The sequence below is a fragment of the Streptomyces sp. NPDC049887 genome, from assembly GCF_040656535.1.
GTDB lineage: Bacteria > Actinomycetota > Actinomycetes > Streptomycetales > Streptomycetaceae > Streptomyces.
In genome coordinates this window covers 181,918-294,895 of the sequence record NZ_JBFAMM010000003.1, presented here as the reverse complement: position 1 = coordinate 294,895, position 112,978 = coordinate 181,918, and the positions used below count along the sequence as shown (strand labels likewise).

98 protein-coding genes, 1 tRNA gene and 3 pseudogenes are annotated in these 112,978 nt (G+C 72.3%); 67 read left to right on the top strand and 35 right to left on the bottom strand.

Annotated features, from left to right (window positions below; translation table 11 throughout):
- Positions 1-58: 58 nt before the first annotated feature.
- On the bottom strand, positions 59-1,309 hold the full coding sequence (locus tag AB0J10_RS05515) for a DUF1343 domain-containing protein (protein WP_363058066.1): 1,251 nt from the start codon (positions 1,307-1,309) through the stop codon (positions 59-61).
- Between the two features lie 166 nt (positions 1,310-1,475).
- On the opposite strand from AB0J10_RS05515, the gene AB0J10_RS05510 reads away from it, so the two are divergent.
- The 3 genes from AB0J10_RS05510 (at position 1,476) to AB0J10_RS05500 (ending at position 4,554) form a co-directional block, all read left to right on the top strand.
- A complete protein-coding gene (locus tag AB0J10_RS05510) occupies positions 1,476-2,240 on the top strand; it encodes an SDR family oxidoreductase (RefSeq protein WP_363058065.1) in 765 nt (254 codons plus the stop codon).
- Positions 2,237-3,892, top strand: coding sequence for an AMP-binding protein (locus tag AB0J10_RS05505; protein ID WP_363058063.1), 1,656 nt, complete (start codon positions 2,237-2,239; stop codon positions 3,890-3,892). The genes AB0J10_RS05510 and AB0J10_RS05505 overlap by 4 nt, the downstream gene beginning before the upstream one ends.
- Before the next feature lie 68 nt (positions 3,893-3,960).
- A complete protein-coding gene (locus AB0J10_RS05500) occupies positions 3,961-4,554 on the top strand; it encodes a TetR/AcrR family transcriptional regulator (protein WP_363058061.1) in 594 nt (197 codons plus the stop codon).
- A 67-nt stretch (positions 4,555-4,621) separates the two neighbouring features.
- Here the strand turns inward: AB0J10_RS05500 and AB0J10_RS05495 are convergent, their stop codons facing one another.
- The 3 genes from AB0J10_RS05495 to AB0J10_RS05485 all read right to left on the bottom strand — a co-directional run bounded on the left by AB0J10_RS05495 (position 4,622) and on the right by AB0J10_RS05485 (position 7,961).
- A complete protein-coding gene (locus tag AB0J10_RS05495; protein ID WP_363058059.1) occupies positions 4,622-5,836 on the bottom strand; it encodes an acyl-CoA dehydrogenase family protein in 1,215 nt (404 codons plus the stop codon).
- A gap of 6 nt (positions 5,837-5,842) precedes the next feature.
- Positions 5,843-6,865, bottom strand: coding sequence for a phosphotransferase family protein (locus AB0J10_RS05490; RefSeq protein ID WP_363058057.1), 1,023 nt, complete (start codon positions 6,863-6,865; stop codon positions 5,843-5,845).
- Positions 6,866-7,664: 799 nt separating this feature from the next.
- Positions 7,665-7,961 carry a hypothetical protein gene (locus tag AB0J10_RS05485; protein WP_363058055.1) on the bottom strand — a complete coding sequence of 99 codons (297 nt, stop codon included), beginning with the start codon at positions 7,959-7,961 and terminating at the stop codon, positions 7,665-7,667.
- 182 nt (positions 7,962-8,143) lie between these two features.
- On the opposite strand from AB0J10_RS05485, the gene AB0J10_RS05480 reads away from it, so the two are divergent.
- Positions 8,144-9,082 carry an NADP-dependent oxidoreductase gene (locus tag AB0J10_RS05480; protein WP_363058053.1) on the top strand — a complete coding sequence of 313 codons (939 nt, stop codon included), beginning with the start codon at positions 8,144-8,146 and terminating at the stop codon, positions 9,080-9,082.
- A gap of 34 nt (positions 9,083-9,116) precedes the next feature.
- Here the strand turns inward: AB0J10_RS05480 and AB0J10_RS05475 are convergent, their stop codons facing one another.
- From AB0J10_RS05475 to AB0J10_RS05465, 3 genes are all read right to left on the bottom strand, one after another.
- The gene (locus AB0J10_RS05475) at positions 9,117-9,434 is read right to left on the bottom strand and encodes a DUF202 domain-containing protein (RefSeq protein WP_363058051.1); all 318 of its coding nucleotides are present in this window, start codon (positions 9,432-9,434) and stop codon (positions 9,117-9,119) included.
- Complete coding sequence (locus tag AB0J10_RS05470; protein WP_363058049.1) at positions 9,431-9,820, bottom strand: DUF202 domain-containing protein; 390 nt, start codon at positions 9,818-9,820, stop codon at positions 9,431-9,433. Before AB0J10_RS05470 ends, AB0J10_RS05475 begins: the two co-directional genes overlap by 4 nt.
- Positions 9,821-9,959: 139 nt before the next feature.
- Positions 9,960-10,454 carry an NUDIX domain-containing protein gene (locus AB0J10_RS05465; protein WP_363058047.1) on the bottom strand — a complete coding sequence of 165 codons (495 nt, stop codon included), beginning with the start codon at positions 10,452-10,454 and terminating at the stop codon, positions 9,960-9,962.
- Between the two features lie 265 nt (positions 10,455-10,719).
- Here AB0J10_RS05465 and AB0J10_RS05460 point away from each other — a divergent pair, with 265 nt between their 5' ends.
- From AB0J10_RS05460 to AB0J10_RS05440, 5 genes are all read left to right on the top strand, one after another.
- Positions 10,720-12,375 (top strand): FAD-binding dehydrogenase, encoded by a 1,656-nt coding sequence (locus tag AB0J10_RS05460; RefSeq protein WP_363058045.1) that lies wholly within the window; start codon positions 10,720-10,722, stop codon positions 12,373-12,375.
- A gap of 258 nt (positions 12,376-12,633) precedes the next feature.
- A complete protein-coding gene (locus AB0J10_RS05455) occupies positions 12,634-13,590 on the top strand; it encodes a hypothetical protein (RefSeq protein ID WP_363058043.1) in 957 nt (318 codons plus the stop codon).
- 30 nt (positions 13,591-13,620) lie between these two features.
- Positions 13,621-15,186 carry an APC family permease gene (locus tag AB0J10_RS05450; RefSeq protein ID WP_363058041.1) on the top strand — a complete coding sequence of 522 codons (1,566 nt, stop codon included), beginning with the start codon at positions 13,621-13,623 and terminating at the stop codon, positions 15,184-15,186.
- 63 nt (positions 15,187-15,249) lie between these two features.
- A complete protein-coding gene (locus AB0J10_RS05445) occupies positions 15,250-16,137 on the top strand; it encodes a molybdopterin-dependent oxidoreductase (protein WP_363058039.1) in 888 nt (295 codons plus the stop codon).
- Positions 16,079-16,744, top strand: coding sequence for a cytochrome b/b6 domain-containing protein (locus AB0J10_RS05440; protein WP_363058037.1), 666 nt, complete (start codon positions 16,079-16,081; stop codon positions 16,742-16,744). The genes AB0J10_RS05445 and AB0J10_RS05440 overlap by 59 nt, the downstream gene beginning before the upstream one ends.
- Before the next feature lie 6 nt (positions 16,745-16,750).
- Here AB0J10_RS05440 and AB0J10_RS05435 read toward each other — a convergent pair whose 3' ends face one another.
- Complete coding sequence (locus AB0J10_RS05435; RefSeq protein WP_363058035.1) at positions 16,751-18,148, bottom strand: gluconate:H+ symporter; 1,398 nt, start codon at positions 18,146-18,148, stop codon at positions 16,751-16,753.
- 9 nt (positions 18,149-18,157) lie between these two features.
- Positions 18,158-18,667 carry a gluconokinase gene (locus AB0J10_RS05430; protein ID WP_363058033.1) on the bottom strand — a complete coding sequence of 170 codons (510 nt, stop codon included), beginning with the start codon at positions 18,665-18,667 and terminating at the stop codon, positions 18,158-18,160.
- A 153-nt stretch (positions 18,668-18,820) separates the two neighbouring features.
- On the opposite strand from AB0J10_RS05430, the gene AB0J10_RS05425 reads away from it, so the two are divergent.
- From AB0J10_RS05425 to AB0J10_RS05410, 4 genes are all read left to right on the top strand, one after another.
- Positions 18,821-19,522, top strand: coding sequence for an FCD domain-containing protein (locus tag AB0J10_RS05425; protein WP_363058031.1), 702 nt, complete (start codon positions 18,821-18,823; stop codon positions 19,520-19,522).
- Between the two features lie 242 nt (positions 19,523-19,764).
- Positions 19,765-21,228: an amino acid permease gene (locus AB0J10_RS05420; protein ID WP_363058029.1), complete on the top strand. Its 1,464-nt coding sequence runs from the start codon at positions 19,765-19,767 to the stop codon at positions 21,226-21,228.
- A 239-nt stretch (positions 21,229-21,467) separates the two neighbouring features.
- Positions 21,468-22,553, top strand: coding sequence for an S-(hydroxymethyl)mycothiol dehydrogenase (locus AB0J10_RS05415; RefSeq protein WP_363058027.1), 1,086 nt, complete (start codon positions 21,468-21,470; stop codon positions 22,551-22,553).
- Positions 22,550-23,179, top strand: coding sequence for an MBL fold metallo-hydrolase (locus AB0J10_RS05410; RefSeq protein WP_363058025.1), 630 nt, complete (start codon positions 22,550-22,552; stop codon positions 23,177-23,179). The genes AB0J10_RS05415 and AB0J10_RS05410 overlap by 4 nt, the downstream gene beginning before the upstream one ends.
- Here AB0J10_RS05410 and AB0J10_RS05405 read toward each other — a convergent pair.
- Positions 23,152-24,072: a pseudouridine synthase gene (locus tag AB0J10_RS05405; RefSeq protein WP_363058275.1), complete on the bottom strand. Its 921-nt coding sequence runs from the start codon at positions 24,070-24,072 to the stop codon at positions 23,152-23,154. The two genes, AB0J10_RS05410 and AB0J10_RS05405, sit on opposite strands and share 28 nt — an antisense overlap.
- Positions 24,073-24,180: 108 nt before the next feature.
- Positions 24,181-24,268: transfer RNA gene (locus AB0J10_RS05400), tRNA-Leu, on the bottom strand.
- A gap of 200 nt (positions 24,269-24,468) precedes the next feature.
- Here AB0J10_RS05400 and AB0J10_RS05395 point away from each other — a divergent pair.
- The 3 genes from AB0J10_RS05395 to AB0J10_RS05385 all read left to right on the top strand — a co-directional run bounded on the left by AB0J10_RS05395 (position 24,469) and on the right by AB0J10_RS05385 (position 27,167).
- Entirely contained in the window at positions 24,469-25,794 is a 1,326-nt protein-coding gene (locus tag AB0J10_RS05395; RefSeq protein ID WP_363058023.1) for a M20/M25/M40 family metallo-hydrolase, read from the top strand.
- Between the two features lie 243 nt (positions 25,795-26,037).
- A complete protein-coding gene (gene chpH, locus AB0J10_RS05390) occupies positions 26,038-26,271 on the top strand; it encodes a chaplin ChpH (RefSeq protein WP_138056170.1) in 234 nt (77 codons plus the stop codon).
- A 137-nt stretch (positions 26,272-26,408) separates the two neighbouring features.
- Positions 26,409-27,167 (top strand): chaplin, encoded by a 759-nt coding sequence (locus AB0J10_RS05385; protein ID WP_363058021.1) that lies wholly within the window; start codon positions 26,409-26,411, stop codon positions 27,165-27,167.
- Between the two features lie 67 nt (positions 27,168-27,234).
- Here the strand turns inward: AB0J10_RS05385 and AB0J10_RS05380 are convergent, their stop codons facing one another.
- On the bottom strand, positions 27,235-27,423 hold the full coding sequence (locus AB0J10_RS05380) for a DUF5703 family protein (protein WP_363058019.1): 189 nt from the start codon (positions 27,421-27,423) through the stop codon (positions 27,235-27,237).
- 47 nt (positions 27,424-27,470) lie between these two features.
- Here AB0J10_RS05380 and AB0J10_RS05375 point away from each other — a divergent pair, with 47 nt between their 5' ends.
- Positions 27,471-28,124: a hypothetical protein gene (locus AB0J10_RS05375; RefSeq protein ID WP_363058017.1), complete on the top strand. Its 654-nt coding sequence runs from the start codon at positions 27,471-27,473 to the stop codon at positions 28,122-28,124.
- 457 nt (positions 28,125-28,581) lie between these two features.
- Here the strand turns inward: AB0J10_RS05375 and AB0J10_RS05370 are convergent, their stop codons facing one another.
- Positions 28,582-30,906, bottom strand: a complete 2,325-nt coding sequence (locus AB0J10_RS05370; RefSeq protein WP_363058015.1) for a helix-hairpin-helix domain-containing protein — start codon at positions 30,904-30,906, stop codon at positions 28,582-28,584.
- The gene (locus AB0J10_RS05365; RefSeq protein WP_363058013.1) at positions 30,903-31,886 is read right to left on the bottom strand and encodes an aldo/keto reductase; all 984 of its coding nucleotides are present in this window, start codon (positions 31,884-31,886) and stop codon (positions 30,903-30,905) included. The genes AB0J10_RS05370 and AB0J10_RS05365 overlap by 4 nt, the downstream gene beginning before the upstream one ends.
- 179 nt (positions 31,887-32,065) lie before the next feature.
- Between AB0J10_RS05365 and AB0J10_RS05360 the strand changes: the two genes are divergently transcribed.
- Together AB0J10_RS05360 and AB0J10_RS05355 are read left to right on the top strand one after the other, a co-directional pair.
- Positions 32,066-33,115, top strand: coding sequence for an LLM class F420-dependent oxidoreductase (locus AB0J10_RS05360; RefSeq protein ID WP_363058011.1), 1,050 nt, complete (start codon positions 32,066-32,068; stop codon positions 33,113-33,115).
- Between the two features lie 365 nt (positions 33,116-33,480).
- A complete protein-coding gene (locus AB0J10_RS05355) occupies positions 33,481-34,266 on the top strand; it encodes a ferritin-like domain-containing protein (RefSeq protein WP_363058009.1) in 786 nt (261 codons plus the stop codon).
- Between the two features lie 161 nt (positions 34,267-34,427).
- Here AB0J10_RS05355 and corA read toward each other — a convergent pair whose 3' ends face one another.
- Positions 34,428-35,417, bottom strand: a complete 990-nt coding sequence (gene corA / locus AB0J10_RS05350; protein WP_363058007.1) for a magnesium/cobalt transporter CorA — start codon at positions 35,415-35,417, stop codon at positions 34,428-34,430.
- A gap of 319 nt (positions 35,418-35,736) precedes the next feature.
- Between corA and AB0J10_RS05345 the strand changes: the two genes are divergently transcribed.
- The 4 genes from AB0J10_RS05345 (at position 35,737) to mshC (ending at position 39,441) form a co-directional block, all read left to right on the top strand.
- Complete coding sequence (locus AB0J10_RS05345; RefSeq protein ID WP_363058005.1) at positions 35,737-36,444, top strand: histidine phosphatase family protein; 708 nt, start codon at positions 35,737-35,739, stop codon at positions 36,442-36,444.
- Between the two features lie 85 nt (positions 36,445-36,529).
- Positions 36,530-37,120 (top strand): DUF3090 domain-containing protein, encoded by a 591-nt coding sequence (locus tag AB0J10_RS05340; protein ID WP_283295404.1) that lies wholly within the window; start codon positions 36,530-36,532, stop codon positions 37,118-37,120.
- The gene (locus AB0J10_RS05335) at positions 37,084-37,914 is read left to right on the top strand and encodes an SCO1664 family protein (protein ID WP_363058003.1); all 831 of its coding nucleotides are present in this window, start codon (positions 37,084-37,086) and stop codon (positions 37,912-37,914) included. The genes AB0J10_RS05340 and AB0J10_RS05335 overlap by 37 nt, the downstream gene beginning before the upstream one ends.
- A 297-nt stretch (positions 37,915-38,211) precedes the next feature.
- The gene (mshC, locus tag AB0J10_RS05330; protein ID WP_363058001.1) at positions 38,212-39,441 is read left to right on the top strand and encodes a cysteine--1-D-myo-inosityl 2-amino-2-deoxy-alpha-D-glucopyranoside ligase; all 1,230 of its coding nucleotides are present in this window, start codon (positions 38,212-38,214) and stop codon (positions 39,439-39,441) included.
- Positions 39,442-39,814: 373 nt separating this feature from the next.
- Here the strand turns inward: mshC and AB0J10_RS05325 are convergent, their stop codons facing one another.
- The 6 genes and pseudogenes from AB0J10_RS05325 to AB0J10_RS05300 all read right to left on the bottom strand — a co-directional run bounded on the left by AB0J10_RS05325 (position 39,815) and on the right by AB0J10_RS05300 (position 47,201).
- Entirely contained in the window at positions 39,815-40,885 is a 1,071-nt protein-coding gene (locus AB0J10_RS05325) for a PAC2 family protein (protein ID WP_363057999.1), read from the bottom strand.
- Positions 40,886-41,461: 576 nt separating this feature from the next.
- A pseudogene (locus AB0J10_RS05320) lies at positions 41,462-41,841 on the bottom strand (GntR family transcriptional regulator); the annotation flags it as partial.
- Between the two features lie 104 nt (positions 41,842-41,945).
- Positions 41,946-43,556 (bottom strand): glycerol-3-phosphate dehydrogenase/oxidase, encoded by a 1,611-nt coding sequence (locus AB0J10_RS05315; protein ID WP_363057997.1) that lies wholly within the window; start codon positions 43,554-43,556, stop codon positions 41,946-41,948.
- Between the two features lie 16 nt (positions 43,557-43,572).
- Positions 43,573-45,102, bottom strand: coding sequence for a glycerol kinase GlpK (gene glpK, locus AB0J10_RS05310; protein WP_363057995.1), 1,530 nt, complete (start codon positions 45,100-45,102; stop codon positions 43,573-43,575).
- Positions 45,103-45,139: 37 nt separating this feature from the next.
- Complete coding sequence (locus AB0J10_RS05305; RefSeq protein WP_363057994.1) at positions 45,140-45,925, bottom strand: MIP/aquaporin family protein; 786 nt, start codon at positions 45,923-45,925, stop codon at positions 45,140-45,142.
- 508 nt (positions 45,926-46,433) lie between these two features.
- Entirely contained in the window at positions 46,434-47,201 is a 768-nt protein-coding gene (locus tag AB0J10_RS05300; RefSeq protein WP_363057993.1) for an IclR family transcriptional regulator, read from the bottom strand.
- 241 nt (positions 47,202-47,442) lie between these two features.
- Here AB0J10_RS05300 and metH point away from each other — a divergent pair, with 241 nt between their 5' ends.
- From metH to AB0J10_RS05280, 4 genes are all read left to right on the top strand, one after another.
- On the top strand, positions 47,443-50,994 hold the full coding sequence (gene metH, locus AB0J10_RS05295; protein ID WP_363057991.1) for a methionine synthase: 3,552 nt from the start codon (positions 47,443-47,445) through the stop codon (positions 50,992-50,994).
- Positions 50,995-51,098: 104 nt separating this feature from the next.
- Positions 51,099-51,800 (top strand): HAD family phosphatase, encoded by a 702-nt coding sequence (locus AB0J10_RS05290; RefSeq protein WP_363057989.1) that lies wholly within the window; start codon positions 51,099-51,101, stop codon positions 51,798-51,800.
- A gap of 471 nt (positions 51,801-52,271) precedes the next feature.
- On the top strand, positions 52,272-53,873 hold the full coding sequence (locus tag AB0J10_RS05285) for an ABC transporter substrate-binding protein (protein WP_363057987.1): 1,602 nt from the start codon (positions 52,272-52,274) through the stop codon (positions 53,871-53,873).
- Positions 53,874-53,932: 59 nt separating this feature from the next.
- Positions 53,933-55,519, top strand: a complete 1,587-nt coding sequence (locus tag AB0J10_RS05280) for an ABC transporter substrate-binding protein (protein WP_363057985.1) — start codon at positions 53,933-53,935, stop codon at positions 55,517-55,519.
- A 240-nt stretch (positions 55,520-55,759) separates the two neighbouring features.
- Here the strand turns inward: AB0J10_RS05280 and AB0J10_RS05275 are convergent, their stop codons facing one another.
- Positions 55,760-56,431: a response regulator transcription factor gene (locus AB0J10_RS05275; protein ID WP_363057983.1), complete on the bottom strand. Its 672-nt coding sequence runs from the start codon at positions 56,429-56,431 to the stop codon at positions 55,760-55,762.
- Between the two features lie 106 nt (positions 56,432-56,537).
- Complete coding sequence (locus AB0J10_RS05270) at positions 56,538-57,341, bottom strand: PD-(D/E)XK nuclease family protein (RefSeq protein ID WP_363058273.1); 804 nt, start codon at positions 57,339-57,341, stop codon at positions 56,538-56,540.
- A 323-nt stretch (positions 57,342-57,664) separates the two neighbouring features.
- Between AB0J10_RS05270 and AB0J10_RS05265 the strand changes: the two genes are divergently transcribed.
- The 3 genes from AB0J10_RS05265 to AB0J10_RS05255 all read left to right on the top strand — a co-directional run bounded on the left by AB0J10_RS05265 (position 57,665) and on the right by AB0J10_RS05255 (position 60,678).
- Positions 57,665-58,909 carry a site-2 protease family protein gene (locus tag AB0J10_RS05265; protein WP_363057981.1) on the top strand — a complete coding sequence of 415 codons (1,245 nt, stop codon included), beginning with the start codon at positions 57,665-57,667 and terminating at the stop codon, positions 58,907-58,909.
- Positions 58,910-58,953: 44 nt separating this feature from the next.
- Complete coding sequence (locus tag AB0J10_RS05260; RefSeq protein WP_363057979.1) at positions 58,954-59,841, top strand: tRNA (adenine-N1)-methyltransferase; 888 nt, start codon at positions 58,954-58,956, stop codon at positions 59,839-59,841.
- 252 nt (positions 59,842-60,093) lie between these two features.
- Positions 60,094-60,678, top strand: a complete 585-nt coding sequence (locus tag AB0J10_RS05255) for a hypothetical protein (protein ID WP_363057977.1) — start codon at positions 60,094-60,096, stop codon at positions 60,676-60,678.
- A 4-nt stretch (positions 60,679-60,682) separates the two neighbouring features.
- Here AB0J10_RS05255 and AB0J10_RS05250 read toward each other — a convergent pair whose 3' ends face one another.
- Entirely contained in the window at positions 60,683-60,985 is a 303-nt protein-coding gene (locus tag AB0J10_RS05250; RefSeq protein WP_363057975.1) for a ferredoxin, read from the bottom strand.
- Between the two features lie 257 nt (positions 60,986-61,242).
- Here AB0J10_RS05250 and arc point away from each other — a divergent pair, with 257 nt between their 5' ends.
- From arc to prcA, 6 genes are all read left to right on the top strand, one after another.
- Positions 61,243-63,009 carry a proteasome ATPase gene (arc, locus tag AB0J10_RS05245; RefSeq protein WP_363057973.1) on the top strand — a complete coding sequence of 589 codons (1,767 nt, stop codon included), beginning with the start codon at positions 61,243-61,245 and terminating at the stop codon, positions 63,007-63,009.
- 270 nt (positions 63,010-63,279) lie between these two features.
- The gene (gene dop / locus AB0J10_RS05240) at positions 63,280-64,791 is read left to right on the top strand and encodes a depupylase/deamidase Dop (protein WP_363057971.1); all 1,512 of its coding nucleotides are present in this window, start codon (positions 63,280-63,282) and stop codon (positions 64,789-64,791) included.
- A gap of 132 nt (positions 64,792-64,923) precedes the next feature.
- Positions 64,924-65,142, top strand: a complete 219-nt coding sequence (locus AB0J10_RS05235) for a ubiquitin-like protein Pup (protein ID WP_269732650.1) — start codon at positions 64,924-64,926, stop codon at positions 65,140-65,142.
- Positions 65,143-65,384: 242 nt separating this feature from the next.
- A complete protein-coding gene (locus AB0J10_RS05230; RefSeq protein ID WP_363057968.1) occupies positions 65,385-65,738 on the top strand; it encodes an endonuclease VII domain-containing protein in 354 nt (117 codons plus the stop codon).
- The gene (gene prcB / locus AB0J10_RS05225) at positions 65,690-66,535 is read left to right on the top strand and encodes a proteasome subunit beta (protein ID WP_363057966.1); all 846 of its coding nucleotides are present in this window, start codon (positions 65,690-65,692) and stop codon (positions 66,533-66,535) included. Before AB0J10_RS05230 ends, prcB begins: the two co-directional genes overlap by 49 nt.
- Before the next feature lie 62 nt (positions 66,536-66,597).
- Positions 66,598-67,359, top strand: coding sequence for a proteasome subunit alpha (gene prcA / locus AB0J10_RS05220; protein ID WP_363057964.1), 762 nt, complete (start codon positions 66,598-66,600; stop codon positions 67,357-67,359).
- Positions 67,360-67,524: 165 nt separating this feature from the next.
- Here prcA and AB0J10_RS05215 read toward each other — a convergent pair whose 3' ends face one another.
- Positions 67,525-68,556 (bottom strand): LacI family DNA-binding transcriptional regulator, encoded by a 1,032-nt coding sequence (locus AB0J10_RS05215; protein WP_363057962.1) that lies wholly within the window; start codon positions 68,554-68,556, stop codon positions 67,525-67,527.
- Positions 68,557-68,698: 142 nt separating this feature from the next.
- Here AB0J10_RS05215 and AB0J10_RS05210 point away from each other — a divergent pair, with 142 nt between their 5' ends.
- The 11 genes from AB0J10_RS05210 (at position 68,699) to AB0J10_RS05160 (ending at position 79,847) form a co-directional block, all read left to right on the top strand.
- A complete protein-coding gene (locus AB0J10_RS05210) occupies positions 68,699-69,970 on the top strand; it encodes an MFS transporter (RefSeq protein ID WP_363057959.1) in 1,272 nt (423 codons plus the stop codon).
- A 9-nt stretch (positions 69,971-69,979) separates the two neighbouring features.
- Positions 69,980-71,341: a Pup--protein ligase gene (gene pafA, locus AB0J10_RS05205; RefSeq protein ID WP_138056207.1), complete on the top strand. Its 1,362-nt coding sequence runs from the start codon at positions 69,980-69,982 to the stop codon at positions 71,339-71,341.
- Between the two features lie 137 nt (positions 71,342-71,478).
- The gene (locus AB0J10_RS05200) at positions 71,479-72,411 is read left to right on the top strand and encodes an FKBP-type peptidyl-prolyl cis-trans isomerase (RefSeq protein ID WP_363057957.1); all 933 of its coding nucleotides are present in this window, start codon (positions 71,479-71,481) and stop codon (positions 72,409-72,411) included.
- A gap of 43 nt (positions 72,412-72,454) precedes the next feature.
- Positions 72,455-72,829, top strand: a complete 375-nt coding sequence (locus AB0J10_RS05195; RefSeq protein WP_262004066.1) for an FKBP-type peptidyl-prolyl cis-trans isomerase — start codon at positions 72,455-72,457, stop codon at positions 72,827-72,829.
- A gap of 121 nt (positions 72,830-72,950) precedes the next feature.
- Entirely contained in the window at positions 72,951-73,907 is a 957-nt protein-coding gene (locus tag AB0J10_RS05190) for a WYL domain-containing protein (protein WP_363057955.1), read from the top strand.
- Positions 73,908-73,924: 17 nt separating this feature from the next.
- Complete coding sequence (locus AB0J10_RS05185; RefSeq protein ID WP_363057953.1) at positions 73,925-74,881, top strand: WYL domain-containing protein; 957 nt, start codon at positions 73,925-73,927, stop codon at positions 74,879-74,881.
- A gap of 27 nt (positions 74,882-74,908) precedes the next feature.
- Entirely contained in the window at positions 74,909-75,163 is a 255-nt protein-coding gene (locus AB0J10_RS05180) for a hypothetical protein (protein WP_363057951.1), read from the top strand.
- A 25-nt stretch (positions 75,164-75,188) separates the two neighbouring features.
- On the top strand, positions 75,189-75,386 hold the full coding sequence (locus tag AB0J10_RS05175) for a hypothetical protein (protein WP_363057949.1): 198 nt from the start codon (positions 75,189-75,191) through the stop codon (positions 75,384-75,386).
- A gap of 211 nt (positions 75,387-75,597) precedes the next feature.
- Positions 75,598-75,888: a Sec-independent protein translocase subunit TatA gene (gene tatA, locus AB0J10_RS05170; protein ID WP_269731319.1), complete on the top strand. Its 291-nt coding sequence runs from the start codon at positions 75,598-75,600 to the stop codon at positions 75,886-75,888.
- Between the two features lie 42 nt (positions 75,889-75,930).
- Entirely contained in the window at positions 75,931-76,878 is a 948-nt protein-coding gene (tatC, locus tag AB0J10_RS05165) for a twin-arginine translocase subunit TatC (RefSeq protein ID WP_363057946.1), read from the top strand.
- Positions 76,879-77,018: 140 nt separating this feature from the next.
- On the top strand, positions 77,019-79,847 hold the full coding sequence (locus AB0J10_RS05160) for a DEAD/DEAH box helicase (protein WP_363057944.1): 2,829 nt from the start codon (positions 77,019-77,021) through the stop codon (positions 79,845-79,847).
- A 94-nt stretch (positions 79,848-79,941) separates the two neighbouring features.
- On the opposite strand, the pseudogene AB0J10_RS05155 reads toward AB0J10_RS05160, so the two are convergent.
- From AB0J10_RS05155 to AB0J10_RS05135, 5 genes and pseudogenes are all read right to left on the bottom strand, one after another.
- Positions 79,942-80,175, bottom strand: a pseudogene (locus AB0J10_RS05155) (ADP-ribosylglycohydrolase family protein); the annotation flags it as partial.
- A 353-nt stretch (positions 80,176-80,528) separates the two neighbouring features.
- On the bottom strand, positions 80,529-81,335 hold the full coding sequence (locus AB0J10_RS05150; protein WP_363057942.1) for an anti-sigma factor: 807 nt from the start codon (positions 81,333-81,335) through the stop codon (positions 80,529-80,531).
- Complete coding sequence (locus AB0J10_RS05145; RefSeq protein ID WP_363057940.1) at positions 81,332-81,916, bottom strand: sigma-70 family RNA polymerase sigma factor; 585 nt, start codon at positions 81,914-81,916, stop codon at positions 81,332-81,334. Before AB0J10_RS05145 ends, AB0J10_RS05150 begins: the two co-directional genes overlap by 4 nt.
- 608 nt (positions 81,917-82,524) lie before the next feature.
- Positions 82,525-83,361: a siderophore-interacting protein gene (locus AB0J10_RS05140; RefSeq protein WP_363057938.1), complete on the bottom strand. Its 837-nt coding sequence runs from the start codon at positions 83,359-83,361 to the stop codon at positions 82,525-82,527.
- Between the two features lie 48 nt (positions 83,362-83,409).
- Complete coding sequence (locus AB0J10_RS05135) at positions 83,410-84,330, bottom strand: 5'-3' exonuclease (RefSeq protein WP_363058271.1); 921 nt, start codon at positions 84,328-84,330, stop codon at positions 83,410-83,412.
- Between the two features lie 432 nt (positions 84,331-84,762).
- Here AB0J10_RS05135 and AB0J10_RS05130 point away from each other — a divergent pair, with 432 nt between their 5' ends.
- From AB0J10_RS05130 to AB0J10_RS05115, 4 genes are all read left to right on the top strand, one after another.
- On the top strand, positions 84,763-85,857 hold the full coding sequence (locus AB0J10_RS05130) for a glycine betaine/L-proline ABC transporter ATP-binding protein (RefSeq protein ID WP_363057936.1): 1,095 nt from the start codon (positions 84,763-84,765) through the stop codon (positions 85,855-85,857).
- Positions 85,850-87,685, top strand: coding sequence for an ABC transporter permease/substrate binding protein (locus tag AB0J10_RS05125; protein WP_363057934.1), 1,836 nt, complete (start codon positions 85,850-85,852; stop codon positions 87,683-87,685). The genes AB0J10_RS05130 and AB0J10_RS05125 overlap by 8 nt, the downstream gene beginning before the upstream one ends.
- Positions 87,686-87,810: 125 nt before the next feature.
- Positions 87,811-88,362 carry an XRE family transcriptional regulator gene (locus tag AB0J10_RS05120; protein ID WP_363057932.1) on the top strand — a complete coding sequence of 184 codons (552 nt, stop codon included), beginning with the start codon at positions 87,811-87,813 and terminating at the stop codon, positions 88,360-88,362.
- On the top strand, positions 88,359-89,069 hold the full coding sequence (locus AB0J10_RS05115; protein ID WP_363057930.1) for a helical backbone metal receptor: 711 nt from the start codon (positions 88,359-88,361) through the stop codon (positions 89,067-89,069). The genes AB0J10_RS05120 and AB0J10_RS05115 overlap by 4 nt, the downstream gene beginning before the upstream one ends.
- Here AB0J10_RS05115 and AB0J10_RS05110 read toward each other — a convergent pair.
- Positions 89,005-90,171, bottom strand: a complete 1,167-nt coding sequence (locus tag AB0J10_RS05110) for a C4-dicarboxylate ABC transporter (RefSeq protein WP_363057928.1) — start codon at positions 90,169-90,171, stop codon at positions 89,005-89,007. The genes AB0J10_RS05115 and AB0J10_RS05110 overlap by 65 nt on opposite strands.
- Positions 90,172-90,241: 70 nt before the next feature.
- Here AB0J10_RS05110 and AB0J10_RS05105 point away from each other — a divergent pair, with 70 nt between their 5' ends.
- The gene (locus AB0J10_RS05105; protein ID WP_363057926.1) at positions 90,242-91,165 is read left to right on the top strand and encodes a LysR family transcriptional regulator; all 924 of its coding nucleotides are present in this window, start codon (positions 90,242-90,244) and stop codon (positions 91,163-91,165) included.
- Between the two features lie 71 nt (positions 91,166-91,236).
- On the opposite strand, the gene AB0J10_RS05100 is transcribed toward AB0J10_RS05105, so the two are convergent.
- The 3 genes from AB0J10_RS05100 to AB0J10_RS05090 form a co-directional block, all read right to left on the bottom strand.
- Positions 91,237-91,914, bottom strand: a complete 678-nt coding sequence (locus AB0J10_RS05100) for a gamma-glutamyl-gamma-aminobutyrate hydrolase family protein (protein WP_363057924.1) — start codon at positions 91,912-91,914, stop codon at positions 91,237-91,239.
- A 293-nt stretch (positions 91,915-92,207) separates the two neighbouring features.
- The gene (gene eat, locus AB0J10_RS05095; RefSeq protein WP_363057922.1) at positions 92,208-93,659 is read right to left on the bottom strand and encodes an ethanolamine permease; all 1,452 of its coding nucleotides are present in this window, start codon (positions 93,657-93,659) and stop codon (positions 92,208-92,210) included.
- Positions 93,660-94,126: 467 nt separating this feature from the next.
- Positions 94,127-94,855 carry an FCD domain-containing protein gene (locus tag AB0J10_RS05090; protein ID WP_363057920.1) on the bottom strand — a complete coding sequence of 243 codons (729 nt, stop codon included), beginning with the start codon at positions 94,853-94,855 and terminating at the stop codon, positions 94,127-94,129.
- Between the two features lie 78 nt (positions 94,856-94,933).
- Here AB0J10_RS05090 and AB0J10_RS05085 point away from each other — a divergent pair, with 78 nt between their 5' ends.
- From AB0J10_RS05085 to AB0J10_RS05070, 4 genes and pseudogenes are all read left to right on the top strand, one after another.
- Complete coding sequence (locus AB0J10_RS05085) at positions 94,934-96,298, top strand: glutamine synthetase family protein (protein ID WP_363057918.1); 1,365 nt, start codon at positions 94,934-94,936, stop codon at positions 96,296-96,298.
- Positions 96,299-96,306: 8 nt separating this feature from the next.
- Positions 96,307-97,677: an aldehyde dehydrogenase family protein gene (locus AB0J10_RS05080; protein WP_363057916.1), complete on the top strand. Its 1,371-nt coding sequence runs from the start codon at positions 96,307-96,309 to the stop codon at positions 97,675-97,677.
- A 6-nt stretch (positions 97,678-97,683) separates the two neighbouring features.
- Positions 97,684-98,478: a 3-oxoacyl-ACP reductase gene (locus tag AB0J10_RS05075; RefSeq protein WP_363057914.1), complete on the top strand. Its 795-nt coding sequence runs from the start codon at positions 97,684-97,686 to the stop codon at positions 98,476-98,478.
- Between the two features lie 18 nt (positions 98,479-98,496).
- Positions 98,497-98,637 (top strand): annotated as a pseudogene (locus AB0J10_RS05070) (DUF2510 domain-containing protein); the annotation flags it as partial.
- Positions 98,638-99,046: 409 nt separating this feature from the next.
- On the opposite strand, the gene AB0J10_RS05065 reads toward AB0J10_RS05070, so the two are convergent.
- The gene (locus tag AB0J10_RS05065; RefSeq protein ID WP_363057912.1) at positions 99,047-100,249 is read right to left on the bottom strand and encodes an amino acid deaminase/aldolase; all 1,203 of its coding nucleotides are present in this window, start codon (positions 100,247-100,249) and stop codon (positions 99,047-99,049) included.
- 1,159 nt (positions 100,250-101,408) lie between these two features.
- Here AB0J10_RS05065 and AB0J10_RS05060 point away from each other — a divergent pair.
- From AB0J10_RS05060 to pheT, 11 genes are all read left to right on the top strand, one after another.
- Positions 101,409-102,191 (top strand): hypothetical protein, encoded by a 783-nt coding sequence (locus AB0J10_RS05060; RefSeq protein WP_363058269.1) that lies wholly within the window; start codon positions 101,409-101,411, stop codon positions 102,189-102,191.
- Complete coding sequence (mycP, locus tag AB0J10_RS05055) at positions 102,188-103,381, top strand: type VII secretion-associated serine protease mycosin (protein ID WP_363057911.1); 1,194 nt, start codon at positions 102,188-102,190, stop codon at positions 103,379-103,381. The genes AB0J10_RS05060 and mycP overlap by 4 nt, the downstream gene beginning before the upstream one ends.
- 79 nt (positions 103,382-103,460) lie before the next feature.
- Positions 103,461-104,198, top strand: coding sequence for an SseB family protein (locus AB0J10_RS05050; protein WP_363057909.1), 738 nt, complete (start codon positions 103,461-103,463; stop codon positions 104,196-104,198).
- A gap of 23 nt (positions 104,199-104,221) precedes the next feature.
- Entirely contained in the window at positions 104,222-104,602 is a 381-nt protein-coding gene (locus tag AB0J10_RS05045) for a DUF1844 domain-containing protein (RefSeq protein ID WP_363057907.1), read from the top strand.
- A 359-nt stretch (positions 104,603-104,961) separates the two neighbouring features.
- Positions 104,962-105,630: a translation initiation factor IF-3 gene (gene infC, locus AB0J10_RS05040; protein WP_363057905.1), complete on the top strand. Its 669-nt coding sequence runs from the start codon at positions 104,962-104,964 to the stop codon at positions 105,628-105,630.
- 103 nt (positions 105,631-105,733) lie between these two features.
- Positions 105,734-105,928 (top strand): 50S ribosomal protein L35, encoded by a 195-nt coding sequence (rpmI, locus tag AB0J10_RS05035; RefSeq protein WP_019884943.1) that lies wholly within the window; start codon positions 105,734-105,736, stop codon positions 105,926-105,928.
- A 105-nt stretch (positions 105,929-106,033) separates the two neighbouring features.
- Positions 106,034-106,420 carry a 50S ribosomal protein L20 gene (gene rplT / locus AB0J10_RS05030; RefSeq protein WP_017945472.1) on the top strand — a complete coding sequence of 129 codons (387 nt, stop codon included), beginning with the start codon at positions 106,034-106,036 and terminating at the stop codon, positions 106,418-106,420.
- A 247-nt stretch (positions 106,421-106,667) separates the two neighbouring features.
- Positions 106,668-107,558, top strand: coding sequence for an RNA methyltransferase (locus AB0J10_RS05025; protein WP_363057902.1), 891 nt, complete (start codon positions 106,668-106,670; stop codon positions 107,556-107,558).
- A gap of 396 nt (positions 107,559-107,954) precedes the next feature.
- The gene (locus AB0J10_RS05020) at positions 107,955-109,073 is read left to right on the top strand and encodes an ATP-binding protein (protein WP_363057900.1); all 1,119 of its coding nucleotides are present in this window, start codon (positions 107,955-107,957) and stop codon (positions 109,071-109,073) included.
- A 126-nt stretch (positions 109,074-109,199) separates the two neighbouring features.
- Positions 109,200-110,342: a phenylalanine--tRNA ligase subunit alpha gene (pheS, locus tag AB0J10_RS05015; RefSeq protein WP_363057898.1), complete on the top strand. Its 1,143-nt coding sequence runs from the start codon at positions 109,200-109,202 to the stop codon at positions 110,340-110,342.
- A complete protein-coding gene (pheT, locus tag AB0J10_RS05010) occupies positions 110,342-112,870 on the top strand; it encodes a phenylalanine--tRNA ligase subunit beta (protein WP_363057896.1) in 2,529 nt (842 codons plus the stop codon). Before pheS ends, pheT begins: the two co-directional genes overlap by 1 nt.
- The last annotated feature ends 108 nt before the right edge of the window (positions 112,871-112,978 follow it).

The window sequence follows — 112,978 nt, the reverse complement described above, 5'->3', positions numbered from 1 at the left end:
GTCGGGACGGCGGGCCCCGCGGCCCGCCGTCCCGACGCCGGACCCGTGAAGATCCGCCTCACCGGTACAGCAGGTACTCCCGCCGCACCGCGCGGAACGCGGCCAGGTCCTGCTGCCACGCCCCGACGACCTCGTCCGTCCCGGCGCCCGCGTCGATCATCGTGCGCACCGTTGCGGAACCGGTGAGCTTGTCGATCCAGTTGTCGGGCCGCCAGGCGAAGCCGCTCCAACTGCGTCTCGCCGTCACCAGCAGCCCGATGCCGGTGCGGACGGGGTCGAACGCCTCGCGGTCGTGCACATGGAGCTGCACCCCGCCCACCGTCCTGCCCTGGAACTTGGAGAAGGTCGGTGCGAAGTAGGCCTCGCGGAAGCGCACTCCGGGCAGGTCCAGCGCGTTCGCGGCCTCCGCCCACCTACGGTCGATGCCTTCCGCGCCGAGCAGTTCGAACGGGCGGGTGGTCCCTCGCCCCTCCGAGAGGCTGGTGCCCTCGAAGAGGCAGGTGCCGGAGTAGACGAGTGCGGTATCCGGCGTCGGCATGTTGGGGCTCGGCGGTACCCAGGGCAGCCCCGTCGCGTCGTGGAAGTCCTCCCGCCGCCAGCCCGACATCCGCACCACGTCCAACTCCGCCGGCGCGGCCAGGAACTCGCCGTTGAACAGCCGGGCCAGTTCGGCGACGGTCATGCCGTGCGCCTGGGCGATCGGCTCACGGCCGACGAAGGTCGCGAACGCCTTGTCGAGGACCGGGCCGAGGGCCGCGCGCCCGGTCACCGGATTGGGCCGGTCCAGGACGACGAACCGTTTCCCGGCCAGGACCGCCGCCACCATGCAGTCGTACAGCGTCCAGATGTAGGTGTAGAAGCGGGCCCCGGCGTCCTGGATGTCGAACACGACCGTGTCCACGCCGGACGCGGTGAAGACGTCGGCGAGCGGCTGCCCGCTCTTGAGGTACGTGTCGTAGACCGGGAGTCCGGTCGCGGGGTCGTCGTAGCGGCCTTCCGAGCCGCCGGCCTGGGCGGTGCCGCGGAAGCCGTGCTCCGGCCCGAAGACGGCGACCAGGTCCACCCGGTCGTCCGCGTGCATCACGTCGACGATATGACGGGTGTCGCGGGCGATGCCGGTGGGGTTGGTGACGACGCCGACCCGTTCCCCGGACAGCGCTCGGTAGCCGTCGGCGGCGAGCCGTTCGAAGCCGGTGCGCACCCGGCTCCGCCCGCCGTGCGCCGCCGCGGGCGTGGCGGCGGAGGCGGTCGCGGCGAGGGCGCCGGCGGCGCCTCCCGCGGCCAGCAGACCCCGTCTGGACAGGCTCATCGCACTACCTCCGTGATCGCTACAACTGTCATGGCCATGCACGCTAGCGCGGGGCCGGGCCGCGGGGAACGCTCCCGGCGCGATGTTCGCCGCGCCCCCTTTCGCAGGCACATACCGACTGGTTAGTCTGCCGTCCTGAGCGAGCCGCGACGGAGAGGCAGGTCCGATGAGTACGGTGCAGGGCGCGAACGTGGTGGTCACCGGCGCGGGCGGCGGCATCGGCGCCGCGCTCGCCCGCCGATTCGCGGCGGAGGGCGCACGCGTCGTCGTCAACGACATCGATCCCGGCAGGACCAAGGCCATCGCGGACGAGATCGGCGCCCTCGCCGTCCCCGGTGACGCCTCCGCCGTCGTCGAGGAGGCCAGGGAAGCGCTCGGCGGCACCGTCGACGTCTACTGCGCCAACGCCGGACTCGCCTCGCCCGGCGACGCCCTCGCCGACGAGGACGTCTGGGCCTCCGCCTGGGACGTGAACGTGATGGCGCACGTCCGTGCCGTGCGCACCCTGCTCCCCGGCTGGTTGGAGCGCGGCAGCGGCCGCTTCGTCTCCACCGTGTCCGCCGCCGGACTCCTCACGATGATCGGAGCCGCCCCGTACAGCGTCACCAAGCACGGCGCGCTCGCCTTCGCCGAGTGGCTGTCGCTGACGTACCGTCACCGCGGCCTGAAGGTGCACGCGATATGCCCGCAGGGCGTCCGCACGGACATGCTGACCGCGGCGGGTTCGGCGGGCGAACTCGTGCTCGCCCCCAGCGCCATCGAGCCCGAGGACGTCGCCGACGCCCTGTTCGACGGCATCGAGACGGACCGCTTCCTCATCCTGCCGCACCCCGAGGTCGCCGGGTACCACCAGGCCCGCGCGGACGACCCCGAGCGCTGGCTGGGCACCATGAACCACATCCAGCAGAAGTGGGAGGGCGCCGCCCGGTGACCGCCTCCCGTTACGCGGCCCGGCCCTGGCTCGCCCAGCTGACCGACGCCCAGCGGGCCCCCGTGGACCCGCCCGCGAGCGTCGTGCACTCCTTCCGCGCCGCTGCCGGCCGCGCCCCGGACCGCACCGCCCTCGCCTACTTCGACGGACGTCTCAGCTACCGCGAGACAGACGCGCTCTCCGACTCCGTCGCCGGCCGGCTCGCCGCCCGGGGAGTGGCCCCCGGCGACCGCGTCGCGCTGATGCTCCAGAACACCCCCCACTTCGTCCTCGCCCTGCTCGGCGCGTGGAAGGCCGGGGCGACCGTCGTCCCGCTGAACCCCATGTACAAGTCGGCCGAGGTCACCCATGCCCTCGAGGACTCGGGCGCGACGGCGCTGATCTGCTCCGACCGCGCCTGGGAGACACATCTGCGCGGCACCGCCGCGGCCACCCCCGTCCGGTTCGCCGTCACCGCCTGCGAGCTGGACCTCCAGACCCGCAACGACAGCCGGGTCCTCGGCTTCGAGCGGCTGCCGCGACCGGGCGACACCGACGACCTCCTCACCGTCGCCCGCGCCGGGCTCGCCGCGCCCGAGGGCCGGGATCCGGCAGCCACGGACGTGGCCCTGATCAGCTACACCTCGGGCACCAGCGGCAGGCCCAAGGGCGCCATGAACCTCCACGGGGGAATCACCTTCAACGCCGAGCGCCAGCGCACCGGCCATCCCGTCCCGGAAGGCGCCTGCTACTTCGCCCTCGCGCCGCTCTTCCACATCACGGGGATGGTGTGCGAACTGGCCGCCTGTGCGGCCAACGCGGGCACCCTCGCCCTCGCGTACCGCTTCGAACCGGGCGTCGTCCTCGATGCCTTCCTCGAGCACCGACCCGCCTACACGGTCGGCCCCTCCACCGCCTTCATGGCCCTGGCCGCCCATCCCGGCGCCGGCCCCGACCACTTCGCGTCCTTCGCCGTCGTCTCCTCCGGCGGCGCGCCCGTACCGCCCGCCCTGGTGGAGAAGTTCCGCTCGGGCTTCGGGCCCTACATCCGCAACGGCTACGGGCTCACCGAGTGCACGGCGCCCTGTGCCTCGGTGCCTCCCGAGAAGGAGGCCCCGGTCGACCCGGCGTCCGGCACCCTCTCCGTAGGGCTCCCCGGTCCCGACACCGTCGTGCGGATCCTCGACGACTGCGGTGACGAGGTCCCGTTCGGCGAGCACGGCGAGATCGCCGTCCGGGGACCGCAGGTCGTGCCCGGCTACTGGCGGCTGCCCGAGGCCACCGCCGCCGGCTTCCCCGACGGCGAGCTGCGCACCGGGGACATCGGCTTCATGGACGCGGACGGCTGGCTCTACGTGGTCGACCGCAAGAAGGACATGATCAACGCCTCGGGCTTCAAGGTCTGGCCGCGCGAGGTCGAGGACGTCCTCCACACCCACCCGGCCGTCCGGGAGGCGGCCGTCGTCGGCGTGCCGCACGCCTACCGGGGCGAGACCGTCAAGGCGTACGTCAGCCTCCTGCCCGGCACGGCCGTCGGCCGGGACGAACTCGCCGGATACTGCGCCGACCGCCTCGCCGCGTACAAGTACCCGCGGCAGGTGGAGATCCTGGACGAGCTCCCGAAGACGACTAGTGGGAAGATCCTCAGGCGGGAACTGCGTTCCCGCACATGAGACACCGCCGCACCCGGCCAGGAGAGGTGGCGGCACACGGCGAACGAGCGGAAAGGCGGGTGGCGGCAATGGCCAGGACGACGGACGGGAGCGGCACCCCCGTCCCCCAGAGGCTGCTGGCCGCCGCCACCCGGCTCTTCGCCGAGCAGGGCTACGACCGTACGTCCGTCCAGGAGATCGTCGAGGCGGCAGGCGTCACCAAGGGCGCCCTCTACCACTACTTCGGTTCCAAGGAGGACCTGCTCCAGGAGGTCTACTCCCGGGTCCTCAGACTCCAGCAGGAGCGCCTGGACGCCTTCGCGGAGGCGGATGCCCCCGTCGACGAACGGCTGCGGTCGGCGGCCGCCGACGTCGTCGTCACCACCATCGAGAACCTCGACGACGCCTCGATCTTCTTCCGTTCGATGCACCACCTCAGCCCGGAGAAGAACAAGCAGGTCCGCGCCGAGCGCCGGCGCTACCACGAGCGGTTCCGCGCGCTCGTCGAGGAGGGGCAGGAGAGCGGGGTGTTCTCCGACGCGACCCCCGCCGACCTGGTGGTGGACTACCACTTCGGCTCCGTGCACCATCTGTCCACCTGGTACCGCCCCGACGGCCCGCTCAGCCCGCAGCAGGTCGCCGACCACCTCGCCGACCTGCTGCTCAGGGCACTGCGTCCCTGACGGTGCGGTCCGCGGTGGCTGCCGGAGGGCCGGAGCCCTCCGGCAGCCACCGCCGGAGGTGCGTCCGCTACCGGTACTTCCTCAGCTCGCGCCGCGCCAGCGACCGCTGGTGCACCTCGTCCGGGCCGTCCGCCAGCTGCAGCGTCCGCGCCGCCGCCCACAACTCGGCCAGCGGGAAGTCCTGGCTCACCCCGCCCGCGCCGTGCACCTGGACCGCCTTGTCCAGGACGTCCACGACCGCGCGCGGTGTGGCGATCTTGATCGCCTGGATCTCGGTGTGGGCGCCCCGGTTGCCGACCGTGTCCATCAGCCACGCGGTCTTCAGCACCAACAGCCGCAGCTGCTCCACGGTCACCCGGGCGTCGGCGATCCAGTTCTGCACGACGCCCTGCTGGGCGATCGGCTTGCCGAAGGCCGTACGGGACACGGCCCGCCGGCACATCAGCTCGATCGCCCGCTCGGCCATGCCGATCAACCGCATGCAGTGGTGGATGCGGCCCGGCCCGAGGCGCGCCTGGGCGATCGCGAAGCCGCCGCCCTCCTCGCCGACGAGATTCGACACCGGTACCCGCACGTCGTCGAACACGACCTCGGCGTGGCCGCCGTGCGAGTGGTCCTCGAAGCCGTACACCCGCATCGCCCTGCGCACCTCCACGCCGGGGGTGTCGCGCGGAACGAGGACCATCGACTGCTGGCGCCGGATGTCCGGGCCCTCCGGGTCGGTCTTGCCCATCACGATGAAGATCCGGCAGTCGGGGTTCATCGCCCCGGAGATGTACCACTTGCGGCCGTTGACGACGTACTCGTCGCCCCGGCGCTCGATCCGGGTCTCGATGTTCGTCGCGTCCGACGACGCCACGTCGGGCTCGGTCATGGCGAAGGCGGATCGGATGTCGGCGGCCAGCAGCGGCTCAAGCCACTGCTTCTTCTGCTCGTCGGTGCCGAACTGGGCCAGCACCTCCATGTTGCCGGTGTCCGGCGCCGCGCAGTTCAGCGCGATCGGGGCCAGGTGGGGGCTGCGCCCGGTGATTTCGGCGAGCGGGGCGTACTGCAGGTTCGTCAGCCCGGCGCCGTGCTCGGAGTCGGGCAGGAAGAGGTTCCACAGACCCTGTCGTCGTGCCTCCGCCTTCAGCTCCTCCACAACCGCCGGGGTGTCCCACGGCGAGGCGAGCTGCGCGCGCTGCTCCTGCTCGACCGGCTCCGCCGGGTGCACGTACTCGTCCATGAAGGCGAGCAGCCTCGACCGCAGCTCCTCGGTACGGGCGTCGAATGCGAAGTCCATGGGTGATCAGCCTTCCTGAAGGGTGGTGAGGCCGTGCTCGATGAACAGGGGGACCAGCTCGCCGATGCGGTCGAAGCCGGCGCCGACGGTCTGGCCGAGGGTGTAGCGGTAGTGGATGCCCTCCAGGATCACGGCGAGCTTGAACCAGGCGAACGCCGTGTACCAGGAGACGGCGGTGGTGTCCCGGCCGGAGCGGACCGCGTAGCGCTCGACCAGTTCCGCGGCGTCCGGGTGGCCGGCCGCCGCGGCGGTGGTGCTGATGGGGGCGTTCGGCAGCTCCAGCTTCCTGCTGTACATCACCAGCAGCCCGAGGTCGGTGAGCGGGTCGCCGAGCGTGGACATCTCCCAGTCGAGGACGGCCTTGATCCGGTCGTCCGCGCCCACCAGCACGTTGTCGAGGCGGTAGTCGCCGTGGACGACGGTGGGCGCGGGGGAGTCCGGCAGGGCGCGGCCGAGGGCGGCGTGCAGTTCGTCGATGCCCGCGAGGTCGCGGCCCCGGGAGGCGGCGAGCTGCTTGCCCCAGCGGCGCAGCTGACGGTCGAGGAAGCCCTCCGGGCGGCCGAAGTCGCCCAGCCCCACCGCCTCCGGGTCAACGGCGTGCAGATCGACGAGGGTGTCGACGAGGGCGAGGACCGCCTCGCGGGTGCGCTCGGGTCCGAGCGGCGCGAGCTGTTCCGCCGTGCGGTACGGAGTGCCCTCGACGAACTCCATGACGTAGAAGGGTGCGCCGAGCACGTCCTCGTCCTCGCACAGCAGCAGCGGCTCCGGCACCGGGACGGCCGTCGGGTGCAGTGCGCTGATGACCCGGTGCTCGCGCCTCATGTCGTGGGCGGTGGCCAGCACATGGCCGAGCGGCGGCCGGCGGACGATCCACCGGCCGGCGCCGTCGGTGACGGAGTAGGTGAGGTTCGAACGGCCGCCCTGGATCAACCGGGCCTCGAGCGGTCCGCTCACCAGGCCCGGCCGCGCGCGGTCGAGATGGACCCGCAGCTTGTCGGGGTCGAGGCCCGGGGGGTGGACTGAGCTCATCGGGGTACCTCCGGTGGGGCGGCAGATCGGGTTCGCTCATGATGACCGACCAGTCGGTATGTCGTCCAGGGCGAGACGGCGCCAGTGCGCGAATCCGACTCCCGAACCCGGTCGTCCGATCGCCTCCGTGAACGGGGTTCATCCATGGGGGTCGGCCGCTCGACGTCCGGCCCGGTCGGCACCGCCTCGCGGGCGGCCCGCCGGTCACCCCGGAAGCCCACCGGACCCCGTCGTCGAGGCCGGTCGTCGACGTGCTCCGCTCCGGGGTGCGCGGTGTGGGGGAGAGCTGCGGCGGGACGAAGGTCCGGCCGTTCGTCCGAGGTCCTGCCGGTGCGGGTGGGTCACCGATCTGAACGGCCTGTTCGTCCCGGCCGGGTGTGCGGTGGCTCACGGGCCGTCGGTGGGCGGGTCGGCGCGGGTGGACCGAGGGGCGTCCGCGCCGCGGGCGGGCCGGTTCCCGGTCGTGGGCGCCGTCGGGGCCGCGCGCCCCCACGCACCCGGCGAGGCGCGCGGACGGCGTACGTCATGGCCGGCGCACCGGTCACCGGCCCGTGGCCGGGAGGGGTCGTCCGGGTGCCGAGGGTGCCGAGCGCGTCGAGCGCGCGCCGCGGACCCCTCGGCGCGCCCGTCGGGACGTACCGCGTTCCGTCCCGGAGGGCCGCTTCCGCGCTGAACACCGCGACGTGCCGAGTGAGACGGGCGGCCGTGTCACCCTCGGTAGGGGCGGCGCCGGGGTGCATCGGCCGCGGGCGGCGCCGACCGGGGTCCGCCGGCCCGTTCCCGGCGGGGCTGGATCACGTCAGTGGTCGTCCCAGTGCCCGTCGTGGGCCGCGTGGCGGTGGCCGTCGTGGACGTAGTCGACGTGGTCGCCGTGCCGGACAGACACGTGCCCGCAGCCCTGCCCGTGCTGATGCGGGTGGTCGGCGTGGGCGTGGTGTCCATCCGGTTCGCACTCGTCCCAGTGGCCCTGGTGCGAGCGGTGCATGTGCCCGTCGTGCGCGTAGTCGATGTGATCGCCGTGCACGATCTCGGTGTGCCCGCAACCCGGGCCGTGGGCGTGCTCGTGGGTGGGGTGTTCCTGGTGGAGAACGGTCATGCTGCTCACCTTCGGAGTCGTTCGGGCCGCGATGGTCCGGTGACCATCCGACCGGCACCACGCTAGTCCGGAAAGTCTGTTTGTTCTGTTTTCTTCGATCGCGCCGCGAGTTCCCCGCCCCGAGCGGCGGGCCACGGTGCTCCGGCTTGCGGAAGCCATGCGCGCGCCGGAGTGTCGGACGTATGAAGGCGATCAGCTACCGCCGCTACGGCGGTCCCGAGGTCCTGGAGTGCGGCGAGCGCCCGATGCCCAAGACCGGCCCGGACTCCGTCCTGGTCAAGGTGCGCGCGGCGGCCGTCAACCCGGTCGACTGGAAGTGCCGCGAAGGCCATCTGGACCCGGTCCTCGACGCCGTCTTCCCGGTCGTGCCGGGCTGGGACCTCTCCGGTGTCGTCGTCAGGCCCGGGGCGTCGGTCCCCGAATTCTCCGAGGGCGATGAGGTCATCGGCTACGTCCGCGAGGACTTCCTGTCGCGGGGCACCTTCGCCGAGTACGTCGCGGCCCCGGTGCGCACCCTCGCCCGCAAGCCGCGCAATCTGAGCTTCGAGGAGGCGGCCGGACTGCCGCTGGCCGGCCTCACCGCCTATCAGGTGATCACCCAGGGGCTGGGGGGCGTCACGCACGGCGACACCGTCCTGATCCACGCGGCGGCCGGCGGAGTGGGATCGATCGCGGTCCAGCTGGCGCGGCACTTCGGTGCGCGGGTGATCGGCACCGGGAGCGAACCGTCCCACGAGTACCTGCGAGACCTGGGCGCCGAGCCGGTGGCGTACGGCGAGGGGCTGGCCGAGCGGGTTCGGGCCCTGGCCCCGGACGGGGTGAGCGCGGTCTTCGACTGCGTGGGGGGCGAGGCCCTCGCGCTGTCCGCCGGGCTGCTCGCCGAGGGCGGCAGGATCGCCTCCATCGCCGATCCCTCCGTGACCGGGCTGGGCGGGCGCTACGTGTTCGTGCGGCCCAACACGGCCGACCTCTACCGGCTCAGCGAACTCGCCGAGGAGGAGGTCGTCTCCGTCCAGGTGGCGCGGGTCCTCCCGCTGGAGCGGACGGCCGAGGCACACCGGCTCAGCCAGGAGGGCCACACCCGTGGCAAGATCGTGGTCACCGTCGCCGACGCCTCCTGACGGCAGGGGACTCCCCGCCCCCCGCCGGCGCCCCTCACCACACGATCGCGACCGCGAACACGGCGAGGGCGAGCGTGCAGGCGGTCGCCGCCACCGCCTGACCGAAGGGCATCGCACCCGGAGGCTGCCGCAGGGCCATGGCCCGGATGCGCCGGTGCGCCACCGCCAGGAATCCGAGCCACACCACCGCGCTCGACGCGAAGTACACGACATCGCCGGCCGTCACCGCGCCGTGGCGCACCACCTGCCGGACCGCCAGCACCGCCGCGACCGTGAACGCCAGCGTCGTACGCCGCCAGGCGAGCCGGGTCCGCTCCGGCTGGAGCCCCGGATCGCGCGCGAGGTCGCTCATCCCCGCCCCGACGCCACGACCACCACCATGGTGACCGAGACGGCACCCACGACCATCGCGAGCACGGAGGGGAAGCGGGACAGCGGCAGGTCCTCGCCGCGCCGCATCGCCAGCTCGCAGCGCACCCAGTGGTGGACCGCGCGGAAGGCGCACAGCACCCCCGTCCCGATCAGTGCGAGCGAGAGCCCCACGCGGATCCCCCACCGCAGACCGGGCAGGAACTGGTCGACGGCGAAACCTCCCGCGATGAGCGCGAGCGCGGTCCGGATCCAGGCGAGGAACGTACGCTCGTTGGCGAGCGAGAACCGGTAGTCCGGGGTCTCGCCCTCCTCCTGGATCCGCTGCGGCGCGAACCACAGCCGCAGGCTCCGCACGAAGTCGCTCACGCGCCGCACCCTACCCGCGCGGCGGGCCGCCACCGCGCCCGGCGGGCCCACGGCACCGTGACGCGACCGGACGGGGCGCTCAGCGCTCCCGTTCCCGGCGCAGCCGCTCGTACGCCGCGAGCCCGTCCGGGACCCACTCCTACTCGGCGAGCCGTGCCGCCAGCTCGGACTCGGGCAGGAACCGGTGCCAGGCGACCTCCTCCGCCTGCGGGCGCACCGGGAGTTCGCAGCGCACCTCGTAGACCGCCGACCACCAGGTGTGCCAGACCGGCTCGGGTCCGCCGGCCGGCGCCGGCGCGGACGCCTCGTAGAGGAACTTGAAGAGCGGGACCGGACGCGGCAGCCCACGGACCCCCAGCTCCTCCTCGGCCTCGCGCAGCGCCGCGTCGTCGTACGACTCGCCCGCGCCGACGACTCCGCCGACGAACATGTCGTACAGGGACGGGAAGACGAGCTTCGTCGCCGTGCGGCGGTGCACGAACACCCGCCCCTCGGCGTCGCGCGCCAGGACGAACACACAGCGGTGCCGCAGGCCGCGCGCATAGACCTCGCCGCGCGGCGCCCGGCCCACGACCTGGTCGTTCTCGTCGACGATGTCCAGGATCTCCTCGGAGGGGTGCGCGGAGGTGTTCATGGCTCCATCCAACCAGCCGGGAAGCGGACGGCTGGTCGGCGGAGCGGCAGCGACCGGCCGGCCCGGCCCCCGAGCGCCGGCCGACCGCGGGCGAAGCGGCGGAAGCGGGCGCCGCGCCGGACCGGGACCGCGCCCCTCGCGCCCCGGGAGCCGCCGCCGCTTTCTCCCGGTGGGAAGTGTTGACGAGTTACTGCCGCGTACAGAGGATCGGAGCCACCGCACTGGGTCGCGCCGCCGGGCGCCCGCTCCGAGAGGGACACCAACCATGGCGTACGACGCTGATGTCATCGTGATCGGGGGAGGGCTGGCGGGCCTCGTGGCCACCGCCGAACTCGTCGACGCCGGGCGGAAGGTCGTCCTGCTCGACCAGGAGCCGGAGCAGTCCATCGGCGGGCAGGCCCACTGGTCGTTCGGCGGGCTGTTCCTGGTCGACTCGCCGGAGCAACGGCGGATGCGCATCAGGGACAGCCATGACCTGGCCCTCCAGGACTGGCTCGGCACGGCCGGGTTCGACCGCGACGAGGACCACTGGCCGCGCCGCTGGGCGGAGGCCTACGTCGACTTCGCCGCCGGTGAGAAGCGGCCCTGGCTGCACGCGCGGGGCGTCAGGTTCTTCCCGGTCGTCGGCTGGGCCGAGCGCGGTGGCTACGACGCGAACGGGCACGGCAACTCGGTGCCCCGGTTCCACATCACCTGGGGGACCGGGCCCGGCATCATCGAGCCGTTCGAGCGCCGGGTGCGGGAGGGCGTCGCCCGCGGGCTGGTCGAACTGCGATTCCGCCACCGGGTGACGGGGCTCGGCCGTACCTCGGGCGCCCTCGACACCGTCACCGGCGAGATCCTGGAACCGTCCGCGGTGGAGCGGGGCGCGGCCAGCAGCCGCGAGGTCACCGGGTCGTTCGAACTCCGCGCCCAGGCCGTCGTCGTCACCTCCGGCGGCATCGGCGGCAACCACGACCTCGTACGCGCCCAGTGGCCCGAGCGGCTCGGCACCCCGCCCGGGAAGCTGCTCTCCGGCGTCCCGGCCCATGTCGACGGGCTGATGCTCGGCATCGCCGAGTCGGCCGGTGCCCGCCACATCAACCGTGACCGCATGTGGCACTACACCGAGGGCATCGAGAACTGGAACCCCATCTGGGCCCGGCACGGCATCCGCATCCTGCCCGGGCCGTCCTCGCTCTGGCTGGACGCGCGCGGACGCCGTCTGCCCGTCCCGCTGTTCCCGGGCTTCGACACGCTCGGGACGCTGGAGCACATCGCCCGGTCCGGACACGACCACACCTGGTTCGTGCTCAACCAGCGCATCATCGGCAAGGAGTTCGCCCTCTCCGGCAGCGAGCAGAACCCCGATCTCACCGGCCGCTCCGTCCGCGGGGTCATCGGCCGGGCACGGGCCGAGGTCCCGGGACCCGTCAAGGCGTTCATGGACAACGGGGCCGACTTCGTGGTCGAGAAGGACCTGACGGCGCTGGTGCGCGGGATGAACGCGCTCACCGAGGAACCCCTCGTCGACGAGGCCGCGCTGCGCCGCGAGATCATCGCCCGCGACCGGGCTGTCGCCAACCCCTTCACCAAGGACCTCCAGGTCACGGCCATCCGCGGCGCCCGCAAGTACCTCGGCGACAAGCTCATCCGCACCGTCCCCCCGCACCGCATCCTCGACCCCGGGGCCGGTCCCCTCATCGCCGTGCGGCTCAACATCCTCACCCGGAAATCGCTCGGCGGCCTGGAGACGGACCTTTCGTCCAGGGTCCTCACCGACGGCGGCGAGCCGCTGCCGGGCCTGTACGCGGCGGGTGAGGCAGCCGGGTTCGGTGGCGGCGGCGTGCACGGCTACCGCTCCCTCGAGGGCACCTTCCTCGGCGGCTGCGTCTTCTCGGGGCGCGCGGCGGGAAGGGCGGCGGCGAAGGCGGTGTCGTGACCCGAGCCCCGCGGGCGTGGCGCCGGTGCGACACGACGGGGGGTCGGGGCAGGCTCCCGCGGTGCCGGCCGGAGGGCATCCGTGCAGGACAGCGGCGCCGGCCAACCCGTCCGTGAGCGGGGCGGGTTGAGCTGTCCCGTGTGGCGCGGATGGGCAGCGGCGGGGTTGCGGAAGGGCCGGCCTTGACGGGGAGCCTTCCCTACCGCTTTGCTGAGCGCGATCATTCGCTCACAGCCTGATGTGAAAGTAGCAACGCGGATGCCCCCACCTCCGCCACCGATCGGCCGCCGCCGTCGCGCCGGGCGCCCCGGCCGGCCCTTCGACGCCGCCCTCGACGACACCGAACTCGTGACCGTGCGCGCACAGTTGATCCAGGGTCGCTGGAGCGCCGTGCGGTCCCTGCTCACGGCGACCGGTGACGACTGGGACCGCCGGGGCCATCGGCTCGTCGTCCTCGGCGAGCCGCCGTCGAGCGCCGCCTGGGCGCGCGACTGGCTCCTCGCGGAGCCCGACAGCGCCGACGCCGCGATGCTGCTCGCCTGCGCCGGGGTCCGGGCCGCCCTGCGCGGCAAGGAGCGGCCGGAGTCCGCCAGGGCCGCCTGCCTGGTGGCCGCGGGGCTCGCGCCCGGCGACCCGACGCCGTGGCTCGCCCAGTTGCTCCTCGCCCGCACCCTGGGCACCGAGGAGGAGGTCGTCCGTCTCTTCGACGAGGTACGGGTCCGTCACCCCGAGCACCACCACGCGCACCACCTGATGGCCGCCCGGCTCGCCGAACGCCACGTCGGCGCCGGGCAGGACCCGCTCCACGAGGTGTACGACTTCGCGTCCTGGGCGGCCGAGCAGGCCCCGGCGGACTCCCCCCTCGCGGTCCTGCCCGTCGTCGCGCACGCCGAGCGGTACCGGGTGCTCGCGGCGGCCGGTCGCGAGCCGGCCGACCCCCTCGCCTCCGGCCACTGGACCGGCCGGCGCGCCCGCCTGGTGATGAAGGCGGCCTTCGACTGGTGGCTGGAGTGGGAGGGCGAGGACCACCCGCGCAACCGTCTCGACCTCAACTTCCTCGCCCACGCCAAGTTCTGCGAGGGGCGCTCCGCCGAGGCGGCCGCCCTGTTCCACCGCATCGGGCCGCACGCCACCCCAGACCCCTGGTCGTACCCGGACCGGGACCCGCACCACGCCTTCCAGGCCGCGCGCGACGCCGCGCTCGGCTCCGTCTGAACGACCCATCCCCGAAGGGACCGCCCCACCATGCCGCCGGCCAGTTCGAGCACCAGCACGAGCGCCACCAGCACGAGCGAGATCAACACCTACATGGGCCAGGAACGGGCGCTGCGCGCCGGCCGGCTCGGGACCGCGGGCCTGCTGCTCTCGGTCCTCGCGGCCAGCGCACCGCTGATGGTGGTGGCCGGGGTCATGCCCACCGTCTACGGAGTGATGGGCATCGTCGGCCAGCCCCTGCTGTACGTCGTCCTCGGCGTCGTCCTCATGCTGTTCAGCGTCGGCTACGCCGAGATGAGCCGCCACGTCCACAACGCCGGCGCCTTCTACGCCTACATAGCCCGCGGCCTCGGCCCCACCTCGGGCGCCGGGGCCGCGCTCGTCGCCCTGGTCGCGTACAGCGCGATGCAGGTCGGGATCTACGGCATCCTCGGTTTCGAGGTCTCGGGGCTGCTCGCCGCCCATCTCGACGTGACCGTCGCCTGGTGGGTGCCCGCGCTCGGCGCCGCGGCCGTCGTCGCCGTCCTGGGCTGGCTGAAGATCGATCTCAACGCCAGGGTGCTCGGCGTCCTCCTGGTCGTCGAGTGCGCCCTCGTCGTCGTCTTCGACGTCGCCGCCGTCGCCGACCCCGGCCCCGAGGGCCTGTCCCTGAGGGCCTTCGACCCCGCCACCCTCACCGGCGCGGGTCTCGGCACCGCCCTCTGCTTCTGCATCGCGGCGTTCGTCGGCTTCGAGCAGTCCCCGGTGTACGCGGAGGAGACCAGCCGTCCCCAGATCGTCGTCTCACGCGTGATGTTCCTCGCCGTCGGCTACGCCGCGCTGTTCCTCGCGCTCAGCGCCTGGGCGATCACCGTCGCCACCGGCCCCGGCGCCGTCACCCGCGAGGCGGCCGAGCAGGGGCCCGGCCTGCTGTTCTCGCTCACCGGCAGCCGGCTCGGCGGCACCTTCACCGATGTGCTGCACGTCCTCTTCCTGACCGGCATGTTCGCGGCGCTGCTCAGCTTCCACAACGTCGTCGCACGGTATGCGTTCGCCATGGGCAGGGAGGGCCTGCTGCCCGCCGGCTTCGGCCGGACGAGCCGCTCGAGCGGCGCCCCCGCCACCGGATCGGTGCTCCAGTCCGTCGTCTCCGTCGCGGTGATCGCCGCCTTCGCCGCCACCGACGCCATGCCGCCCGGCGACCCGACCACTCCGGTGCTGCGCCTGTTCACCTGGATGGGCAACATCGGGGCCCTCGGGGTGATCCTGCTGATGGCGGCTGCCTCCTTCGCAGTGATCGCCTTCTTCGTCCGCCGCGGCGCGGCCGGCCCGCTGGCCTGGCGGCTCGTCTGCTCCGGACTCGCGGGACTCGCTCTCCTCGCGATCGCCGTCTACACGGTGAAGGACTTCGACGTCCTGATCGGCGCCGGCCCCGGCTCCTCGCTGAGCTGGATCCTGCCCGGCATCATCGGCGGTTCCCTGGTCGGCGGGCTGGTCTACGGCGTGGTCCTGAAGTCCGTACGGCCCGAGGTGCACGCCCGGATCGGGCTCGGCAACGAGGCCTTCCGGCTGGAACAGGCCGCCGGGACGGAGCCCGCGCCCGGCGCCCAGGTGTGACGGATTTCTGACGGATACCCGCGGCCGCTGGATCCCGGCGGCCGCGGGTGCTCGAATCCAAGGGTGAACGAAAACACCCCGCCCCCGGGTCCGGCGCCGTCCGACCCGCCGGCACCGGACCCGGGCACCCCCGGGGATCCGGGCACGTCCACCGCCCCGGGCGCGTCGGCGGCCCCGGAGCCGGATCGGGACCACCCCCCGGACCCGGCGCCCGACACCGCCACGGCCCCGGGCCGGGACCCGGACTCGGAGGGCGCGCCCGTCGGCCGGCGCACGGTCCTCACGGTGCTCGGCCTCGGCGCCGCGGGCGTCGCCGCCGCGCCCTGGCTCCAGCGCGGCCTGGAGGCCGTCCTCGGGTCGGTCGCCGACAAGGACCCGACCAAGCTCACCGGCCTGCTGCCCAATGGCGGCGGCTTCCGCTACTACTCGGTCGCCGCGTCCGTGCCCCGCAGGACCGCCGCCGACTACCGGCTCACCGTCGGCGGACTGGTCGAGCGCCCCGCCGAGTTCACCCTCGCCGCCCTGCGCAGACTGCCGCAGACCCGCCTGGTGCGCGACGTCCAGTGCGTGACGGGCTGGCGCGTCCCCGACACCCCGTTCGAGGGCGTCCGGCTGTCGGAACTGCTGGACGTCGTCGGGGTGCGGCCGGAGGCCAGGGCGGTGCGGTTCACCTGCTTCGACGGCGTCTACAGCGAGAGTCTGACCCTCGACCAGGCACGCCGCTCCGACGTGGTGGTCTGCCTGCGGATGCAGGACGAACCGCTCTCCCACGCGCACGGCGGCCCGGTACGGCTGTACGTCGCGCCCATGTACTTCTACAAGTCCGCGAAATGGCTCTCCGGGATCTCCCTGACCCGTGACGTGCGCCCCGGGTACTGGGAGGAGCGAGGCTATGACATCGACGCCTGGGTCGGCCGGTCGAACGGCCGCGACGACGCCCCCACCGCCTGAACCCCCCGGCCGCGTCAGGAGGTTCGGCACCGCCGAGCGCATGGTGCACCGGGCCACGGCCGCGCTGATGCTGCTGTGCGTCGCCACGGCCGCCTGTCTCTACGTGCCCGCACTCGCCGAACTCGTCGGCCGGCGCGCACTCGTGGTGACCCTGCACGAGTGGTCGGGACTGCTGCTCCCGGTGCCGTTCCTGCTGGGTCTGGGCTCCCGCGCGTTCCGCAAGGACCTGCGGCGGCTGAACCGCTTCGGGTCGCATGACCGCACCTGGCTGCGGGCCGTGCTGCGCCGCCGGCGCGGTCCCGGGGAGCGCCCCGCCGGGAAGTTCAACGCCGGGCAGAAGCTGTACGCCGCGTGGATCGCGGGCGCGGTGCTGGTGATGCTCGGCACCGGGCTGCTGATGTGGTTCACGCATCTCGCCCCGCTGGTCTGGCGCAACGGCGCGACGTTCGTCCACGACTGGCTGGCGCTCACCATCGGAGTCGTACTGATCGGGCACATCAGGATGGCGCTCGCCGACCCGGAGGCACGCCGTGGCATGCGCACCGGGTCGGTCGAGCGTCCGTGGGCCCGCCGGGAGCACCCGCTGTGGGACCACGACCGGGACTGACCGCGGCTACAGCACGAGGGACAGCAGCAGCACGAAGACGAGGCCGACGACCGAGATGATGGTCTCCATCACCGACCAGGTCTTCACCGTCTGGCCGACGTTCATCCCGAAGTACTCCTTCACCAGCCAGAATCCGGCGTCGTTGACATGGCTGAAGAAGAGCGAGCCGGCACCGATGGCGAGCACGAGCAGGGCCGCCTCCGCGGTGCCCATGTCCGCGGCGAGCGGGGCGACCAGACCGGCCGCGGAGATCGTCGCCACGGTCGCGGAACCCGTCGCCAGCCGGATCGCCACCGCGATCAGCCAGGCCAGCAGCAGGGTGGGGACGGCCCAGTTCTCGGAGAAGTCCAGGATCATCCGGCCGACGCCGATGTCGATCAGCGTGGTCTTGAAACCACCGCCCGCGCCGACGATGAGCAGCACGCCCGCGATCGGGGCGAGCGACTTCTCGACGGTGGTGCCGATCCGCTCCTTGGAGAAGCCGGCGGCGCGGCCCAGTGTGAACATGCCGACGATCACGGCGGCGAGCAGGGCGATCAGCGGGGAGCCGATGACGGCGGTCACCCGCTGGAGCGGGTTCCCGGGGTCGTCGACGACGATCTCCACCAGCGCGTGGGACATCATCAGAACGACCGGCAGCAGCACGGTGGAGACCGTGGCGCCGAAGCTCGGGCGCTTCTCCAGGTCCTCGGTCGCCCGCTGCGGGATCATGCCCTCGGGCGCCTCGATGTCCACCCAGCGGGCCGCGTACCTGGAGAACAGCGGACCGGCGACGACGACGGTGGGTATCGCGACGACGAGGCCGAGGGCCAGGGTGACGCCCAGGTTGGCGCCGATCGCGTCGATCGCCACGAGCGGGCCGGGGTGGGGCGGGACGAGGCCGTGCATCACGGAGAGTCCGGCGAGGGCCGGGATGCCGATCCGCATCAGCGAGTAGTTGCCGCGCTTGGCGACCATCAGCACCACGGGGATCAGCAGGACGATGCCGACCTCGAAGAACAGGGGCAGGCCGATGACCGAGGCGATCAGGACCATCGCCCACGGCATCGCCCGGCCGCCGGCCCTGGCGAGGATCGTGTCGACGATCTCGTCGGCGCCGCCGGAGTCGGCGAGCAGTTTGCCGAGGATCGCGCCCAGCGCGATCAGCACGCCGACACCGGCGACGGTGGTGCCCAGTCCGGTGGTGAACGACACGATCGTCTTGCCCAGCGGAGCGCCGGCGAGGGCGCCCAGCGCCAGCGAGCCGATCGTCAGTGCCAGGAAGGCGTGCAGTTTGAAGCGGGTGATGAGCACGACGATGACGGCGATGCCGGCGAGCACGGCCATGCCGAGCTGCGCGTCGCCCGCCGCGGATATCGGTTCGGTGGCGTCCGCTGCCAGCATCTCGACGCTGAGACGGGTCACGGTGATTCCTCAGTCCTCGAGCCGGCGCAGCGCGGCGACGGCCCGCTCGGTGATTTCCTGGGGGGAGCCGGAGACGTCGACGGCGACGCCGGCCTCGTCGTCCTGCAGCGGTTGCAGGGTGGCGAACTGCGAGTCGAGCAGCGCGGTGGGCATGAAGTGGCCCCGGCGCTCGGCCATCCGGCGCTCGATCAGCGCGCGGTCGCCGGTCAGATGGAGGAACTCGACGTCCGGTGCGGCGGTACGCAGCCGGTCCCGGTAGATCCGCTTGAGCGCGGAGCAGCCGACGACACCGCCGAGGCCGGCCCTGCCGTGCGCCCAGCGGCCGATGGCGTCCAGCCAGGGTTCGCGGTCGGCGTCGCTCAGCGGGATGCCGGCGGACATCTTGGCGATGTTGTCCGCGGGATGGAAGTCGTCGCCCTCGGCGTAGGGAACGCCCAGTGCCTCGGCGATCAGGGGACCGATGGTGGTCTTGCCGGTCCCTGCCACGCCCATCACCACTACGACGTGGGGGGTGCTCATAGGTGCCTCGCTGTCCTCGTCGACATCGGCCCGGACGTCGGTCGGACACCGGGCCGTGGGCTACTGAAACCTATTAGGTACGACGTATTCAAGAGTCTGAGATGTAAACGTCATACTTTTTCTGCCGGGATTCGCCCCCCGTACCCTTGGGTCATGACCACAGAGGGCCACGGGCTGCACACCCACGTTCTGGACAGCCTCGGCCTGGCGATCACCGCGGGCGAGTATCCGCCCGCGAGCGTGTTGCGCACCGACGAGGTGGCCCGGCGTTTCGACGTCTCGCGCACCGTGGTCCGTGAAGTGGTCCGGGTGCTGGAGTCGATGCACCTCGTCGAGTCCCGGCGCCGCGTGGGGGTGACCGTCCGGCCGGCCGACGAGTGGAACGTCTACGACCCGCGCGTCATCCGCTGGCGGCTCGCCGGCGCCGACCGGCCCCGCCAGTTGCGCTCGCTGACCGTGCTGCGCTCCGCCGTCGAGCCGGTCGCCGCCGGGCTCGCCGCCCGCCATGCCACCGCCGGCCAGTGTGCCGCGCTCACCGAGTGCGCCCTCGGCATGGTCGCCACCTCCCGCGGCCACCAGCTGGAGGGTTACCTCAAGCACGACATCGCGTTCCACCGCATCGTCCTCAACGCCTCCGGCAACGAGATGTTCGCCCGCCTCGGCGACGTCGTGGCCGAGGTGCTGACCGGCCGCACCCACCACCAGGTGATGTTCGAGGACCCGGACCCGGCCGCCGTCACCCTCCATGTCCGGGTCGCCGAAGCCGTTCGCGAAGGCGACGCCGACCGCGCCGAGCGGCTGACCCGGGAGATCGCCGTCGGGGCACTCCAGGAACTGGACGTGCTCGCTCCCTGAGGGGGTCCGCAGGTCGCGGCGAGATAGCGCATCCTTGCCTAGCCTTGGCGAAACCTCTGAAATACCTCAGATTTGTATCTGAGTGAGGTTCGCCACTGCCAAAATCCCAGGGTTGCCGTGATCATGTGGTGTTGGGCCGTCTGCGCCCGCCCTGCCTCGCCGCGGTGACCACTCCGCACCGCGGGAAGGCCGCCGGAGGAATTCCGGTACCGCACACCCCCCTCACGAAGGCGAACACCTACATGAGTGACCGCACCATGACTGCGGCCGACACGCCGGTGGCCGGCACCCCGGCCACCGGCACCCCCCACGTCGACGCCGGAGACGCCGGGTACCGCAAGGACCTCAAGTCGCGGCACATCAACATGATCGCCATCGGCGGCGCGATCGGTACGGGCCTCTTCCTCGGTGCGGGTGGCCGGATGGCCAGCGCCGGCCCCTCGCTCTTCATCGCGTACGCCCTCTGCGGCGTCTTCGCGTTCTTCGTCGTCCGCGCGCTCGGCGAGCTGGTCCTCTACCGGCCCTCCTCCGGTGCGTTCGTCTCCTACGCCCGTGAGTTCATGGGCGAGAAGGGCGCCTACACCGCGGGCTGGCTCTACTTCCTCAACTGGTCGACCACCGCCATCGCGGACATCACCGCGGCCGCGGTCTTCGCCCACTACTGGTCGGCGTTCAGCGACGTCCCGCAGTGGGTGCTCGCGCTGATCGCCCTCGCCGTCGTCCTCACCGCCAACCTGATCTCGGTGAAGTACTTCGGCGAGATGGAGTTCTGGTTCGCGATCATCAAGGTCGGCGCGCTGGTGCTCTTCATGCTCATCGGCATCTTCCTCGTCGTCACCCAGCACGAGGTCGGCGGACACACCCCGGGTCTGTCCACCATCGCGGACAACGGCGGCATCTTCCCCACCGGCGTCATGCCGATGCTGCTGCTCATCCAGGGAGTCGTCTTCGCCTACGCCTCCGTCGAACTGTGCGGCGTCGCCGCCGGTGAGACCGAGAACCCCGAGAAGATCATGCCGAAGGCGATCAACTCGATCATGTGGCGCGTCGCCCTGTTCTACGTCGGCTCCGTGGTGCTGCTCTCCCTGCTGCTGCCGTACACGGCCTTCACCGGCGACCAGAGCCCCTTCGTGACCGTCTTCAACAAGCTCGGCATCCCCGGCGCCGCGAGCATCATGAACCTCGTGGTGCTCACCGCCGCGCTCTCCAGCCTGAACTCCGGCCTCTACTCCACCGGCCGGATCCTGCGCTCGATGTCGATCTCGGGTTCCGCGCCGAGGTTCACCGGCGTGATGAACAAGGGCGGCGTCCCCTACGGCGGCATCCTGCTCACCGCGGGCTTCGGCATCCTCGGCGTCTTCCTGAACTACGTGATGCCGGGTGACGCCTTCGAACTGGTGCTGAACTTCGCGTCGATCGGCATCATCGGCACCTGGGGCATGATCATGGTCTGCTCGCTGCTGTTCGTGAACCGCTCCAAGGAAGGCCGGCTCACCCGCCCGTCCTACCGGCTGCCCTGGGCCCCCTGGACCCAGATCGCCACGCTGGTCTTCCTCGCCTCCGTCCTGGTCCTCATGTGGATGGACGGCGGGATCAGCCGCACCACCGTCAACTGCCTGCCGCTGATCGCGCTCGCCCTCGTCGGCGGCTGGTTCACGGTCCGCAACCGGGTACGGCGCATCGCCGCCGAGCGCCGGTCCGTCTGACGCCCCCACGGCCGCAGGGCACCACCCGGACGAGGCCCCGCCCGAACCGGCGGGGCCTCGCCGTGCCCGGGAGCACGCAGGTGGCGGTCCGGTCCCCTCCCGGCCGGACCGTTCCCGACGCCGGTCACCCGGGTTCCGGACGAGGAGGCGCCTTTCGGCGCACGGCGCGCACGGACCACCCCCGCCGCACGCCATAGTGGGTGGCGACGTCCACTGCGCGACGAAGGGCAGGTCCAGCAATGCCGCAGCAGGTGCAAGGTGTGGTCGCACCGGGGAAGAACGAGCCGGTACGGGTCGAGACGATCGTCGTTCCCGACCCGGGCCCGGGGGAAGCCGTCGTGAAGGTGCAGGCGTGCGGGGTCTGCCACACCGATCTGCACTACAAGGAGGGCGGGATCAACGACGACTTCCCGTTCCTCCTCGGTCACGAGGCGGCCGGCGTCGTCGAGTCGGTCGGCGAGGGCGTGACCGAGGTCGTACCGGGCGACTACGTGATCCTCAACTGGCGGGCCGTGTGCGGCCACTGCCGCGCCTGCCGGCGAGGGCGCCCCTGGTACTGCTTCGACACCCACAACGCCCGGCAGAAGATGACCCTCACGGACGGCACCGAACTGTCGCCCGCCCTGGGCATCGGCGCGTTCGCCGAGAAGACCCTCGTCGCCGCCGGCCAGTGCACCAGGGTCGACCCGGCGATCTCCCCGGCCGCGGCGGGCCTGCTCGGCTGCGGCGTGATGGCCGGCATCGGCGCCGCCGTCAACACAGGTCAGGTGGGCCGGGGGGACTCCGTGGCCGTCATCGGCTGCGGCGGTGTCGGCGACGGGGCCGTCGTGGGCGCACGACTGGCCGGGGCGACCCGGATCATCGCCGTCGACGTCGACGACCGGAAGCTCGAGACCGCAAGGACGATGGGCGCCACCCACACCGTCAACTCCCGTACCGGGGACCCCGTGGAAGCCATCCGCGAGCTCACGGACGGCTTCGGCGCGGACGTCGTGATCGACGCCGTCGGCCGGCCCGAGACGTACCGGCAGGCGTTCTACGCCCGCGACCTCGCCGGCACAGTCGTCCTCGTCGGCGTCCCCACCCCCGACATGAAACTGGAGCTGCCGCTCCTCGACGTCTTCGGCCGGGGCGGCGCGCTCAAGTCCTCCTGGTACGGCGACTGTCTGCCCTCCCGCGACTTCCCCACGCTCGTCGACCTGCACCTCCAGGGCCGGATCGACCTCGACGCGTTCGTCACGGAGACCATCGGACTCGGCGACGTGGAGAAGGCCTTCGCCCGCATGCACGCCGGCGACGTGCTGCGCTCGGTGGTGGTCCTGTGACCGCCCGCATCGACCACCTCGTCACCTCCGGCACCTTCTCCCTCGACGGAGGCACCTGGGAGGTCGACAACAACGTCTGGATCGTCGGCGACGACGAGGAGGCGATCGTCGTCGACGCGGCCCACGACGCCGACGCCATCGCCGCCGCCCTGGGCGGCCGGACGCTGCGCGCCATCGTCTGCACCCACGCGCACAACGACCACATCGACGCGGCCCCGGCGCTCGCGGAGGCCACCGGCGCGCCGGTCCTGCTGCACCCGGACGACCTCCCGCTGTGGAAGCAGACCCATCCCGGCCGGGCCCCCGACGGCGAGCTCGCCGACGGTCGGACCCTGACCGTCGCCGGCACTCGGCTGACCGTCCTGCACACCCCCGGTCACGCGCCCGGCGCGATCTGCCTCCACGCTCCCGAGCTGGTCACCGTTCTCACCGGGGACACCCTGTTCCAGGGCGGCCCGGGAGCGACCGGCCGGTCGTTCTCCGACTTCCCGACGATCATCGACTCGGTCCGAAACCGGCTTCTCACGCTCCCCCCGGAGACGTTGGTCCGGCCCGGTCACGGAGAGACGACCACGATCGGCGTGGAGGCGCCGCACCTTCAGGAGTGGATCGACCGCGGCCACTGAGCGAGTCGCCGGCGGCTGGTGAAGCGGCACGGCTCCCCGGTGACGGGGTCGGTGAACTCCAATGTCCGTGCGAGCAGTTGCAGCGGACGAGAGAAGTCCTCCGGCCCCACGGGCGGGAGCACCGCGGGGTAGAGCGGGTCGTTCAGGATCGGCAGCCCCAGCCCGCTCATGTGCACCCGCAGCTGATGGGTGCGGCCGGTGGCCGGCATCAGCCGGTACCGGCCCAGCCCACCCCTCCGGTCCAGCAGCTCGACCCGGCTCTCGCTGTTGGGCTCACCCGGCACCTCCCGTGCCGCGGGCACCCCGCGTTCCTTCTCGATGCGGCTCCGTACGGTGACGGGCAGCGCGACCTCCGGTGCGTACCGGGCCACCGCCTCGTACTCCTTGCGCACCCGGCGGTCTCGGAACAGCGTCTGGTACGCGCCGCGGTCACCGGGCCGCACGACGAACAGCACGAGCCCCGCGGTGAGCCGGTCCAGCCGATGCGCCGGCTGGAGCCCGGGCAGCCCCAGGTCGCGCCGCAGCCGGGCCAGCGCGGTCTCCGTCACGTGGCTGCCGCGCGGTGTCGTCGCCAGGAAGTGCGGCTTGTCGGCGATCACCATCCGTTCGTCGCGGTGGACGATCCCGATCTCGAACGGCACCGGTGTCTCGGGCGCGAAGTCGCGGTGGAACCACACGTACCGTCCGGCGGTGTACGGCTCTTCCGGGGCGACCGGGCCGTCCGTGCCGACGAAGCGTCCGTCCCGCAGCATGGCGTCCACCCGCCCGGCGCCGACCGCCCCGGCGAACCGGTGGACGAGATGGTCCCGCACCGTGGGCCAGACGCCGTCCGGGTCCTCGGGAAGCCGCAGCCGCACCGGGTCGATCCCGTCCCGCTGCGGCAGCGGGGCCATCGGCGCCGACCGCCGTCCGCGTCCCACAGCTCCTCACCTCGTCCCCGTACCGGCCGGTGCGCCAGACCGGCACAAACAAAAAACCCCAGCTGAGCTGGGGTTCTCTGGTGGTGTCCGAGGGGGGACTTGAACCCCCACGCCCGATAAAGGGCACTAGCACCTCAAGCTAGCGCGTCTGCCATTCCGCCACCCGGACAAGGTGTCTGTCTCCCGGCCCCGGGCCGTTCCGACGTGGAAAACCATAGCAAACATTCGGGGGTGCTCGATCACGCCCCGTCCCCGGCACCCGGCCGCCGTCGGTGACGGGCGTGTGTCGCCGGGCGGCCGCCCTTGGGGCGCGGCCCCGGGCGGGGGAGGATGTGGGGGACCACGAGAGCGACAGCGGGAGGAATCAGCGTGAGCGAGACGGACACCGCCCGGAAGGTCTCCGGCGAGGACGAGGTCGTCGACCTCTGTCGCGATCTGATCCGGATCGACACCAGCAACTACGGCGACCACTCGGGTCCTGGTGAGCGGGCGGCCGCCGAGTACGTGGCGGAGAAGCTCGCCGAGGTCGGTCTGGAGCCCAGGATCATCGAGTCGCACCCGGGCAGGGCCTCCACCGTGGCCCGGATCGAGGGCGAGGACCCCTCCCGCCCCGCACTGCTCATCCACGGCCACACCGACGTCGTTCCGGCCAACGCCGACGACTGGACCCACCACCCCTTCTCCGGGGAGATCGCCGACGGCTGCGTCTGGGGCCGGGGTGCGGTCGACATGAAGGACATGGACGCGATGACCCTCGCCGTCGTGCGCGACCGGCTGCGCAGCGGCCGCCGGCCCCCGCGCGACGTGGTGCTGGCGTTCCTCGCGGACGAGGAGGCGGGCGGCACGTACGGCGCCCGGCACCTCGTCGACAACCATCCCGACCTCTTCGAGGGGGTCACCGAGGCGATCGGCGAGGTCGGCGGCTTCTCCTTCACCGTCAACGAGAACCTGCGGCTCTACCTCGTCGAGACGGCCCAGAAGGGCATGCACTGGATGCGGCTCACGGTCGAGGGCACCGCCGGCCACGGGTCCATGACCAACCACGACAACGCCATCACCGAGCTCTGCGAGGCCGTCGGCCGGCTCGGCCGCCACACCTGGCCGGTGCGGGTGACCAAGACCGTGCGGTCCTTCCTGGACGAGTTGTCGGACGCGCTGGGCACCCCGCTCGATCCCGAGGACATGGAGGCGACCCTCGCCAAGCTGGGCGGTATCGCCAAGATGATCGGGGCCACGCTCCGCAACTCCGCCGCGCCCACCATGCTCGGCGCCGGCTACAAGGTGAACGTCATCCCGGGGCAGGCGACCGCGCACGTGGACGGGCGCTTCCTGCCCGGCTACGAGGAGGAGTTCCTCGCCGACCTCGACCGGCTCCTCGGCCCCCGGGTCCGCCGCGAGGACGTCCACGCCGACAAGGCGCTGGAGACGAGCTTCGACGGCGGCCTCGTGGACGCCATGCAGGCGGCGCTGCGCGCCGAGGACCCGATCGCCCGGGCCGTGCCGTACATGCTCTCCGGCGGTACCGACGCCAAGTCCTTCGACGACCTCGGCATCCGCTGCTTCGGTTTCGCGCCGCTGAAGCTGCCGCCGGAGCTGGACTTCGCCGGGATGTTCCACGGGGTGGACGAGCGCGTGCCGGTGGACGGCCTGAAGTTCGGCGTACGGGTGCTGGACCGTTTCCTGGACGCGAGCTGAGTCGACGAGGACCGGGCCCGCCGGGGACGAGGGCAGGGCCTCGCGGCACTGCGGGGCCCTGCTGCGTCACCCGGCGCGGGCCGGGCGGGCCCGCCGTGCGGAGGCGGGGCTGCAACATTCGTCCGCGCGTGCGTATTTGACTGAAAAGGGTGAATGGGCTCATAGGCTAGTAGCCCCATTAACCCCTCCTCGTTACAGGTGTGCGGTCCGCAGTTGGGATCGCATTGCCAACTAGGAGGAATAATGATCAAGAAGGTCGTCGCTGCTGCGGCTGCCACTGGTGGTCTGGTTCTCGCGGGTGCGGGCATGGCCGTCGCCGATTCGGGTGCCCAGGGCGCCGCCGTGAACTCCCCCGGCGTGCTTTCGGGCAACGTCGTGCAGGCACCCGTCCACGTGCCGGTGAACGTCTGTGGCAACACGATCTCCGTGATCGGTCTGCTGAACCCGGCCTTCGGCAACGTCTGCGTCAACGACTGACGTTGCGTCTCGCCCCTGTGAGGGTCTGACCCGGCGGCCCCGAAGTGCACGCCGTGCGCTTCGGGGCCGCCTGCATTCACCCCGCTCCCGGGCACGGTGCCCGGGGCAGTCCTGACGTCAGAAGGCAGGAACCAGCTATGCGACAGGTCACGCGCAAGGGCCTGATCACCGTGGCGGCCGCGGGCGGCGTGCTCGTCCTCGGCGGCGGCCACGCACACGCGCACGGTGGCGCGGGGGCCCACGGCGGCGCCTCCGACTCCCCGGGCGTGCTCTCCGGGAACACGGTCCAGGTGCCGGTCCATGTCCCGGTCAACGTCTGCGGCAACACCGTCAACGTCATCGGCGCGCTGAACCCGGCGTTCGGCAACGGCTGCGCCAACACCTCGGGGGACGACGGCGACGGCGGCGCCCACGCCGAGGGCGCCACGTCGAACTCTCCCGGCGTCGGCTCCGGCAACACCGTCCAGGTGCCCGTCCACGTGCCCGTGAACGCCTGCGGCAACAGCGTGACGATCGGCGGCCTCGGCAACGGCGCGTTCGGCAACGAGTGCGGCAACGGCGGCGGGAACCCGGGGGAGCCGGGAGAGCCCGGGGAGCCTGGTGAGCCCGGGGAGCCTGGTGAGCCCGGAGAACCGGGGGAGCCCGGGACGCCCGGTGAGCCGGGTACGCCGGGCGAGCCGGGTACGCCGGGTGAGCCGGGTACGCCGGGTGAGCCGGGTACGCCGGGTGAGCCCACCGCTCCGAACACGCCGGGTGCCAACACCGTCACACCGCCCAACGCCACCGAGGAGCTCGCCCGGACCGGGGCCGGCACGCTCGGTCTGGGGGCATCCGCGGCCGCCGGCCTGCTGCTCGGCGGAGCGCTCCTCTACCGCAAGGCCCGTGCCTCCGTGTGACGGCACGATGGCACAACGGAGCGGACCCGCGACCGCGGGCCCGCTCCGTCCTTCGTGCGGCGGACGCTCACCAAGTGGCGCGCACCTGACGGATGATGCGACGGCGGAGCCGCACGCGGCGGCTGCCGTCACGGAGGAGAGTCAGCCTGTCCAACTCCCAGTGTCCGTATTCGGCATGGTCGGTCAGCAGACGGGTGGCCTCCTCGCGAGAGATCCCGCGAGGCACGTACACGTCGACAAATTCGTATTCCGGCATCGCATCTATTGTGCGGGCACGGGCCGAGTACGGATAGCGTCTGCACTATGTCTGATGCATCCGCTCCTGCGCAGCCCACGGCTGCCGAGGTCCGCGCCGCCGCCGAAGCGGTCAAAGCCGCGCTGGACCGCCACCTCGAAGCGGTCGAACGCCGCACGGGAGAGGACGACCCGGCGGTGTACGCGGCCTTCAACGCCCTTGCCGCCGCGGCCGAGGCGTACGACGAGCGGCTGTACGACCGCTACGACGAGGTCACCCCCTTCGAGATCCCCGGTGCGGACGACTCGATGCCGCCGTACACGGGACCGGACGAACCGAACGCGCTGAGTGTTCTCATCCGCCGCGACTACGCCGTCGTGGAGCCTCAGCGGCTGCTCGCACAGGCCCAGCGGGTCGCGGATCTCGACCGGGACGAGACCGCGGACGACGGGTCCGCGGCGGTCGTGGGGGCGAGCGTGCACGCCGCGTTGGGGGTACTGTTCGGCGAGTTCGAGCCGGACGAGATCGCGTCGCGGCACAAGGAGTTCGGTCTGGAGGAGGGCGACTCCACCCTGTGGGTCTCCGCCGCCGACGAACTCCCCGAGCCCGGCGAATGGCTCAGCACGCCCTTCGACCAGGCGGACCCGGAGCGCGTCGTCTGCCGCTTCGACGTCAGTGCCGTCTTCGACGAGGAGGACCTGGACGACCTCCACTCCGCGTAGGCGGAACCGCCCGGCGCGAGGCCCCGCGCGGAGATCGCCCGTCTCCGTGCGGGTCGCACCGTGCGGCGCGGGCGGAAGCCGGGCCGGCGGCCGCCCGTGTCCGCGGCCGGGCGGTCACGGCGCGCGCCAGGGTGCCCCGTCCCCCTTCCGACCTCCCTCCGCGAGGCCGTTCACGGCGGTGCTCGGCCGCCGGCCGAGGCTCACCCGGGCGCCGTCGTGCCGGCGCGCCCGGCAGCGAGAGGGACACCGCGCACGGGCCGCGGGGGTGCCGTCCGTTTTCGGGACGGGGCCTCGTGGCGCCGTGCGGAGCACCCGGGTGAGGGAACCCCGCGCCCGGGTGCGTACGGGGGCGTGCGGGCGCGGCGGCGGTGCCCGGTGGGGCGGTCGCTGATACCCGGGTGAGCTCCATCGCCGGGGCGCCGCTCCGTATCGCACCGCGTCGCAGCGCCGAGTCCGCTCAGGCGCCGGCGGCCTCGGCGCCCGGCGCGAGCAGGCTCTCCAGTAGCGGGCGCAGCCGGGTCGTCCGGTCCTCGGACGGGATCTCGGCAACCGCTCGCGGCAGGGCCTGCTCCACTCCGTGGACCACGGACAGATGGCGCTCCCCGCGGCTGAACGCCGTGTAGACCCAGGGGCGGCTGAGCCCCTGTGCAGCGTCCCCCGGCAGCACCACGACGACCGCGGGCCAGCGCATTCCGGCCGCCTGGTGCGCCGTGAGCGCCCAGCCGTGCCGGAGCGTCGACTCCACGAGGTCCCTGGCGACGAGGACGGCGGTGCCCTGGCAGTCGAGGCGCAGCCCCTCCGCGTCCGCCGAGACCACCGTGCCGGTCAGGGTCCGTCCGGGGGCCGGGGCGTAGGCGACGCGGTCGGCCGGGTCGAAACCGCCGAATCGGCCGGGTCCGGGGTTGAACCGCTCCTTCAGGGCGGCGTTGAGCGCCCTCGTGCCCGCGGAACCGCCGTGGCCGACCGTGATGACCTGGGTGTCGGCCGACGGCACCCCGATCGCCCTCGGCACCGAGTCGGCGACCAGCTGGACCGTACGGTGAACGGCCTCGCCGGCGTCCCGCACCGGAACGATCACGACCTCCTTGCCGGGGGCCTCGACCGGGGTGAGTTCGCCGACACCGATCCCGGACACCAGCTCGCCCAGTGGCCCGGGATCGGGCGTGCGGGAGGCGACGACCGGGCACACGCGGGCGGCCAGTACGTCAGCGAACACCCGACCCGCACCCGCCGACCACAGCACGCCCGGGTCCCCGCTCAGCACCAGCCGGCAGCCGTCCGGCAAGGACTCCACCAGCACGGCCGCGGTCTCGACGTCGAGCTGCGGCGCGTCGAGGACCGCGAGCAGATCCACGGCCAGCGTCCCGTCCTCGTCCCGGCCGGGGCCCTCGGCGCCGGAGAGCAGCCCCTGTACGGTCACCGCGCCGGCAGCCGGCCCGCGCCGGCCGTTCTCGCTGTGCGCGGCGGCGACCGCCCGCAGACCGAGGGCGCGGGCGGCCTCCACCAGCGCGGCCGGCTCGGCGCGGGCCGCCTCGCCACCCGTGTGCGCGACCAGGCCGTGCCCGGCGGCGGCGCGCACCAGCTCAGAGGCCGACGGTGTCCCGGCGGCCCCGGCGGCCTCCTCCCAGGACGTCGGCTGCGCGGTCCTGACCAGCCGGGCCAGACCGTCGGCGAGGCTCTCCTCCGCCAGGGCGTACCGGTCCAGGCCCAGCAGCACCGGGACCGGTTCCGGCGGCCCGGAGTCCTCCCCGGCCTCCGGCGCCCCGTGCTCCTCGGGCCCGGCGGGGCCCACGACCTCCCCCGGCTCCCCGTCGTCGACGCCGTCCTGGAAGACCAGCACGACCCCCTCGGCGACGGCGTGCCGCACGGCCTCGTCCGGGTCCGGCACCGAGTGTCCGGCGAGCGCCGCACGCACCGCCGCGGAGTCCTGAGCCGTGTGACCCCGGAGCGCGGCCCGCTCCAGCAGCCAGCCGACCAGGGCCGCGGCCCGCCGGCCGTCGTCCGGCCGGCACTCCGCGCCCAGCAGGGCCCGGGCGAAACCGTCCGCCTGCTCCGGCTGCACCCCGGGCACCGCCAGCAGCCGCCAGGGGTCCTCCCGGAGCGCGTCGGCGGCCTGCTCACCGAGCACCGCGGCGACCCGCGCGGCCAGGCCCTCCGGCGCACCGCCCTCCACCAGGACCTCCAGCACGGCCGCCACCGAGCCCGGGCCGACCTGCGGCCGTGCCGGCCCGGACGGCGCCGGTACCACCGGCCGCCCCTGCCCGGCCACCGACGTCGGAGCCGGCCTCCTCGGCGCGGCGGGTGCCTCGAAGGACGAGGCCGGCGTGCTGCCCGACGGTTCGGCGCCGCTCTCCACGGCCCGCACCGCCGCCAGCAGATCGGCCGCGGTACCGCTCAGCTTCCCGCCGGCCGCGATCGGCCCGGCCTTCTCGGCCTTGCGCTTCTCGATCCGTGACCGCAGCTCCCGCTGCGCGGCCAGCTCCGCCTGGGCCTCGGACACCCCGGCCTCTCCGTCGACGGCGCCCCCGGCCCCGGGGGGCTCCTCGGCGGAGGAGCCCTCAGCGCTTCCTTCGCCGTCCGCCGCCTCGTCGGGCCGAGGCCCGTCCCCGCCGTCCGCCGCGGCACCGGGCACCCGTTCCGGCTCGGTCCCGGCACCCGGCCGTTCCGCGGTGACGGGAGTCCCCGGACCTGAGTCCCCGGACGCGTGGTCCTCGGACGCGTGGTCCTCGGACGCGTGGTCCTCGGCGGGGGTGCCGGGGCTCGCCCCGGGAAGCGCAGTCACAGCGTGCTCCAGTCCTGATCGGGATAGCGGTGCACGGGCGCCGAAACGTCGTCCAGCGCCCGGCAGATCTCGTCAGGAAGACTAAGGCCCTCCACTGACAACGCCTGAGTGAGCTGCTGCGCGCTGCGGGCGCCGACGATCGGCGCCACCACGCCCGGCCGGTCGCGGACCCAGGCGAGCGCCACTTCGAGCGGAGTCGTCGCCAGCCCGTCCGCCGCCGTGACGACCGCGTCCACGATGCGCGTCGCCGACTCGTCCAGGTACGGCTCCACGAAGGCGGCCAGCTGCTCCGACGCCCCGCGCGAGTCCGCGGGCGTCGCGTGCCGATACTTGCCCGTGAGCACCCCGCGGCCCAGCGGGGACGACGGCAGCAGCCCCACGCCGAGGTCCCGCGCCGCGGGCAGCACCTCCCGCTCGACGCCGCGCTGCAGCAGCGAGTACTCCATCTGCGTGCCGGCGAGACGGGTCCGTGTGCCCGGCACGGCCAGCTGCCACGTGGCGGCCTTCGCGAGCTGCCAGCCGCAGAAGCCCGACACCCCCGCGTAGCGCGCACGGCCGCTGTTCACCGCGATGTCGAGCGCCTGGAGCGTCTCCTCCAGCGGTGTGTGCGGGTCGAAGCCGTGCACCTGCCACAGGTCCACGTGGTCGGTGCCCAGCCGCTCCAGCGAGGCGTCCAGGGCCGTCAGCAGATGACCGCGCGAGCCGTCGAACCGCCGCGCGGGATCGAGCACGCTGCCGGCCTTCGTGGCGATGACCAGATCGCGCCGCGGTACCAGCCGCTCCACCAGGCGGCCGAGCAGGTACTCCGCCTCTCCGCCGCCGTACACGTCCGCCGTGTCGACCAGCGTGCCGCCCGCGTCCCAGAAGGCCTTCAACTGGTCGGCAGCGTCGTGCTCGCCGGTGTCCCGCCCCCAGGTGAGGGTGCCGAGCCCGATCCGGGACACGCGCAGGCCGGTACGGCCGAGTTGCCTCTGCTCCATGGCGCGAGATTACTGGCCACGGCCCCACCCGGAGCGACCCTGTGGACAACTCGCCCGCGAAGCCGCCACCGGACCACCCCTGACGCGACGCCGTTCCCCGCGCTAGAGTCCGCGACAAGGACGTTACTCGTCGGTAAATCGGCACATCCGAAGCACACGGAGCGGTAAAGGGGAGCGGTATGCGGCTGGGCATCAACCTCGGCTACTGGGGCGCGGGCATGGACGGCGACAACCTCGCCGTCGCCCAGGAGGCGGACCGTCTCGGCTACGACGTCTGCTGGGCCGCCGAAGCGTACGGCTCCGACGCGCCGACGGTCCTCTCCTGGGTCGCCGCCCAGACCGAGAGCATCGACGTGGGCTCCGCGATCCTCCAGATCCCCGCCCGCCAGCCCGCGATGACGGCGATGACCGCCGCCACCCTGGACTCGCTCTCCGGCGGGCGGTTCCGCCTCGGCCTCGGCGTCTCGGGACCGCAGGTGTCGGAGGGCTGGTACGGCGTCAAGTTCGACAAGCCCCTCGCCCGCACCCGCGAGTACGTCGAGATCGTCCGCAAGGCGATGACCCGCGAGCGCCTGACGTACGAGGGCGAGCACTGGACGCTGCCGCTCCCCGGCGGTCCGGGCAAGCCCATCAAGCTCACCGTCCACCCCGAGCGCGAGCGCATCCCGCTGTACATCGCCGCCATCGGCCCCAAGAACCTGGAGCAGACCGGTGAGATCGCCGACGGCGCACTGCTGATCTTCCCCTCCGCCGAGCACCTGGAGGACACCGCGATCCGGTACATCCGCGCGGGCCGCGAGAAGGCGGGGAAGACGATGGACGGCTTCGACGTCTGCCCCACGGTGCCGCTCGCGGTCGGTGACGACGTCCGGGCCCTCGCCGACACGTTCCGCCCGTACACGGCGCTCTACGTCGGCGGGATGGGCAGCCGCAAGCAGAACTTCTACAACCAACTGGCCCAGCGCATGGGCTACGAGAAGGAAGCCGCGGAGATCCAGGACAAGTACCTCTCCGGGGACAAGGCCGGAGCGGCGGCGGCCGTGCCGCACGAGCTGATCGACTCCACCGCCCTGCTGGGCACCGTGGACCGGATCGCGGACCGCATGCGGGCCTACGCCGCCGCCGGAGTGACCACCCTGACCCTCGCCCCGGCCGGCTTCACCCTGGACGAGCGGCTGACCGCCCTGCGGGCGGGCACCGAGGCCCTGGAGCGCGCCGGACTCGCCTGACGGGCCGCCGGTCACCCGTCCGTCCGTCGCGGACGGCGCCGGACATGCCTGCGGCCGTGGTGGGGGCTCGGGGTCATCCCCGCCACGGCCGTCACGAGGTCTAACGCCGCAGCCCGTCCTCGGTCACGCCCCGGACCCGGTGCATCGGCGAGACGCCGGCGTCGGGCGTCGTCGCCACCGGTCCGCGCCCGTCGTGCGCCGCCGGCGGGGAGAGGCCCCGCGCGCCTGCCGGGGGCGCTGCGCCCCTGTGATCCTTCTTTCGGCGGAGTCGCCCCGCTCACCTGTTGCCTGTCGGTCCGGTCCGCATTTGACTCGTTCTCTGCGGACGCCCGTCGCCCACGGGGTGCCTCACGGAGGTGGCAGTGATGCTCTCGGCCCGAAGCCTTTTCCAGGAAATCCTCGAGAACGACGATTCGTACCAGCTCTTCTGTTCGATCGCGGCCAGCGGCGAGGCCCAGGGAGGCTGGGAGAACGGCCGTATCGCCGCGCTCGTGCCCGACACCATGCGGGCGCTCGCGCCGAAGATCACCCGGCACGGCGCGGACGAGGAAAAGCACGGCCGGATCTTCGACGCCCTGCTCAGGAAGCGGGGCCTGGCCCCGGTCGACGTCCCGCCCGAGACCGACTACACGATGCTCCTGGAGCAGCAGGGCATCGGGCTGGCGCACGAGAAGCTGCGCCGCGACGAGCGGCTCACCGAGCGGGACATCGTCGTCTACCTCTCCCACAGCCGGGTCACCGAGCAGCGCGCCGCCGACCAGATGGACATGCTGGTGCGGTTCTTCGGCGACCACCCCGAGGTCGGCAGGGCCGTCAAGCAGATCTGCAACGACGAGGACAACCACCTCGCCTACTGCCACGAGGAACTGCTCCGCCTCGCCCGAGCCGGGCACGGCCGAGCCATCCAGGGCACCCTGCGCGAGTGCGCCCTCACCGAGATCGCCGTCTACCGGGACGTCAGCCTCGCGGTCATGTCCCACATGGGGCGGATCCTGAACTGGCCCAGGGCCAAGTCGGCGGTGCTCGCCGGCGGCATCCACGCCCTGTACGCCTTCGAACGCGCCGGAGGCTGGCGGCGCATGGTCGCGCTCAGGATGCCCGAGCGCCGCGACGCCCTCGGCGGTCCCGCGACCACGGCCCCGGTCGTCTGAGGCCCGGCGGGGCCCGGAGCCGACGCCGGTGGACCTCGCGGCGTTCCGGCGCCGACCTCCACATCGTTCCGGGCGCCCGCACGCGGCCGGCCCGGAACGACGGCACGGGCACACCGGGCAACGTGTCCGAGTGCTGTCCCACAGGGACCGCGGGACAGCACTCAGAGCCAGCCGCGTCGCTTGAAGAGCCGGTGCAGCCCGTAGACCACGAGGACCATCAGGGCGATCGCGGCCGGATAGCCCCACTTCCAGGTCAGCTCGGGCATGTGCTCGAAGTTCATGCCGTAGACGCCGGCGACCAGCGTCGGCACCGCCGCCATGGCGGCCCAGGCGGAGATCTTGCGCATGTCGTCGTTCTGCCGCACGCCCGTCTGCGCGAGGTGGGCGGACAGCACGTCGGACAGCAGCCGGTCCAGTCCGTCCACCTGCTCGTTGGCACGCGTGAGATGGTCGTTGACGTCGCGGAAGAACGGCTGGGAGTGCTCGTCCACGAAGGGCACCGACCCACCGGCGAGCTTGGCCATCGGCGCGGCCAGCGGCCCGGTCGCCCGCCGGAACTCGAGTACCTGCCGCTTGAAGCCGTAGATCTTGGCAGCCGTGTGCCGGGTGTCGCCGGCGGGCGCGAAGACGGCGGCCTCCAGCTCCTCCAGATCCACCTGGAGCTCGGCGGCCACCTCGATGTAGTGGTCCACGACGGTGTCGCTGACGGCGTACAGCACGGTCGTCGGACCGTGGCGCAGGACGTCCGGGTCGGCTTCCAGCCGCCGTCGCACCGCCCCGAGGGGCGCGGCCTCGCCGTGCCGCACCGTCACGACGAAGCAGTCGCCGACGAAGACCATCACCTCGTCGGCGCTGACCGTGTCCGACTCCGGCTCGTACACGACGGGCTTGAGGACCACGAACAACGAGTCGTCGTAGACCTCCAGCTTCGGCCGCTGGTGGGCTTTGAGGGCGTCCTCGACCGCCAGCGGATGCAGCCCGAACTCACTGCTGACGCGGTCGAACTCCGCTTCGTTCGGCTCGTGCAGCCCGATCCACAGGAATGAGTTCCCCGACGTGCGGGCCAGTGCCAGCGCGTCGGAGAGATCCTCGGGGCCCTCGGTCCGGCGGCCGTCCCGGTAGATGGCGCAGTCCACGATCACGGCGCGCATTCTTCCGCCCTCGCGCCCCGCGCGCACGTCGGCGGCGCGAACCGTCGGGGCGCACCGCTCACTTCGCGCCGGAGGGGGCGCCGGACGAGCCGCCCGGCGAGCGCTCCCGGCGAACGACGCACCCGCTCCCCGGACACGTCCCGGGGCTGTCCCGTCATCACCGGCGGAGCGGCGCGCGGCGTCGGACGCGATGCACCGCACGGCGGAGGGTGGTCCTCGTACCGGGCGTGCTCGGTCGGTCCGACAACGCGGTGCGAGGTGCCGCGGCCGTCGTCGTGCGCCCGCCGGGGAGCACGGGACAGCCCTTAGGCTGGCCGGCATGGCCACGTTGATCCTCGTACGCCACGGACGGTCCACCGCCAACACCGCGGGGGTGCTGGCCGGCTGGACGCCGGGCATCGCGCTCGACGAGCGCGGCACCGCGCAGGCGGCCGCCCTGCCCGCCCGGCTCGCCGCGATCCCCCTGGTGGCCGCCGTCACCAGTCCGTTGCAGCGCTGCCGGGAGACCCTGCAGCCGCTGCTCGACGCACGGCCGGGTCTTCCGCTGCACAGCGACGAGCGGATCGGCGAGTGCCACTACGGAGAGTGGTCCGGCCGCAAGCTGACGGAACTGGCCGGGGAGCCGCTGATGGAGGTGGTCCAGCGGCACCCGTCCGCCGCGGCGTTCCCCGGCGGCGAGTCGATGCGGGCCATGCAGGGCCGGGCCGTCGACGCCGTGCGGGACTGGAACGCCCGGATCGAGCGGGAGCACGGCGAGGACGCCCTGTACGTGATGTGCTCCCACGGCGACGTGATCAAGTCCGTGGTGGCGGACGCCCTCGGCATGCACCTCGACCTCTTCCAGCGGATCCACGTCGAACCGTGCTCGCTGACCGCGATCCGGTACACCCGTCTGCGGCCGTTCCTGCTGAGGCTCGGCGACACGGGTGACCTGGACTCCCTCCGGCCGCGCGAGAACGTGAACGAGCCCCGTGAGGGCGGGGCGGACGGGTCGGCGGTGGTCGGCGGCGGCGCGGGCGCACCGTGATCGCCGGGCGCAGTAGGGTGGACGGGCCGAACCCCGGAAGCCCGCTTCCGACACCGAAGATCCTCTGATTCCAAGGGAGCAGGACGTGACCCGTCAGGTGTTCCTGTACGACCCGCCGGAGCGTTTCGTGGCCGGCACGGTCGGGCTGCCTGGACGTCGTACGTTCTTCCTGCAGGCTTCCGCAGGGGGGCGGGTGACCAGCGTCGCTCTGGAGAAGACCCAGGTGGCCGCGCTCGCCGAGCGGATCGACGAACTGCTCGACGAGGTGGTGCGGCGCACCGGGGGCAACGCCCCCGTCCCGGCCGTCGCCCCGACGGACATCGCCGACACCGCACCGCTCGACGCGCCCGTCGAGGAGGAGTTCCGGGTCGGGACGATGGCGCTGGCCTGGGACGGCGAGGAACAGCGCATGATCGTCGAGGCCCAGGCCCTGGTGGAGCTGGACGCGGACTCCGAGGAGGACCTCGCGGAGGCCGAGGAGCGGCTGTTGCAGGACGAGGAGAACGGTCCGCCGATGCTGCGCGTGCGGCTGACCGGCGCGCAGGCGAGGGCCTTCGCCAAGCGCGCGCTGGACGTCGTCAACGCGGGCCGGCCGCCTTGCCCGCTGTGCAGCCTGCCGCTCGACCCGGAGGGACACGTATGCCCGCGCCAGAACGGATACCGCCGCGGAGCGTGACCGCGCACGACGGGCACCTGGAACTCCTGACCCGGGGCGAGATCACCGTGCGCGGCCGTATCCGCGAGGCGTCCAACGCCGCGCTGTACTGCAGCGTCGCCCTCGACGGCAGGCAGGTGCACTGCGTCTACAAGCCCGTCGCCGGAGAGCGCCCGCTGTGGGACTTCCCCGACGGCACGCTGGCCCGGCGCGAGGTGGCCGCCTACGAGTTGTCCGAGGCCACCGGATGGGGGCTGGTACCGCCCACCGTGCTCCGTGACGGGCCGTACGGCGAGGGCATGTGCCAGCTGTGGATCGAGGCCGATCCGGAGCAGTCCCTCCTGGCCCTCGTCGACGGCGACGAACCGGAGGACGGCTGGAAGGCGGTCGGCCTCGCGGAGGTGGGGGAGGGGCGCACGGCACTCCTGGTGCACGCGGACGACGCCCGGCTGCGCAGGCTCGCGGTGCTCGACGCCGTGATCAACAACGGCGACCGCAAGGGCGGGCATCTGCTTCCCGCTGCGGACGGCCGTCTGTACGCGATCGACCACGGTGTCACGTTCCACGTGGATGACCGGCTGAGGACCCTGCTGTGGGGCTGGGCGGGGGAGCCGCTGACGGAGGAGGCCCTGGCCGTCCTCGAGGCCCTGGACGCATCCCTGGACGAGGGGGCACCGCTGGCCGGGCGCTTGTCCGAGCTGATCACTCCGGGTGAGACGGCCGCCGTGCGGGGCCGGGTGAGGGCGCTGCGCACGAGCGCCCACCACCCGGAGCCGGCGGGCAACTGGCCCGCGATCCCCTGGCCGCCCGTGTAGGGCACGCGGGGCGGGTCGGGACCGCACAGGCGGGACCAGGACCCTCGGGGCGGTCCGCCCGGTCCCTCGGGTGCCGTCGCCGTGCGTCTGCCGGGTGCCGGCGTCGCGGGGCCGCCGAGGGGCCGAACCCACGCGCCGGTCCGCCCCCGGGCCGTCCGGGTGCCGGTCGGCCCGCGCCCGCAGGAGCACCGACCCGCAGCCCGTATCCCACGGCCGGGGCAGGCGCAAGAGCGCCTAACCGGCCAAGAGAGGGCGTCCGGTTCGTATCCGGAACATGCATCCGGTTACGCTCATGACATGCATGCCTGGCCCGCTTCCGAGGTCCCCGCCCTGCCCGGCAAGGGCCGCGACCTCCGGATCCACGACACCGCGACCGGCGGCCGCGTCACCCTCGCCCCCGGTCCCGTCGCCCGTATCTACGTCTGCGGCATCACCCCGTACGACGCGACCCACATCGGTCACGCGGCGACCTACAACGCGTTCGACCTCGTCCAGCGCGTGTGGCTCGACACCAAGCGGCAGGTTCACTACGTCCAGAACGTCACGGACGTGGACGACCCGCTGCTGGAGCGCGCCCAGCGCGACGGCCAGGACTGGACCGAGCTCGCGGAGCGCGAGACCGCCCTGTTCCGCGAGGACATGACCGCGTTGCGGATGCTGCCCCCGAGGCACTACATCGGCGCCGTCGAGGCCATCCCGGGAATCGTTCCGCTCGTCGAGCGGCTCCGGGACGCGGGTGCCGCGTACGAACTCGACGGCGACGTCTACTTCTCCGTCGAGTCCGACCCCCACTTCGGCGGGGTGTCGCACTACGACGCGGAGGCGATGCGCGCCCTGTCCGCGGAGCGCGGCGGCGATCCCGACCGCGTCGGCAAGAAGAACCCGCTCGACCCGATGCTGTGGATGGCCGCCCGGGAAGGGGAGCCCAGCTGGGACGGCGGCAGCCTCGGGCGCGGCCGGCCCGGCTGGCACATCGAGTGCGTGGCCATCGCCCTCGACCACCTCGGCATGGGTTTCGACGTGCAGGGCGGCGGCTCCGATCTCGCCTTCCCGCACCACGAGATGGGCGCCTCGCACGCCCAGGTCCTCACCGGTGAGCACCCGTTCGCCCAGGCCTATGTGCACGCCGGCCTGGTCGCCCTGGACGGCGAGAAGATGTCCAAGTCCAAGGGCAACCTCGTCTTCGTCTCCGCGCTGCGCCGTGACGGCGTGGACCCGGTCGCCATCCGGCTGGCGCTGCTGGCGCACCACTACCGTGCCGACTGGGAGTGGACCGACGAGATCCTCCAGGAGGCAGTGGAGCGCCTCGGGCGCTGGCGTGCGGCGGTCTCCCGGCCCGACGGGCCCTCCGCCGACGCGCTCGTGGAGGAGATCCGCGCCGCCCTGGCCGACGACCTGGACGCGCCGGCGGCGCTCGCCGCCGTGGACCGCTGGGCCGAGACCCAGCGTGCCGAGGGCGGTACGGACGAGGGCGCGCCCGGCCTGGTGTCGCGCGCCGTGGACGCCCTGCTGGGTGTCGCCCTGTAATCCGGACACGCAGCCGGGGAACCGCGCACCGGCCGCCCCCGAACCCGTCACGGGTCCGGGGGCGGCCGTTTGTTCTGTCCATGAAAGAACTGGGGCCGGAGGAGGCGGCGGTCGGCGGGGCCGTCCGGTCCCGGTGCCGGGCCGGGTCCTCCGCACCGGCGGGGCGGGGCCGCGCGCCGGCACCGTGGAACACCGACGGCTCGGAGTCCGGTGACCGCGCGGACTCGGCGGCGGCCGGCTTCCGCTGCGGCTGACCGACCCGCGGACCCCCGTGAGTCCGGCGGCCCGTGCTGCTGCGCCGGACCGGAGCGGGAGCGCATGAGCGGGCGGGGCGCACAGCGCCACGAGGAGACCCCGAGGAGACTCCGGGACGTCAGTCCTCCGAGGACTCCGGGGAGTCGGGCGATTCCGAGGACTCGGGAGCACCCGAGGACCCGGTGGGTCCGGTGGACCCAGCCGCCGCGGAGTCGTCCTCCTCGGACCCGTCCGTCCCCTGATCGGCGCGCTGCGGCTTCGGCGGCTTCGCCCGCCCGCCCGCGGTGTCCCGCAGGTACGAGCCGTCCCCGGCCTCCGTGGCATGACCGCCCGGCCCCTGCCCGGGGCCGCCGTCACGACGGCGCAGATAGCGCTCGAACTCCCGGGCGATGGCCTCGCCGGACGCCTCCGGCAGCTCGGCGGTGTCCCTGGCTTCCTCCAGCGTCTGCACGTACTCCGCCACCTCGCTGTCCTCGGAGGCGAGTTGGTCCACGCCGAGCTGCCAGGCCCGGGCGTCCTCGGCCAGTTCGCCGAGCGGGATGCGGAGGCCGATGAGGTCCTCGAGCCGGTTCAGCAGCGCCAGTGTCGCCTTCGGGTTGGGCGGCTGGGAGACGTAGTGCGGCACGGCGGCCCACAGCGACACGGCCGGTACCCCGGCGTGGGTGCATGCCTCCTGGAGGATGCCGACGATGCCGGTAGGGCCCTCGTAGCGGGTCTCCTCCAGGTCCATCGTCCTGGCCAGATCCGGATCCGAGGTGACACCGCTCACCGGTACGGGCCGTGTGTGCGGGGTGTCGCCGAGCAGCGCGCCCAGGATCACCACCATCTCGACGCCCAGTTCGTGGGCGAAGCCCAGCAACTCGTTGCAGAACGAGCGCCAGCGCATCGACGGCTCGATCCCCCGGACCAGCACCAGATCGCGGGGCTTCTCCCCGCCGACCCGCACCACGGAGAGCCGTGTCGTGGGCCAGGTGATCTTCCGTACCCCGCCGTCCAGCCACACCGTGGGCCGGTTGACCTGGAAGTCGTAGTAGTCCTCGGCGTCGAGCGCCGCGAACACCTCGCCCTTCCACTCGCGGTCCAGGTGCGCGACCGCGGTGGACGCGGCGTCGCCGGCGTCGTTCCAGCCCTCGAACGCGGCCACCATGACCGGGTCGATCAGCTCGGGAACCCCCTCGAGCTCGATCACCCAGGCCTCCTTCCGACGTTCCCTCTCGTACGCCCCAACCTTACGGCTTCGGGGGCGCCCGCCCGCAGTCCCCGTGCACGGCAGGGTGAACTTCCGTACGGCGGCGGCGCAGGCCGGAGGATCGCCCGTTCCGGCGGGAGATCCGGCCGAGCCGCCACCGCGGTCCCAGGGGGCGGCCCCGGGCCTCCGGCCTGCGACGACGCCTGCCGTCCCACGCCCAGGAGGCCGGATGTCCGGCGGTGCGCGCCGCCGTGAGTCCGGAAGGGGCCGTCGCCGACGGGACCGGACGGATCGAGCCGACGGCCGGCGCCGGCTTCGTCGAGGCCGCACGACGGCCGGAACTCGCTCCCGGGACGGCCGGACCGGCCGTGCCGCCGCCCCCCGCACGTCGCGTCGAGTACGCCGACCACCTCCACGAGCACGTCACCGACCCGGCCGTGGTCCACCGGGACACCACGTGGCACCAGGAGTACCCGGATTCTCCTCCCGTATGCGGGCCCGGACGCCCCGCTGCCCCGACGGGCCCGTTCCGCAGGCCCGCGCATCGTGTCCCGCGCCCGGTGCGGTCCGGTCGGGCCACCGCTCCGAGCCCGCGTTGTGCACCGTCGCCCGGGACCGGGCGGACTCGGCGTCCCGGTTGCGCAGCTCCGAGAGGATCGCCCGGTGCACGTGGAGCGCACGGCCGACCGCGTCCCGCTGGGTGAGGGCCCCCGCCACGAATCCCGGTGCCTCCAGGAGCAGTTGGGGCCCCGGCTGGTCATGTACGTGCCGTCGCCCTGGCGCACGTCGAGGACGCGCATCAGCGACAGTGCGCGGACCGCCTCGCGGAGCGAGTTCCTCGACAGCCCAGGTCCGGCGGCGAGTTCGCTCTCCCCGGGCAGCCGGTCGCCGGGCCGCGGCGCACCGGAGACGATCAGGCCCTCGTCTTTCTCGACGGCATCGTCGGTGACAGGCATGCTTCCCCTGGTGCCTCGTGCCATCCGACGACCGAGCGGACGACGAGGGCGGCTCCAGACGGAGCCGCCCTCGTCGCACGGACCGTGCCCGCTACGGTCCCGTCTCAGGCCCGCTTGTGCAGCAGGTCCTCGACCTTCCCGCGGATCTCGTCGGTGGCGAGGCCGCGGATCGTCAGCGTGGTGCGGCGGCGCAGCACGTCGTCGGCCGTCTCGGCCCACTCGTGGTCGCGCGCCCACACGACCTGGGCCCAGATCTCCGGGGCGTCCGGGTGGATCCGCTCCGCCAGGCCGGGGTCCTCGTTCGCCAGCCGGGCGATGTCGAAGGACAGCGAGCCGTAGTGGGTGGCGAGGTGGCGAGCGGTGTCCGCCGACATCCGGGGCCCGGGCGCCGGGGCGTCCACGAGCAGCCGGTGCGCGACGGCGCGCGGGTTGGCGATACCGGGCAGCGGGAGCTTCTTCGGCAGGTGCGAGACCGGCTCCATGTCGTCGGCGAGCGGCCGCCCCGGAAGCTCGGCGAGCTTGTTCAGCACCGTGCGGCCGATGTGGCGGAACGTCGTCCACTTGCCGCCGGCGACCGACAGCATGCCGCCGCGGCCCTCGGTGACCACCGTCTCCCGCTTGGCCTTGGAGGTGTCGCCGGGGCCGCCCGGCAGCACCCGGAGGCCGGCGAAGGAATAGGTGATCAGATCGCGCGACAGCTGCTGGTCGCGGATGGAGAAGGCGGCCTCGTCGAGGATCTGGGCGATGTCCTTCTCGTTGACCGCGACGTCCGCAGGGTCGCCCTCGAACTCCTCGTCGGTCGTGCCGAGCAGCAGCATGTCCTCCCAGGGGAGGGCGAAGGTGATGCGGTACTTGTCGATCGGGGTGGCCAGCGCGGCCTTCCAGGGGGAGGTGCGCTTGAGGACCAGGTGCGCGCCCTTGGAGAGCCGGATCGAGGGTGCCGCGTCCGGGTCCTCCATCCTGCGCAGGTGGTCCACCCACGGGCCGGTCGCGTTGAGGACCAGCCGGGCGGTGACACCGAACTCGGTGCCGTCCGTGCGGTCCCTGAGCTCGGCGCCGGTGACCCTGCCCTTGGTGAAGCGGAGTCCGGTGACCTCGGCGTGGTTGAGGACGACCGTCCCCGACTCGGCGGCCGCGCGGACCGCCATGAGCGCCATGCGGGCGTCGTTCATCTGGTCGTCGCCGTAGACGGCCACGGCCTTCAGGTTCTCCGTGCGCAGCTCGGGCACGTCACGCTGGGCCTTGGCGGGCGAGATGACGTGGCCGACGCCGTCGCCGAACGCGGAGAGCGCCGAGTAGGCGAAGACTCCCGCGCCGAGCTTGGCCGCGCCGTGCGGTCCGCCCTTGTAGACGGGCAGGTAGAAGGTCAGCGGGTTGGAGAGGTGGGGCGCCACCTCCCGGGAGAGGGCGCGGCGCTCGAAGTGGTTCTCCGCCACCAGCTTCACGGCGCCGGTCTGCAGATAGCGCAGACCGCCGTGGAGCAGTTTGGAGGAGGCGGAGGAGGTGGCGCCGGCGAAGTCGCCGGCCTCCACCAGGGCCACCCGCAGCCCGGCCTGCGCGGCGTGCCAGGCCGTGGAGATGCCCAGGATGCCGCCGCCTATCACCAGGAGGTCGTAGGTCGCCTTCGCAAGCTGCTCCCTCGTCTCGGCGCGGCTCGGGAGGGAACCGGAGGCCGGGTGCGTCCCCAGCGAGGGGACGCTCTGCAGGGTGGTCATTCTCGATTGCTCCTCGTCAGCTCTCGTCGTGCTCGAGCCAGCCCATGGTCCGCTCGACGGCCTTGAGCCAGTACTTGTACTCGTCATCACGCTTGGCAGCGTCCATGTGGGGGGTCCACTCGGCGGCCCGGCGCCAGTTGGCGCGGAGCGCGTCGGTGTCCGGCCAGAAGCCGACGGCCAGGCCGGCGGCGTAGGCGGCGCCGAGGCAGGTCGTCTCGGCCACCATCGGACGCACCACGGGCACGTCCAGGAAGTCCGAGAGGGTCTGCATCAGCAGGTTGTTGGAGGTCATTCCGCCGTCGACCTTCAGGGAGGTCAGCTCGACACCGGAGTCCTTGGTCATGGCGTCCGTGATCTCGCGCGTCTGCCAGGCCGTGGCCTCGAGCACGGCGCGCGCGATGTGCGCCTTGGTGACGTACCGGGTGAGGCCGGCGATCACACCGCGGGCGTCCGAGCGCCAGTACGGGGCGAAGAGGCCGGAGAAAGCCGGGACGATGTAGGCGCCGCCGTTGTCCTCGACGGACGCGGCGAGCGTCTCGATCTCGGGCGCGGTGTTGATGAGGCCCATCTGGTCGCGCATCCACTGCACGAGGGAACCGGTGACGGCGATCGAGCCCTCGAGCGAGTAGACGGGCGCCTCGTCGCCGATCTTGTATCCGACGGTCGTGACCAGACCGGAGTAGGAGTTGATGATCTTGCTGCCGGTGTTCATCAGCAGGAACGTGCCGGTGCCGTAGGTCGACTTCGCCTCACCCTCGGAGAAGCACGTCTGGCCGAAGAGCGCGGCCTGCTGGTCGCCCAGCGCCGAGGCGACCGGGACGCCCGCCAGGACGCCCTCCTTGACCTCTCCGTACACCTCCGCGGAGGAGCGGATCTCCGGGAGGACCTCCATCGGCACGTCCATGGACTGGGCGATCTTCTCGTCCCACTCCATGGTGTGGAGGTTCATCAGCATGGTGCGCGAGGCGTTGGTGACGTCGGTGACGTGGTGGCCGCCGTTGACGCCCCCGGTCAGGTTCCAGATGACCCAGGAGTCCATGGTCCCGAAGAGGATGTCGCCGCGCTCGGCGCGCTCGCGCAGGCCGTCGATGTTGTCGAGCATCCAGCGGACCTTCGGGCCGGAGAAGTAGCTCGCCAGCGGCAGCCCGGTCTCCCGGCGGAACCGGTCCTGGCCGACGTTGCGCCCGAGTTCCCGGCAGAGCGCGTCGGTGCGGGTGTCCTGCCAGACGATGGCGTTGTGGACGGGCTCACCGGTGTTCTTGTCCCAGAGCAGCGTGGTCTCGCGCTGGTTGGTGATGCCGATGGCCTTGACGTCGGCTGCGGTGATGCCGCCCTTCTCGATGGCCCCGGCGACGACCTCCTGGACGTTGTTCCAGATCTCGGTCGCGTTGTGCTCGACCCAGCCCGGCTTCGGGAAGATCTGCTCGTGCTCCTTCTGGTCGACGGAGACGATGCGTCCGTCCTTGTCGAAGACGATGCAGCGGGACGAGGTGGTGCCCTGGTCGATGGCCGCGATGAACGGGCCGGCGGTGTGTGCGTCGGTCACGGTGTGCTCCTGGAAGTCTGAGGAAGGGACGTACGGCTCAGGCGAAGGCGATCTGGTAGATGCCCGCTGCGATGGCGGCACCGATCAGAGGGCCCACCACGGGGATCCACGAGTACCCCCAGTCGGAGCCGCCCTTGTTCCGCATCGGGAGCAGGGCGTGCACGATGCGCGGGCCGAGGTCGCGGGCCGGGTTGATGGCGTACCCGGTAGGACCGCCGAGGGAGAAGCCGATGCTGACGACCACGAGGGCCACGATCAGCCCGCCGAGGACACCGAGGCCCTTGCCGCTGTCGTTGAGACCCATGGTGAGCACGGCCAGCACCAGAACGAGCGTGCCGATGATCTCGGAAGCCAGGTTCTGCCAGACGTTCCGGATCTCCGGACCGGTGGAGAAGATGCCGAGCACGGGGCCGGCCTTCGGGGCGGACCTCTCGTCGACCAGGCCCTCCTCCAGCGGCGGAGGCACGAGCTCCGGGTCTTCCAGATGGGCCTTGAACTGGCCGTAGTACGTGACCCAGGCCAGGAAGGCGCCGACCATGGCGCCGATGAGCTCGCCCGCCATCTGCACGGGGACGTTGCTCCAGTCGCCGCTGGTGATCGCGATTCCCAGCGTGACTGCGGGGTTGAGGTGCGCACCGGACAGGGGGCCCGCGATGTAGACGGCGGTCATGACCGCGAAGCCCCACCCGAAGGCGATGGCGACCCAGCCGGCGCCCTGTGCCTTTGAGCGCTTGAGTACGACGGCGGCGACCACGCCGGCGCCGAGCAGGATGAGTACGGCGGTACCAATGATCTCGCCGATGAAGATGTCGGAGCTGGACACCCGCGACTCCTTTGTCCTTCGTCCAGGGGAAGGCGAACCGACGGGTCCCTCCGTGGTTCGCGCCCTCGGGGTGAGAGCGATACCGGCCCTTGGCGTTGCCACACTCTAGCGCGTATTGCCGGTAGGTGTTCGACAATGCCGACCGATGCACGGCAGTTTTGTCCTCTGGTTAACACGGCGTCAAGGGTTGTGTGGCCGAAAACCGTTTCGTTATCGATGGTGCGCCCGGAAGGGCGAAATCGCCCGCTGTGAGGGATCTCGGCCGGTCGGGAAGCCGGCGCGGTGCCCGTGCGGAGTGGAGCGGGAGGGGTACGGCCGGTTCCGCGACCGGGCCGGACGCGCGGGGGCGCGGTGGGGGTGCGGGGGGCGTGGGGCGCCGGTGGGCGGTCGGGGGGCGCCGGTCGGGGCCCAGGGGCGCGTGCGGCCGCGGGCGGGGGAGCGGCCCCTGCGGGTCGGCGTGGGGCGGCGCCCTGTGCGGCGACGGGGTGGGGCGGGCCGGGCCGAGGGGTCAGAAGCGGCCGGCGCCCAGGTCCCTGGAGACGGCGCGGGCGCAGTCCCGTACCGCGGCGACCAGCTCGGCCCGCAGCTCCTTGCCGTCGCCGCACACCCGTTCCACCGCGCCGGTGATGGCGATCGCGCCGACCGGCATCCGCCGGCGGTCGTGGATGGGCGCGGCCACCGCCGCCACGCCCTCCCAGGTCTCCTCCACGTCGGAGGCCCAACCCCGTGCCCGGGTCAGGTCGAGTTCGCCCTTGAAGGCCCGCAGCGCCGTCACGGTGCGCGGGGTGAACGCCTCCCGGTCGATCTCCAGGACCTCGCTGTGGGCGACGGGGTCGTACGCGGAGAGCACCTTGCCCAGGGCCGTGGAGTGCAACGGCTGCATCGCGCCCACCTCCAGTACCTGGCGGCTGTCGTCCGGGCGGAAGACGTGGTGGACGATCAGGACGCCCTGCTGGTGCAGTACGCCCAGGTGGACGCTCTCGCCGCTGGAGCGGGCCAGGTCGTCGGTCCAGACCAGCGCGCGGGCCCGCAGCTCGTGGACGTCGAGGTAGCTGTTGCCGAGCCGCAGCAGCTCCGCGCCGAGCTGGTAGCGCCCGGACGCCGGGTCCTGCTCGACGAACCCCTCCGCCTGGAGGGTGCGCAGGATGCCGTGTGCGGTGCCCTTGGCCAGGTCGAGGGACGAGGCGATGTCCGACAGGCCGAGACGGCGCTCGCCACCCGCGAGCAGCCGCAGCATCGCCGCCGCCCGTTCCAGTGACTGGATGTTCTTCGCCATCGTTCCGGCCCTTCTCCCCAACCTCGTTCGACAATGCTGAACACTATCGGCCGATGCCGAATCGGTGTTACTGCCGGAACAGTGTGGCAACACCATGCTCACCCGGTCATCACCAGGGACACACGGCGTCCACCTCCTGGACCGCTCCACCGTGCCGCGCCCGGCCCGGCTACGCTGGCCGGGTGCGCCTTCCAAGGGAAGCCGCAAAGCCGACAGCCGTCGCACTCCAGGGAGCACCTTCATGGCCTCGTTGCCGACCCCTTCCGCCGACAGCCCGACTTCCGCAGGCAGCAGTACGTCCCACGACAGCCGTACCCGAGCGGACGCCCTGCGCCGCGCGCTGGCGACCCGTGTGGTGGTCGCCGACGGCGCGATGGGCACGATGCTCCAGGCGCAGGACCCCACCCTCGACGACTTCCAGAACCTCGAGGGCTGCAATGAGATTCTGAACGTGACCCGCCCGGACATCGTCCGTTCGGTCCATTCCGCCTACTTCGAGGTGGGCGTGGACTGTGTGGAGACGAACACGTTCGGCGCGAACTTCGCCGCGCTGGGTGAGTACGACATCCCCGAGCGTGTGTTCGAGCTGTCCGAGGCCGGTGCCCGGATCGCCCGCGAGGCCGCGGACGAGTTCACGGCGTCCTCGGGGCGGCAGCGATGGGTGCTGGGATCGATGGGGCCGGGCACGAAGCTGCCGACGCTGGGCCACGCCCCGTACGTCACCCTGCGCGACGCCTACCAGCGGAACGCGGAGGGGCTGATCGCGGGCGGGGCGGACGCGCTGCTGGTGGAGACGACGCAGGATCTGCTGCAGACGAAGGCGTCCGTCCTGGGCGCCCGCCGGGCGATGGACGCGGCCGGCTTCACGGTGCCGCTGATCTGCTCGGTCACGGTCGAGACGACGGGCACGATGCTGCTCGGCTCGGAGATCGGTGCGGCGCTGACCGCGCTGGAGCCGCTGGGCATCGACATGATCGGCCTGAACTGCGCCACCGGCCCGGCGGAGATGAGCGAGCACCTGCGCTACCTCGCCCGGCACGCGCGCGTCCCGCTGTCCTGCATGCCGAACGCGGGTCTGCCGGTCCTGGGCAAGGACGGCGCGCACTACCCGCTGACCGCCCCGGAGCTGGCGGACGCACAGGAGACGTTCGTGCGCGAGTACGGGCTCTCCCTGGTGGGCGGCTGCTGCGGGACGACTCCGGAGCACCTGCGACAGGTCGTGGAGCGGGTGCGGGACCTCACCCCGGGCGAGCGCCGCCCGCGTCCGGAGCCGGGCGCCGCGTCGCTGTACCAGACCGTGCCGTTCCGCCAGGACACCTCGTACCTGGCGATCGGGGAGCGGACCAACGCGAACGGGTCGAAGAAGTTCCGCGAGGCCATGCTGGAGGGCCGCTGGGACGACTGTGTGGAGATGGCCCGGGACCAGATCCGCGAGGGCGCGCACATGCTCGACCTGTGCGTCGACTACGTCGGCCGGGACGGTGTGGCGGACATGGAGGAGCTGGCGGGCCGGTTCGCCACCGCTTCGACGCTGCCGATCGTCCTGGACTCCACCGAGGTGGAGGTGATCCGCGCCGGCCTGGAGAAGCTGGGTGGCCGGGCGGTGATCAACTCGGTGAACTACGAGGACGGCGACGGGCCCGAGTCGAGGTTCGCCAAGGTCACCGCGCTGGCCCGGGAGCACGGCGCCGCGCTGATCGCGCTGACGATCGACGAGGAGGGCCAGGCCCGCACGGCGGAGAAGAAGGTGGAGATCGCCGAGCGGCTGATCGAGGACCTCACCTCGAACTGGGGGATCCGGGAGTCGGACATCCTCGTCGACACCCTGACATTCACCATCTGCACCGGTCAGGAGGAGTCCCGCAAGGACGGCATCGCCACCATCGAGGCCATCCGCGAGCTCAAGCGCCGGCGCCCCGACGTGCAGACGACGCTCGGCCTGTCGAACATCTCCTTCGGCCTGAACCCGGCCGCGCGGATCCTGCTCAACTCGGTCTTCCTCGACGAGTGCGTCAAGGCCGGCCTGGACTCGGCGATCGTGCACGCGAGCAAGATCCTGCCGATCGCCCGCTTCGAGGAGGAGCAGGTCGCCACGGCCCTGGACCTGATCCACGACCGCCGCGCCGAGGGCTACGACCCCCTGCAGAAGCTGATGGAGCTGTTCGAGGGGGCGACGGCGAAGTCCCTGAAGGCGGGCAAGGCCGAGGAACTGGCCGCCCTCCCGCTGGAGGAGCGCCTGAAGCGGCGCATCATCGACGGCGAGAAGAACGGCCTGGAGCCGGACCTGGACGAGGCGCTCCAGGACCGCCCGGCGCTCGACATCGTCAACGACACGCTGCTGGAGGGCATGAAGGTCGTCGGGGAGCTGTTCGGCTCGGGTCGGATGCAGCTGCCGTTCGTGCTGCAGTCGGCCGAGGTGATGAAGTCGGCGGTGGCCTACCTGGAACCGCACATGGAGAAGTCGGACGCCGAGGGCAAGGGCACGATCGTGCTGGCCACCGTCCGCGGCGACGTCCACGACATCGGCAAGAACCTGGTGGACATCATCCTGTCCAACAACGGCTACAACGTCGTCAACCTGGGCATCAAGCAGCCGGTCTCGGCGATCCTGGAGGCCGCCGCGGAGCACCGGGCCGATGTGATCGGCATGTCCGGACTCCTGGTGAAGTCCACGGTCATCATGAAGGAGAACCTGGAGGAGCTGAACCAGCGCAAGCTGGCGGCCGACTACCCCGTCATCCTCGGCGGCGCCGCGCTCACCCGCGCCTACGTCGAACAGGACCTCCACGAGATCTACGAGGGCGAAGTCCGCTACGCCCGCGACGCCTTCGAGGGCCTGCGCCTGATGGACGCCCTCATCGCGGTCAAGCGCGGCGTCCCCGGTGCCGTGCTGCCTGAACTGAAGCAGCGCCGGGTTCGGAGCACCGCCGCCGCGGTCGTCGAGGAGCGGCCGGAGGAGCAGGGTGCCGTGCGCTCCGACGTCGCCACCGACAACCGGGTGCCGGAGCCCCCGTTCTGGGGCACGCGGGTCGTCAAGGGCATCCAGCTCAAGGAGTACGCCTCCTGGCTGGACGAGGGCGCGCTCTTCAAGGGCCAGTGGGGCCTCAAGCAGGCACGGACCGGCGATGGACCGTCCTACGAGGAGCTGGTGGAGACCGAGGGCCGTCCGCGGCTGCGGGGCTGGCTCGACCAGCTGCACACGCAGAACCTGCTGGAGGCGGCCGTGGTCCACGGCTACTTCCCCTGTGTCTCCAAGGGCGACGACCTGATCCTGCTGGGCGAGGACGGCTCGGAACGCACCCGCTTCACGTTCCCCCGCCAGCGCCGCGGCCGCCGGCTGTGCCTCGCCGACTTCTTCCGCCCCGAGGAGTCCGGCGAGACCGATGTCGTCGGCCTCCAGGTCGTCACCGTCGGCTCGAAGATCGGTGACGCCACCGCCAAGCTCTTCGCCTCCGACTCGTACCGCGACTACCTCGAACTCCACGGTCTGTCCGTCCAGCTCGCCGAGGCCCTCGCCGAGTACTGGCACGCCCGGGTCCGCGCGGAGCTCGGGTTCGCGGGCGAGGACCCGGCGGAGATCGAGGACATGTTCGCCCTGAAGTACCGCGGCGCACGGTTCTCCCTCGGCTACGGTGCGTGCCCCGACCTCGAGGACCGCGCCAAGATCGCCGAGCTGCTGGAGCCGGAGCGCATCGGCGTCAAGCTCTCGGAGGAGTTCCAGCTCCACCCCGAGCAGTCCACCGACGCCATCGTGATCCACCACCCGGAGGCGAAGTACTTCAACGCGCGGTGACGGATCGCGCGTTTCCCCCGCGCGCGTCGTACACTGGTCGGTCCCATACAGGCCGGTCGCCCGATTTGGCGGCCGGCCTGTGCGTCCCCGATGGAGGTGTCCGGATGACCAGTACGGTCCCCGCGTCCCCGGCCCGCACGGCGGGCGGCTCCGCCCTGCAGGCCGTCTTCCTCGACATGGACGGCACTCTCGTGGACACCGAGGGCTTCTGGTGGGACGCGGAGCGTGAGGTCTTCGCCGATCTCGGCCACGAACTGGACGAGGCATGGCGTGACGTCGTCGTCGGCGGCCCCATGACCCGCAGCGCGGGCTACCTCATCGAGGCGACCGGTGCCGACATCACCCTCGCCGAGCTGACCGTGCTGCTCAACGAGCGCTTCGAGGCCCGCATCACCTCCGGTGTGCCGCTGATGCCCGGGGCCGAGCGACTGCTCACCGAGCTGGCGGCGCACAACGTGCCCACGGCCCTGGTCTCCGCCTCGCACCGGCGCATCATCGACCGGGTGCTCGCCTCCCTGGGCCGCGACCGCTTCGCGCTGAGCGTGGCGGGGGACGAGGTGCCCCGCACCAAGCCCCACCCCGACCCGTATCTGCACGCGGCGAGGGGGCTGGGCGCCGATCCCGCCCGTTGCGCGGTCATCGAGGACACGGCCACGGGTGTGGCCTCCGCCGAGGCCGCGGGCTGCCGTGTCGTGGCGATCCCCTCCGTGGCGCCGATCGCCCCCGCCGACGGGCGCATCGTGGTGGGCTCGCTCGAGGAAGTGGATCTGTATTTTCTGCGCACACTGATCACCCGGATGAACTGAGACATTCACCGAGAGTGCAGAGGAATATCCACGGGAACCAAGGGCGATCGACCGTGTAATTTCCGTGACCATCCATCGTGCGTGACATTCATCACGCGGGATGCTGCATAAACAGCGCGGCCAGGGCGACCGCGGTCCGATCTGTGGTGATTCGGGTGTGTCCATGTGTCCCGATTGATGGGGCAGTGCACGAATCATTCCGGCGCGTGAATATAGACTCCCCGCCATGCCCCCTCATCGGAGCGCAGCCCCCAACTCGGGCCCGGTCCGGCGTTCCTGACTCAGCCACTAATCTCGTCGCGAGAGCTTCGCCGCACCACCGACGTGTCACGGGGACCATCCTCTTCGCCGTGCCCGCAGGACCGATCGCCCCCGCATCCCGGCCCGATCGCACCGCCCCGAACGGGCGGCAGCGGCGGAGTGTCCCGCAACCACTGCATCCCAGTGAGGGATCGAGGGAGAAAGCCCAGGATGAACCGCAAGACTCTGGTGCTGCCGGCCCTGATGGGCCTGCTCGCCCCCGTACTCGCCGCCTGTGGCACCACGCCCGGGGCGCCGGACGGAGGCAACGCCATAGTCGTCGGGACCACCGACCGGTTCATCGCCGACAGCGGGACCCCGGCGCCCTTCGACCCCGCCTTCGCCTACGACACCGGCGCCTGGAACGTCCTGCGGCAGACCGTGCAGACACTGATGCACGTGCCGCGCGGAGGCGGGCGGCCGGTCCCCGAGGCCGCCTCCCGCTGCGAGTTCACCGACTCCCGGAGCGAGACCTACCGCTGCGTCCTCCGCGACGGACTCACCTTCGCCGGGGGCGGGCCCGTCACCGCAGAGGACGTCAAGTTCTCCATCGAGCGCGTGCTGGACATCGAGTCCGACAACGGCACGGCCGCGCTGCTCTCCACCGTCGACACCGTCGAGGCCAGGAGCGAGAAGGAGGTCGTCTTCCACCTGACCTCGCCGGACGCGACCTTCCCTTACAAGCTCTCCACGCCGGTCGCCGGCATCCTCAGCCGCGACTCCTACGACGCGGACAGGCTGCGCGAGGGCTTCCGGGTCGACGGCTCCGGCCCGTACACGATGGCGGCCGAGACCGACGGTGGCAGGCTCGTCCGGGCCGTCTTCACCAAGAACCCCGACTACAAGGGCGATCTGACGGTCCGCAACGACCAGGTCGAGCTCCGTTCCTTCGCCGACGCCGGCGCGATGGGGGAGGCCCTGGAGTCCGGCGAGATCGACATGATGGCCCGCTCCATGTCCCCCGAGCAGATCAGGGACCTGCGGGAGCACCCCAAGGACGGTATCGAGCTCAGCGAGGTCCCCGGGCTGGAGATCCGCTACCTGGGCTTCAACACCGAGGACCCGTCCGTCGGGGACAAGGCGGTCCGCCAGGCCGTGGCCTCGGTCGTCGACCGTGGAAAGATCGCGAGCACGGTCTACGGCGCCACCGCCGAGCCGCTCTACTCGCTGATCCCCACGAGCATCACCGGTCACACCAACTCGTTCTTCGAACGCTACGGCGAGCCCGACCGCCGACGAGCGGCCCGCCTCCTGCGCGAGGCCGGCATCACCACCCCGGTGAAGCTCACCCTCCACTACACCACCGACCACTACGGCTCCGGCACGGCCAAGGAGTTCGCGGCGCTGCGCGGCCAGCTCAACGCCACGGGCCTGTTCGACGTGACGGTCAAGGGCACGGAGTGGTCCGAGTACCGTCCCGCGCAGAAGCGGGGCGACTACGCCGTCTACGGCCTGGGCTGGTTCCCCGACTTCCCGGACCCGGACAACTACATCGCCCCGTTCCTGGACGAGGACAACTTCCTCAACACCCCCTATGTGAGCACCGCCGCGCGCAATCAGCTCATCCCGGAGTCCCGCCGCAAGGCCGACCGCAGTGCCGCCGCCCTCCCCTTCGCCAGACTCCAGGACATCGTCGCCACCGACGTCCCGGTGCTGCCGCTGTGGCAGGGCAAGCAGTACGTCGCCGCCCGGTCGGACATCAACGGAGTCGAGTGGACGCTGAACGCCTCCTCCGACCTCCAGTTGTGGGAACTCGAGCGCGGCACCGCCTGACCCTTCATGACCCGGCCGCGAAGGGCGCGGCCGGAAACGAGAGCAAGAGGCAAGGTTCTGTGAAGGCACGATTCAAGCGCACGACGGCGCCGCTGGCCGCGGGGCTGTCCGCCGTACTGCTGGCGGGCTGCGGCTCGGAGCACGGCGACGGGTCCGACGGCGGAGGCGTCCGGGTCGCCGTCGGCATCTCCGACGACGTCCTCGCCACGGACCCCGCGGACGGTTACGACCCCGGCTCCTGGCTGCTGTTCAACAACGTCTTCCAGTCCCTGATGGCCTTCCCGAAGGGCGGCTCCACCCCGCAGCCGGAGGCCGCGGAGAAGTGCGGCTTCGAGAGCGGCAGCACCGTCTACCGCTGCACGCTGCGCGAGGGTCTCAAGTTCAGCAACGGCAACGACCTGACCTCGAAGGACGTGAAGTTCTCCTTCGAGCGAGCCCTGAAGATCGCCAGCGACTCCGGTCCCGGCCCGCTGCTCTCGACCATCGACAGCATCGAGACGCCCGACGAGCGCACGGTCGTCTTCAAGCTGAAGGTCCCCGACGCCACCTTCCCGAGCAAGATCGCCTCCGGTGCGGGCTCCATCGTGGACCACCGCGAGTACGAGGCGGGCTCCCTGCGCACGGACGGCAAGGCGGTCGGCTCCGGCCCGTACAGGCTGGACTCCTTCAGTGACAAGGAGGCCGTCTTCTCGGTCAACCCCGAGTACAAGGGCAACGCCGAGGTCCGGAACACCGGCGTCACCCTGACGTTCTTCCGGGGCGACCAGAAGGGCCTCGGCTCCGCGTTGAAGCAGGGCGACGTCGACGTCGCCTACCGAGGCCTCACCGCCCAGGACATCGACGGCCTCCAGGCCTCCGTCGAGGCCGGCAAGCAGGGCATCGCGGTCGTCGAGGGCAACAGCGCCGAGGTCCAGCACCTGGTCTTCAACATGAACCACCCGGTCACCGGCAAGCTCGCCGTGCGCCAGGCCGTCGCCTACCTCGTCGACCGGGACGCCCTCGTCCGCGACGTCTACAAGGGCACCGCCGAGCCGCTGCACTCGATCGTCCCGGCCGGCATCGCCGGTCACAACACCGCCTTCTTCGACCGTTACGGCGGCCACCCGCAGCCGGACAAGGCCCGCAAGGTCCTGCGCGAGGCGGGCATCGACGAGAAGGTGAAGCTCACCCTCTGGTCCACCCCGAGCCGTTACGGCCCGGCCACCGACCTGGAGATGGCCGCGATCGCGCAGCAGCTCAACAAGAGCGGTCTGTTCCAGGCGGACGTCAAGTCGGTCGAGTTCGAGAAGTACGAGAAGGACGTCCAGGCCGGCAAGTACGGCGTCTACGTCAAGGGCTGGGTCCCCGACTACCCGGACGCCGACAACTTCACCCAGCCGTTCTTCGGCGAGGGCAACGTCCTCAGCAACAACTACGAGAACAAGCAGATCACCGGCAAGATCATCCCGGAGACGGCTGCCGTGGCGGACCGGTCCTCCACCGATGACGAGTACGCCCAGCTGCAGGACATCGTCGCCGACGAACTGCCGATCCTCCCGCTGTGGCAGGGCAAGCAGTACGCCGTCTACAACGGCAACATCACCGGCCTGGAGTGGACGCTCGACGCCTCCACGGTCTTCCGCTTCTGGGAGATCAAGAAGGGCTGACACCCGTCCGGCGGCCGGCTCCGGTCCGCTCGTACGCGGAGGACCCCGGTGGCCATCGGCCACCGGGGTCCTCCGCAGGCGCGGCAGCGGCCGCCGGTCCACGCCGGGCGCGGGCGCTCAGGGCTCACCCTCGGACGCCCGGCCCCCCGTACACCCGACCGACTCCCCGGCCGGGCGCGCCGCGGTCGGCGGCCCCCTCGGATCCCGTCGCCCCGGGGTGCCGCCCGCCGCCCGCGCCGGTCACTGCGCTCCCGGTCGCACCAGACCGCTCTCGTACGCGTACACCGCAGCCTGGACGCGGTCGCGCAGGCCCAGCTTCGTCAGGACGTGGCCCACGTGCGTCTTGACCGTCGTCTCGCTGACGAACAGGTCAGCCGCGATCTCGGCGTTCGACAGCCCGCGGGCCACCAGCTTCAGGACCTCGACCTCGCGCTCGGTCAGGGTGTGGAGTGTGTGGGGCGCCGGCTCCTCGCCCGACGGCAGATGCCCCGCGTACTTGTCGAGCAGCCGCCGAGTGATGCTCGGCGCCAGCATCGCCTCGCCGGCCGCGACCACCCGGATCGCCTGCACCAGCTCGTTCGCCGGGGCGTCCTTCAGCAGGAAGCCGCTCGCGCCCGCCCGCAGCGCCTCGACGACGTACTCGTCGAGGTCGAACGTGGTCAGCACCAGCACCTTGGCCGGGCCGTCCCGCTCGGGGCCGGTGATCTGGCGGGTCGCCTCGACGCCGTCCATCCTCGGCATCCGGATGTCCATCAGCACCACGTCGGGCTGCAGCGCCCGCACCTGGTCCAGGGCCTGCAGGCCGTCCCCGGCCTCACCGACCACGGCGATGTCCTGCTCGGCCTCCAGGATCATCCGGAAGCCCGTGCGCAGCAGCGGTTGGTCATCGACGAGTAGGACGCGGATAGCCACGGAATCTCCTCAGGAATACGGGACCGCCCCATTCTGCCCTGCCTGCCGGAGGCCGACCTCGCCGGGCGACCCCCGCCCCGCGGGGCGGCGCCGGGCGCGCCGCGCGTCAGCCCGAGGGGACCACGGGCAGCGGGTACACCGGCGGAGTCCCGCCGAACTCCGGGCACCGGGCCCGGTGGTCGCACCAGCCGCAGAGCTTGGTCGGTCGCGGCCGCCAGTCGCCCGTCTCAGTGGCCCGCATGATCGCGTCCCACAGGGCCAGCAGCTTGCGCTCCACCCGCTCCAGGTCCGCCGGGACCGGGTCGTACGTGAGCACCTCCCCGCTGCCCAGGTACACCAGCTGCAGCCGTCGCGGCACCACGCCCTTCAGCCGCCAGACCACCAGGGCGTAGAACTTCATCTGGAACAGCGCGCCCTCGCTGTACTCGGGCCGGGGCGCCTTGCCCGTCTTGTAGTCGACGATCCGCACCTCGCCCGTGGGCGCCACGTCCACCCGGTCGATCACCCCGCGCAGCCGCAGCCCCGACTCCAGCTCCGTCTCCACGAACAGCTCGCGCTCGGCCGGCTCCAGCCGAGTCGGGTCCTCCAGGGAGAACCACCGCTCGACCAGCGCCTCCGCCTCGGACATCCAGCGCGCCAACCGCTCGCCGTCCTCGTCCCGGGCGAACAGCTCGCCCAGCTCGGGCCGCGACTCCAGCAGCCTGTCCCACTGACCGGGGACGAGCGCCTTCGCACGCGGCGGCGTGCGCTCCGCTGCCGGCGCGTCGAACAACCGCTCCAGGACCGCGTGCACCAGCGTGCCCCTGGTGGCCGCCTCGCTCGGCTTCTCCGGCAGCCGGTCGATCACCCGGAAGCGGTAGAGCAACGGGCACTGCATGAAGTCGCTCGCCCGTGAGGGCGACAGCGACATCGGCGGCCGTCCCTCCGGAGGGGAGGCGGGAGAACCCTCCGGCGGGACCGGATGCCCGTCGGCCGCGCCTGACTCGTCCACCGGAAGGGGCTGCGAGGGCACCACGGCGGCGGGCGGCGGCCCCTCCACCGCGGGCGCGGGGACCTCCGCCGCGGGCGGCGGCCCCTCCACGGGGTGCGGCGGGCCATCCGGAACGGGCGGCTGACTCGTACTCATGACTCAGACCCTACGGCCCGCCACCGACAGCGAGCGGCATACCATCGACGTCAGGCCCTCTCGCACTGCATGATCGAGCGAGCCACGCCTCGCGACGAAGGGAACCCGTGAAGAAGGACGAGGAGAGCGGCGAGCGTACGCGCGCGCGGTCCGGCACGGGGGAAGCGGACCCCGGCGGCGGACACGACCGCTCCGCGGAGCCCGGCGGCGGCATCCTCATGGGCCGCCCCTTCGGCGTGCCCGTGTACGTCGCCCCCAGCTGGTTCCTGGTCGCGGCCCTCATCACCTGGGTCTTCGGCGGCCAGCTGGACCGGGTCCTGCCGGAGCTCGGCGGCGCCCGCTATCTCGTGTCGCTGTTCTTCGCGGTGGCCTTCTACGCGTCGGTGCTGGTCCACGAACTGGCGCACACCGTCGTGGCGCTGCGCTACAAGCTGCCCGTGCGGCGGATCCAGCTCCAGTTCTTCGGCGGCGTCTCGGAGATCGAGAAGGAGTCGGAGACCCCGGGCCGGGAGTTCGTCCTCGCGTTCGTCGGGCCATTGCTGTCGCTCGTCCTCGCCGCCGTCTTCTACGCCGGTATGCAGGCCGTCGAGCCCGGTACGGTGCCGGGCGTGCTGCTGGCCGGGCTGATGATCTCCAACCTCATCGTCGCCGCCTTCAATCTGCTCCCCGGACTGCCGCTGGACGGCGGCCGGATGCTGCGCGCGGTCGTCTGGAAGATCACGGGCAAGCCGATGAGCGGAACGGTCGCCGCCGCCTGGGTCGGCCGCGCCCTCGCCGTCGCCGTACTGATCGGACTGCCCCTCCTCACCCACACCGGCGCCCTTGGCAACCCCACCGAGGACATCGGCGGCATGGAGACCGTCACGGACGCGCTGCTCGCCGCCATCCTCGCCGCGATCATCTGGACCGGTGCGGGCAACAGCCTGCGCATGGCCCGCCTGCGGGAGCATCTGCCCGGACTGCGTGCCAGGGCCCTCACCCGGCGGGCCGTCCCCGTCGGCCCGGAGACCCCGCTGTCCGAGGCGCTGCGGCGCGCCAACGAGGCAGGCGCCCGCGCCCTCGTCGTGGTCGACGGGCACGGCGACCCGACCGCCCTCGTCCGCGAGGCCGCGATCGTCGGCGTCCCCGAGCACCGCCGTCCCTGGGTCGCCGTCGGCGGTCTCGCCCAGGACCTCACGGACGGCATGAAGGTTCCCGCCGAACTCGCGGGCGAGGCACTGCTGGACCGGCTGCGCGCCAATCCGGCCACCGAGTACCTGGTGGTGGAGGAGACCGGGGAGATCTACGGAGTGCTCTCCACGGCGGACGTCGAGCGGGCCTTCGTGGCCGCGATGGCCCGCCCCGGCTCCTGAACCACGTGGCACGGGTGGCTTCCCGCACCCCATACACTGGTCACATGTCCGAACCGACCGGTGCCGCCCGCCGTCGCGGGCCCTTCAAGGTCGGGGACCAGGTCCAGCTCACCGATCCCAAGGGACGCCACTACACGTTCACGCTCGAGGCCGGGAAGAACTTCCACACCCACAAGGGTTCCTTCCCGCACGACGAGCTGATCGGCGCCCCCGAGGGCAGTGTCGTCCGTACCACGGGAAACGTCGCCTACCTCGCGCTGCGCCCCCTGCTCCCCGACTACGTCCTGTCCATGCCCCGCGGCGCAGCCGTGGTCTACCCCAAGGACGCGGGGCAGATCCTGGCCTTCGCCGACATCTTCCCCGGGGCCCGCGTCGTGGAGGCGGGTGTCGGCTCAGGCTCGCTGAGCGCCTTCCTGCTGCGTGCCATCGGCGACGAGGGCATGCTGCACTCCTACGAGCGCCGTGAGGACTTCGCGGAGATCGCCAGGGGCAACGTCGAGCGCTACTTCGGCGGACCGCACCCGGCCTGGACGCTGACCGTCGGGGACCTGCAGGACAACCTCTCCGACGCCGACGTCGACCGCGTCATCCTGGACATGCTCGCGCCCTGGGAGTGCCTGGAGGCCGTCTCCAAGGCGCTCGTCCCCGGCGGCATCCTGTGCTGCTACGTGGCGACCACCACGCAACTCGCACGGACCGTCGAGTCCATCCGCGAGATCGGCTGCTACGCCGAGCCGCAGCCGTGGGAGTCCATGATCCGCAACTGGCACGTCGAGGGCCTGGCCGTGCGGCCGGACCATCGGATGATCGGCCACACCGGCTTCCTGGTCACCGCCCGCCGGCTCGCGGACGGCGTGGAGCCGCCGATGCGCCGCCGCAGGCCCGCCAAGGGCGCCTACGGCGAGGACTACGAGGGCCCGAACAAGGGCTGATCACCCGTCAGCAGTCCGTCCCGCACCCGGCCCGGGTGCGGGACGGACGCGTTCGCACAACGCGGTGGCCGTACGGTCGAGTTCCGGTCACCGCCGGGGAACTCGACGGCAGCCCCGTTGCGTTGGGTCGCGCCGGGCGGATTGCGCCGGTTTTGCGCCACGGCGGTTTCGCCCCCGCTGTTCCCGCGCCCTGTGACGTGTGGCACGATGCGGGCACCCCCACCGGAACCGCTGCTCACAGGAGACGCCTCGGTGCAGACCTCCGCCGTCCCGGACCTCGCGCACACCCACGCCCGCCCGGCGCACTGGCTGGCCACCGCGACGGCGATGTCCGCGGTCGTCGCCGTCGCGGGCCTGCTGCAGCCGGACCAGGCCCGAGCGGGCCAGTCCGGCGGCCGGGAGACCACCGCGGCGGCAGCCGCTCCGGCGCCTGCCCCCGACGCCGACGGTGTCGCGCTGCCCCTGGAGTGCGGCGGGGCGCCGACCGTGGTGGTCGGGCAGGCCACCGGGGACCTGGACGGCGACGGCGGCCGGGAGACGGTCGTGACGGCGCGCTGCCAGGCCGGTTCCGGTAGTCCGCCCAGCGGCGTCTACGTGCTGGCCCGGTCCCGCTCCGGGGAGCCCCACGTCGTCGCCACCCTGCTGGAGCCCGCCCGGCGGCAGAGCGTCGGTGAGCTCGCCGTCCGTGACGGAGTCGTCACGGCCGAACTCCTCGGGTACTCGTCGCCGGACGTGCCGCGCTGCTGCCCGGACGTGCGTGAGACGGTCAAGTGGCGGTGGAGCGGGGGGAAGTTCGTCGAGTCCGGCTCGGGCGGGGACGCCACCGGGAGTGCGTGAGGGGTCACCCTCGGTCCGTGGGGGCGGGCTCGTCGGCGTCGGGCCCGTACACCTCCGTCTTGTCCGAGACGCGGCGCACATGGATGCAGTCGCCGGGACACTCCTTGGCCGAATCGATGACGTCGGTCAGCAGCGGCAGCGGTACGGGCGTTGTGGCGCCCGGGTCCTGCAGCAGTTCGTCGTCGGCGCTCTTCACGTACGCCAGACCGTCGATGTCCAGCTCGAAGACCTCGGGCGCGTACTGGGCGCAGATGCCGTCGCCGGTGCACAGCTCCTGGTCGATCCAGACTTCGAGCGCCTCGTTCATGTCGCCTGCCGTTCCTGCGCGGTGTGCATCAAGCCGTGTTGTATCGATATGGGCCAGCCCTGACGGGTGTTGGCCGTTCCGACCATACAACCGCCCGCTTTCCGATGTTGATGGGTGGGTATTCCCCTGGCGTGAGGGGCAGCGCAAGGGTGAAGATCGGACACACCCCTTCCGTCTTTGTGATCTAGGGGTTTCAATCACCACCCACCCAGGTAGGGTCAGGAAGCGTCCAGCTCCCCTTGGAGGAGGTGAGGACCGTGGCAGCCCACGACGACGACAACAACCGCGGCTTCCGGCCGGGGCGGGGGTCTGAGGACCCCGCCGGCCAGGTCGCCTATCTCGAGCAGGAAATCGCCGTCCTGCGCCGCAAGCTCGCCGACTCTCCGCGTCACACGAGGATTCTCGAGGAGCGGATCGTCGAGCTGCAGACGAACCTGGCCGGCGTGTCCGCTCAGAACGAACGACTGGCGAACACGCTCCGTGAGGCCCGGGACCAGATCGTGGCCCTCAAGGAAGAGGTCGACCGGCTCGCGCAGCCGCCTGCCGGCTTCGGTGTCTTCCTGCAGGCCAACGAGGACGGTACCGCCGACATCTTCACCGGGGGCCGCAAGCTCCGGGTGAACGTCAGCCCCGGTGTCGAGGCCGAAGAGCTCCGGCGCGGCCAGGAGGTCATGCTCAACGAGGCGCTCAACGTGGTCGAGGCCATGGAGTACGAGCGCACCGGGGACATCGTCACCCTCAAGGAGATCCTCGAGGACGGCGAGCGGGCCCTGGTGATCGGGCACACCGACGAGGAACGGGTGGTGCGGCTCGCCGAGCCGCTGCTGGACGTCACCATCCGCCCCGGCGACGCCCTGCTGCTCGAGCCCAGGTCCGGGTACGTGTACGAGGTCGTGCCCAAGAGCGAGGTCGAGGAGCTGGTCCTCGAAGAGGTCCCCGACGTCGACTACGACAAGATCGGCGGCCTCGGCGGCCAGATCGAGATGATCCGGGACGCCGTCGAGCTCCCGTACCTGTACCCCGACCTCTTCAAGGAGCACGAACTGCGGCCGCCGAAGGGCATCCTGCTCTACGGTCCGCCCGGATGCGGCAAGACGCTGATCGCCAAAGCCGTCGCCAACTCCCTTGCCAAGAAGGTCGCCGAGGTGACCGGCCAGCCCGCGGGGAAGAGCTACTTCCTCAACATCAAGGGCCCCGAGCTCCTCAACAAGTACGTCGGCGAGACCGAGCGGCACATCCGCCTGGTCTTCCAGCGTGCGCGTGAGAAGGCCGGTGAGGGTACACCCGTCATTGTCTTCTTCGACGAGATGGAGTCCCTCTTCCGCACCCGCGGCTCCGGTGTCAGCTCCGACGTCGAGAACACGATCGTTCCCCAGCTGCTCGCCGAGATCGACGGTGTGGAGGGCCTGGAGAACGTGATTGTGATCGGCGCCTCCAACCGCGAGGACATGATCGACCCCGCGATCCTGCGACCGGGCCGGCTCGACGTCAAGATCAAGATCGAGCGTCCGGACGCGGAGGCCGCGAAGGACATCTTCGCGAAGTACCTCACGCCTTCGCTGCCGCTGCACTCGGACGACCTCTCCGAGCACACCGGCTCGAAGGAGGCAGCCGTCCAGGGCATGATCCAGTCCGTCGTGGAGCAGATGTACGCGGAATCCGAGGAGAACCGCTTCCTCGAGGTCACGTACGCCAACGGCGACAAGGAAGTCCTGTACTTCAAGGACTTCAATTCCGGCGCCATGATCCAGAACATTGTGGACCGGGCGAAGAAAATGGCCATCAAGGCCTTCCTCGACCACAACCAGAAGGGTCTCCGCGTCGCGCACCTGCTCCAGGCCTGCGTCGACGAATTCAAGGAGAACGAGGACCTGCCGAACACCACGAACCCGGACGACTGGGCCCGGATCTCCGGAAAGAAGGGCGAGCGGATCGTCTTCATCCGCACCCTCGTCACCGGAAAGCAGGGCGCGGACACCGGACGCTCCATCGACACGGTGGCGAACACCGGTCAATACCTGTAGATCGCAGCCCGGCTGCGGATGTCCTGGGGCTCCCCTTGCAAATCGGGGGAGGGCATCCGCAGCCGGCTGCTTTCCGAGTGGTTCCGGACGGGTAATCGCACCACACGGAGCAATGACCGAAATGATCTCCCCACCAGCGCAGAGGCGTTCTAGGCTCGTCCGTACCGCCGCGTCGCGCCGTGCGGGGACGGGCACCGCACACGCAACGGAGAACGAGCGGTACTTGAGCGCCGCTCCCGGACGGGAGCGCCGCCGGGCAAGGAGGGCCGCATGACCGTACGGCGAGTAATGGGCATCGAGACGGAGTACGGGATCTCCGTCCCCGGCCACCCGAACGCCAATGCCATGCTCACCTCGTCCCAGATCGTCAACGCCTACGCGGCGGCGATGCACCGGGCGCGCCGCGCCCGCTGGGACTTCGAGGAGGAGAATCCCCTGCGGGACGCCCGGGGCTTCGACCTGGCCCGCGAGGCCGCGGACTCCAGCCAGCTCACCGACGAGGACATCGGCCTGGCCAACGTGATCCTCACCAACGGCGCCCGGCTCTACGTGGACCACGCCCACCCCGAGTACAGCGCCCCAGAGGTCACCAATCCGCGCGACGCCGTGCTCTGGGACAAGGCCGGCGAGCGGATCATGGCGGAGGCCGCCGAGCGCGCCGCACAGCTGCCCGGCGCCCAGCCCATCCACCTGTACAAGAACAACACCGACAACAAGGGCGCGTCCTACGGCACGCACGAGAACTACCTGATGAAGCGGGAGACCCCCTTCTCGGACATCGTGCGGCACCTGACGCCCTTCTTCGTGTCCCGGCAGGTCGTGACCGGAGCCGGCCGGGTCGGGATCGGCCAGGACGGCCACGAGCACGGCTTCCAGATCAGCCAGCGGGCCGACTACTTCGAGGTGGAGGTGGGCCTGGAGACCACCCTGAAGCGGCCCATCATCAACACCCGGGACGAGCCGCACGCCGACGCGGAGAAGTACCGCCGGCTCCATGTGATCATCGGCGACGCGAACCTGTCCGAGATCTCGACCTACCTCAAGCTCGGTACGACGGCCCTGGTGCTGTCGATGATCGAGGACGGTTTCATCAACGTCGACCTGGCCGTCGACCAGCCCGTGCGCACGCTGCACCAGGTCTCCCACGACCCGACGCTGCAGCGGCTGGTCACCCTGCGCAGCGGCCGGACGCTCACCGCGGTCCAGCTGCAGATGGAGTACTTCGAACTGGCGCGCAAGTACGTCGAGGACCGCTTCGGAGTGGACGCGGACGAACAGACCAAGGACGTCCTGGTGCGCTGGGAGGACACGCTCAACCGGCTGGAGAACGACCCGATGAGCCTGTCGGGCGAGCTGGACTGGGTCGCCAAGAGGGAGATCCTGGAGGGCTACCGCAGGCGCGACAACCTCGACTGGGACGCGGCCCGGCTGCATCTCGTGGACCTGCAGTACGCGGACGTGCGCCCCGAGAAAGGGCTCTACAACCGCCTGGCGGCCCGCGGCAGGATGAAGCGGCTGCTGGACGAGTCCGACGTCGAGCGGGCCGAGAGCAAGCCTCCCGAGGACACCAGGGCGTATTTCCGCGGGCGCTGCCTGGAGCAGTACGCGGACGACGTGGCCGCCGCCTCCTGGGATTCGGTGATCTTCGATCTGCCGGGGCGGGACTCCCTGCAGCGCGTACCGACGCTGGAACCGTTGCGTGGTACACGTAACCATGTCAAGGAGCTCCTTGACCGGTGCCGGACGGCGGAGGACCTGGTCCGCGTCCTCTCCGGGGGCTGAAACGGCCCGCGTCCGGGAATCATGGAGGTGGGCCCCGAACGTTGAGGAAAGTGCGGGGCCGATGTCGGACCCTCCTTGTAGGGTCTGATCTTGAGTCCGAACCATGCGGGCGAACCGAGCGGGGTGAGGGATATGGCGACCAAGGACACCGGCGGCGGGCAGCAGCGGGCGACGCGCTCCACCGAGGAGGTCGAGGAGCAGGCTCAGGAGGCGCAGGCCTCCGAGGACCTCAAGGAGCGCCAGGAGAAGCTGTCCGACGACGTCGACTCCGTGCTGGACGAGATCGACGACGTCCTGGAAGAAAATGCAGAGGACTTCGTTCGGAGTTTTGTGCAAAAGGGCGGTCAGTAGGTAAATGTCCAAAATGGACATTGAGAAAAACTGCTCAACCTGCCAGAAGGTGCTTCCGGCCAGCGTATTCGCGTCGAACAGGTCGCGGCCCGACGGGCCCCGGACCACTTGCCGCGAATGCGCTGCCGATCACTACCGAGGCCGTCGGACAGCTCAGGGTGGGACGGTCCGCATCGAGGTCGATGTCCCTGGCCGCAAGGAGTGCCGGACCTGCGGCGAGGTGAAGCGCCACAGCGAACGGCATGCGCAACGCGGCCGCATCCGATGGCCTCTCGACGCGCTGCAAAGCGTGCAGGGCCATCCAGGGCCGTCAGGGACATCTGAAGCGCCAGTACGGCATCACAGAGGCCGAGCGCAACGTCATGAACTCGTTGCAGACGGGTGTCTGCGTGATCTGTCCGTCCGCTCCTCCAGCGCATGTGGATCACTGTCATGAGACGGGTAGGGTCCGTGGCGTACTGTGCTTCAACTGCAATTCGGCCATCGGCAAGTTGGGAGACGATCCCGACACGGTCCGGCGGGCTGCCGCCTACTTGGAAGGAACCTCGTGGAAGCCAACCCTCGTAGCACCGGGCGTCTACCGGCTGCCTTCCTGACGCCCGGCTCCTCGTCCTTCATGGACTTCCTCGGCGAGCACTCTCCCGAGCTGCTCCCGGGCAAGCGCGTCCTGCCTCCGGTGCAGGGCGTGATCGAGGCACCCCACGGCACGACGATCGTCGCCGCCTCGTTCCCCGGCGGAGTGGTGCTCGCCGGTGACCGCCGGGCCACCATGGGCAACATGATCGCCCAGCGCGACATCGAGAAGGTCTTCCCGGCCGACGAGTACTCCGCCGTCGGCATCGCCGGCACCGCCGGCCTGGCGGTGGAGATGGTCAAGCTGTTTCAGCTCGAGCTGGAGCACTTCGAGAAGGTGGAGGGCGCCCAGCTCTCCCTCGAGGGCAAGGCGAACCGCCTGTCCACGATGATCCGCAGCAATCTCGGCATGGCCATGCAGGGCCTGGCGGTGGTCCCGCTCTTCGCCGGCTGGGACGTCGACCGGGAGAAGGGCCGGATCTTCTCCTACGACGTCACCGGCGGCCGTTCCGAGGAGCACGGCTACGCCGCGACCGGTTCCGGGTCGATCTTCGCCCGCGGGTCGATGAAGAAGCTCTTCCGCGAGGACCTGACCGAGGAGCAGGCGCTCACCCTGGTCATCCAGGCGCTCTACGACGCGGCCGACGAGGACTCCGCCACGGGCGGGCCCGACGTGGGACGCCGCATCTACCCGATCGTCACCGTCATCACCGACGAGGGTTTCCGCAAACTGACCGAGGCCGAGGCCTCCGAGATCGCCCACGCGGTCCTGGAGCGCCGGAGGGAGCAGCCCGACGGCCCGAGGGCCTCGCTGCTCTGATTTTCCCCAGGGCACCGCTGGGCGGTGACTCCTCGCCACTGACAGAAAGGGACGGATAGCCGGTGTCGACGCCGTTCTATGTCTCACCACAGCAGGCGATGGCCGACCGGGCGGAATACGCCCGCAAGGGCATCGCGCGCGGCCGCAGCCTGGTCGTGATGCAGTACGCCGACGGCATCGTGTTCGTCGGCGAGAACCCGTCCCGCGCGCTGCACAAGTTCAGCGAGATCTACGACCGGATCGGCTTCGCCGCGGCCGGCAAGTACAACGAGTACGAGAACCTGCGCATCGGCGGCGTCCGCTACGCCGACCTGCGCGGCTACACCTACGACCGCGACGACGTGACGGCCCGCGGCCTCGCGAACGTCTACGCGCAGACACTGGGCACGATCTTCTCCAGCGCCGGGGAGAAGCCGTACGAGGTCGAACTGGTCGTCGCCGAGGTGGGCACCTCACCGGAGGGCGACCAGATCTACCGGCTGCCGCACGACGGCTCGATCGTGGACGAGCACGGCTCGGTCGCGGTCGGCGGCAACGCCGAGCAGATCAGCTCCTTCCTCGACCAGCGGCACCGTGACGGGATGTCCCTCGCGGAGGCGCTGAAGCTCGCCGTGCAGGCCCTGTCCCGGGACACCAACGGTGGCGAGCGGGAGATCCCCGCTGAGCGCCTGGAGGTCGCGGTACTGGACCGCACCCGTCCCCAGCAGCGCAAGTTCAAGCGGATCGTGGGCCGCCAGCTCTCGCGCCTGCTCGGGGCCGACGACGCCGCCTCCGCCCCGACGGAGTCACCGTCGGACGAGGAGACCCCGGAGGACGAGGCGTAGCCCGCGCTCCGTCCCTCCTCTGCGCCCTGCCCGCGGTCCGTGGGCAGGGCGCGGGCGTGTGCGGGGCGGGAGACGGCACCGCCGGGGCCCGCGGACGTGTCCCCACGGCCGACGGGCGCGAGTCCGCTCCGAGACCTGGATGTGCCTGCGGCGCCGGGCGCGCCCTCAGGCCGTCGGCGCGGGACCCGTGGAGCCCCGGGGGACGAGGGTGACCGGGAGGGCGCCGGAGGCCGGGGGACGGGACGCCAGGACGTCGAGGAGTGCGGTCATGCCGGCCTGGCCGATCCGTTCGGCCGGGAGGCGGACCGTGGTGAGCTCCGGCTCCACCGCCGTCGCCAGCGCCAGATCGTCGAAACCGGTCACCGAGACGTCCTCAGGCACCCGCAGCCCCAGGCGGCGGACCGCCTTGCAGGCCCCGGCCGCGAGGATGTCGTCGTCGCAGACCAGGGCGGTGGGCCGCGGTCCCGGACCGGTCAGCGTCCGCCGTGCCACCTCCATCGCACCGAACACGTCGAGCGGCGACGGAACCGTCCGCAGCTGCGTCTCCGGCACTGCCCGAAGGGCCGCCTCCAGGGCCCGGGCCCGCACCTCGAAGGTCCAGGACGGCACCGCGGAGGCGAGATGGACGAAGCGGCGGTGCCCGAGGCCGAGCAGATGGTCCGTCACCTGCCGCATGCCGTCCGCGACGTCCAGGTTCACATGGGCCGCTGACCCCGGGGCGGCAGGGTCGCTGTCCAGCATCACCAGCGGCAGATCGGAACCGCGGATCGCGTCCAGCGCACCGACCGCCATCGAGGAGGCGATCACCCCGTCCAGGGCGGAACGCGCCGACGCGAAGGGGTCCCTGGCGGGTCCCACGCCCTCGGGGGAGGGGTACAGCACCACACCGAAGCCGTGCTCGGCGGCCACCGCGGCGGCGCCCCCGTACACGCGCGCGAAGAACTCGTTGGTCAGGGCGGGCACCACCAGCAGCGCCGTCCGCGTCCGGCCGAGCCGCAGGTTGCGGGCGGCGAGATTCGGCCGGTAGCCGAGGTCGGACGCCGCGTCGCGCACCAGCCCGGCGGTGCGCTCGGACACCCGGCCGCGCCACTTCCCACCCAGCACCAGGGAAACCGTGGCCTGGGACACCCCGGCCGCGCGCGCCACGTCCCTGCTGGTCGGTCGCGCTCCGCCGGCGGCGGGCTCCCGGGTCTGCACAATCGCCTCCGCGCCAGGTCCCCTGCGCCGCGGGAGTGGACTCGCGGCATCTGACATGGTACGTATGACGCAGCAAGTTATACGTAAAACTTCCCTGGTCCGGACGAGAGCGGGCCAGGGCGGGAGCAAAGAGGCGGAAGCGATGGGCGCCGGAGCATCCGGGTACATGGACATCCTCAAGGCCCCCCACGCGGCACGCCTGCTCGCGGGCACGCTCGTGGGCCGGCTGCCGAACGGGGTCGCGCACATCGCGATCGTGCTCTTCACCCGGGCCGAGGGCGGCAGCTACACACTCGCCGGCGCCCTCGCGGCCGTCTACGGACTGACCACCGCTGCGGGCCAGCCGCTCCTCGGCCGCCTGGTCGACCTGCACGGGCAGCCCCGTGTCCAGCTTCCCGCCGCCGTCCTGTCGGGTCTCGGCATGGCCGTCCTCGCGGTGGCGGGCACCGGCTCGCTGCCCGTGGCCTACGCCGCCGTCGCCGTCGCCGGGTTCTTCACCCCGCCGCTCGAAGGCGGGCTCCGCGCCCTCTGGCCGGACGTCCTCGGCCACCGGGAGGACCGGGTGCACCGTGCCTACGCCATGGACGCGATAGCCCAGGAAGTCATGTTCACGGTCGGTCCGTTGCTCGTCACACTGCTGGTCTGGCTGATGTCGCCGGCCGCCTCGCTGCTGGTCGTCAACGCGCTGGGCGTGCTCGGCGCACTCTCGGTGGTGGTCTCCGGGCCCTCCCGAGCCTGGCGCTCGGCCCCCCGCGAGGCCCACTGGCTCGGCGCCCTGCGCTCGCCGGGGCTGCTCGCCCTGCTCGGCTCCTTCTTCTTCGTCGGCCTGGCCCTCGGTTCGATCACGGTCGCCGCCTTCGCCTACGCCGACGGCCGCGGTGGTGACGCGGTGTACGGCTGGTTCATGGCGGCCCTCGGCCTCGGCGCCCTGGTCGGCGGCGTCGCCTACGGCGCACGAGACTGGGCCGGCGCGCCCGAGCGGCGGCTGCGGGTCATCACCGGGCTGCTGGCGCTGGGCTATCTGCCGCTGATGCTCACCCCGGGCGTTCCCGCGATGACCGCGCTCGGCGTCGTCTCGGGGCTGTTCCTCGCACCCGCGATCGCCTGCGCCTTCATCGTCGTCGACCGGCACGCGCCCCGCGGGACCGTCACCGAGGCGTTCTCCTGGCTGGTGACCACTTTCGGCGTCGGCGCGGCCGTCGGCACGGCGGCCGCCGGCCCGGCCGTGGAATTCGGCGGGACCACCGCCGGCTTCGCCGTCGCCGGCTGCGGGGGGATCACCGCACTGCTCGTCCTGCTGACCACCGGACGGGTCCTCGCAGCTCCCGGTCGTGGGGCGAGCATGGCGTCCGCGGATGAAAATGATCGAAGCGGTGCCGTCGAACCCGGTTTCAGCTCAGGCCATCGGGCGTAATGTTCCCTCATGGACCGCCGCATTTTCGGGCTGGAGAACGAGTACGGCGTCACGTGCACGTTCAGGGGACAGCGCCGACTGTCACCTGACGAAGTGGCGCGCTACCTCTTCCGCCGAGTCGTGTCATGGGGCCGCAGCAGCAATGTCTTCCTGCGCAACGGGGCCCGCCTCTACCTCGACGTGGGTTCGCATCCGGAATACGCAACTCCCGAATGCGACAACGTGACCGAACTGGTCACCCACGACAAGGCCGGGGAACGCATCCTCGAAGGCCTGCTCGTCGACGCCGAACGCCGCCTGCACGAGGAGGGAATCGCGGGCGACGTCTATCTCTTCAAGAACAACACCGATTCGGCCGGAAACTCCTACGGATGCCACGAGAACTACCTCGTGGCACGGCACGGAGAGTTCTCCCGGCTCGCGGACATCCTGATTCCGTTCCTCGTCACCCGCCAGCTGCTCTGCGGGGCGGGAAAGGTCCTCCAGACCCCGCGCGGCGCGGTGTACTGCGTCAGCCAGCGCGCCGAGCACATCTGGGAGGGCGTCAGCTCCGCGACCACCCGCTCCCGGCCCATCATCAACACCCGGGACGAGCCGCACGCGGACGCCGAGCGGTACCGCCGTCTGCACGTCATCGTCGGCGACTCCAACATGTCGGAGACGACGATGCTGCTCAAGGTCGGCGCCACCGACCTGGTGCTGCGCATGATCGAGGCGGGCACGGTCATGCGCGACCTGACGCTGGAGAACCCGATCCGGGCCATCCGCGAGGTCAGCCACGACATCACCGGCCGCCGCAAGGTGCGTCTGGCCAGCGGACGTGAGGCCTCCGCACTGGAGGTCCAGCGCGAGTACTACGAGAAGGCCGTGGACTTCGTCGACCGCCGGGGCATCCGCACCGGCACGGTGGCGCAGGTCCTGGAGCTCTGGGGCCGCACCCTCGACGCCATCGAGCAGGAGGACCTCGACAGGATCGGCACCGAGATCGACTGGGTGATGAAGTACAAGCTCATCGAACGGTACCGGGCCAAGCACAACATGACGATGTCCCACCCGAGGGTCGCTCAGATAGACCTCGCCTACCACGACATCCACCGCCGGCGCGGGCTCTACTACCTGCTGGAGAAGAAGGGCCAGGCGACCCGGATCTGCAACGACCTCAAGATCTTCGAGGGCAAGTCCGTGCCCCCGCAGACCACCAGGGCGCGGCTGCGCGGCGACTTCATTCGCCGGGCCCAGGAGCAGCGGCGGGACTTCACCGTCGACTGGGTGCACCTCAAGCTCAACGACCAGGCACAGCGCACCGTGTTGTGCAAGGACCCGTTCCGTTCCGTCGACGACCGGGTGGAGAAGCTGATCGCCGGTATGTAGCGGCCGGTCCCGCCCCGCCGCAGCGCCGCGGGGCGGGCCGGGAACGTCACCCGGGCCCCGTACGTTTCTCGTGCGGGGCCCGTGGCACGGCCTAGAGTGTCGACCGACCGATGTGCCGTCTGAGATCTGAGGAACACGTGCGCCGACTTGCCGGCCTGCTCGTCGTGCCCCTGCTGCTGCTCTCCACAGCGGCCTGTGGCGACGACAAGGGCTCCACTTCCGCCCAGCCGTCGAACGGACTGCCCGCCATCACCGCGGGTGCCGAGTTCGGCGAGAAGCCCACGCTCGCCAAGGGCGAGGGTGAGCCGCCCAAGGACCTCAAGGTCGAGGTCCTCAGCGAGGGCAAGGGCCAGGTCCTCAAGAAGGGCGACCAGGCCCAGGTCGACTACCTCGGCCAGGTGTGGGACGGCGACAAGCCGTTCGACAACAGCTTCGACCGGGGCGAGCCCTTCGCCGTGACGATCGGTGGCGGCGGCGTCATCGAGGGCTGGCAGAAGGCTCTCGACGGCAAGAAGGTCGGCAGCCGTCTCGAGGTGTCCATCCCGCCGTCGCTCGCCTACGGCAGCAGCGGCCAGGGCGACATTCCGCCGAACGCCACGCTCGTGTTCGTCATGGACATCGTCAAGGGCACGACGCTCCCCGTGTCCGCCAAGGGCACCGAGGTCGCCCAGGACAACATCGACCTGCCCAAGGTCGGGACCAACACCGACGGCAAGGCGCCTTCCATCACCGTGCCGAAGAAGCCCGCCCCGACCAAGCTGGTCTCCAACTACGTCATCGAGGGCAGCGGTGCCGCGGTCAAGGCCGACGACACGGTGGCCGTCCAGTACAAGGGCGTCCTGTGGAAGGACGGCAAGGAGTTCGACAGCAGCTACTCCAAGGGCGCTCCCGTCACCTTCCCGCTCTCCGGCGTGATCCCGGGCTGGTCGAAGGGCCTGGAGGGCAAGAAGGTCGGCAGCCGGGTGCTGCTCGTGGTGCCGCCGGACATGGCCTACGGCGACCAGGCCCAGGGCCCCATCCCGGCGAAGTCCACGCTGGTCTTCTCCGTCGACGTCCTGGCGGTTCTGTAAGACTGTCGCCGTCGACTCGCACAGAGAACGCAAGGAGCAACACGTGAGCATCGAGAAGCCCGAGATCGACTTCCCGGGCGGCGAGCCGCCGGCCGACCTTGAGATCAAGGACATCTGGGAGGGCGACGGTCCCGAGGCCAAGGCGGGCGACACCGTCTCCGTCCACTACGTGGGCGTGGCCTTCTCCACGGGCGAGGAGTTCGACGCCTCCTGGAACCGCGGCACCCCGCTGCAGTTCCAGCTCGGCGTCGGCCAGGTCATCCAGGGCTGGGACAAGGGAGTGCAGGGGATGAAGGTCGGTGGCCGCCGCCAGCTGACCATCCCGGCACACCTCGCCTACGGAGACCGCGGCGCCGGTGGCGGCCGTATCGCCCCGGGCGAGACGCTGATCTTCGTCTGCGACCTGGTCGCGATCTGATCGCGAGCGGTCCGATGGGGCCCATGCCCGTACGGGCATGGGCCCCACGCTTTTGCGACGACGCTCCGTAGCGGTAGGTTCGACGATCAGAGGAACGGTGAGGAAGGGCGGAAGGGCGTCGATGGCCATTGCCAAGGCCGAGCGGCTGATGAACCTGGCGCTGTGTCTGCTCGGGACACGCCGGCCGCTCAGCAAGCGGGAGCTGCGCGGCTCCATCGAGGCCTACATGGAAGCCGCCTCCGACGACGCCTTCAACCGGATGTTCGAGCGCGACAAGGACGACCTTCGCGAACTCGGGCTCGTCATCGCCACTGTGGACAACCTCGACGGCGAGACCGGCTATCTCGCCCGCCGCGACTCCAACCGGCTGCCCCCCATCACCCTCGACGCCGAGGAGGCGGCGGCGCTCGGCCTGGCCGCCAAGGTGTGGCAGCAGGCACGGCTCGCCGGAGCGGCCAGCGGCGCCCTGCAGAAGTTGCGCGCCGCCGGGATGCCGGAGGCGGAGGGCCTGTACGAGGCCCAGCACAGCGCCCTTGAGCCGCGCATCCCCGTCCACGAGACGGCATTCGAGCCCCTGATGCTCGCCTGCCGGGATCGGCGCCCCGTCGTCTTCGACTACCGCAAGTCCAACGCCGTGCGCCCCGAGACCCGCCATGTCGAGCCCTGGACGCTGGAGTGCTGGCGCGGGCACTGGTACCTCGCGGGCTGGGACCGAGACCGCGGTGCCGAGCGTGTCTTCCGTCTCTCCCGCATCACCGGGAGGGTCCGCTCCCGCGCCGGTTCCTTCACCGCACCCGTGCCCGACGTGGTCACGGTGCGCGAGACGGTCGAGAGCTGGGCCGGCGAGACCGCCACCAGGTCCGCCCGGATCAGGCTGCGGGCGGAGGCGGGCTACCCGCTGCGCGCCCGTGCCTCGTCCGTGCGGGAACTCGGCGACGGCTGGGACGAGTTGGAGATTCCTTACGGGCACGGTCTGGACGCCTGGCTGGTGGAGTTCGGGCCGGACGTCGTCGTGCTGGAGCCCGCGGACCTGCGGGCCGATGTGGTGGACCGGCTGCGTGCCGTGGCCAAGGGCTGAGGGGGACTCGTACAGGCATGGCCGCGAACGCCATCGACCAGACCCGGCGGATGCTCTCGCTGGTGACCTATCTGCGCGAACGTCCCGGGGCGCGGGTCGGGGACGTCGCCCGGGCCTTCGGGATCACCGAGGACGAGCTGATCTCCGACCTCGATGTCCTGCCCATGTGCGGGACCAGCTTCCGCGGCGGCGATCTCCTCGACATCGACACCGACGGTGAGCGCATCTGGTGGCACAACCCGGACGATGTCGCCGAGCCGCTCCGGCTGGCCGCCGACGAGGCGACCGCGCTCCTGGTCGCCGCGCGGGCCGTCGCGACGCTGCCCGGGCTGCGGGAGAGCGACCGCGAGGCGCTGGTGCGGGCCACCGCGAAGCTGGAGGCCGCGGCCGGCGAGTCCGCGGGCGCCAGTTCCCGGCTCTCCGTGACCTTCGAATCCGAGGGGGGCGTCTTCGCCGACGTCGACCGAGCCATCTCGGAGCGCCGCAGACTGTGGCTCCGCTACTACTCCCCGGCGCGGGACGAGCTCACCGAGCGCGAGGTCGACCCGATCCGGCTCTTCGCCGTCGGCCACACGTACATGGAGGGCTGGTGCTATCTCTCCGAGGCGCGCCGGACCTTCCGGCTCGACCGGGTGGCCGAGATCCGGCTGCTGGACGAGCCGTCGGCACCGCCGGAGACGGAGCTGCGCGATCTGTCGGAGGGGCTGGTGCAGCCTTCGGCGGAGGATCCCGAGGTCGTCGTCGAGGTAGGCCCGGGAGGGCGCTGGGTGGCCGAGTACTACCCGCACGACAGCGCGGAGGAGCAGCCCGACGGCGGGCTGCGGATCAGTCTGCGCACCCCCGACCCGGCGTCCCTGCGGCGGCTCGCGCTCCGACTGGGGCACGACGGCCGGATCGTCTCGCCGCCCGGTCTCGCGGAGAGCGCCCGACGGGCGGCGCGTGAGGCGCTCGCCGCGTACGACAGCCAGGACTGACGGCGACCGATGGGAACCAAGAGGGATATGTCCGTTCTGTACGGTATTCAGGCGCCGAAGGTCCCCATCCTCTTCAAGGCCGCCTGCCCCGACTGCCGGGGCCGCTTCGAACTCGCGGCGGGTGCGCTGCGCCTCGCGATCGGCGCGAGCAGGCGGACCACCTTCTACTCCTTCACCTGCCCCGCGTGCGGGGCCGCCGTCCGCAAGCCCGCGGGGGAGCGGATAGTCGAACTCCTCACCGGGGGCGGCGTGCGGACGCTGCGCCTCCACTCCACCGTCTGACCCCGCCGACCACTAGGCTCTGCCCATGTTCTGGCCCATGCTCGCCATCGCCCTGGGATTCCTCGGGATCGCCGTCCTCGGCGTCCTCGGCGTCCGCGTCTTCCTGGAGGCCCGGCGCCTGGGCCGGCAGGTGGCCGCCACCGCCGCACGCGTCAACCGGGCCGCGGAGGATCTGGAGAGAGCGGCGGCGGGGCTGGCGCGCACGGGCGAGACGCTGCGCTAGGGACAGGCGGTCTCCTCCGGCGGACGGCCCGGAGGTACCCTGCCAGTGGCGGACCCGCTGTCGATTCGGGTCGCAACCGCAGGTACGCATGGGCATTGCCCTGCGTTTACTCCGGCGGGTTACGATCGCTGTCAAGTCGGTGATCGGACTCCTGTCCGACCGCCACCGGGCAGCCCGCCCTTCAGTCGCCTCAGTGAGAAGGAAGTCGCACATGATCGGCAATCTGAAGCCCCTCGAGATCATCCTGATCATCGTGGTGATCCTGTTGCTGTTCGGCGCCAAGAAGCTGCCCGACATGGCTCGTTCGCTGGGCAAGTCCGCCCGGATCCTGAAGAGCGAGGCCAAGGCGATGAAGAAGGACGACGAGCCGGCGGGCGGTCAGACGACGCCGGGCGCCGACCCCGCCGCGCAGAAGGACGCCCCTCGCACCATCCAGGCCGCCCCCGGCGATGTGACGAGCAGCCGTCCGGTCTCGGAGCCGAACCGCACGACCCAGAGCTGATCCGGTTCCCCCGACGGTTCCCGCACGAGACGAGGAAGTGGGTTGCCCAAGTCTGCCCGCAAGCAGGAGAGGGACGCCGAGGGGCGGATGCCTCTCGGAGAACACCTGCGTGAGTTGCGCAACCGGCTGATGAAGTCGGTGCTGGCGATCGTCGTGGTGACGATCGTCGCGGCCTTCTTCCAGAAGGAGATCTTCGAGTTCCTCATGCGGCCGATCCTCGAGTCGGTCGGCTGCGTGAACGGTCAGGTCGTCATGCGGAACGGCCAGCTCTGTGCCGAGATGACGACGCAGGGCCTCCTCTCGCCGTTCACCATCGCGCTGAAGGTCGCCCTCATGGCGGGCGTGCTGGCGGCGACCCCGGTCTGGCTCTACCAGCTCTGGGCATTCGTCGCCCCCGGGCTGCACAACCACGAGAAGCGCTACGCGCTGAGCTTCGTGGCCGCCGGCGTACCGCTCTTCGTGGGCGGCGCCTACCTCGCGTACTCGATCCTGCCGCAGACCGCCGAGATCATGCTCGGCTTCGCCCCTTCCGGCGCGAAGCCGCTGCTGCCGCTGGACGACTATCTGGACCTGATCACCCGCATGGTGATCGTCTTCGGCATCGCCTTCGAACTCCCGCTGCTGCTGATCCTGCTCAACATGACCGGCGTGCTGACCGGCAGGCGGATGCTCCGCTGGTGGCGCGGAATGATCATCGGTCTCACCGCCTTCGCCGCGATCGCCACGCCCGGTGGCGAGCCGATCTCGATGCTGCTCCTGGCCGGCCCCCTGGCCGTCCTCTACTTCCTCGCCGTGGGCTTCTCCTTCCTCAACGACGCCCGCCGCGGACGCAGGAACCCCGACGCCGGCCTGAGCGACGACGAGGCCTCCGAGCTCGACCTCACACCCGAGGCCGTCGGCGAGATCGAGGCCGTCCCCGCCGCCCGCGCGCTCCCCGAACAGCAGAGCGGCGACCGGGACCGCATCAACGGCTACGACGACGTCACCTGATCCCGGACGGACACCCCGGGTCCCGGGGTGTCCGTCCGGGATGTGGGCGCGGAGCGTCCGAACGCCCTCCCCGAGCCTCCGCCCGCGCTCGAATAAGATCGCGCCCACTGTCGGACCCGACGGGTAGGCTCGACTGCAAGATGACAGAGGACCTCTCACCAGCTGAGCGATACGCAGCTGCTCGGACCCGCGCCGCCGAGCAGGCCACCGCGCTCGCTCCCTTCCGCGAGATGTACGACTTCGAGCTGGACCCCTTCCAGATCGAGGCATGCGAGGCGCTCGAGGCGGGCAAGGGCGTGCTCGTGGCGGCTCCCACGGGCTCCGGCAAGACGATCGTCGGCGAGTTCGCCGTGCACCTCGCCCTCACCCAGGGGCGCAAGTGCTTCTACACGACCCCCATCAAGGCGCTGTCCAACCAGAAGTACTCGGACCTGGTGAAGCGGTACGGCCCCGGGAGGGTCGGCCTGCTCACCGGCGACAACAGCGTCAACTCCGAGGCGCCGGTGGTCGTCATGACCACCGAGGTGCTGCGCAACATGCTGTACGCCGGCTCCCAGTCGCTGAACGGTCTCGGCCATGTGGTCATGGACGAGGTGCACTACCTCTCCGACCGCTTCCGCGGAGCCGTCTGGGAGGAAGTGATCATCCACCTCCCCGAGTCGGTGACACTGGTGTCGCTCTCGGCGACGGTGTCCAACGCGGAGGAGTTCGGTGACTGGCTGGACACGGTCCGCGGCGACACCGAGGTGATCGTCTCCGAGTCACGCCCCGTGCCCCTGTGGCAGCACGTGCTGGCCGGTCGCCGGATGTACGACCTCTTCGAGGAGGAGTCCGACCACGGCGGCCGCGGCGCGGCCCGCCGGGAGGTCAACCCCGACCTGGTCCGGCTGGCCAGGATGGAGAACTCGCGCACGTACAACCCGCGCGACCGGCGCCGGGGCAGGATGGTCCGCGAGGCCGACCGCGAGCGCGAGCGCCGGCAGCGCGGCCGTATCTGGACCCCGGGGAGGCCCGAGGTCATCGAGCGGCTGGACGCGGCAGGGCTGCTGCCCGCCATCACGTTCATCTTCAGTCGCGCCGGCTGCGAGGCCGCCGTCCAGCAGTGCCTGTACGCGGGGCTGCGTCTCAACGACGAGGAGGCCCGCCTCGAGGTACGGGCGATCGTCGAGGAGCGCACGGCGTCCATCCCGCGCGAGGACCTCCACGTGCTCGGCTACTACGAGTGGCTGGAGGGCCTGGAGCGGGGCATAGCCGCGCACCACGCCGGGATGCTCCCGACGTTCAAGGAAGTCGTCGAGGAACTCTTCGTCCGCGGCCTGGTCAAGGCCGTCTTCGCCACCGAGACCCTGGCCCTCGGCATCAACATGCCGGCCAGGTCCGTCGTCCTGGAGAAGCTCGTCAAGTGGAACGGCGAGCAGCACGCCGACATCACCCCCGGCGAGTACACCCAGCTGACCGGGCGCGCGGGTCGACGCGGTATCGACGTGGAGGGCCATGCCGTCGTGCTCTGGCAGCGCGGGATGGACCCGGGAGCGCTCGCCGGCCTCGCCGGCACCCGCACCTATCCGCTGCGCTCCAGCTTCAAGCCGTCGTACAACATGGCGGTCAACCTGGTGCAGCAGTTCGGCCGGCACCGCTCGCGCGAACTTCTGGAGACCTCCTTCGCGCAGTTCCAGGCGGACAAGTCGGTGGTCGGGATCTCGCGCCAGGTGCAGCGCAACGAGGAAGGACTCGAGGGCTACCGGGAGGGCATGACCTGCCACCTGGGCGACTTCGAGGAGTACGCCCGGCTGCGCCGCGAGTTGAAGGACCGTGAGACCGAACTGGCCAAGCAGGGCGCGGCCCAGCGCCGGGCGGCGGCCGCGGACTCGCTGGAGAAGCTCAAGCCGGGCGACGTCATCCACGTCCCCACCGGCAAGTTCGCCGGGCTCGCGCTCGTCCTCGACCCCGGTCTGCCGGCGGGCCGGTCCAACGGCCACCGCGGCTACGAGTACCACGACGGACCGCGCCCCCTGGTGCTGACGGCGGAACGGCAGGTCAAGCGGCTCGCCTCGATGGACTTCCCGGTCCCAGTCGAGCCGTTGGAGCGGATGCGGATCCCCAAGTCCTTCAACCCCCGCTCACCGCAGTCCCGGCGCGACCTCGCCTCCGCCCTGCGGACCAAGGCCGGGCACATCGTGCCCGACCGGCACCGCAAACCGCGCGCCGCCGCCGCGGACGACCGCGAGATCGCCCGGCTGCGCAAGGAGATCCGCGCCCATCCCTGCCACGGCTGCGACGAGCGCGAGGACCACGCCCGCTGGGCCGAGCGCCACCACCGGCTCCAGCGCGACACCCGGCAGCTGGAGCGCCGGATCGAGGGCCGGACGAACACCATCGCCCGTACCTTCGACCGCATCGTCGCGCTGCTGACCGAGATGGACTACCTCCGCGGCGACGAGGTCACCGAGCACGGCCGGCGGCTCGCCCGGCTCTACGGCGAGCTGGACCTGCTGGCCAGTGAATGCCTGCGCGAAGGAGTGTGGGAGGGGCTGAACCCGGCCGAACTGGCCTCCTGCGTCTCGGCGCTGGTGTACGAGGCGCGCCAGGCCGACGACGCGGTGGCGCCGAAGCTCCCGTCCGGCAAGGCGAAGGCCGCGTTCGGCGAGATGGTGCGCATCTGGGGCCGGCTGGACGCGCTGGAGGAGGAGTTCCGCATCAACCAGGCCGAGGGCGTGGGCCAGCGCGAGCCGGATCTCGGCTTCGCCTGGGCCGCGTACCAGTGGGCCTCGGGCAAGGGGCTGGACGAGGTGCTGCGCGAGGCGGAGATGCCGGCGGGGGACTTCGTGCGCTGGAGCAAGCAGGTCATCGACGTGCTCGGCCAGATCGCTGCCGCGGCGCCCGGGGAGCACTCCACGGTGGCGCGCAACGCCCGCAAGGCCGTGGACGCGGTGCTGCGCGGCGTGGTGGCGTACAGCTCGGTCGGCTGAGCGTCCCGGCCGGTGCGCCGCCCGCGGTTCGGGTGCGGCGCACCGGGCTCATGACGTCCGGTCGTTCGGCACGACCTGGGCCGGCGGGCGGGCCCGCGGCCCAGCGACGGAAGCGGTCGAACATGTCGGCGGGGTCGAAGCCGCCGCGCTCCGGGAGCGACTCACCGATTAGGACCGCCGTCTGGGTATCGTCCGTGGCTTCGCCGGAGTCCCAGCCGCCACCGCCGCACATCTCTCCCACACCGTCCGGGAAGCGGGCCGTGTACACGCCGGGCAGTCCGAACTCGAAGGGCGCGCCCAGCGCGTCGCCGACGGCGGAGCCGAGCACGCCCCGGTGACCCGGTCCGCACGCTCCGCCTTGTCCACGCCGCTCATCCGGCCGACGCGTACCGGGCGCGGGGAGGCCGCGGTACGCGTCGGCCGGACAGGCGGGCCCCGGGGAGCGGGACACGGCCGTGCACCCCTCGCCCCGGGCGTACGGGACGCCGCGACGAGCGGGCCACGAGCGAATGCCGCAGCCCTCGCCCCATCCGGGCGCCACCCGGCGACGACCGTGCCGCCGAAACGGCGCCGCCCGTGCGGCCCGGCGGGAACTCCCGAGTGCCGGGCGCGGGTGGTAACTCCCGTGCTGCCCGGGCACCGGGGAAGACCCGCTCCGCCCCGTGGGCGGGAGCGACCGTCCTAACCGGCCGGGAAGCTGAGCAGGCCCAGTGGTTCGGAGGTCGGGGCCCGCGAGCCGCCGGAGGGTTCGACGGTGATGCCCACGCCCGTCGCCCGGCCCACCGCGCCGTCCATGAGCAGTGTCTCCGCACTTCCCTCCGAGGCGAGCAGCCCGGCCGGACGCATGGTGTCGCCGTCCGCGAACCAGAGTTGGTACACCTTGCCGCTCTCCGGCCGGGGCAGGCCGGACGCCAGGAAGACGGCACGGTCGCGTTCGCGGGAGACGGCCACCGTGCCGGAGGCGCCCTCGCCGAGCGCTGTGCTCAGTGTGCGCGCGTCGGGCGCGGTGAGGACGTCCGCGAGCGCCTGGGTCCGCCGCTGCGCCAGTTCCGCGGCCTCACGGGCCTCGGCCCGTGCCTCGTCGACGGCGCGCTGCTGCGCGACCGTGACGCCGCCGAGCGCCGCGAGCCCCGCGACACAGGCGGCGAGGACGAACCCGGGGAGCCTGCGCCGGCCGGCCGGGCGGGCCCGGTGGACCGGGATCCGGCCGGCCTCCGCGGCGGCGACCTTCGGAGGTTCCTGGCGAACGGTCGAGATCCGCGCCAGTACCTGGGACTTCATCGCGGACGGCGGGGTCTCGGCCGCGGCGAGCCCGAGTCGTACCGCCGTGGCGCCGAGCTCCCGCACCTCCTGCTCGCAGGCCGCACACACGGCCAAGTGCCGTTCGAACCGGGCGCGTTCCCGGTCGCCGAGCGCATTGAGGGCGTACGCGCCGGTCAGTGTGTGCAGTTCGGCGTCCCGCCCCGCTCCCTTCGCCGCGGCGCTCATCCGTTCACCCCCAGGCAGTCGCGCAGACGGATCAGTCCGTCGCGCATCCGTGTCTTGACCGTGCCCAGCGGCACCGCGAGCAGTTCGGCGACCTCCCGGTAGGCGAGGCCGCGGTAGTAGGCCAGGGTCACCGACTGGCGCTGGAGTTCGGTCAGCGTGCGCAGACAGCGCCGTACCTGCTCCCGTTCCAGCCGGGCCTCGACCTGTTCGACGACATCGTCGAACGCCGGTGTGCCGCCGAGTCGTGCGGCCCTCTGCTCGCGGTCGGCGGCTGCCTGGGCGGAGCGCACGCGGTCGACGGCACGACGGTGGGCGAGGGTGAGGGTCCAGGTGAGGGCGGAGCCACGGGAAGGCTGGTAGCGCGCGGCGGTGCGCCACAGCTCCACCAGCACCTCCTGCGCCACTTCCTCCGACTGTGCCGGATCGCGCAACACCCCGCGGACGACGCCGAGTACGGGTCCGCAGACCGCGTCGTACACCCGCGAGAAGGCCTGCTGATCGCCGCGCGCGACCCGGACGAGCAGTTCGTCGAGTCCCGGCCCCGCCGATGGTGCCCCTGTGATGCGTATCGCTTCCTTCACCGCTCTCCCCTCGCCGCGGCCTGCTCCGGCCGGCCCCTCTTCCCCGGACCTGCGTCGCCGCGGGTGTCACTTCCCCTATACGGAGCGGAGGCGGGTCCTGACTGCCCTCGCGCCGAACTTTTTACACGTCCGTGTTCCGGCCGAGTCCTTCGCCGTCCGGGGCGGGCGGGGTGGCGGGCGGCCGACGCAGGGCCGGAGGAGGAGAGAGGTGCCGTGAGCAGCCCAGACGTCTCCGTGCTGGGCTTGTGGGGCGGCCGGTGGTGGCGGTGCGTGCGAGGTCCCAGTGACGCGCACTCCGCGGGGAGGCGGGGGCGCCGAAGGCGGGCCGGACGCGGGGCGCGGCCGCGACCACGGCGTGCGGCGGCCGTCCGCCCCGCGGGGCGGGCCGGCGTCCGTGCAGAAGCGGGCCCGGGCGCGATCTCCGTGGTCGGCGACTTCTCACGCGACGGTCCGCCCCGGTGCCGGCACCGCCACCGGGGCGGGTGTCGGCCCGGCCCCGTGCGGGGCGACGCCTCCCACCCATGACGGCCGGCAGGTCGGCAGCGGTGCGTCGGCACCGGTGCGGCGGCCGTGCGTCCCGCGCAGGTGGGCGCTCGTTGCCCGAGCGGTCACGCCTCCTGCTCGCGCTCCACTTCCGCGTTCCAGTCGCGCTTGATCGCCCGCCAGGCCTCGTCGGACTTGCCCAGGCGCCAGTATCCGGAGAGGGAGAGCCGCTCGCGCGGGACGCCCCGCTCCATCCGGAGGTGGCGGCGCAGTTCGCGCACCGCGCCCGCCTCGCCGTGGACGAACGCGTGCACGTCGCCCTCGGGGAACTCCAGTCCGCGCACCGCGGCGATCAGCGCCTCGCCGACGGGGCGGGCGCCACGGTGCAGCCAGGTGACGGTCACGCCGTCCGGAGTGGCGATCTTCTGCTCCTCAGCGGGACCGGGGATCTCGACGAAGGCGTGGACCCGCGCGCCCACCGGCATCTGCTCCAGCGCGGCGGCGATCGCCGGGAGGGCGCTCTCGTCCCCCGCGAGCAGATGCCAGTCCGCCGCCGGGTCCGGTGCGTAGCCGCCGCCGGGGCCCAGCAGCCGCACGGTCTCACCGGGCCGCACCGCGGCCGCCCACGGTCCGGCGAGTCCCTGGTCGCCGTGGACCACGAAGTCGATGACGAGCTCGCGGTGCGCGGCGTCCCAGGAGCGGACGGTGTAGGTCCGGTTGCTCGGCCACTGGTCGCGGGGCAGTTCCTCGCGGATGCGGGCCATGTCGAACGGCTCGGGGTACGTCACTCCCGGCGCGGGGAAGACGACCTTCACATAGTGGTCGGTGAACCCCTCCGTGGCGAACGACGCCAGACCCTCGCCGCCGAGGACGAGACGCACCATGTGCGGGGTGATCCGTTCCGTACGCAGGACCAGCGCCTCATGGACCTGCGGTGCCTTGCGGGCGGCTGTCTCTGCCACGGCGGACTCCCCTGACTGTAGATGCTTAGGCTTGCCTAAGCTAACACCTCAGCCGTGGGAACTCGCGCTCGCCAGCTCCGTGCGCAGCCGGGCGACCGCCCTGCCGAGCCCCCAGCGCATGGCCAGCTCCTCAAGCCCGGCCGGGTCACGGGGTTCCCCGGGCAGGGCCGGATCGAAGGCGGGCAGCGGCACGTCGCCCGCGACCCGGACGACCTTGGGGGCGACCGCCACATAGGGGCGCGACTCGTCCAGTCGCTTGCGCTGCGAGGGCGTCAGCCCGGACGCGGGGTCGTCGACAGCGGCCATGATCCCGGCCAGGTCCCCGTACGCGGCCAGGAGTTTCGCGGCCGTCTTCTCGCCGATGCCCGGAACCCCGGGCAGCCCGTCGCTGGGGTCGCCGCGCAGCAGCGCCAGATCCGCGTAACCCGGGCCGTCCACGCCGTACTTCTCGCGGAGCACCGCCTCGTCGGTGGTCTGCATCATGCCCACGCCCTTCAAGGGGTAGAGCACGCGGATCCCGCGGGTGTCGTCCACGAGCTGGTACAGGTCGCGGTCGCCGGTCACGATGTCGACCGGGCCCGTCGCCCGTGCCGTCAGCGTGCCGATCACGTCGTCCGCCTCGTAGCCCGCGACGCCGACCCGCGCGATGCCGAAGGCGTCCAGGACGTCCTCGATGACGGGGACCTGCGGCGACAGGGTGTCCGGGACCTCCTCCTCGTCCGGCCCCGCCGCGGTCTCCACCGCGACCCGGTGGGCCTTGTACGAGGGGATCAGCTCGACCCGCCAGTGCGGGCGCCAGTCCGCGTCCATACAGGCCACCAGCTCGTCCGGACGGTGGTCCTGGACCAGCCGGGTGATGAATTCGAGCAGCCCGCGCACGGCATTGACGGGCGTGCCGTCGGGGGCGCGCACGGAGTCCGGCACCCCGTAGTACGCACGGAAGTACAGGGAGGCGGTGTCGAGGAGCATCAGGCGTCGCGTCACAGTCCGAATGATGCCGTACGCCGCCGACAACACCCCGGTTCCGGGCCCACCGGGCGCCGGAACCCCGGGCCCCTGACCCACCCGGACCGCGTCCGCCTCCCCGGCCCCTCACGGCCGCGCCGAACCCGGCCGTCACGACCCGCCCGCGCATCCGAGCTGCCCCAGCCCGGTCCCGGCACGGCCGCCGAGCCGCCCGTGACCGACCTGCCGACCGTGCCTGACCGGCCTGCCGACCCGCCCGTGAACCGGATCACTCCTGAGTTTGTCCTCCCGGGCCCCCGGGCAGGCGCGGCGCCGGAGCGGGCCCCGTCGTGCCCTCGTGCACCGAGGACGCGGGGAAGCGGGCGGAACCCGCCCGCTCCACGGCCCGCCGGCGGGGGTGGCGGGCCGTTCTTCGGTTCGACGCGTGAGGTGTATGTGTCCAGGCTGCAGGCCGAGCATCTGTACAAGGTGTTCGGCAGACGACCCGACGAGGCGGTGCGCAGGCTCGAGGGAGGATCCGGCCGCGACGAGCTCCGCGCCGACGGAGCGACGGCCGCGGTGATCGACGCCTCGTTCTCCGTCGAGCCGGGGCAGATCTTCGTCGTCATGGGTCTGTCCGGGTCCGGCAAGTCCACGCTGCTGCGCATGCTCAACGGGCTGCTGGAGCCGACCGCCGGACGCGTGCTCTTCGACGGGCAGGACCTCACCGCCCTCGGCGCCCGCGGCCTCCGCGAGGTGCGCGCCAACAAGATCAGCATGGTCTTCCAGCACTTCGCGCTGTTCCCCCACCGCAGCGTGCTGGAGAACGCCGCCTACGGCCTGGAGGTCCAGGGCGTGGCGCGCGCCGAGCGCGAGCGCCGCGCCGCCGAGGCGCTGGAGCTCGCCGGACTCGCCGGCTGGGAGCAGTCCTGGCCGGACGAGCTGTCCGGCGGAATGCAGCAGCGCGTCGGCCTCGCCCGCGCCCTCGCCACGGACGCCGACCTGCTGCTGATGGACGAGTCCTTCAGCGCCCTCGACCCGCTGATCCGCCGCGACATGCAGGACCAGCTGATCGAACTGCAGAAGCGGCTGAAGAAGACCATCGTCTTCATCACCCACGACCTCAACGAGGCCATGCGCCTCGGCGACCGGATCGCCGTGATGCGCGACGGCCGGATCGTCCAGCTCGGCACCGCCGAGGACATCCTGGTCCGCCCCGCCGACGACTACGTGGCGTCGTTCATCCAGGACGTGGACCGCTCCCGGGTGCTCACGGCGGCCGCCGTCATGACCGAGCCGCGGGGCGCCGGTGACGCCGGCGGGTGCGGCTGCGAGACCGTCACGCCCGGCACCCTCGTGGCGGAGGTGTGCGCCGTCAGCGCGCGTGTCCCGCACCCCGTGGCCGTCAAGGACGCCGCAGGCGAGCTCGTCGGCGTCGTGCCGCAGTCCCGGCTGGTCGGCCTCGTCGGAGACGAGCCGGGTGAGCAGGTGCCCTGCGACACCGCGGTCCGCCGGCCGCCTCGGCAGAAGCAGGTGAGCGCCAGTGCCTAGGCTTCCCCTCGGAGACTGGGTCGACGGCGGCGTCGACTGGCTCCAGTCCCATCTCTCCTGGCTGTTCGACGCCCTCGGCACGGTCGTCACCGGCATGTACGACGGTATCGACGCGGCCCTGTCCGCACCCGAGCCGCTGCTCTTCGCGGGCATCCTCGCCGTCGTGGCCTGGTGGCTGCGCGGTCTGCTCGCGGGCGGGCTGGCGTTCGCCGGCCTCGCCCTGATCGACTCCGTGGAGCTGTGGGACGACGCCATGTCGACCCTCTCGCTGGTGCTGGTCGCCACCGTCGTCACGCTGGTGATCGCGGTACCGCTCGGCATCTGGGCCTCCCGTTCCCAGACGGTCAGCGCGGTGATCAGGCCGGTCCTGGACTTCATGCAGACGATGCCGGCGATGGTCTACCTGATCCCGGGCATCATCTTCTTCGGCGTCGGTGTGGTCCCCGGCGTCATCGCCACGATCGTCTTCGCTCTGCCGCCCGGGGTACGGATGACCGAGCTCGGCATCCGCCAGGTCGACGGGGAACTCGTGGAGGCCGCGGAGGCGTTCGGCACCACGCCCCGCAACACGCTCGTCCGTGTGCAGCTGCCGCTCGCCCTGCCGACGATCATGGCCGGCGTCAACCAGGTGATCATGCTGGGGCTGTCCATGGTCGTCATCGCCGGCATGGTCGGCGGCGGCGGCCTCGGCGGCGCCGTCTACCGCGCCATCGGCAACGTCGACATCGGACTCGGTTTCGAGGCCGGCGTCTCCATCGTCATCCTGGCCATGTACCTGGACCGGATGACGGGCGCGCTGGGCCGCCAGGTGTCCCCCCTCGGCCGCCGGGCCCTCGCCCGGGCCAGGGCGGCCGGCGTGCCGAAGATCTGGAACCATCGTCCCCAGCCCGTCGTCGCGGTGGTCGGGGTCGTGGTCCTCGCGCTCCTCGCGGGCGGTATGGGCGTGTTCGGCGGAGCCGGTTCCGCCGGGGCCGGCGGACCCGGCGACGTCGGCCGGGGCAAGAAGATCTCGGTGGGCTACATCCCGTGGGACGAGGGCATCGCCTCGACCTTCCTGTGGAAGGAACTGCTGGAGCGCCGCGGCTTCGAGGTCGAGGCCAGGCAGCTGGAGGCAGGCTCGCTCTACACCGGTCTCGCCGGCGGTCAGATCGACTTCCAGACGGACTCCTGGCTCCCGGTCACCCACGCCCAGTACTGGGACAGGTACCGCGACAAGCTGGAGGACAAGGGCTCCTGGTACGGCCCGACCTCCCTGGAGCTGTCCGTCCCCGCGTACATGAAGGACGTCGACTCCCTCGACGACCTCAAGGGCAAGGCGGGACGCTTCAAGGGCCGCATCGTCGGCATCGAGCCGAGCGCCGGGATGATGGGGCTCCTCGAGGACAGGGTCCTCGAGGAGTACGGCCTGGAGGGCGAGTACGAGGTCGTCGACGGCTCCACCCCCGGCATGCTCGCCGAGCTGAAGCGGGCGTACGACAGGAAGGAGCCGATCGTCACCACCCTGTGGTCGCCGCACTGGGCCTACAGCACCTACGACCTGAAGAAGCTGAAGGACCCGAAGGGCGCGTGGGGCAAGGGCGACGGCATCCACACTCTCGCCCGCAAGGGCTTCTCCGAGGAGAACCCGCAGGTCGGCAAGTGGCTCCAGGATTTCAGGATGACCGAGGCGCAGCTCACCGGCCTGGAGGCGAAGATCCAGGACACGGGCAAGGGCAAGGAGCAGGACGCCGTCCGTGCCTGGCTGGCGGAGAACCCCGGCCTCGCCGACGAGTGGACACCGGTGGCCGGGTCCGCGGCGAACGGCTCGCAGCCGCAACAGACCGACTGAATCCCCCACCGGTGAGGACCCCGTCACATAACGTGGCGGGGTCCTCGTCGTTGCGGCAGGGGCAACGGGGGGTTGCCCGGGCCGGAACGTGCGTAAGGTACAGAGAGGAGGGAGGGACGTCAGCCATGGGAGACAAGGAAGCGCTCCGCGTGGGCTCCGCCGTCCGCCGAAGGCGCCGGGCCCTGGATCTGACGCTCGCCGCCGTCGCCGGACGCAGCGGCCTGTCCGTGCCCTTCCTCAGCCAGATCGAGAACGAACGGGCCCGGCCCAGCATGCGCTCGCTGCACCGCGTCGCCGACGCACTGGAGACGACCGCCGCCGAACTGCTCGCCGCCGCCGACTCCTGCCGGGTCGTCGACGTCGTCCGCGCCGACGACGCCGGTCTCGTCACCCGCCCGGGCGTGCGCCATCTGGTACGGGGCCACCACCAGCTCCACGCCGTGGAGTTCACCGGTGAGCAGGAGACCGGAGGCGAGCACCAGCACCGCAACGACGAGCTGATGTACGTGGCCGACGGCGGCGCCGAGGTCGAGGCCGAGGGCCGTGCCCATCGCCTGGAGAAGGGCGACACACTCTTCCTCTCCGGCGGGGTGCTCCACCGCTGGCGCGCCACCCGCCCCGGCACCCGCCTCCTCGTCGTCGCCGTCGCCGACCACATCGAGGCCGTCGCACCGTGAACCGGGTCGTCTCGCTGGTGCCCTCGCTCACGGAGGCCATCGCCGTCAGTGCGCCCGGGCTGCTGGCCGGTGCCACCGACTGGTGCACCCGTCCCGCCGGCCTCCGCGTCGCCAGGATCGGGGGCACGAAGAACCCCGACGTGGCGGCGGTGGTCGCGCTGCGGCCCGATCTCGTGGTCGCCAACGAGGAGGAGAACCGGGAGCCCGACCTCGCCGCGCTGCGCGCCGCGGGGCTCGATGTGCTCGTCACCGAGGTGAGGACCCTGCCGCAGGCGTTCACCGAGCTGCAGCGGGTCCTGGACGTCTGTGGGGTGACCCGTCCCCGGTGGCTCGACGACGCCGAGGACGCCTGGGCCGCCGTCGAACCCCCGGCCGAGCCGCGCCGTGCGGTCGTGCCGGTCTGGCGGCGGCCCTGGATGGTCCTCGGCCGCGACACCTTCGCCGGCGACGTACTCGCCCGGCTCGGCGTCGACAACGTCTACGCCGCGCACCCGGAGCGCTATCCCCGCGTCCCGCTCGAAGAGCTGAACGCCGCGGGCGCTGACCTGGTCGTGTTCCCCGACGAGCCCTACCGCTTCACCGCGGACGACGGTCCGGAGGCTTTCCCGGGTGTTCCCGCGGCGCTCGTCGACGGGCGCATGCTCACCTGGTACGGGCCGTCGCTGGCGGCGGCCCCGACGGCGCTGCGAGCAGCGCTCCGCGGGTGAGACCCCGCAGCGTGAGGGCCCCGGTCACGGCCCAGGCCACGACCAGGAAGGCGTACAGCGCGGCCGCCGCCCACGCCGGAGCGGCCGCACCCGAGCGCCCCGACAGCGCCGCCGCCCCCGTGACGCACGTACCGACCGGGAAGGTGAAGGCCCACCACGTCATCGCGAACGGCATGCCCCGCCGGACAGCCCGCGCCACCAGCGCCGCGGCCGGGAGGAGCCACAGCAGCGCGAGGCCGAGCGCGACGGTCCCGTAGGCGGTCGCGAAGGAGCCGAGGGCCGCAGCGTCCGCCGGTCCGACCGCCGAAGGGGCCGCGTCCGCCAGTTTGTGCACGGCGGTGGTGGACTGCCCGAGCGGGCCGAGCACCAGGAACAGGGCGGGTGTGAGGACGAGCGGCGGTGGGCCCGCGCGGAGGAGCCGCAGGGTCACCAGCGGCAGGATCACGAGCACGGCGAGCAGGCTCACCGCGAACAGCCCGTAGCAGCCGAGCAGCGCGGCCCCGCGCCACGGTCCGGCGGGCACCCGGCCCACGAGGAGCGCGCCCAGCGTCGCCGCCACCATCGGGGCCACCACGGGCAGCAGCCACACCGGTGACGCGTCCCCTGCCGTCACCCTGCGGCGGGTGACGAGCAGGTACGGGACCGCCACCGCGGCCGTCAGCCCGGTCAGCGTGCCGGCGGCGAACAGGGCCGTCGCCGTCAGAACCGCCGTGTGCTCGCCGACCACGGCGCCGCCGACCGTGAGCGAGCCGATGCCGACCGCGAGCAGCGCCATCGCCGTGCAGCCGTGGAACGGGGCCACCGCCGGATCGAGGAGGTCGGCGCGGGCCCGGTCGCGGTGGCGTGCCCAGTGCGCGGCGCGCGCGACCAGCAGGGTGCCGAGCGCCAGCACGGCGAGTACCCAGACCGCCCCGAGCGCGTTCCGTGCTCCCGCGGGTCCCATCGGCAGGGACGCACCGGCGACGGCCACCGCGGCCGTGCCCATGACGGCGGAGTACCAGTTCGGCCCGAGCCGGCGCAGTGCCGGCTCGGGCCGCGGCGGGCGGACCGGGCCGGGCGGCGCGGCGGGGGAGTAGGTGCGGGGATGGGCGACGGTGACCATGGCCCCACTCTGCGGTCCCGACCGGCCGCCCACCAGGCACACCGCCACTATGGCCCCATAAGCTGGCCTTATGAGCGAAGGAGAACGCGGGCCGGTGGCCCACCGGGTGCCCGACCTCGCCGCGCTGGAGCTGTTGCTCGCGGTCGCCCGGCACGGGAGCCTGGGGCGCGCCGCACGTGAGCTCGGCGTCACCCAGCCGGCGGCGAGCAGCCGGATCCGTTCCATGGAGCGGCAGTTGGGTGTCGCGCTGGTGGACCGCTCACCGCGCGGCTCCCGCCTCACGGACGCGGGCGCGTTGGTCACGGACTGGGCGCGGCGGATCGTGGAGGCGGCCGAGGCGTTCGACGCCGGCGCGCAGGCGCTGCGCGACCGGCGCGACTCCCGGCTGAGGGTCGCCGCAAGCATGACCATCGCCGAGTACCTGCTGCCCGGCTGGCTGATCGCACTCCGCCAGGACCGGCCGGGCACCGCGGTGTCACTGTTCGCGGGCAACTCGGCGGCGGTGGCGGAGCGTCTGCTGCGCGGCGATGCGGACGTAGGCTTCGTCGAGGGGCTGGCGGTGCCGGAGGGACTCGACGGCGCGGTCGTCGGCCACGACCGGCTCGTGGTCGTCGCGGCGCCGGGCCACGCGTGGGCGCGCCGGCGTTCGCCACTGTCGCCGGAGAGGCTGGCCGCGACCCCGCTGGTGCTGCGCGAGCGCGGTTCGGGCACCCGGCAGGTGCTCGACTCGGCGCTCGCGGACCACGGCGGGCTCGCCGAGCCGCTGCTCGAACTCGCCTCCACCACGGCCGTGAAGGCGGCCGCCGTCAGCGGGGCCGGTCCGGCGGTCCTCAGCGAACTCGCCGTGACGGAGGAACTGGCGTCCCGCCGCCTCGTGCGCATCCCCGTGGAGGCGGTCCGCCTCCGCCGCGACCTCCGCGCCGTCTGGCCCCACGGCCACCGCCCCACGGGCCCGGCCCGCGACCTGCTGTCGCTGACGCGGTCCGGGGGCTGAGGACCGGGCGGCCGGGAGCACTCACCGTCAGCGACCCAAGGGACAGAACACCCCCGGCTGCCGGTGAGCGGTCAGGACGCGGCGCCGACGAGGCCCGCCATGACGCGGGTGTCGTCGGCCATCTCCGGGTGCCACTGCACCCCGAGCACCCAGGCCGGGGCCGGGAGTTCGACGGCCTCCACGGTTCCGTCGTGCGCGTGCGCCGAGACGACGAGGCCGTCGCCGAGGCGGTCCACGGACTGGTGGTGGTACGTCGGCACCGACGACTCGTCCGCCACCAGCGAGGCGTACCGTGTGCCGGCGACCGGCCTCACGGTGTGCCGGCCGAAGACGCCGACGGCCTCCACGTGCCCGTCGAGGTGCTGGACGAGCGTGCCGCCGAGGGCGACGTTCAGCAGTTGCATCCCCCGGCAGATCCCGAGCAGCGGGGTGCCGGTGTCGATCGCCGCCCGGATCAGGGCCAGTTCCCAGGCGTCCCGCTCCCGGGCCGGTGGCCCGGTGCGGGGATGGGGTTCGGCCCCGTACCGGACGGGCTCGACGTCGGGCCCGCCCGCGACGACCAGGCCGTCGAGCCGGGCCACGGTCGCGGCGGCCCGGCCGGGCTCGTCGGGCGGCAGCATCGCGGCGATGCCCCCGGCCGACTGGACGAGGCGCGGATAGCCGACGGGCAGCAGTGCGGCGGGGAGGCGCCACACGCCCCACGAGGCGTCCTCCAGGTAGGTGCTGACGCCGATGAGCGGCTGGGTCACGGTCGCGGGTCCTCCGGTCGTGATGCGGTGGTGCGGCTGTCGGGTGGTGTGTGGACGTCGTGGTCCCGGTCTCCTGGCGCGGGACCGCGGCCGCCGTGGTCACGGTGCCGGACGCCCGGCCCCGGGATGTCACGGCCACGGAGGCCGGGCCCGCCCGGGACGGGCCCCGGGACCCGGTCCGGCGCGGGAGCACGACCGCCGGCACCGGGTGCGTGACCCCCGGGACCATGGTGCGGCGTTCCGCGGTCCGGCGCCCGGAACGGCGGGCTGCCGCACCGCGGAACGCCGGCTCGTCAGTCGCGGGCCAGTTCCGCCTCGGCCGCGGCGAGCGCCGCGAACTCCTCCTCCGGGGCACGGGCCACGAGGCGGTTACGACTGTAGAAGGCGAAGTAGGCCAGGGCGACGCCGTACACGGCGAGAGCGATGAACGCCGCGTCCTTGTCCACCAGGAAGGTCGCCACGAGCGCGGACAGCGCGAGGACGAAGGCGACGGACGAGGTCACCACTCCGCCGGGGGTGCGGTACGGACGCGGCAGCTCCGGCTCGCGCCGCCGCAGCACGATGTGGGACAGCGCCATCAGGGCGTAGCTGATCGTGGCACCGAAGACGGCGATGTTGAGCATCCGCGCCCCGTCCCCGGTGCCGGCGGCCAGCGCGAAGCCGATCGCGCCGGGGATCAGCAGGCCCAGGTACGGCGACTTGCGGCGGCTGGTCAGCGACAGGAAGCGGGGCAGGTAGCCCGCCCGGGACAGGGCGAACAGCTGGCGCGACCCGGCGTAGATGAGCGAGAAGAACGAGGCGACCAGGCCGGCGAGTCCCGCGTAGTTGACGAAGCGGCTCAGCGCCGTCGGGTCGCCGTCGCCCTGCAGTGCCACCACCAGCGGGTTGCCCGCCTCCTGGATCGCGGCCGAGCCGCGGGCACCGGTGGCGGCGAAGAAGGTGATCAGGGCCAGCAGCACCAGGATCGACATCGAGAGCGCGAGTGCCTTCGGCATCGACCGGACCGGGTCCTTGGCCTCCTCCGCGGCGAGCGGTACGCCTTCCACGCCGAGGAAGAACCACATGCCGAAGGGGAACGCGGCCCAGATGCCGAGCAGTCCGAACGGCAGCCAGGAGCTGGAGCCCACCGCGTCGTCGTCGACCGGGATGTCGTCGAGTCCGCTCACCTGGAAGTCGGTGAAGGCCCCCGCGGCGAAGATCAGCAGCGCGGCGACGGCGATCACGGTGACGATGAGACTGAAGCGCAGCGCCTCGCCCACGCCCCACAGGTGTATGCCGATGAAGACGGCGAAGCAGGCGAGGTAGACGGGCCAGCCGGACTCCAGCCCGAAGAGCCCGAGTGACTCGACGTAGTCGCCGATGAAGATCGAGATGGCGGCGGGGGCCAGGATGTACTCGATGAGGATCGCCGTACCGGTGAGGAACCCGCCCCAGGTGCCGAGTGCCCGGCGCGCGAACCCGTAGCCGCCGCCCGCGGTCGGCAGGATGGCCGACAGCTCGGCGAGCGCGAAGACGAGGCAGGCGTACATCAGGCCCATCAGCACGGTGGCGGCGGCGAGTCCGCCGAAGCCCCCCTTGGACAGTCCGATGTTCCAGCCGGAGAAGTCGCCGGAGACGACGTAGGCGACGCCGAGCCCGGTGAGCAGCAGCCAGCCCGCGCTGCCGCGGCGCAGGGTCCGGCGTTCGAGATAGTTGTCCGGTGGGGTGTTGCCGCTCCCGGTGGTGTCGGTGTCTTCGAGCGTCATGGCAGAGCTCCCGCGTCGGGCCCAATGGAATGGAGCCATACCTTTGCGGTGACTGTGGGGAAACGCAAGACCCCTGCGTTACTTTCGGGTTACGCCGCCCCGTTCCCGGCGGCGCGCGGCGGCGTGCCCCGCACGAGCCCGCGGCCCCCTCCCCGCCCGCCTCCGACGGCACGCCGGCGCGGCCTCGCGGGCGCGGTTCCGATCGGCCCGCGGTCGCACAGCCGTGCCGGAGGCATTCGCTGCGGCCCGCGCCGACCGCGCCTGCGACACTCGCCCACCCGCGGGTCGAGCCCGGCGCGTTCGCCGCCCGCACGCCGGTCGTGCCGACCGCGCGGGCCGGGCCGGCCCACGCCGTCCGCGTCCCACCGGTTCGGCGATCCGGGCTGCCCTGAAGGGTCGTGCGGCAGCGCTCGGCCCGGGAGGACGGGCTGTGGGAGCGCGCCCGCGGAGACAGCCGCGCACGGCCCTCACGCGAGGAAGCCGCGCAGCAGCGCCGCCGTGCCCTCGCAGTGCTCCCGCATCACCTCGCGCGCCGCGTCCGCGTCCCCCTCCAGTACCGCCTCCACCAGCGCGACGTGCTGCTGCTGGGAGTGCTCCAGATTGCGCACGAGCAGCGGGATGCAGTCGAGCAGATCGTTCACGGCCGCCCGTACGGCCGCGTACTGCTTGGTCAGCGTGGGTGAGCCGGACAGCTCGGCCAGGGTGAGGTGAAGGAGCGTGTCGCACCTCCGGTAGGCGTCCAGTGGTGCGTCGTGCGTCGCCGTCAGCGCCGTGCGCAGCCGCCAGGCGCCCTCCTCGGAGAGCCCGTGCGCCGCGCACAGCCCCGCCGCGCCGACCTCCAGGACCTCCCGGAAGCGCAGCGTGTCCTCGACGTCGACGGCAGCGATCCGGCGGCGCAGCTCGTCCTCGCCCTCGGTGCGCGGGCGGTGCAGGACGAACGTTCCTCCGTAGCGACCGCGCCGGCTCTCCACCAGGCCCTCCTCCTGGAGGACCCTGAGCACCTCGCGCAGGGTGACCCGGCTGATGCCCATGCGCTCGGCGAGTTCGCGCTCGGCGGGCAGCCGTTCACCGCCGGGCACCAGTCCGAGCCGTACGACCTGCAGGACCTGTTCGAGGGCCTCCTCGAAGCCGTTGCCCCCGCGCACCGGCCGCAGCACGGACGTGAGCCGGTCCCCGGACTCGCTCTTCTCGACCACGTCGCGGTTTCCCCTTCCCAAGCAATGGTCTTCGGCAATACCTTATGGCTCCCGGCTGACCTTAGGAGGCGCAATCCCGTGGCAGACCGCACACCCCCGCTGGGCGTCGAGGAGCTGAGAGCCCTCGTCGCGAGCGGTGAGATCGACACCGTAGTCCTGGCCTTTCCCGACATGCAGGGCAGGCTCCAGGGCAAGCGGTTCGCCGCCCGGTTCTTCCTCGACGAGGTCCTGGAACACGGTACGGAGGGCTGCAACTACCTGCTTGCCGTGGACGCGGAGATGAACACCGTGGACGGCTACGCCATGTCCTCGTGGGAGCGTGGCTACGGCGACTTCGCCATGCACCCCGACCTGGCCACACTGCGCCGTGTCCCGTGGAACGAGGGCACGGCCATGCTCGTCGCCGACCTGGCGTGGAACGACGGCACCCCGGTCGTCGCCGCCCCCCGCCAGATCCTGCGCCGCCAGCTGGAGCGCCTGGCCGAACACGGCTGGACCGCCCAGGTCGGCACCGAGCTGGAGTTCATCGTCTTCAAGGACACCTACGAGCAGGCCTGGGACCGCGGCTACCAGGGCCTCACTCCCGCCAACCAGTACAACATCGACTACTCGGTCCTCGGCACCGGCCGCATCGAGCCGCTGCTGCGCCGGATCCGCAACGAGATGGCCGCCGCCGGCCTGACCGTCGAGTCCGCCAAGGGCGAGTGCAACCCCGGCCAGCACGAGATCGTGTTCCGCTACGACGAAGCCCTCGTCACCTGCGACCAGCACGCGATCTACAAGACCGGAACCAAGGAGATCGCCGCCCAGGAAGGCGTCTCGATCACCTTCATGGCCAAGTACAACGAGCGCGAGGGCAACTCCTGCCACATCCACCTCTCCCTCGCGGACGCCGACGGCCGCAACGCCATGGCGGGCGACGCACCGGACGGCATGTCGGACGTCATGCGGCACTTCCTGGCCGGGCAGCTCGCCGCCCTGCGCGACTTCTCCCTGCTGTACGCGCCGAACATCAACTCGTACAAGCGGTTCCAGCCGGGCTCCTTCGCCCCGACCGCCGTCGCCTGGGGCCACGACAACCGGACCTGTGCGCTGCGCGTCGTCGGCCACGGCCGCTCGATGCGCTTCGAGAACCGGCTGCCCGGCGGTGACGTCAACCCCCATCTCGCCGTCGCCGCCCTGGTCGCTGCCGGCCTGTACGGGATCGAACAGAAGCTGGAGCTGCCCGAGGTCTGCACGGGCAACGCCTACGGCGCCGACTACGAGCACGTCCCGACCAGCCTCCGCGAGGCCGCCGAGCTCTGGGAGAACAGCCCCGTCGCCAAGGCCGCCTTCGGGGACGAGGTCGTCGCCCACTACAGCAACATGGCCCGGGTCGAGCTCCAAGCCTTCGACGCCGCGGTGACCGACTGGGAGCTGCGCCGCTCCTTCGAACGCATGTGAGGCACCACTTGTCGCAACCGTACGCACTCGACGTGCTCAACCCGGCCACCGAGGAGGTCGTCGCCACCGTCCCCGGTGCGGACGCCGCCGACGTCGACGCCGCGGTGGGGCGGGCGGCGCGTGCCCAGCGCGCCTGGGCCGCCGCGGCCCCCGCCGACCGGGCCAGGCTGCTGCGCCGTTTCGCCGCCGTCGTCGACGACCACGTCGAGGAACTCGCCCTGCTGGAGGTGCGGGAGGCCGGGCACACGCTCGGCAACGCCCGCTGGGAGGCCGGCAACGTCCGTGATCTGCTCGACTACTCCGCCGGCGGGGTGGAGCGGCTCACCGGCCGCCAGATCCCCGTGCCCGGGGGCATCGACCTGACCCTCCTCGAACCGCTCGGGGTCGTGGGCGTCATCGCACCATGGAACTTCCCCATGCCGATCGCCGCCTGGGGCACCGCCCCCGCGCTCGCCGCCGGCAACGCCGTCGTCCTCAAACCCGCCGAGACGACCCCGCTGACCGCGCTGCGCCTCGCCGAACTCGCCCTGGAAGCGGGCCTTCCCGAACACCTCTTCCAGGTGCTGCCCGGTCACGGCGCCGTCGCGGGCGACGCGCTGGTGCGCCACCCCGGCGTGGCCAAGATCGTCTTCACCGGCTCCACCCGGGTGGGCAAGCAGATCATGGCGCTCTGTGCCGAGCGTGTGAAACGGGTGACCCTGGAACTCGGCGGCAAGAGCCCCAACATCGTCTTCGCCGACGCCGACATCGAGGCGGCGGCCGCCGCGGCACCGATGGCCTTCCTCGACAACAGCGGCCAGGACTGCTGCGCCCGCACCCGCATCCTCGTCCAGCGCCCGGTGTACGACGCCTTCCTCGACCGCCTCGCCCCCGCGCTGAAGTCGGTCGTCGTCGGCGACCCCGCGGACGAGGCCACGCAGATGGGCCCGCTGATCTCGCGCGCCCAGCTCGACCGCGTACGGGCGTACGTCACCGACGACCTCGCGACGGTCCGGGGCAGCGCCCCCGACGGCCCCGGCTTCTGGTTCCCGCCGACGCTCGTCACCGGAGTCGCCCCCGAGGCGCCCGTCGCCACCGAGGAGGTCTTCGGCCCCGTCGCCGTCGTGCTGCCCTTCGACGACGAGGACGACGCCGTACGCCTCGCCAACGCCACCGAGTACGGGCTCTCCGGGTCCATCTGGACGCGTGACGTCGGCCGGGCGCTGCGCGTCTCGGGGGCGGTAGCCGCAGGCAACCTGTCCGTCAACTCCCATTCCAGTGTCCGCTACTGGACCCCCTTCGGCGGGTACGGGCAGTCCGGCCTCGGCCGCGAACTCGGTCCCGACGCCCTCACCGCATTCACCGAGACCAAGAACGTCTTCATCAGCACGGAGGCCTGAGATCCCATGACCACTGACCACAGTGACACCCCCGTCTGCCGCCGGCTCGTCGGCCGCACCGCCGTCATCACCGGCGCCGGCAGCGGCATCGGCCTGGCCGCCGCGCGCCGTCTCGCCTCCGAAGGAGCCCACGTCGTCTGCGGCGACATCGACGAGACCGCGGGCAAGACCGCCGCCGAGGAGGTCGGCGGGACCTTCGTGAAGGTGGACGTGACCGACGCCGAACAGGTGGAAGCGCTGTTCCGGACCGCCTTCGACACCTACGGCAGCGTCGACATCGCCTTCAACAACGCCGGCATCTCGCCCCCCGACGACGACTCCATCCTGGAGACGGGCCTGGAGGCCTGGAGGCGGGTCCAGGAGGTCAACCTGACCTCCGTGTACCTGTGCTGCAAGGCGGCCATCCCCTACATGCGGCGCCAGGGCCGGGGGTCCATCATCAACACTGCCTCGTTCGTGGCCCGGATGGGCGCGGCGACCTCCCAGATCTCGTACACCGCGAGCAAGGGCGGGGTCCTCGCCATGTCCCGCGAGCTGGGCGTGCAGTTCGCCCGCGAGGGCATCAGGGTCAACGCCCTGTGCCCGGGACCGGTCAACACCCCGCTGCTGCAGGAACTGTTCGCCAAGGACCCCGAGCGGGCGGCGCGCCGGCTGGTGCACATCCCCGTCGGCCGGTTCGCCGACGCGGAGGAGATCGCCGCGGCCGTGGCGTTCCTCGCCAGCGACGACTCCTCCTTCGTCAACGCCACCGACTTCCTCGTCGACGGCGGTATCTCCGGCGCGTACGTCACCCCCGTGTAGGCCCGTGCCCGGCCCCTCCTGGGGCGGCCGGACGAGCACGACGACCGTTCCCCCTACGCCTGTCGGCCCGGGGGACCCCCGGGCCGGTACCCGGACCCAGGCACGCCGACCCGTGAACGCCGGTGGGACGGCCGTGCCTGGACCGGGCACACCCGCACATCCGGTGCCCGCAGCCGCCGGCCACCGCACCGGCCGTCACCGCGCCCGTGCCGCTCGCCGGCGGGATCGGGCCCGGCGGGGTACCGGCAACGGGGCGACAGCCGCGCCCCACGGCCGGAGCGGTCCTGGTGGACGCGATCGCCACCGGTGCCGTCCTCCTCGGCGACGGCGACGAACGGACGGCGCCGCAGCCCGCGGTGGGCCGCCCCATCGGCGCGGCCCACCGCGCCGGGGAACGGGCCGGAGCCGAGCCCCTCGGCCGCCGACGACATCGCGGGCATCCGGCCGCCGGCGGACGTCGGCGGGGGAGTCGCCACCACGTCGCGCCGTGAACGTGCTCGGGTCCCCGGGCCGACCGGGCCGCGGCCGTCCGCGACGTCGAGGTCTCCGCGCCCTCCCGCCCGACGGTTCAGAGGAACGTACGGCCCTCGCCCCGGTACGTCGGCACGGTGGCCGTCACCCGCTCGCCCTCGACCAGATGCAGCGAGGCGAACCGCTCGCACAACTCCCCGGCCTTCGCGTGCCGGAACCACACCTTGTCGCCGACGAGCAGATCGTCCGCGGGCGGGCCCAGCAGCGGCGTCTGCACCTCGCCCGCCCCTTCCATCGGGTCGTAGCGCAGCCCTTCCGGCAGGTACGGCACCGGCAGCCGGTCGCGCCCGGCGGCGCCCGAGGCCGGATAGCCGCCGCCGAGCACCGTCACCACGCCGACGCCCGGGCGGCGCACGACGGGCTGCGCGAACAACGCCGCGGGACGCCCGCTGAACGACGTGTAGTTGTCGAAGAGCCTGGGCAGGTACAGACCGGAGCCCGCGGCGACCTCCGTGACCGCGTCCTCCGCGGCCGTGTGCTGCACGCTGCCGGTGCCACCACCGTTCACGAACTCCAGGTCCGGGACCACCGACCGCACCGCACGCACCACGTCCGCCCGCCGTCGCGCCAGCTCGCGCCGGGCCGCGGACTGCATCAGCCTGACCATCCGCGAGCGCAGCGGACTGCCCGCGACCGCGTCACCGACTCCCGCGACGTGGCCCTCGTACGCCATCAGACCCACCAACCGGAAGCCGGGTCGGGCGACGATCGCGCGGGCGAGCTCGGCCACGTCCTCGGGGGCACGCAGCGGCGACCGCCGCGCACCGAAACGGATCCGGCCGCCCAGCAGACGGAGCGAGGTGTCCAGTTCCAGACAGATCCGGATCTCCTCGGTGCCGCCGTCCCGGGCGCGGTCGACCAGGTCCAGCTGCGCGGGGTCGTCGACCATGACCGTCACGACGCCCGCGAGCTTGGCGTCACCGGCCAGTTCGGCGAAACCGGCGCGGTCGGCGGACGGGTAGGCCAGGAGCACGTCGCCGAAACCCGCCCGGGCCAGCCAGATCGACTCCTCCAGCGTGTAGGACATGACCCCCGAGAAGCCGTCCTTCGCCAGCACCCGTTCGAGCAGCGCCCGGCACCGCACGGACTTGCTGGCCACCCGGACCGGCTTCCCGCCCGCTCGCCTGACCAGATCCGCCGCGTTGGCGTCGAACGCCTCCAGGTCCACGATGGCGAGGGGCGCGTCGAGGTGGGCGGTGGCCCGGTCGTACCGGGTCCTGAGAGCGGCACGGGGAGTCATGCGCAGAGCTTGCCAGACCGGTCTACCCGACGGTAGGGGGACGTTCTGCGCAGATGCCCCCTGTGCCGCGTACCCATTCCCTTGCGGCGTGTGCCAGCCCGTAGAGTGAGGGGCCGCGGCGACGAACGGGCCTGCCCCGAAAGGCGATCCGGCGGCGGTACGAGCACCAGGAAACGGGGGGCGGATGAGCACCGAGGCGCAGCGCCCGCGTGTCCCCTCCCGCCCCTCCCGAACCCCGCAGGTCCCGGCCCCCGCGCCCGCCGAGACGACCACCCGTCTGCGTCCGGTCAGGGATTCCGCCCCGGACCCCCGCGCCGGCTCCGTCCCGCCGGCACCCCGCCCACGCACCGCACCCGCTGACGCCCCCTCAACCCCCGCGCCCCGATCCCGCACGATCGCCACCACGGGCCACGCCGTCTCGATGGCCCCGGCCCGGGCCGCGCACGATCCGGGCCGGGCCGCGAGCGAGCCCGCCCGGGCCGCCAACGAACCGGCCGGGCCGGGAACGGGCCCCTCCGGCCCGACCGGCCCCTCCGGCCCGAGCGGCCCCTCCGGCCCCACCGGCTCAACCGGCCCCTCCGGCCCGAGCGGCCCGGCTCGCGGATCGGCGTCCCCCCGCCCGCCGCAGCCGTCGGCACCTCGGGCCACGGGGAACGGCCCGAGCACTCCCGCGCCCAGCGGGGCGGTCCCTGACGTCACCGCGGGCCGCCCAGCCCGGCCGCCCGCACCCCCGTCCCCCGTCAGCCGCCCGGACGCTCCCGCGCCCCGTGCCGTGGAGGAGATACCTCCGCGTCCCCTGACGCCGCCGCGTGCCGGTGGTGCACCCGGAACGTCCCCGGCACCCTCCACCGGGCCCATCGCGCCCTCCACCGGGCCCATCGCGCCCTCCGCGCCGCGGACGCCCCCGGCGCCTGCCGGTGTTCCGGCACCCGTGACGCCCCCGGCACCCGTCACGGCCACCGCACCCGGAATGCCGCCGGCAGCCACCGCTCCCTCCGCACCCCCGGCGCCCGCCCCGTACCCCGCGCCCGCGTCACCGGCCCCGGTGGCCGGCGGGCCGGTGGGCGTCCCGGGCGCCCCGGGCAGCCCCTGGCCGTGGACGTCGCCCGGTGGTCCTCCGGGGCCCTGCGCGAGCACCTTCCCCGAGACGCCCACCGAGATCACCACCCGGCTGCGGCCCGTCCGGGACCGGCACCCCGCCAGGACCGTGGGTGCCTTGGTCTGCCTGGTACTCGGGCTCGGGCTGATCGGCGGAGCGGTCACCGGAAGCTGGCTCGTGGACGACTCGGCCGCCTCGCCCGCCTCCCAGCCCCTCTACACCGACGCCCGTACGCTCTGGCACAGCGTCCCCGTCGACTCGCTCTTCCCGCGCACGATCAAGGGCGACGGCGCGGGACCCGGCGGCGCCGACCGGGTGTGGACCCGGATCGCGGTCGCGCCCGACGCACCGTGCACCGGCGCGTTCGACCCGTTGCTGCTCAGGGCGCTCCAGCCGATCGGCTGCCTGCGCGTCCTCCGCGCCACCTACACCGACGCCACCGCCTCCAGCGTCACGACCGTCGGCATGGTCGTCACCGAGGCGGACCGGGACGGCATGGTGGCCCTGCGCAAGCGGTTCTCGGAGGAGGGGCTGGACGAGCGCACCGATCTGTTGCCCCGCGCATACGCGGTCCCCGGCACCGTGGCCGCGGGCTTCGGCGACCGCCAGCGGGCCAGCTGGACCGTCAGCGTGCTCACCGACGCCCCCGTCGTCGTCTTCGCCGTCTCCGGGTTCGCCGACGGCCGCCCCGTCGCCGACCCCGTGCCCGCCGCCGAGGCCACGGTCCCCGGCGACACGTCCGCCCCCGCCCAGGCCGGCCTCGGCCACGAGGCCAAGGGCATCGCGGACCGCATCGAGCGCGCCCTGCGCAAGTCCGCCACCCCACCGGAGCGCCCCGAATGACGGCAGTACGCCTCCGCACCCGCGCCACGCCCCGGCGGCTCCTGGGGGCGGTGGCCACGGCCGTCGCGTTCTCGCTCGTCTCCGCCGCGCCCGCGCAGGCCGACGGCATCCGGGTCCGGCAGTGGGCCCTGGAGGCCCTGCACACCGAGGACGCCTGGCGGACGACCAAGGGCGCGGGCATCACCGTCGCGGTGCTCGACACCGGCGTCGACGACAGCCATCCGGACCTGGAGGGCAGCGTCCTTCCCACCAAGGACCTCATCGGGTTCGGGGCCAAGCGGGGCGACCGCGCCTGGGCCCGGCACGGCACGGCGATGGCCGGGATCATCGCCGGGCACGGCCACGGTCCCGGCCGCGAGGACGGAGTGCTCGGGATCGCCCCCGAGGCCACGATCCTGCCCGTGCGGGTGATCCTGGAAGGTGCCGACCCCGCCCGTGGCAAGGCGCGCAACACCCGTGGCACGGCTCTCGCCCGGGGAATCCGCTGGGCGGCCGACAACGGCGCCGACGTCATCAACCTCTCCCTCGGCGACGACAGCGAGTCCGCCCACCCCGACGCCGGTGAGGACGCCGCCGTGCAGTACGCCCTCGCCAAGGGCGCGGTCGTCGTCGCCTCGGCGGGCAACGGGGGCGAGAAGGGCGACCACATCTCCTACCCCGCCGCCTACCCCGGTGTCATCGCCGTCGCCGCCGTCGACCGCTACGGCACCCACGCCTCCTTCTCCACCCGGCGCTGGTACGCCACGGTCAGCGCCCCGGGCGTCGACGTCGTCATCGCCGACCCCGACCGCAAGTACTACGAGGGCTGGGGCACCAGCGCGGCGTCCGCCTTCGTCTCCGGTGCGGTCGCGCTCGTCCGCGCCGCTCACCCCCGCCTCACCCCCGCCCAGATCAAGCGTCTCCTCGCCGACACCGCCAGAGGCGGCCCGAAGAACGGTCGCGACGACTCCAAGGGGTACGGCATCGTCGACCCGGCGGCCGCGATGGAGAAGGGCGGCAGGCAGGTACCCGGCGGCACCGACCCGGAGAACGCGTCGGTCCAGGGCTACCGCAAGCAGTACTTCGGCACGGGACCGGACGGCTCCTCGGCCGAGCCGGGCGGCGGCCGGCTGGCCCCCGTCACCGGTGGCCTCGGCGCGCTGCTGCTGGCCGCGGCGGTCGTGCTGTGGCGCGGCGGCCGCCGGACCTGAACCCTGCGTCCGCATCGGTCCGCCCCGGTCCGCCTCCCCGCCGTCCCGGGCGGCACCGCCGACGAACTAGGCTCGTCGTGTGGCGCTCAAGAACATCCCCGACCCCGGCTTCTCCGACGACGACGGCACCGCCGACCCGGCCCTGGAGGCGGCGCTGACCGCGTGGGCCCGGGACCGCACGGCCGAGGGGCCCGTGCTGGAGGCGCTCAAGGGCGCCAGGCTCCTCGTCCCCGTCGTCGCCGTGCTCGGGGAGGTGGAGGTGGACGAGTCGGGACTGCGCCGCGAGAAGACCAGCGACATGGCGGTCCCCACGCTGACGGCGGGGAACCGCCGCGCCCTGCCCGCCTTCACGTCGACCGCGGCGCTCGCCCTGTGGGACCCGCAGGCCAGGCCCGTCGCCGTGCCCCTGCACCAGGCCCTTCGGGCGGCCGCCCACGAGAAGGCGGACACCGTGGTCCTGGACCTCGCCGGCCCGGTGCCGTACGAGCTGACCGGCCGTGCGCTGCTCGCCCTGGCCGAGGGGCGTACCAGCACCGACCCGCTGGCCGACCCGGCCGTCGCCCGGGCGGTACGGGCCGTGCTGGCAGCCGAGCCGGCGGTGCTGCGCGCCCATCTCGGCCCCGGCAGCGCCGACGGCACGCTCGCGCTCGTCCTCGGCGACGGGGCCGGCGCGTCCCCCGCCGAGGCCGCACAGCGCGTCGCCCGTGCCCTGGCCGCCGACGAGACGCTCCGGGCCAGGCTGGTGCGCGGACTCGACCTCGCGCTGCTGCCCGCGTCGGCGGTGCCGCCGGGAGAGCCCCTGTACATGAGGGCCTGAGGGCACCGCATATCGTGTGCTCCATGAGTGACGCGACCCCCACCCCCGAGCAGCCCGCGGGCGAGCAGGCTCCCGACTTCGCCGCCATGACCCGCGACATCGCGGAGGTCCCCGCGGTCGAGGTGATCGTCACGGTCGCGGTGAACCTGATGAGCGCTGCCGCGGTGAAGCTGGGACTCACCGAGGACGGCGACGAGCACAAGGACCTGGACGAGGCCCGGAAGCTGGTCCACGCGCTGGCCGGCCTCCTCGACGCGGGAGCCACGGAGATCAGCTCCTTCCACGCGGCACCGCTGCGGGACGGGCTGAAGTCCCTCCAGCTGGCCTTCCGCGAGGCCTCGATCGTCCCGGACGAGCCGGGCCAGGGCCCGGGCGAGAAGTACACCGGACCGGTCCACGGCTAGCCGGCCCCGCCGGCCGGCCGGGCGGTACGCCCGCCGCCCCCGCGCCCGTGGTCCGCGCGGGCTGCCCGTCCTCCGGTTCGCCCCTTCGGGCCGGAGCTGCTAACCTTGTGTAACGACCGGTCGGACACGTATGTGCCCGACCCACAAGTGGAGGCTCCGATCTCCCACCTGGCCGCTCTGACGAGCGGCGGGTCACCGGTCAGACGGCGCCCATCGTTCCGTACGGACGATGGAGCCGTCCGAAGCAGCGCCCCGCGGCTGACGCGGCGGTGCTCCGGTATCCGAGGAGCCCCGCCTGTGTCCCGTCGGGGCATTTTTGTTGCACCGGCGCGGTTGGTCCATACAGAAACAGACGTTGCGTGGCTGTCCGCCAGACCGCCGCGTGGTGCTACCGAGGAGGATCCATCAGCGCCGAGCCCCGCATCAACGACCGGATTCGCGTTCCCGAGGTGCGACTTGTCGGTCCCAGCGGCGAGCAGGTCGGGATTGTTCCGCTTGCCAAGGCCCTGGAGCTTGCGCAGGAGTACGACCTCGACCTCGTCGAGGTGGCGGCGAACGCCCGTCCGCCGGTCTGCAAGCTCATGGACTACGGGAAGTTCAAGTACGAGTCGGCCATGAAGGCCCGTGAGGCGCGCAAGAACCAGGCGCACACGGTCATCAAGGAGATGAAGCTCCGGCCGAAGATCGACCCGCACGACTACGACACCAAGAAGGGTCACGTCGTCCGGTTCCTCAAGCAGGGCGACAAGGTCAAGATCACGATCATGTTCCGTGGTCGCGAGCAGTCCCGGCCGGAGCTCGGCTACCGGCTGCTGCAGCGGCTGGCGGAGGACGTCCAGGACCTCGGTTTCGTGGAGTCGAACCCGAAGCAGGACGGCCGCAACATGATCATGGTTCTCGGTCCGCACAAGAAGAAGACCGAGGCGATGGCCGAGGCCCGTGAGGCGCAGGCCGCCCGCAAGGCGGAGCGCCAGGGGGACCGGTCCGCCCAGAGCGCGACCGCCCCCGAAGAGCCCGCCGAGGCCTGATTCCGGGGCGCCCGTCCCGGACATCAACCGATACATCTGACGCTTTCGCCTGCCGGTTTGCCACCGGCGACGAAAGCGCCACTGACGAGGAGAGAACGGCGCGATGCCGAAGAACAAGACGCACAGCGGTGCCAAGAAGCGCTTCAAGATCACCGGCTCCGGCAAGGTGCTCCGTGAGCGCGCCGGCAAGCGCCACCTGCTCGAGCACAAGTCGTCCAAGCTGACGCGTCGCCTCACCGGCAACGCCGAGATGGCCCCGGGTGACGCCGCCAAGATCAAGAAGATGCTGGGCATCTGATTGACCTCGCGCCCTCGGTGACCGGGGGCTTCCGGGCAAGACCGGGACCAATTCGTTTCCGGGCCGTGTGAGGACAACCACGGCCCCGCTACAAGGAGTCAAAAAGTGGCACGCGTCAAGCGGGCAGTCAACGCCCACAAGAAGCGCCGGGCGATCCTCGAGCAGGCCAGCGGCTACCGCGGTCAGCGTTCCCGCCTGTACCGCAAGGCGAAGGAGCAGGTCACCCACTCCCTCGTCTACAACTACAACGACCGCAAGAAGCGCAAGGGCGACTTCCGCCAGCTGTGGATCCAGCGCATCAACGCCGCTGCCCGCGCGAACGGCATCACCTACAACCGCTTCATCCAGGGTCTGAAGGCCGCCAACGTCGAGGTGGACCGCAAGATCCTGGCCGAGCTCGCGGTCAACGACGCCAACGCGTTCGCCGCGCTCGTCGAGGTCGCCCAGAAGGCCCTCCCGAGCGACGTCAACGCCCCGAAGGCCGCGGCCTGACGGTCGCGTCCCACCGGACGACAACCCGGACCCGCAGGCCGACGGTCTGCGGGTCCGAGTGTGTTCCGGACCGGGCGGGCGCGAGCCGTACCGGCGCACCGCGGCTGCGGTGCCGTACGGCACCGTACGCACCGCACGGTGCCGTACGTACCCCACCGGACCGAACGCACCGCACCCAGGTACCGCAACGCACCGAACGCGCCGCCGACCGCGCACCGCGGAACGCCACAAGGAAGTGAGAGCCCCCATGGGGACCCCCGAGCTGATCTCCCCGCGGTCTCCGCGGGTCGTCGCCGCGCGGCGGCTCGCCAAGCGGAACTTCCGCTCCAAGGAGCGGCTCTTCCTCGCTGAGGGACCGCAGGCGGTGCGCGAGGCGGTCGCGCACCGTGGCGGCGACGGCCTGCCGACGCTTGTCGAGCTCTTCACCACCGTCGAGGCCGCCGAGCGCCACGCGGACATCGTCGACGCGGCCCGCGCCGCCGGGGCCCGGGTCCATCACGCATCCGACACCGTGCTCGCGGAGGTCTCCCAGACCGTGACGCCGCAGGGCCTCGTCGGCGTCTGCCGCTTCCTCGACTCGCCGTTCGAGGACATCCTGGCCGCCCGTCCGAGACTCGTGGCCGTGCTCGCGCACGTGCGCGACCCGGGGAACGCCGGCACGGTGCTTCGCTGCGCGGACGCGGCCGGTGCCGACGCGGTCGTGCTCACGGACGCCTCGGTGGACCTCTACAACCCCAAGTCGGTCCGGGCCTCGGTCGGCTCGCTGTTCCATCTGCCCGTCGCGGTCGGCGTCCCCGTCGAGGAGGCCGTCAGCGGGCTGGGGGCGGTGGGCGTGCGCGTCCTGGCCGCCGACGGCGCCGGCGAGGACGACCTGGACGACGAGCTCGACGCCGGGGCCATGTCCGGGCCCACCGCGTGGATCTTCGGCAACGAGGCATGGGGCCTCCCCGAGGAGACCCGGGCGCTCGCCGACGCCGTCGTTCGCGTGCCGATCCACGGCAAGGCCGAGAGCCTCAACCTCGCCACCGCCGCCGCCGTCTGCCTCTATGCCTCCGCACGGGCCCAGCGCGTCCCCGGCGGCTGCAGCGCCGTGACCGGCCGCCGGGACGGGGCCGCCGGTTCCTGGGAGCCCGTCTGAATCGGGTCCGCCGGGCCCGCGGCACCGAACGCCGTGGCCGCGGCTGCGACCGCCCGGCGGTCCTCCGCCGGGGCCCCTCGGGCCCTCCACGCCGAGGACGCCCCCGGCGCCTGCAGGAGTTCCGGCACCCGTGACGCCCCGGCACCCGCGACGGCCACCGCACCCGAAGGACCGCCGGCAGCCACAGCCCCCTCCGCGATCCCGGCTCCCGCCGCGTACCGCCGTGTGTTCCGGGCGGACGGCGCCGCCGCTCCGCGGCCGCCCGCCCGCCGCACGCGGGCCAGCGCCGCCGGATGTCGACCGCCGGTGGACGCAGGGTGTCGCTCCGTCACCGCCGACTAGTAGGGTGACGGGCTCGGGGACCCACTGCACCGGTTCGAGAGGTGGGGTACGGGGATGACTGTCGGCACCAGCGGGCCGTCCGGGGCGTTCCTGGCATCGGCACGCGCCGAGGACGGCGCGGGTCCTGGCATCGGCCCGGACGACCTCCCCGACGGCCTCGTCGTGGCCGACGAGAACGGCCGGATCATCTGCTTCAACGCCGCCGCCGCGCGCATCACCGCCGTGCCCGCCGACCGCGCCCTCGGTCGGCCGCTGGAGCACGTGCTGCCCCTGGAGGACCTCAAGGGCCGCCGCTGGTGGCCGCTCACCGATCCGTACGGTGGCCTCGCCACCCGGGTCGGTCAGCCCGAGCGCAATCTGCTGCTGCCGGGCGGCCGCGAGGTCCTGGTCTCCGCCCGCTACGTACGGGAGGCGCCCACGGGCCCGGTACGCCGCGTCGTCGTCAGCGTCCGCGGTACCGAGGCGCGCCGCCGCACCGAGCGCAGCCACGCCGAGCTGATCGCCACCGTCGCCCATGAACTGCGCTCCCCGCTGACCTCCGTCAAGGGGTTCACCGCCACCCTGCTCGCCAAGTGGGAGCGCTTCACCGACGACCAGAAGCGGCTGATGCTGGAGACCGTCGACGCCGACGCCAACCGCGTGACCCGGCTCATCGCGGAGCTCCTCGACATCTCGCGCATCGACTCCGGCCGGCTGGAGGTGCGGCGCCAGCCGGTCGACGTCGCCGCCGCCGTCGGGCGCCACGTCCAGGCGTACACCGCGGGCGGCCAGTCCCCGGACCGATTCTTCGTCCGCGTCCACCACGACCTGCCCGAGCTGTGGGCGGACCCCGACAAGATCGACCAGGTTCTCGGCAACCTCCTGGAAAATGCGGTGCGCCACGGGGACGGAACGGTCACCATCGAGGTGGCCCCCGCGTCCGGCAGCAGCGACGAGAAGGGAACGGTCGTCACCGTGAGCGACGAAGGCCCCGGCATCCCCGAGGAGTCGATGGGCCGTGTCTTCACCCGCTTCTGGCGGGGGAGCAAGCGCGGTGGCACCGGTCTCGGCCTGTACATCGTGAAGGGCATCGTCGAGGCGCACGGCGGGACGATCACCGTGGGACGCGGCCCGGGCGGCGGCGCGGAGTTCCGATTTACGTTGCCCGTGGGCACGCCCGCCTGTCTCACCTGACAAGCACCCCGGCGGCCCGCGGGCTCATTCGCGTAGCGTCACCCCGCTAAACTCGTCCTTTGGCACCTTTGCGTCCTCGGTCGTCGAGCGGGGGCCCCAGCCACCCCATCGGAAGCACGGGAAGAGATGTCGGCACCCAACAAGTCGTACGACCCTGTCGAGGTCGAGGCACTGAAACCGGAAGAGATCGAGCGCATGCGGGACGAGGCGCTTGACGCCTTCGCCGCCGCAGGCGACCTCGACGCGCTCCACGAGGCGAAGATCGCGCACACCGGCCCCACCTCGCCGCTCGCGCTCGCCAACCGTGAGATCGGCGCCCTGCCGCCGCACGCCAAGGCCGAGGCCGGCAAGCGTGTGGGCCAGGCCCGCGGTGCCGTCAACAAGTCCCTGGCCGCGCGCCAGGCCGAACTGGAGGCCGAACGCGACGCCCGGGTGCTGGTCGAGGAGGCGGTGGACGTCACACTGCCGTACGACCGCACCCCGTCCGGCGCCCGCCACCCGCTGACCACGCTCTCGGAGCGCATCGAGGACATCTTCGTGGCCATGGGCTACGAGGTCGCCGAGGGCCCCGAGGTCGAGACCGAGTGGCTGAACTTCGACGCGCTGAACATCGCGGCCGACCACCCCGCCCGCGGTGAGCACGACACCTTCTTCGTGAAGGGCGCCGAGGGCACCGGCGGGGAGGGCGGCGAGTCCGGCTCCGGCGTGGTGCTGCGCACGCACACCTCGCCCGTGCAGGTCCGCTCGATGCTGGACCGCGAGCCGCCGCTGTACGTGATCTGCCCCGGCCGCGTGTACCGCACCGACGACCTGGACGCCACCCACACCCCGGTGTTCCACCAGGTCGAGCTGCTCGCCGTGGACGAGGGCCTCACCATGGCCGACCTCAAGGGCACCCTGGACCACATGGTCCGCGCGCTCTTCGGCGGCGAGGGCATGAAGACCCGGCTGCGGCCGAACTTCTTCCCCTTCACCGAGCCGTCCGCCGAGATGGACATGGTCTGCTACGTCTGCCGCGGTGAGTCCGTCGGCAACGCGGACCGCCCCTGCCGCACCTGCTCCAGCGAGGGCTGGATCGAGCTCGGCGGCTGCGGAATGGTCAACCCGAAGGTGCTCACCGCCTGCGGCATCGACCCGGAGAAGTACAGCGGGTTCGCCTTCGGGTTCGGCATCGAGCGGATGCTGATGTTCCGCCACAACGTCGAAGACATGCGAGACATGGTCGAGGGTGACGTCCGGTTCACCCGGCCTTTCGGGATGGAGATCTGATGCGGGTCCCGCTTTCATGGCTGCGGGAGTACGTCGACCTGCCGGCGACGGAGACCGGCCGTGACGTACAGGCCAAACTCATCTCGGCCGGCCTCGAGGTCGAGACCGTCGAGCAGCTCGGCGCCGGCCTCACCGGCCCGCTCGTCGTCGGACGGGTGCTCACCGTCGAGGAACTGACCGAGTTCAAGAAGCCCATCCGCTTCTGCACGGTCGACGTCGGCCAGGCCAACCAGACGGGCGAGCCGCAGGAGATCATCTGCGGCGCCCGCAACTTCGCCGTCGGCGACAAGGTCGTCGTGGCCCTGCCCGGCGCCGTCCTGCCCGGCGACTTCCGCATCGCCGAGCGCAAGACGTACGGCCGGATGTCCCGCGGCATGATCTGCTCCGCCGACGAGCTCGGCATGGGCGACGACGGTAGGCACGGCATCATCGTGCTGCCGCCCGAGATCGAGGTCGGCGCCGACGCCACCGAGCTGCTGGAGCTGTACGACGAGGTCCTGGACATCGCCGTCACGCCCGACCGCGGCTACGCCCTGTCGATGCGCGGAGTCGCCCGCGAGACCGCCACCGCCTACGGCCTGCCGCTGCGCGACCCGGCACTGCTCGACGTGCCCGCGCCCAACTCGTACGGCTACCAGGTGCGGATCGCCGACCCGATCGGCTGCGACCGCTTCACCGCGCGCACCGTCGTCGGGCTCGACCCCGAGGCCCGCTCGCCGATCTGGATGCAGCGCCGGCTGCAGAAGGCCGGCATGCGGCCGATCTCGCTCGCCGTCGACATCACCAACTACGTGATGCTGGAGCTCGGCCAGCCCCTGCACGCCTACGACCGCAACCGGCTCGAGGGCCCGATCGGGGTCCGCCGCGCCGAGGCGGGCGAGAAGTTCACCACCCTCGACGGGGTCAAGCGCGTCCTGGACGCCCAGGACCTGGTCATCACCGACAGCCGCGGGCCGATCGGCCTCGCGGGCGTGATGGGCGGGGCCAACACGGAGATCGCCGACTCCGAGACCGACCCGGAGACGGGCGAGGTCCGCGGCACCACCGAGGTCGTCGTCGAGGCCGCCCACTTCGACCCGGTCGCCATCGCCCGCACGGCCCGCCGCCACAAGCTGTCGTCCGAGGCGTCCCGGCGCTTCGAGCGAGGTGTCGACCCGCAGGCCGCCGCCGCGGCCGCGCAGCGCACCGTCGACCTGCTGGTCCTGCTGGCCGGCGGCACCGCCGAGGCCGGGGTCACCGAGATCGTCGCCCCGTCCGCACCGCGCACCATCACGATGCGCGCCGACCACCCGGACCGGGTCGCCGGTGTCGCCTACGGCCGCGAGACCGTGGTGCGCCGGCTGCAGGAGGTCGGCTGCGACGTGTACGGCCAGGACGAGCTCCTGGTGACCGTCCCGTCGTGGCGACCCGACCTGCACGAGCCCAACGACCTCGCCGAGGAGGTCATCCGGCTGGAGGGGTACGAGAACCTCCCGTCGACGCTGCCCACCCCGCCCTCCGGCCGGGGGCTCACCCCCCGCCGGCGGCTGCACCGCCGCGTCGGCCGCGCACTGGCCGGCGCAGGTTACGTCGAGGCGCTGAACTACCCGTTCGTCGGCGAGACGGTCCTGGACCAGCTCGGTCTGGCGGCCGACGACCCCCGGCGCACGGTGGTCACCCTGGTCAACCCGATCTCCGACGAGGAGCCGGCGCTGCGCACCACGCTGCTGCCCGGACTGCTCTCCGCGCTCCGCCGCAACGTCGGCCGAGGCTCGCACGACCTGGCGCTCTTCGAGACGGGGCTGGTCTTCAGGCCCACCGGCGAGGAGACGGTGCCCGGAGTGCTGCCGGTCGACCGCCGCCCGACCGACGAGGAGATCGCGGTGCTGAACGCGGCGCTGCCGCACCAGCCGCGCCGGGTCGCCACCGTCCTGGCGGGTGCGCGCGAGCAGGCCGGCTGGTGGGGCGAGGGCCGTCCCGCCGACTGGGCGGACGCGATCGAGTCGGCCCGCGCGGTCGCCCGTGAGGCCGGTGCCGGGCTCACCGTCCGCGCCGACCGGCACACGCCGTGGCACCCGGGCCGCTGCGCGGCGCTGTACGTCTCGGTCGACGGCGAGGAGACCCTCGTCGGGCACGCGGGCGAACTGCACCCGCGCGTCGTCAAGTCGCTCGGACTGCCGGAGCGCACCTGCGCCATGGAGTTGGAGCTGGACCTGCTGGAGCGGGCAGGTGAGGGAGCCCTGCAGGCGCCGCGGATCTCGACCTTCCCGGTGGCCACCCAGGACGTCGCGCTGGTCGTCGCCTCGGACGTGCCCGCCGCGGACGTGGAGCGGGCGCTGCAGGAGGGCGCGGGCGAACTGCTCGAGTCCATCCGCCTGTTCGACGTCTTCGAGGGCGAGCAGATCGGCGAGGGCAGGAAGTCGCTGGCGTACGCGCTGCGGTTCCGCGCCCCCGACCGTACGCTGACCGTCGAGGAGGCGTCGGCCGCCCGTGACGCCGCCGTCGCGCTCGCCGGCGAGCGCACCGGAGCGGTGCTGCGCGGCGCCTGAGCGGTCACCGCCGACAGCGCGAGGGGCGCGTCCGGACCCCGGCCGGGCGCGCCCCGCGCGCCGGCACCCCGCCGGTCCGCGCCGTCGAGCCCACACGTCCGGAGAGGG

Excerpts from the sequence above, each read along its gene's own strand:
- AB0J10_RS05515 (WP_363058066.1), bottom strand. The coding sequence starts at position 1,309 with ATGAGCCTGTCCAGACGGGGTCTGCTGGCCGCGGGAGGCGCCGCCGGC.
- AB0J10_RS05510 (WP_363058065.1), top strand. The coding sequence starts at position 1,476 with ATGAGTACGGTGCAGGGCGCGAACGTGGTGGTCACCGGCGCGGGCGGC.
- AB0J10_RS05500 (WP_363058061.1), top strand. The coding sequence starts at position 3,961 with ATGGCCAGGACGACGGACGGGAGCGGCACCCCCGTCCCCCAGAGGCTG.
- AB0J10_RS05495 (WP_363058059.1), bottom strand. The coding sequence starts at position 5,836 with ATGGACTTCGCATTCGACGCCCGTACCGAGGAGCTGCGGTCGAGGCTG.
- AB0J10_RS05490 (WP_363058057.1), bottom strand. The coding sequence starts at position 6,865 with ATGAGCTCAGTCCACCCCCCGGGCCTCGACCCCGACAAGCTGCGGGTC.
- AB0J10_RS05485 (WP_363058055.1), bottom strand. The coding sequence starts at position 7,961 with ATGACCGTTCTCCACCAGGAACACCCCACCCACGAGCACGCCCACGGC.
- AB0J10_RS05480 (WP_363058053.1), top strand. The coding sequence starts at position 8,144 with ATGAAGGCGATCAGCTACCGCCGCTACGGCGGTCCCGAGGTCCTGGAG.
- AB0J10_RS05475 (WP_363058051.1), bottom strand. The coding sequence starts at position 9,434 with ATGAGCGACCTCGCGCGCGATCCGGGGCTCCAGCCGGAGCGGACCCGG.
- AB0J10_RS05465 (WP_363058047.1), bottom strand. The coding sequence starts at position 10,454 with ATGAACACCTCCGCGCACCCCTCCGAGGAGATCCTGGACATCGTCGAC.
- AB0J10_RS05460 (WP_363058045.1), top strand. The coding sequence starts at position 10,720 with ATGGCGTACGACGCTGATGTCATCGTGATCGGGGGAGGGCTGGCGGGC.
- AB0J10_RS05455 (WP_363058043.1), top strand. The coding sequence starts at position 12,634 with ATGCCCCCACCTCCGCCACCGATCGGCCGCCGCCGTCGCGCCGGGCGC.
- AB0J10_RS05450 (WP_363058041.1), top strand. The coding sequence starts at position 13,621 with ATGCCGCCGGCCAGTTCGAGCACCAGCACGAGCGCCACCAGCACGAGC.
- AB0J10_RS05440 (WP_363058037.1), top strand. The coding sequence starts at position 16,079 with ATGACATCGACGCCTGGGTCGGCCGGTCGAACGGCCGCGACGACGCCC.
- AB0J10_RS05430 (WP_363058033.1), bottom strand. The coding sequence starts at position 18,667 with ATGAGCACCCCCCACGTCGTAGTGGTGATGGGCGTGGCAGGGACCGGC.
- AB0J10_RS05425 (WP_363058031.1), top strand. The coding sequence starts at position 18,821 with ATGACCACAGAGGGCCACGGGCTGCACACCCACGTTCTGGACAGCCTC.
- AB0J10_RS05420 (WP_363058029.1), top strand. The coding sequence starts at position 19,765 with ATGAGTGACCGCACCATGACTGCGGCCGACACGCCGGTGGCCGGCACC.
- AB0J10_RS05415 (WP_363058027.1), top strand. The coding sequence starts at position 21,468 with ATGCCGCAGCAGGTGCAAGGTGTGGTCGCACCGGGGAAGAACGAGCCG.
- AB0J10_RS05405 (WP_363058275.1), bottom strand. The coding sequence starts at position 24,072 with ATGGCCCCGCTGCCGCAGCGGGACGGGATCGACCCGGTGCGGCTGCGG.
- chpH (WP_138056170.1), top strand. The coding sequence starts at position 26,038 with ATGATCAAGAAGGTCGTCGCTGCTGCGGCTGCCACTGGTGGTCTGGTT.
- AB0J10_RS05385 (WP_363058021.1), top strand. The coding sequence starts at position 26,409 with ATGCGACAGGTCACGCGCAAGGGCCTGATCACCGTGGCGGCCGCGGGC.
- AB0J10_RS05380 (WP_363058019.1), bottom strand. The coding sequence starts at position 27,423 with ATGCCGGAATACGAATTTGTCGACGTGTACGTGCCTCGCGGGATCTCT.
- AB0J10_RS05375 (WP_363058017.1), top strand. The coding sequence starts at position 27,471 with ATGTCTGATGCATCCGCTCCTGCGCAGCCCACGGCTGCCGAGGTCCGC.
- AB0J10_RS05365 (WP_363058013.1), bottom strand. The coding sequence starts at position 31,886 with ATGGAGCAGAGGCAACTCGGCCGTACCGGCCTGCGCGTGTCCCGGATC.
- AB0J10_RS05360 (WP_363058011.1), top strand. The coding sequence starts at position 32,066 with ATGCGGCTGGGCATCAACCTCGGCTACTGGGGCGCGGGCATGGACGGC.
- AB0J10_RS05355 (WP_363058009.1), top strand. The coding sequence starts at position 33,481 with ATGCTCTCGGCCCGAAGCCTTTTCCAGGAAATCCTCGAGAACGACGAT.
- corA (WP_363058007.1), bottom strand. The coding sequence starts at position 35,417 with ATGCGCGCCGTGATCGTGGACTGCGCCATCTACCGGGACGGCCGCCGG.
- AB0J10_RS05345 (WP_363058005.1), top strand. The coding sequence starts at position 35,737 with ATGGCCACGTTGATCCTCGTACGCCACGGACGGTCCACCGCCAACACC.
- AB0J10_RS05335 (WP_363058003.1), top strand. The coding sequence starts at position 37,084 with ATGCCCGCGCCAGAACGGATACCGCCGCGGAGCGTGACCGCGCACGAC.
- mshC (WP_363058001.1), top strand. The coding sequence starts at position 38,212 with ATGCATGCCTGGCCCGCTTCCGAGGTCCCCGCCCTGCCCGGCAAGGGC.
- AB0J10_RS05315 (WP_363057997.1), bottom strand. The coding sequence starts at position 43,556 with ATGACCACCCTGCAGAGCGTCCCCTCGCTGGGGACGCACCCGGCCTCC.
- AB0J10_RS05300 (WP_363057993.1), bottom strand. The coding sequence starts at position 47,201 with ATGGCGAAGAACATCCAGTCACTGGAACGGGCGGCGGCGATGCTGCGG.
- metH (WP_363057991.1), top strand. The coding sequence starts at position 47,443 with ATGGCCTCGTTGCCGACCCCTTCCGCCGACAGCCCGACTTCCGCAGGC.
- AB0J10_RS05290 (WP_363057989.1), top strand. The coding sequence starts at position 51,099 with ATGACCAGTACGGTCCCCGCGTCCCCGGCCCGCACGGCGGGCGGCTCC.
- AB0J10_RS05285 (WP_363057987.1), top strand. The coding sequence starts at position 52,272 with ATGAACCGCAAGACTCTGGTGCTGCCGGCCCTGATGGGCCTGCTCGCC.
- AB0J10_RS05270 (WP_363058273.1), bottom strand. The coding sequence starts at position 57,341 with ATGTCGCTGTCGCCCTCACGGGCGAGCGACTTCATGCAGTGCCCGTTG.
- AB0J10_RS05260 (WP_363057979.1), top strand. The coding sequence starts at position 58,954 with ATGTCCGAACCGACCGGTGCCGCCCGCCGTCGCGGGCCCTTCAAGGTC.
- AB0J10_RS05250 (WP_363057975.1), bottom strand. The coding sequence starts at position 60,985 with ATGAACGAGGCGCTCGAAGTCTGGATCGACCAGGAGCTGTGCACCGGC.
- dop (WP_363057971.1), top strand. The coding sequence starts at position 63,280 with ATGACCGTACGGCGAGTAATGGGCATCGAGACGGAGTACGGGATCTCC.
- AB0J10_RS05235 (WP_269732650.1), top strand. The coding sequence starts at position 64,924 with ATGGCGACCAAGGACACCGGCGGCGGGCAGCAGCGGGCGACGCGCTCC.
- AB0J10_RS05230 (WP_363057968.1), top strand. The coding sequence starts at position 65,385 with ATGCGCAACGCGGCCGCATCCGATGGCCTCTCGACGCGCTGCAAAGCG.
- AB0J10_RS05210 (WP_363057959.1), top strand. The coding sequence starts at position 68,699 with ATGGGCGCCGGAGCATCCGGGTACATGGACATCCTCAAGGCCCCCCAC.
- pafA (WP_138056207.1), top strand. The coding sequence starts at position 69,980 with ATGGACCGCCGCATTTTCGGGCTGGAGAACGAGTACGGCGTCACGTGC.
- AB0J10_RS05190 (WP_363057955.1), top strand. The coding sequence starts at position 72,951 with ATGGCCATTGCCAAGGCCGAGCGGCTGATGAACCTGGCGCTGTGTCTG.
- AB0J10_RS05185 (WP_363057953.1), top strand. The coding sequence starts at position 73,925 with ATGGCCGCGAACGCCATCGACCAGACCCGGCGGATGCTCTCGCTGGTG.
- AB0J10_RS05180 (WP_363057951.1), top strand. The coding sequence starts at position 74,909 with ATGTCCGTTCTGTACGGTATTCAGGCGCCGAAGGTCCCCATCCTCTTC.
- AB0J10_RS05175 (WP_363057949.1), top strand. The coding sequence starts at position 75,189 with ATGTTCTGGCCCATGCTCGCCATCGCCCTGGGATTCCTCGGGATCGCC.
- tatA (WP_269731319.1), top strand. The coding sequence starts at position 75,598 with ATGATCGGCAATCTGAAGCCCCTCGAGATCATCCTGATCATCGTGGTG.
- AB0J10_RS05160 (WP_363057944.1), top strand. The coding sequence starts at position 77,019 with ATGACAGAGGACCTCTCACCAGCTGAGCGATACGCAGCTGCTCGGACC.
- AB0J10_RS05150 (WP_363057942.1), bottom strand. The coding sequence starts at position 81,335 with ATGAGCGCCGCGGCGAAGGGAGCGGGGCGGGACGCCGAACTGCACACA.
- AB0J10_RS05135 (WP_363058271.1), bottom strand. The coding sequence starts at position 84,330 with ATGCTCCTCGACACCGCCTCCCTGTACTTCCGTGCGTACTACGGGGTG.
- AB0J10_RS05120 (WP_363057932.1), top strand. The coding sequence starts at position 87,811 with ATGGGAGACAAGGAAGCGCTCCGCGTGGGCTCCGCCGTCCGCCGAAGG.
- AB0J10_RS05110 (WP_363057928.1), bottom strand. The coding sequence starts at position 90,171 with ATGGTCACCGTCGCCCATCCCCGCACCTACTCCCCCGCCGCGCCGCCC.
- AB0J10_RS05105 (WP_363057926.1), top strand. The coding sequence starts at position 90,242 with ATGAGCGAAGGAGAACGCGGGCCGGTGGCCCACCGGGTGCCCGACCTC.
- eat (WP_363057922.1), bottom strand. The coding sequence starts at position 93,659 with ATGACGCTCGAAGACACCGACACCACCGGGAGCGGCAACACCCCACCG.
- AB0J10_RS05075 (WP_363057914.1), top strand. The coding sequence starts at position 97,684 with ATGACCACTGACCACAGTGACACCCCCGTCTGCCGCCGGCTCGTCGGC.
- AB0J10_RS05065 (WP_363057912.1), bottom strand. The coding sequence starts at position 100,249 with ATGACTCCCCGTGCCGCTCTCAGGACCCGGTACGACCGGGCCACCGCC.
- mycP (WP_363057911.1), top strand. The coding sequence starts at position 102,188 with ATGACGGCAGTACGCCTCCGCACCCGCGCCACGCCCCGGCGGCTCCTG.
- AB0J10_RS05045 (WP_363057907.1), top strand. The coding sequence starts at position 104,222 with ATGAGTGACGCGACCCCCACCCCCGAGCAGCCCGCGGGCGAGCAGGCT.
- rpmI (WP_019884943.1), top strand. The coding sequence starts at position 105,734 with ATGCCGAAGAACAAGACGCACAGCGGTGCCAAGAAGCGCTTCAAGATC.
- AB0J10_RS05025 (WP_363057902.1), top strand. The coding sequence starts at position 106,668 with ATGGGGACCCCCGAGCTGATCTCCCCGCGGTCTCCGCGGGTCGTCGCC.
- AB0J10_RS05020 (WP_363057900.1), top strand. The coding sequence starts at position 107,955 with ATGACTGTCGGCACCAGCGGGCCGTCCGGGGCGTTCCTGGCATCGGCA.
- pheS (WP_363057898.1), top strand. The coding sequence starts at position 109,200 with ATGTCGGCACCCAACAAGTCGTACGACCCTGTCGAGGTCGAGGCACTG.
- pheT (WP_363057896.1), top strand. The coding sequence starts at position 110,342 with ATGCGGGTCCCGCTTTCATGGCTGCGGGAGTACGTCGACCTGCCGGCG.